102 protein-coding genes (2 of these 102 running past the window's edge) are annotated in these 112791 nt (G+C 69.2%); 56 read left to right on the top strand and 46 right to left on the bottom strand.

The window, feature by feature from the left end; genetic code table 11:
• A protein-coding gene (locus ACFQS9_RS16200) for an alpha/beta hydrolase (RefSeq protein ID WP_378406395.1) crosses the window boundary here: on the top strand, nucleotides 1-533 show its 3' portion. 523 nt of this gene lie to the left of the window's left edge; 533 of the gene's 1056 nt are visible here — the last part of the coding sequence; its start codon lies off the left edge, out of view; the stop codon is at nucleotides 531-533.
• Between the two features lie 100 nt (nucleotides 534-633).
• On the opposite strand, the gene ACFQS9_RS16195 is transcribed toward ACFQS9_RS16200, so the two are convergent.
• Complete coding sequence (locus ACFQS9_RS16195) at nucleotides 634-1659, bottom strand: alpha/beta hydrolase (RefSeq protein ID WP_378406393.1); 1026 nt, start codon at nucleotides 1657-1659, stop codon at nucleotides 634-636.
• Nucleotides 1660-1914: 255 nt separating this feature from the next.
• Between ACFQS9_RS16195 and lpdA the strand changes: the two genes are divergently transcribed.
• A complete protein-coding gene (gene lpdA, locus ACFQS9_RS16190; protein WP_378406391.1) occupies nucleotides 1915-3321 on the top strand; it encodes a dihydrolipoyl dehydrogenase in 1407 nt (468 codons plus the stop codon).
• A 69-nt stretch (nucleotides 3322-3390) separates the two neighbouring features.
• Here the strand turns inward: lpdA and ACFQS9_RS16185 are convergent, their stop codons facing one another.
• Nucleotides 3391-3786 (bottom strand): winged helix-turn-helix transcriptional regulator, encoded by a 396-nt coding sequence (locus ACFQS9_RS16185; protein ID WP_378406389.1) that lies wholly within the window; start codon nucleotides 3784-3786, stop codon nucleotides 3391-3393.
• A gap of 134 nt (nucleotides 3787-3920) precedes the next feature.
• Here ACFQS9_RS16185 and ACFQS9_RS16180 point away from each other — a divergent pair, with 134 nt between their 5' ends.
• The gene (locus ACFQS9_RS16180) at nucleotides 3921-4787 is read left to right on the top strand and encodes an SDR family oxidoreductase (RefSeq protein WP_378406387.1); all 867 of its coding nucleotides are present in this window, start codon (nucleotides 3921-3923) and stop codon (nucleotides 4785-4787) included.
• 43 nt (nucleotides 4788-4830) lie between these two features.
• Here the strand turns inward: ACFQS9_RS16180 and ACFQS9_RS16175 are convergent, their stop codons facing one another.
• The 10 genes from ACFQS9_RS16175 to ramB all read right to left on the bottom strand — a co-directional run bounded on the left by ACFQS9_RS16175 (nucleotide 4831) and on the right by ramB (nucleotide 15346).
• Nucleotides 4831-6447: an MFS transporter gene (locus ACFQS9_RS16175; protein WP_378406385.1), complete on the bottom strand. Its 1617-nt coding sequence runs from the start codon at nucleotides 6445-6447 to the stop codon at nucleotides 4831-4833.
• 182 nt (nucleotides 6448-6629) lie between these two features.
• Entirely contained in the window at nucleotides 6630-7169 is a 540-nt protein-coding gene (locus ACFQS9_RS16170) for a carboxymuconolactone decarboxylase family protein (protein ID WP_378406383.1), read from the bottom strand.
• Nucleotides 7166-8047, bottom strand: a complete 882-nt coding sequence (locus ACFQS9_RS16165) for an SDR family NAD(P)-dependent oxidoreductase (RefSeq protein ID WP_378406381.1) — start codon at nucleotides 8045-8047, stop codon at nucleotides 7166-7168. The genes ACFQS9_RS16170 and ACFQS9_RS16165 overlap by 4 nt, the downstream gene beginning before the upstream one ends.
• A gap of 108 nt (nucleotides 8048-8155) precedes the next feature.
• Nucleotides 8156-8866: a GntR family transcriptional regulator gene (locus ACFQS9_RS16160; RefSeq protein ID WP_378406379.1), complete on the bottom strand. Its 711-nt coding sequence runs from the start codon at nucleotides 8864-8866 to the stop codon at nucleotides 8156-8158.
• A 2-nt stretch (nucleotides 8867-8868) separates the two neighbouring features.
• Nucleotides 8869-9576, bottom strand: coding sequence for an urea ABC transporter ATP-binding subunit UrtE (gene urtE, locus ACFQS9_RS16155; protein WP_378406378.1), 708 nt, complete (start codon nucleotides 9574-9576; stop codon nucleotides 8869-8871).
• Nucleotides 9569-10390 (bottom strand): urea ABC transporter ATP-binding protein UrtD, encoded by an 822-nt coding sequence (gene urtD / locus ACFQS9_RS16150; protein ID WP_378406376.1) that lies wholly within the window; start codon nucleotides 10388-10390, stop codon nucleotides 9569-9571. Before urtD ends, urtE begins: the two co-directional genes overlap by 8 nt.
• Nucleotides 10387-11487 (bottom strand): urea ABC transporter permease subunit UrtC, encoded by a 1101-nt coding sequence (urtC, locus tag ACFQS9_RS16145; protein ID WP_378406374.1) that lies wholly within the window; start codon nucleotides 11485-11487, stop codon nucleotides 10387-10389. The genes urtD and urtC overlap by 4 nt, the downstream gene beginning before the upstream one ends.
• Nucleotides 11484-12368, bottom strand: a complete 885-nt coding sequence (gene urtB / locus ACFQS9_RS16140; RefSeq protein ID WP_378406372.1) for an urea ABC transporter permease subunit UrtB — start codon at nucleotides 12366-12368, stop codon at nucleotides 11484-11486. The genes urtC and urtB overlap by 4 nt, the downstream gene beginning before the upstream one ends.
• A 48-nt stretch (nucleotides 12369-12416) precedes the next feature.
• The gene (urtA, locus tag ACFQS9_RS16135) at nucleotides 12417-13691 is read right to left on the bottom strand and encodes an urea ABC transporter substrate-binding protein (protein WP_378406370.1); all 1275 of its coding nucleotides are present in this window, start codon (nucleotides 13689-13691) and stop codon (nucleotides 12417-12419) included.
• A 242-nt stretch (nucleotides 13692-13933) separates the two neighbouring features.
• Entirely contained in the window at nucleotides 13934-15346 is a 1413-nt protein-coding gene (gene ramB, locus ACFQS9_RS16130) for an acetate metabolism transcriptional regulator RamB (RefSeq protein WP_378406368.1), read from the bottom strand.
• A 103-nt stretch (nucleotides 15347-15449) separates the two neighbouring features.
• Here ramB and ACFQS9_RS16125 point away from each other — a divergent pair, with 103 nt between their 5' ends.
• From ACFQS9_RS16125 to ACFQS9_RS16105, 5 genes are all read left to right on the top strand, one after another.
• Nucleotides 15450-16691 (top strand): lipase family protein, encoded by a 1242-nt coding sequence (locus ACFQS9_RS16125; protein WP_378406366.1) that lies wholly within the window; start codon nucleotides 15450-15452, stop codon nucleotides 16689-16691.
• Between the two features lie 46 nt (nucleotides 16692-16737).
• Entirely contained in the window at nucleotides 16738-17415 is a 678-nt protein-coding gene (locus ACFQS9_RS16120) for a hypothetical protein (protein WP_378406364.1), read from the top strand.
• A gap of 303 nt (nucleotides 17416-17718) precedes the next feature.
• On the top strand, nucleotides 17719-18951 hold the full coding sequence (locus ACFQS9_RS16115) for a cytochrome P450 (protein WP_378406362.1): 1233 nt from the start codon (nucleotides 17719-17721) through the stop codon (nucleotides 18949-18951).
• On the top strand, nucleotides 18951-20135 hold the full coding sequence (locus ACFQS9_RS16110) for an MFS transporter (protein WP_378406360.1): 1185 nt from the start codon (nucleotides 18951-18953) through the stop codon (nucleotides 20133-20135). The genes ACFQS9_RS16115 and ACFQS9_RS16110 overlap by 1 nt, the downstream gene beginning before the upstream one ends.
• A gap of 38 nt (nucleotides 20136-20173) precedes the next feature.
• A complete protein-coding gene (locus ACFQS9_RS16105; protein ID WP_378406358.1) occupies nucleotides 20174-20890 on the top strand; it encodes an enoyl-CoA hydratase/isomerase family protein in 717 nt (238 codons plus the stop codon).
• A gap of 7 nt (nucleotides 20891-20897) precedes the next feature.
• On the opposite strand, the gene ACFQS9_RS16100 is transcribed toward ACFQS9_RS16105, so the two are convergent.
• On the bottom strand, nucleotides 20898-21812 hold the full coding sequence (locus ACFQS9_RS16100; RefSeq protein WP_378406357.1) for an MBL fold metallo-hydrolase: 915 nt from the start codon (nucleotides 21810-21812) through the stop codon (nucleotides 20898-20900).
• A 445-nt stretch (nucleotides 21813-22257) separates the two neighbouring features.
• On the opposite strand from ACFQS9_RS16100, the gene aceA reads away from it, so the two are divergent.
• The 3 genes from aceA (at nucleotide 22258) to metE (ending at nucleotide 26956) form a co-directional block, all read left to right on the top strand.
• Nucleotides 22258-23547 carry an isocitrate lyase gene (gene aceA / locus ACFQS9_RS16095; RefSeq protein ID WP_378406355.1) on the top strand — a complete coding sequence of 430 codons (1290 nt, stop codon included), beginning with the start codon at nucleotides 22258-22260 and terminating at the stop codon, nucleotides 23545-23547.
• A 99-nt stretch (nucleotides 23548-23646) separates the two neighbouring features.
• Nucleotides 23647-24543, top strand: coding sequence for a 3-hydroxybutyryl-CoA dehydrogenase (locus ACFQS9_RS16090; protein WP_378406353.1), 897 nt, complete (start codon nucleotides 23647-23649; stop codon nucleotides 24541-24543).
• Between the two features lie 118 nt (nucleotides 24544-24661).
• Complete coding sequence (gene metE / locus ACFQS9_RS16085) at nucleotides 24662-26956, top strand: 5-methyltetrahydropteroyltriglutamate--homocysteine S-methyltransferase (protein ID WP_378406351.1); 2295 nt, start codon at nucleotides 24662-24664, stop codon at nucleotides 26954-26956.
• A gap of 64 nt (nucleotides 26957-27020) precedes the next feature.
• Here the strand turns inward: metE and ACFQS9_RS16080 are convergent, their stop codons facing one another.
• Nucleotides 27021-28541 (bottom strand): endoglycoceramidase I, encoded by a 1521-nt coding sequence (locus tag ACFQS9_RS16080; RefSeq protein ID WP_378406349.1) that lies wholly within the window; start codon nucleotides 28539-28541, stop codon nucleotides 27021-27023.
• 154 nt (nucleotides 28542-28695) lie between these two features.
• Between ACFQS9_RS16080 and ACFQS9_RS16075 the strand changes: the two genes are divergently transcribed.
• From ACFQS9_RS16075 to ACFQS9_RS16060, 4 genes are all read left to right on the top strand, one after another.
• Complete coding sequence (locus tag ACFQS9_RS16075) at nucleotides 28696-29736, top strand: NAD(P)-dependent alcohol dehydrogenase (RefSeq protein ID WP_378406347.1); 1041 nt, start codon at nucleotides 28696-28698, stop codon at nucleotides 29734-29736.
• 162 nt (nucleotides 29737-29898) lie between these two features.
• On the top strand, nucleotides 29899-30465 hold the full coding sequence (locus ACFQS9_RS16070; RefSeq protein ID WP_378406345.1) for a type 1 glutamine amidotransferase domain-containing protein: 567 nt from the start codon (nucleotides 29899-29901) through the stop codon (nucleotides 30463-30465).
• Nucleotides 30466-30536: 71 nt separating this feature from the next.
• A complete protein-coding gene (locus ACFQS9_RS16065) occupies nucleotides 30537-30875 on the top strand; it encodes a hypothetical protein (RefSeq protein ID WP_378406343.1) in 339 nt (112 codons plus the stop codon).
• Nucleotides 30876-30913: 38 nt separating this feature from the next.
• Nucleotides 30914-31135 (top strand): hypothetical protein, encoded by a 222-nt coding sequence (locus ACFQS9_RS16060; RefSeq protein WP_378406341.1) that lies wholly within the window; start codon nucleotides 30914-30916, stop codon nucleotides 31133-31135.
• A gap of 29 nt (nucleotides 31136-31164) precedes the next feature.
• On the opposite strand, the gene ACFQS9_RS16055 is transcribed toward ACFQS9_RS16060, so the two are convergent.
• A complete protein-coding gene (locus ACFQS9_RS16055) occupies nucleotides 31165-32034 on the bottom strand; it encodes a polyphosphate kinase 2 family protein (RefSeq protein ID WP_378406339.1) in 870 nt (289 codons plus the stop codon).
• A 129-nt stretch (nucleotides 32035-32163) separates the two neighbouring features.
• On the opposite strand from ACFQS9_RS16055, the gene ACFQS9_RS16050 reads away from it, so the two are divergent.
• The 7 genes from ACFQS9_RS16050 (at nucleotide 32164) to ACFQS9_RS16020 (ending at nucleotide 40837) form a co-directional block, all read left to right on the top strand.
• On the top strand, nucleotides 32164-33114 hold the full coding sequence (locus tag ACFQS9_RS16050) for an alpha/beta fold hydrolase (RefSeq protein ID WP_378406337.1): 951 nt from the start codon (nucleotides 32164-32166) through the stop codon (nucleotides 33112-33114).
• Nucleotides 33115-33144: 30 nt separating this feature from the next.
• Nucleotides 33145-34728: a flavin-containing monooxygenase gene (locus tag ACFQS9_RS16045; protein WP_378406335.1), complete on the top strand. Its 1584-nt coding sequence runs from the start codon at nucleotides 33145-33147 to the stop codon at nucleotides 34726-34728.
• A gap of 120 nt (nucleotides 34729-34848) precedes the next feature.
• The gene (locus ACFQS9_RS16040; RefSeq protein WP_378406333.1) at nucleotides 34849-35553 is read left to right on the top strand and encodes a TetR/AcrR family transcriptional regulator; all 705 of its coding nucleotides are present in this window, start codon (nucleotides 34849-34851) and stop codon (nucleotides 35551-35553) included.
• Nucleotides 35550-36185, top strand: a complete 636-nt coding sequence (locus tag ACFQS9_RS16035; RefSeq protein ID WP_378406331.1) for a TetR/AcrR family transcriptional regulator — start codon at nucleotides 35550-35552, stop codon at nucleotides 36183-36185. The genes ACFQS9_RS16040 and ACFQS9_RS16035 overlap by 4 nt, the downstream gene beginning before the upstream one ends.
• Before the next feature lie 703 nt (nucleotides 36186-36888).
• On the top strand, nucleotides 36889-37287 hold the full coding sequence (locus ACFQS9_RS16030; RefSeq protein WP_378406329.1) for a CU044_2847 family protein: 399 nt from the start codon (nucleotides 36889-36891) through the stop codon (nucleotides 37285-37287).
• Nucleotides 37288-37414: 127 nt separating this feature from the next.
• The gene (locus ACFQS9_RS16025) at nucleotides 37415-40312 is read left to right on the top strand and encodes a CHAT domain-containing protein (protein ID WP_378406327.1); all 2898 of its coding nucleotides are present in this window, start codon (nucleotides 37415-37417) and stop codon (nucleotides 40310-40312) included.
• 393 nt (nucleotides 40313-40705) lie between these two features.
• On the top strand, nucleotides 40706-40837 hold the full coding sequence (locus ACFQS9_RS16020) for a hypothetical protein (RefSeq protein WP_378406325.1): 132 nt from the start codon (nucleotides 40706-40708) through the stop codon (nucleotides 40835-40837).
• A 10-nt stretch (nucleotides 40838-40847) separates the two neighbouring features.
• Here ACFQS9_RS16020 and ACFQS9_RS16015 read toward each other — a convergent pair whose 3' ends face one another.
• Nucleotides 40848-41198: a DUF4873 domain-containing protein gene (locus ACFQS9_RS16015; RefSeq protein WP_378406323.1), complete on the bottom strand. Its 351-nt coding sequence runs from the start codon at nucleotides 41196-41198 to the stop codon at nucleotides 40848-40850.
• Nucleotides 41199-41238: 40 nt separating this feature from the next.
• Nucleotides 41239-42006, bottom strand: coding sequence for a TetR/AcrR family transcriptional regulator (locus ACFQS9_RS16010; RefSeq protein WP_378406321.1), 768 nt, complete (start codon nucleotides 42004-42006; stop codon nucleotides 41239-41241).
• 101 nt (nucleotides 42007-42107) lie between these two features.
• On the opposite strand from ACFQS9_RS16010, the gene ACFQS9_RS16005 reads away from it, so the two are divergent.
• The 5 genes from ACFQS9_RS16005 (at nucleotide 42108) to ACFQS9_RS15985 (ending at nucleotide 46298) form a co-directional block, all read left to right on the top strand.
• Entirely contained in the window at nucleotides 42108-43379 is a 1272-nt protein-coding gene (locus ACFQS9_RS16005) for a DUF445 domain-containing protein (RefSeq protein WP_378406548.1), read from the top strand.
• An 83-nt stretch (nucleotides 43380-43462) separates the two neighbouring features.
• Nucleotides 43463-43891 carry a helix-turn-helix domain-containing protein gene (locus ACFQS9_RS16000; protein WP_378406319.1) on the top strand — a complete coding sequence of 143 codons (429 nt, stop codon included), beginning with the start codon at nucleotides 43463-43465 and terminating at the stop codon, nucleotides 43889-43891.
• Nucleotides 43888-44679, top strand: a complete 792-nt coding sequence (locus ACFQS9_RS15995; protein ID WP_378406317.1) for a heparin-binding hemagglutinin — start codon at nucleotides 43888-43890, stop codon at nucleotides 44677-44679. Before ACFQS9_RS16000 ends, ACFQS9_RS15995 begins: the two co-directional genes overlap by 4 nt.
• 75 nt (nucleotides 44680-44754) lie before the next feature.
• Nucleotides 44755-45045 carry a DUF2516 family protein gene (locus ACFQS9_RS15990; RefSeq protein ID WP_378406315.1) on the top strand — a complete coding sequence of 97 codons (291 nt, stop codon included), beginning with the start codon at nucleotides 44755-44757 and terminating at the stop codon, nucleotides 45043-45045.
• Between the two features lie 224 nt (nucleotides 45046-45269).
• Nucleotides 45270-46298, top strand: coding sequence for an alpha/beta fold hydrolase (locus tag ACFQS9_RS15985; protein WP_378406313.1), 1029 nt, complete (start codon nucleotides 45270-45272; stop codon nucleotides 46296-46298).
• Nucleotides 46299-46347: 49 nt separating this feature from the next.
• On the opposite strand, the gene purU is transcribed toward ACFQS9_RS15985, so the two are convergent.
• The 3 genes from purU to ACFQS9_RS15970 are packed head-to-tail and all read right to left on the bottom strand — an operon-like array spanning nucleotide 46348 to nucleotide 48647.
• Entirely contained in the window at nucleotides 46348-47235 is an 888-nt protein-coding gene (purU, locus tag ACFQS9_RS15980; protein WP_378406311.1) for a formyltetrahydrofolate deformylase, read from the bottom strand.
• Entirely contained in the window at nucleotides 47232-48089 is an 858-nt protein-coding gene (locus tag ACFQS9_RS15975) for a class I SAM-dependent methyltransferase (RefSeq protein WP_378406310.1), read from the bottom strand. Before ACFQS9_RS15975 ends, purU begins: the two co-directional genes overlap by 4 nt.
• 36 nt (nucleotides 48090-48125) lie before the next feature.
• On the bottom strand, nucleotides 48126-48647 hold the full coding sequence (locus tag ACFQS9_RS15970) for a GNAT family N-acetyltransferase (RefSeq protein ID WP_378406308.1): 522 nt from the start codon (nucleotides 48645-48647) through the stop codon (nucleotides 48126-48128).
• Between the two features lie 68 nt (nucleotides 48648-48715).
• Here ACFQS9_RS15970 and deoC point away from each other — a divergent pair, with 68 nt between their 5' ends.
• On the top strand, nucleotides 48716-49387 hold the full coding sequence (gene deoC / locus ACFQS9_RS15965; protein WP_378406306.1) for a deoxyribose-phosphate aldolase: 672 nt from the start codon (nucleotides 48716-48718) through the stop codon (nucleotides 49385-49387).
• A gap of 33 nt (nucleotides 49388-49420) precedes the next feature.
• On the opposite strand, the gene ACFQS9_RS15960 is transcribed toward deoC, so the two are convergent.
• On the bottom strand, nucleotides 49421-50185 hold the full coding sequence (locus tag ACFQS9_RS15960) for an LmeA family phospholipid-binding protein (RefSeq protein WP_378406304.1): 765 nt from the start codon (nucleotides 50183-50185) through the stop codon (nucleotides 49421-49423).
• 95 nt (nucleotides 50186-50280) lie between these two features.
• Between ACFQS9_RS15960 and ACFQS9_RS15955 the strand changes: the two genes are divergently transcribed.
• On the top strand, nucleotides 50281-50880 hold the full coding sequence (locus ACFQS9_RS15955) for a type IV toxin-antitoxin system AbiEi family antitoxin domain-containing protein (protein WP_378406302.1): 600 nt from the start codon (nucleotides 50281-50283) through the stop codon (nucleotides 50878-50880).
• 15 nt (nucleotides 50881-50895) lie between these two features.
• Here the strand turns inward: ACFQS9_RS15955 and ACFQS9_RS15950 are convergent, their stop codons facing one another.
• Nucleotides 50896-52692 (bottom strand): acyl-CoA dehydrogenase, encoded by a 1797-nt coding sequence (locus tag ACFQS9_RS15950; protein ID WP_378406301.1) that lies wholly within the window; start codon nucleotides 52690-52692, stop codon nucleotides 50896-50898.
• A gap of 168 nt (nucleotides 52693-52860) precedes the next feature.
• Between ACFQS9_RS15950 and ACFQS9_RS15945 the strand changes: the two genes are divergently transcribed.
• The 3 genes from ACFQS9_RS15945 to ACFQS9_RS15935 all read left to right on the top strand — a co-directional run bounded on the left by ACFQS9_RS15945 (nucleotide 52861) and on the right by ACFQS9_RS15935 (nucleotide 55549).
• Entirely contained in the window at nucleotides 52861-53178 is a 318-nt protein-coding gene (locus tag ACFQS9_RS15945; protein ID WP_378406299.1) for a hypothetical protein, read from the top strand.
• 165 nt (nucleotides 53179-53343) lie between these two features.
• A complete protein-coding gene (locus ACFQS9_RS15940; RefSeq protein WP_378406297.1) occupies nucleotides 53344-54195 on the top strand; it encodes an NAD(P)H-binding protein in 852 nt (283 codons plus the stop codon).
• Nucleotides 54196-54385: 190 nt separating this feature from the next.
• The gene (locus ACFQS9_RS15935; protein ID WP_378406296.1) at nucleotides 54386-55549 is read left to right on the top strand and encodes a serine hydrolase domain-containing protein; all 1164 of its coding nucleotides are present in this window, start codon (nucleotides 54386-54388) and stop codon (nucleotides 55547-55549) included.
• A gap of 100 nt (nucleotides 55550-55649) precedes the next feature.
• Here ACFQS9_RS15935 and ACFQS9_RS15930 read toward each other — a convergent pair whose 3' ends face one another.
• Complete coding sequence (locus tag ACFQS9_RS15930; RefSeq protein ID WP_378406546.1) at nucleotides 55650-56312, bottom strand: NAD(P)-dependent oxidoreductase; 663 nt, start codon at nucleotides 56310-56312, stop codon at nucleotides 55650-55652.
• A gap of 70 nt (nucleotides 56313-56382) precedes the next feature.
• Here ACFQS9_RS15930 and ACFQS9_RS15925 point away from each other — a divergent pair, with 70 nt between their 5' ends.
• Nucleotides 56383-57447, top strand: coding sequence for an AraC family transcriptional regulator (locus ACFQS9_RS15925; protein WP_378406294.1), 1065 nt, complete (start codon nucleotides 56383-56385; stop codon nucleotides 57445-57447).
• Between the two features lie 337 nt (nucleotides 57448-57784).
• Here ACFQS9_RS15925 and ACFQS9_RS15920 read toward each other — a convergent pair whose 3' ends face one another.
• Genes ACFQS9_RS15920 through ACFQS9_RS15905 form a run of 4 tightly spaced genes read right to left on the bottom strand, consistent with a single transcriptional unit; the run spans nucleotide 57785 to nucleotide 60196 of the window.
• The gene (locus ACFQS9_RS15920; protein WP_378406544.1) at nucleotides 57785-58570 is read right to left on the bottom strand and encodes a class I SAM-dependent methyltransferase; all 786 of its coding nucleotides are present in this window, start codon (nucleotides 58568-58570) and stop codon (nucleotides 57785-57787) included.
• Between the two features lie 8 nt (nucleotides 58571-58578).
• The gene (locus ACFQS9_RS15915) at nucleotides 58579-59079 is read right to left on the bottom strand and encodes a DUF2505 domain-containing protein (RefSeq protein WP_378406293.1); all 501 of its coding nucleotides are present in this window, start codon (nucleotides 59077-59079) and stop codon (nucleotides 58579-58581) included.
• A gap of 59 nt (nucleotides 59080-59138) precedes the next feature.
• A complete protein-coding gene (locus ACFQS9_RS15910) occupies nucleotides 59139-59642 on the bottom strand; it encodes a DUF2505 domain-containing protein (protein WP_378406292.1) in 504 nt (167 codons plus the stop codon).
• Between the two features lie 50 nt (nucleotides 59643-59692).
• A complete protein-coding gene (locus ACFQS9_RS15905) occupies nucleotides 59693-60196 on the bottom strand; it encodes a DUF2505 domain-containing protein (RefSeq protein WP_378406290.1) in 504 nt (167 codons plus the stop codon).
• On the opposite strand from ACFQS9_RS15905, the gene ACFQS9_RS15900 reads away from it, so the two are divergent.
• From ACFQS9_RS15900 to ACFQS9_RS15885, 4 genes are all read left to right on the top strand, one after another.
• Nucleotides 60195-61310 carry a UDP-N-acetylmuramate dehydrogenase gene (locus tag ACFQS9_RS15900; RefSeq protein WP_378406288.1) on the top strand — a complete coding sequence of 372 codons (1116 nt, stop codon included), beginning with the start codon at nucleotides 60195-60197 and terminating at the stop codon, nucleotides 61308-61310. The genes ACFQS9_RS15905 and ACFQS9_RS15900 overlap by 2 nt on opposite strands.
• Before the next feature lie 76 nt (nucleotides 61311-61386).
• Entirely contained in the window at nucleotides 61387-62610 is a 1224-nt protein-coding gene (locus ACFQS9_RS15895; RefSeq protein ID WP_378406542.1) for a L,D-transpeptidase, read from the top strand.
• 333 nt (nucleotides 62611-62943) lie between these two features.
• Nucleotides 62944-64407 carry a hypothetical protein gene (locus tag ACFQS9_RS15890; protein WP_378406287.1) on the top strand — a complete coding sequence of 488 codons (1464 nt, stop codon included), beginning with the start codon at nucleotides 62944-62946 and terminating at the stop codon, nucleotides 64405-64407.
• Complete coding sequence (locus tag ACFQS9_RS15885; protein WP_378406285.1) at nucleotides 64404-65147, top strand: ESX secretion-associated protein EspG; 744 nt, start codon at nucleotides 64404-64406, stop codon at nucleotides 65145-65147. The genes ACFQS9_RS15890 and ACFQS9_RS15885 overlap by 4 nt, the downstream gene beginning before the upstream one ends.
• A gap of 4 nt (nucleotides 65148-65151) precedes the next feature.
• On the opposite strand, the gene ACFQS9_RS15880 is transcribed toward ACFQS9_RS15885, so the two are convergent.
• Together ACFQS9_RS15880 and ACFQS9_RS15875 are read right to left on the bottom strand one after the other, a co-directional pair.
• A complete protein-coding gene (locus ACFQS9_RS15880) occupies nucleotides 65152-66171 on the bottom strand; it encodes a DUF2804 domain-containing protein (protein WP_378406283.1) in 1020 nt (339 codons plus the stop codon).
• Nucleotides 66172-66173: 2 nt separating this feature from the next.
• Entirely contained in the window at nucleotides 66174-66917 is a 744-nt protein-coding gene (locus ACFQS9_RS15875) for an SDR family NAD(P)-dependent oxidoreductase (protein WP_378406281.1), read from the bottom strand.
• A 417-nt stretch (nucleotides 66918-67334) separates the two neighbouring features.
• Between ACFQS9_RS15875 and ACFQS9_RS15870 the strand changes: the two genes are divergently transcribed.
• On the top strand, nucleotides 67335-68594 hold the full coding sequence (locus ACFQS9_RS15870) for an ROK family transcriptional regulator (protein ID WP_378406540.1): 1260 nt from the start codon (nucleotides 67335-67337) through the stop codon (nucleotides 68592-68594).
• Nucleotides 68595-68696: 102 nt separating this feature from the next.
• On the opposite strand, the gene ACFQS9_RS15865 is transcribed toward ACFQS9_RS15870, so the two are convergent.
• A complete protein-coding gene (locus ACFQS9_RS15865; protein ID WP_378406279.1) occupies nucleotides 68697-69731 on the bottom strand; it encodes a tocopherol cyclase family protein in 1035 nt (344 codons plus the stop codon).
• 249 nt (nucleotides 69732-69980) lie between these two features.
• Here ACFQS9_RS15865 and ahpC point away from each other — a divergent pair, with 249 nt between their 5' ends.
• Complete coding sequence (gene ahpC / locus ACFQS9_RS15860) at nucleotides 69981-70544, top strand: alkyl hydroperoxide reductase subunit C (protein WP_378406277.1); 564 nt, start codon at nucleotides 69981-69983, stop codon at nucleotides 70542-70544.
• Between the two features lie 159 nt (nucleotides 70545-70703).
• Complete coding sequence (ahpF, locus tag ACFQS9_RS15855; protein WP_378406275.1) at nucleotides 70704-72302, top strand: alkyl hydroperoxide reductase subunit F; 1599 nt, start codon at nucleotides 70704-70706, stop codon at nucleotides 72300-72302.
• Between the two features lie 19 nt (nucleotides 72303-72321).
• Here ahpF and ACFQS9_RS15850 read toward each other — a convergent pair whose 3' ends face one another.
• Nucleotides 72322-72723 (bottom strand): PaaI family thioesterase, encoded by a 402-nt coding sequence (locus tag ACFQS9_RS15850; protein ID WP_378406273.1) that lies wholly within the window; start codon nucleotides 72721-72723, stop codon nucleotides 72322-72324.
• Nucleotides 72724-72775: 52 nt separating this feature from the next.
• Here ACFQS9_RS15850 and ACFQS9_RS15845 point away from each other — a divergent pair, with 52 nt between their 5' ends.
• On the top strand, nucleotides 72776-73417 hold the full coding sequence (locus tag ACFQS9_RS15845; RefSeq protein WP_378406271.1) for a cysteine hydrolase family protein: 642 nt from the start codon (nucleotides 72776-72778) through the stop codon (nucleotides 73415-73417).
• Between the two features lie 8 nt (nucleotides 73418-73425).
• Here the strand turns inward: ACFQS9_RS15845 and ACFQS9_RS15840 are convergent, their stop codons facing one another.
• From ACFQS9_RS15840 to ACFQS9_RS15830, 3 genes are all read right to left on the bottom strand, one after another.
• A complete protein-coding gene (locus tag ACFQS9_RS15840) occupies nucleotides 73426-74286 on the bottom strand; it encodes a class II glutamine amidotransferase (RefSeq protein ID WP_378406269.1) in 861 nt (286 codons plus the stop codon).
• Between the two features lie 88 nt (nucleotides 74287-74374).
• Nucleotides 74375-74644 (bottom strand): hypothetical protein, encoded by a 270-nt coding sequence (locus ACFQS9_RS15835; RefSeq protein ID WP_378406268.1) that lies wholly within the window; start codon nucleotides 74642-74644, stop codon nucleotides 74375-74377.
• A 76-nt stretch (nucleotides 74645-74720) separates the two neighbouring features.
• Nucleotides 74721-75809 carry an agmatine deiminase family protein gene (locus ACFQS9_RS15830; protein ID WP_378406266.1) on the bottom strand — a complete coding sequence of 363 codons (1089 nt, stop codon included), beginning with the start codon at nucleotides 75807-75809 and terminating at the stop codon, nucleotides 74721-74723.
• Nucleotides 75810-76080: 271 nt separating this feature from the next.
• Between ACFQS9_RS15830 and ACFQS9_RS15825 the strand changes: the two genes are divergently transcribed.
• Genes ACFQS9_RS15825 through ACFQS9_RS15810 form a run of 4 tightly spaced genes read left to right on the top strand, consistent with a single transcriptional unit; the run spans nucleotide 76081 to nucleotide 80240 of the window.
• Complete coding sequence (locus ACFQS9_RS15825) at nucleotides 76081-77580, top strand: purine-cytosine permease family protein (RefSeq protein ID WP_378406264.1); 1500 nt, start codon at nucleotides 76081-76083, stop codon at nucleotides 77578-77580.
• A gap of 37 nt (nucleotides 77581-77617) precedes the next feature.
• Nucleotides 77618-78235: a TetR/AcrR family transcriptional regulator gene (locus ACFQS9_RS15820; RefSeq protein ID WP_378406262.1), complete on the top strand. Its 618-nt coding sequence runs from the start codon at nucleotides 77618-77620 to the stop codon at nucleotides 78233-78235.
• On the top strand, nucleotides 78235-79224 hold the full coding sequence (locus tag ACFQS9_RS15815; protein WP_378406260.1) for a nitrilase-related carbon-nitrogen hydrolase: 990 nt from the start codon (nucleotides 78235-78237) through the stop codon (nucleotides 79222-79224). The genes ACFQS9_RS15820 and ACFQS9_RS15815 overlap by 1 nt, the downstream gene beginning before the upstream one ends.
• The gene (locus ACFQS9_RS15810; protein WP_378406258.1) at nucleotides 79221-80240 is read left to right on the top strand and encodes an agmatine deiminase family protein; all 1020 of its coding nucleotides are present in this window, start codon (nucleotides 79221-79223) and stop codon (nucleotides 80238-80240) included. The genes ACFQS9_RS15815 and ACFQS9_RS15810 overlap by 4 nt, the downstream gene beginning before the upstream one ends.
• An 88-nt stretch (nucleotides 80241-80328) precedes the next feature.
• Here the strand turns inward: ACFQS9_RS15810 and ACFQS9_RS15805 are convergent, their stop codons facing one another.
• The 9 genes from ACFQS9_RS15805 to ACFQS9_RS15765 all read right to left on the bottom strand — a co-directional run bounded on the left by ACFQS9_RS15805 (nucleotide 80329) and on the right by ACFQS9_RS15765 (nucleotide 90229).
• Entirely contained in the window at nucleotides 80329-81456 is a 1128-nt protein-coding gene (locus ACFQS9_RS15805) for an agmatine deiminase family protein (protein ID WP_378406256.1), read from the bottom strand.
• A 543-nt stretch (nucleotides 81457-81999) separates the two neighbouring features.
• Nucleotides 82000-82809, bottom strand: a complete 810-nt coding sequence (locus tag ACFQS9_RS15800; protein ID WP_378406254.1) for an ABC transporter ATP-binding protein — start codon at nucleotides 82807-82809, stop codon at nucleotides 82000-82002.
• Complete coding sequence (locus ACFQS9_RS15795) at nucleotides 82806-83855, bottom strand: ABC transporter ATP-binding protein (protein ID WP_378406252.1); 1050 nt, start codon at nucleotides 83853-83855, stop codon at nucleotides 82806-82808. The genes ACFQS9_RS15800 and ACFQS9_RS15795 overlap by 4 nt, the downstream gene beginning before the upstream one ends.
• Nucleotides 83852-84742: an ABC transporter permease gene (locus ACFQS9_RS15790; protein WP_378406250.1), complete on the bottom strand. Its 891-nt coding sequence runs from the start codon at nucleotides 84740-84742 to the stop codon at nucleotides 83852-83854. The genes ACFQS9_RS15795 and ACFQS9_RS15790 overlap by 4 nt, the downstream gene beginning before the upstream one ends.
• A complete protein-coding gene (locus tag ACFQS9_RS15785) occupies nucleotides 84739-85686 on the bottom strand; it encodes an ABC transporter permease (RefSeq protein ID WP_378406248.1) in 948 nt (315 codons plus the stop codon). The genes ACFQS9_RS15790 and ACFQS9_RS15785 overlap by 4 nt, the downstream gene beginning before the upstream one ends.
• A gap of 1 nt (nucleotide 85687) precedes the next feature.
• On the bottom strand, nucleotides 85688-87199 hold the full coding sequence (locus tag ACFQS9_RS15780; RefSeq protein WP_378406246.1) for an ABC transporter substrate-binding protein: 1512 nt from the start codon (nucleotides 87197-87199) through the stop codon (nucleotides 85688-85690).
• Nucleotides 87200-87395: 196 nt separating this feature from the next.
• Nucleotides 87396-88316, bottom strand: coding sequence for a nitrilase-related carbon-nitrogen hydrolase (locus ACFQS9_RS15775; protein ID WP_378406538.1), 921 nt, complete (start codon nucleotides 88314-88316; stop codon nucleotides 87396-87398).
• Between the two features lie 68 nt (nucleotides 88317-88384).
• Nucleotides 88385-89398 (bottom strand): agmatine deiminase family protein, encoded by a 1014-nt coding sequence (locus ACFQS9_RS15770; protein WP_378406536.1) that lies wholly within the window; start codon nucleotides 89396-89398, stop codon nucleotides 88385-88387.
• A 237-nt stretch (nucleotides 89399-89635) separates the two neighbouring features.
• The gene (locus ACFQS9_RS15765; RefSeq protein ID WP_378406244.1) at nucleotides 89636-90229 is read right to left on the bottom strand and encodes a TetR/AcrR family transcriptional regulator; all 594 of its coding nucleotides are present in this window, start codon (nucleotides 90227-90229) and stop codon (nucleotides 89636-89638) included.
• A 256-nt stretch (nucleotides 90230-90485) separates the two neighbouring features.
• On the opposite strand from ACFQS9_RS15765, the gene ACFQS9_RS15760 reads away from it, so the two are divergent.
• Nucleotides 90486-91601, top strand: a complete 1116-nt coding sequence (locus tag ACFQS9_RS15760) for an agmatine deiminase family protein (RefSeq protein WP_378406242.1) — start codon at nucleotides 90486-90488, stop codon at nucleotides 91599-91601.
• A gap of 124 nt (nucleotides 91602-91725) precedes the next feature.
• Nucleotides 91726-92280 carry a TetR/AcrR family transcriptional regulator gene (locus ACFQS9_RS15755; protein WP_378406240.1) on the top strand — a complete coding sequence of 185 codons (555 nt, stop codon included), beginning with the start codon at nucleotides 91726-91728 and terminating at the stop codon, nucleotides 92278-92280.
• A 19-nt stretch (nucleotides 92281-92299) separates the two neighbouring features.
• On the opposite strand, the gene ACFQS9_RS15750 is transcribed toward ACFQS9_RS15755, so the two are convergent.
• A complete protein-coding gene (locus tag ACFQS9_RS15750; RefSeq protein WP_378406238.1) occupies nucleotides 92300-93217 on the bottom strand; it encodes a DUF4436 family protein in 918 nt (305 codons plus the stop codon).
• A gap of 162 nt (nucleotides 93218-93379) precedes the next feature.
• Between ACFQS9_RS15750 and ACFQS9_RS15745 the strand changes: the two genes are divergently transcribed.
• From ACFQS9_RS15745 to ACFQS9_RS15725, 5 genes are all read left to right on the top strand, one after another.
• Nucleotides 93380-94738, top strand: a complete 1359-nt coding sequence (locus ACFQS9_RS15745) for a serine/threonine-protein kinase (protein WP_378406236.1) — start codon at nucleotides 93380-93382, stop codon at nucleotides 94736-94738.
• A gap of 105 nt (nucleotides 94739-94843) precedes the next feature.
• Nucleotides 94844-95668, top strand: a complete 825-nt coding sequence (locus ACFQS9_RS15740; protein WP_378406234.1) for an alpha/beta fold hydrolase — start codon at nucleotides 94844-94846, stop codon at nucleotides 95666-95668.
• An 89-nt stretch (nucleotides 95669-95757) separates the two neighbouring features.
• Nucleotides 95758-97086 carry a D-inositol-3-phosphate glycosyltransferase gene (mshA, locus tag ACFQS9_RS15735; RefSeq protein ID WP_378406232.1) on the top strand — a complete coding sequence of 443 codons (1329 nt, stop codon included), beginning with the start codon at nucleotides 95758-95760 and terminating at the stop codon, nucleotides 97084-97086.
• Nucleotides 97083-97592: a type III secretion system chaperone family protein gene (locus ACFQS9_RS15730; RefSeq protein WP_378406230.1), complete on the top strand. Its 510-nt coding sequence runs from the start codon at nucleotides 97083-97085 to the stop codon at nucleotides 97590-97592. Before mshA ends, ACFQS9_RS15730 begins: the two co-directional genes overlap by 4 nt.
• 132 nt (nucleotides 97593-97724) lie before the next feature.
• The gene (locus ACFQS9_RS15725; RefSeq protein ID WP_378406228.1) at nucleotides 97725-99317 is read left to right on the top strand and encodes an AMP-binding protein; all 1593 of its coding nucleotides are present in this window, start codon (nucleotides 97725-97727) and stop codon (nucleotides 99315-99317) included.
• 67 nt (nucleotides 99318-99384) lie between these two features.
• Here ACFQS9_RS15725 and ACFQS9_RS15720 read toward each other — a convergent pair whose 3' ends face one another.
• Both ACFQS9_RS15720 and ACFQS9_RS15715 read right to left on the bottom strand, forming a co-directional pair.
• Nucleotides 99385-100482: a DNA polymerase IV gene (locus ACFQS9_RS15720; RefSeq protein ID WP_378406226.1), complete on the bottom strand. Its 1098-nt coding sequence runs from the start codon at nucleotides 100480-100482 to the stop codon at nucleotides 99385-99387.
• A 48-nt stretch (nucleotides 100483-100530) separates the two neighbouring features.
• A complete protein-coding gene (locus tag ACFQS9_RS15715; protein ID WP_378406224.1) occupies nucleotides 100531-102351 on the bottom strand; it encodes a hydroxysqualene dehydroxylase in 1821 nt (606 codons plus the stop codon).
• A gap of 162 nt (nucleotides 102352-102513) precedes the next feature.
• Between ACFQS9_RS15715 and ACFQS9_RS15710 the strand changes: the two genes are divergently transcribed.
• The 4 genes from ACFQS9_RS15710 to ACFQS9_RS15695 all read left to right on the top strand — a co-directional run.
• A complete protein-coding gene (locus ACFQS9_RS15710) occupies nucleotides 102514-103281 on the top strand; it encodes a phosphoglyceromutase (RefSeq protein ID WP_378406534.1) in 768 nt (255 codons plus the stop codon).
• A gap of 173 nt (nucleotides 103282-103454) precedes the next feature.
• Entirely contained in the window at nucleotides 103455-104765 is a 1311-nt protein-coding gene (locus tag ACFQS9_RS15705) for a sensor histidine kinase (RefSeq protein WP_378406223.1), read from the top strand.
• Complete coding sequence (locus tag ACFQS9_RS15700) at nucleotides 104762-105451, top strand: response regulator transcription factor (RefSeq protein WP_027500771.1); 690 nt, start codon at nucleotides 104762-104764, stop codon at nucleotides 105449-105451. The genes ACFQS9_RS15705 and ACFQS9_RS15700 overlap by 4 nt, the downstream gene beginning before the upstream one ends.
• A gap of 228 nt (nucleotides 105452-105679) precedes the next feature.
• A protein-coding gene (locus tag ACFQS9_RS15695) for a non-ribosomal peptide synthase/polyketide synthase (protein WP_378406221.1) crosses the window boundary here: on the top strand, nucleotides 105680-112791 show its 5' end (the start). The gene runs 12715 nt beyond the window's last position; only the first 7112 of its 19827 coding nucleotides appear in the window; the start codon lies at nucleotides 105680-105682; the stop codon falls past the right edge of the window.

Here is a 112791-nt window from a genome sequence, read left to right as displayed (position 1 = left end):
TCACCGGGATGTCGATGTCCGGGACCTCCGTGCTCAGCCTCGCCATAGCGGCGCCCGGTCTCTACAACAGCGTCGCCTCCTTCAGCGGATGCGCGATGACGAGCGATCCGGTCGGCCAGCGGTATGTCGAGCTGGTGGTGGAGAACCGGGGCAAGGGCAACTCCGAGAACATGTGGGGACCGAAGTCCGGGCTGGGGTGGAAGGACAACGACCCGTTCGTCAATGCGGAGAAGCTCCGCGGGGTGCCGATGTACATCGCCAGCCGCACCGGTGCGCCCGGGCAGTACGACACGTTCGACAATCCCCGAGTCGACGGCGACCCCGTGGTGCTCGCGAACCAGATCGTCGTCGGAGGGGTCATCGAGGCCGCGACGAACGAGTGCACCCACAAGCTGTCCGACCGTCTGGCCTCTCTGGGCATCCCGGCGACCTTCGCGTTCGAGCCCACCGGATCGCACTCGTGGGGCTACTGGCAGGACGATCTCCACAACGCCTGGCCGATGCTCGCGCGTTCGATGAACATGGAGCCGTAGCACTTCCGCGCCCCATCGTCGCGACAGCGAACCACCGATGACGTAGAGCGGCCCCGCACCGGGAATCCGGTGGGGGCCGCTCTTCGTCGATCGAGGTGGACTACAGGCCGATGGACTCGGCGAGCATCGGCCACGACTCGTGCAGGTCGTCCTGCCAGTAACCCCAGGAGTGGGTGCCCGCGGGGCGGAAGTCGAAGGTCGCAGGGATGCCCAGCTGACCCAGCCTGCCCTGGAGGTTGTGCGTGCACTGGTTGACCGCGGCCTCGATGGCACCGCCCAGGATCACCTGGTTGGCCAGGACGTCGGCCCTGCCGTTGATGGCCGGGTTGGCCAGGTTGTCGTGGTCACCGGGCAGGCCGGTGGAGGCGGAGACGAACAGCTTGACGCCGCGCAGCTTCTCGGCGTTGACGACCGGGTCGTTCGCGGCCCAGCCGGGGCCGTCGAGCGGGCCCCACATGTTGGTCGCCTTGGCGCCGCCGCGGGACTCGACGACCGTGCGGATGTAGAACTTGCCTGCGTCGGTGCTGGTCTCGGCGCAGCCGCTGTAGGCGCCGACGCTCCGGTACAGCTGCGGGGCCGCGATCGCGAGGTTGAGCACCGAGGTGCCCGCCATCGAGATGCCGGCGATCGAGTTGACGCCGGTGGTGTCGAACGCCGCGTCGATGATCGGGGGCAGTTCCTTGGTCAGGAAGGTCGTCCACTTGTTCCGGCCGAGCTTCGGGTCGTCCTGCTGCCAGTCGGTGTAGTAGCTGAAGGCGCCGCCGATGGGGGTGACCACGTTGACGTTCTTGTCCGCGAAGAAGGCCATGATGTCGGTCTGCTTCTGCCAGGTGGCGCGGTCCTCGCCGCCGCCCGCGCCGTTGAGCAGGTACAGGCTCGGGCGCGGGGCGCTGGTGTCGGCGGGGGTGATCACCTCGACCGGGATCACCTCGTCCATCGCCGCGGAGTAGACGTGCGCGGTCACCTTGCGGTCGGAGTTCTTCTCGATCCGCTCGAGCTTCGAGCCGGCACCCGACTCCGCCGCCGGTGCGGCGGGCGCGACGGCGGGGCTCATCAGCATGGGCAGCACGGAGAGCGCGATCGCCGCCGCGACGAGTCGGCCACGGCGGGATGTCTGAGGACGCATGCGAGAAACCTTCACCTTTGATTCGTCGGCTCGCCGATCCAGGGCGTTACGGGAGCGCAGTCACGGACGTCGCGGACTCGGCCCAGCCGGTACGGGGTCCTTCTCTTTGTACCCGACTACGCCGGTTGCCAGCTACCGTGCCGGCAGCGGTCGTCGGGATTTCGCCACGTCGCGGTCGTCCGCCGCCGTGTGCTACCGGTGAGTAACCGGACCATGCCGGGACAGCGGATCGCGGCGGGTCTACCCTGAGCAATCGTGACCTCACACTATGACGTCGTTGTTCTCGGGGCCGGTCCCGGTGGGTACGTCGCTGCTATCCGCGCGGCACAACTCGGACTGAAAACCGCCATCATCGAAGAGAAGTACTGGGGTGGTGTCTGCCTGAACGTGGGCTGCATCCCGTCCAAGGCACTGCTCCGCAACGCGGAACTCGCCCACATCTTCCACAACGAGGCCAAGACCTTTGGCATCTCGGGAGATGTGAAGTTCGACTTCGGTGCCGCCTTCACTCGGAGCCGCTCGGTCGCGGACGGCCGCGTCAAGGGCGTGCACTTCCTGATGAAGAAGAACAAGATCACCGAGTACGACGGCCGCGGCACCTTCACCGATGCCAAGACCATCTCGGTGGCGAAGTCGGACGGGACCACCGAGACCGTCACCTTCGACAACGTCATCATCGCGACCGGCACCACCACCCGGATGCTGCCCGGCACCGCCGTCAGCGAGAACGTGGTGACCTACGAGGAGCAGATCCTCACCAGCGAGCTGCCCGGCTCGATCCTCGTCGTCGGCGCGGGCGCGATCGGCATGGAGTTCGCCTACGTCCTGCACAACTACGGCGTGAAGGTCACCATCGTCGAGTTCCTCGACCGCGCGCTGCCCATGGAGGACGTGGACGTCTCCAAGGAGATCACGAAGCGGTACAAGAAGTACGGCATCGAGATCAAGACCTCGACCGGCGTGCAGTCGGTCACCGACAACGGCGCGGCGGGCGTCACCGTCACCATGGCCAAGAACGGCAGCGACCAGGTCGAGACCGTCGTGGTCGACAAGGTGCTGCAGGCGATCGGTTTCGCGCCGAACGTCACCGGCTACGGCCTGGAGAACACCGGTGTCGCGCTCACCGACCGCGGCGCCATCGCCATCGACGAGCGGATGCGCACGAACGTGCCCGGCATCTACGCCATCGGCGACGTCACCGCGAAGCTGCAGCTCGCCCACGTCGCCGAGGCGCAGGGTGTGGTCGCGGCCGAGACGATCGGCAACGCCGAGACCCTCGAGCTGGGCGACTACCGGATGATGCCGCGCGCCACGTTCTGTCAGCCGCAGGTGGCCAGCTTCGGTCTCACCGAGGAGCAGGCCAAGGCGGAGGGGTACGACGTCAAGGTCGCGACCTTCCCGTTCACCGCCAACGGCAAGGCGCACGGCCTGGCCGACCCGTACGGCTTCGTCAAGCTGATCTCCGACACCAAGTACGGCGAGCTGCTCGGCGGCCACCTGATCGGCCCGGACGTGTCCGAGCTGCTGCCCGAGCTGACCCTCGCGCAGAAGTGGGATCTGACGGTCAACGAGCTCGCGCGCAACGTGCACACGCACCCGACGCTGAGCGAGGCCCTGCAGGAGGCCATCCACGGCCTCGCGGGACACATGATCAACTTCTGATCCAGAATCGAAGAGAATGCGCGGCCGGTATCCACCCGCCGCGCATTCTTCGTTTTGGGGTCTTCGCCGTCAGCGTGCCTGGTAGCGCGATTGCGCGTCGATGACCTCGGGCATGCGCGACTCCACCAGTTCGATCAGCCCGACCAGTCGGGACGCCACGTCGGCGCCCAGCGGGGTCAGGCTGTATTCGACCTTCGGCGGGATCGCCGTGAGCACCGCGCGGTCGACGAGCCCGTCGCGCTCGAGGGCCTGCAGGGTCTGCGACAGCATCCGCTCGCTGACGCCGTCGACGCGGCGGCGCAGCGCGCTGAAGCGGTAGGGGCCTTCGGCCAGGGCGGCCAGGGCGAGGGTGCCCCACCGTCCGGTGACCGTCTGGATCACCTCCCGCGAGGCGCAGGCGCGCTCGAACACGTCCGCGGCGAAGGCGAGGCCGGGCTCGGATTCCGGCAGGTCGGGGTCGGTCATGGAGCCAAGGCTACTACCCGCCGATACCTCAGTGCTAACTCAACAGGTTGCGCTTACGAAAAATAAGTGCATGATGGACGCGGACGGTTTGTTTGAAGCGTCAACTCAACTGACTCGCGACACCAGGAGTGCACATGACCATCGCCATCACCGGTGCCACCGGACACCTCGGCCGCCTCGTCGTCGAATCGCTGCTGGCGCGCGGCGCCGACGCGGGCGAACTGGTCGCCGTGGTCCGCGACCCGGCCAAGGCCGCCGACCTCGCGGCGAAGGGCGTGCAGGTCCGCGCGGCCGACTACGCCGATCGTGGCGCGCTGGAGGCCGCGCTGGCCGGTGTCGACAAGCTGCTGCTGATCTCGGGCAGCGAGGTCGGGCAGCGGCTGCCGCAGCACACCAACGTCATCGAGGCCGCCAAGGCCGCCGGGGTCGGGTTCGTCGCCTACACCTCCGTGCTCGGTGCCGCGGACAGCCCGCTCTCGCTGGCTCATGAGCACAAGGCCACCGAGGAGGTCCTCGCCGCCTCGGGCATCGACCACGCCCTGCTGCGCAACGGCTGGTACTGGGAGAACTACACCATCGACCTCGCGGGCACCATCGAGCGCGGGGTGCTGGCGGGCGCCGCAGGCGACGGCAGGGTGGCCGCCGCGGCGCGGACCGACTACGCCGAGGCCGCGGCCGCCGTGCTGCTCGCGGACGGCCAGTCCGGGAAGGTGTACGAGCTCGGCGGCGACGAGCGCCTGACGCTCGCCGAGCTCGCAGGAGAGATCTCTGCGGCGGCGGGCAAGACCGTTGTCTACCAGGACCTCTCGGAGGAGCAGTTCGGCGCCGCCCTCGAGAGCGCCGGCCTTCCCGCCGTCTACGCCGGGATGCTCGCGAACTCGGACGCCGGCATCAAGGCCGGCGCATTGGACACCACCAGCGGCGACCTGCGGACACTGATCGGCCGCCCGTCCACCCCGGTCGCCGAGGTGCTGAGGCGCTCCGCGCCCGTGCGCGGTTGACGAGTCCCTGCACTCGTCAACCGCGCACAGGCGGCGCAGCCGCCTAGTGCATCCCGACGGGTGCCTCGTCGGGCAGATCGCCCTTCTTCGCGCGGACCAGCACGACCACCAGCGGGGTGATCACAGCGATCAGCGCCGCGGCCCAGCCGAAGACGTGCGCGTAGCCGGAGACCTCGGCGGTGAACGCGTGCTCCTTGAGCGCGCCGATGAACTCCTGCACCGGGGCCGGCAGCGCCGCCAGTTCCTCCGCGGTCGGCGGCACGGCCGTGGCCAGGTCCGCCGGGATCGCGCTCGCGGGGACGCCCGCGGGCGCGGTCGGGGCGGCGTTGGTGGCGGTGAACGCCGACTTCGCCGAGACGTAGATCGTGGTGAACAGCGCGGTGCCGAGCGCCCCGCCGATCTGGATGGTGGCATTGGCCAGCGCGCTGGCCGCGCCCGCGTCGTGATCCTTGACGCCGATCAACGACAGATTCTGCATCGGCACCATCAGCAGACCGAGGCCGAACCCGAATGTGGCCAGGCCGGGGAGCACGTGCGTCCAATAGGAGCTGTCCACCCCGATCTGCGTCAGCAGCGCCAGCCCGACGGCGGCGACCAGCGGCCCGACGACCATCAGCGGCTTCGGCCCGATCTTGGTACTCAGCTGGGCCGAGATGCCCGCCGCCATCACGATGAAGATCGCCATCGGCAGCGAGCCGAAGCCGGCGGCCACCGGACTGAAGCCGAGCACGATCTGCAGGTAGAAGGTCAGGTACAGGGTGCCGCCGAGCAGCGCGGACCCGACCAGCATCGAGCCGATGAACGAGGCGCCGCGGTCGCGATGCCACGGCACCGACAGCGGCAGCAGCGGGTTCTTCGAGCGCTTCTCGACCAGGACGAAGGCGGCCAGCGAGACCAGGCCGAGGCCGATGAAGCCGACGGTCTGCGTGGACGCCCAGCCGTGCTTCTCCGCCTGGGTGAAGCCGTAGACCAGGGAGCCGAGGCCGATCGCGATGAGCACGGTGCCGGGGATGTCGTAGCTGGTGTCGCCGTGCGCCTTGGTCTCCCGGACGATCGGCGCGGTGACCGCGATCGCGAAGACCGCGACGGGGATGTTCACCAGCAGGCACCAGCGCCAATCGACGTACTGGGTGAGGAAGCCGCCCAGCAGCAGGCCGATGGCGGCGCCGCCGCCGGAGATCGCGCCGAACACGGCGAACGCCTTGGCGCGTTCCTTCTCACCGATGAATGTGGTGGTGAGGATGGCCAGCGCGGCGGGGGCGAGCAGCGCCGCGAACACGCCCTGTAGGGCGCGGGCGGTGAACAGCTGCATGCCGTTCTGGGCGAAGCCGCCGATCGCGGAGGCGGCAGCGAAACCGGCCATGCCGACCATGAACGAACGCTTGCGGCCCCAGTAGTCGGCGACGCGGCCGCCGAGCAGCAGGAGGGCGCCGAACGCGAGGGCGTACGCGGTGACCACCCACTGGCGGTCGGAGTCGCTGATGCCCAGCTCGACCTGGGCGTCGGGCAGCGCGATCGAGACGATGGTGCCGTCGAGGACCACGGTGAGCTGCGCGAGGGCGACGATGCACAGCACCAGCCAGCGCCGCTCGTGGTTCGGATTCTCGGTGATCGCGGATGCCGCGACGTCGTCGTGGACGTCCTGTGTGCCAGTGGACATGCTGAATTCCTGCCGTCAGGAGGCACGGACTCGCGTCACGGCCCAAGAGGCCGGACGCTACCGACGGGCGCAACCGACGGTCAATCAAAACGGCCGGTCGGGTTGCCATCGTCACATCGCGCGCGTCCCGGCTTGCCGTGAGCGCGGGCGTATGAGCATCGCGGACGCTCGGCGAACGGTGGCTAGCGGCGGAAGGTGTCCCGGTCCAGGCGCAGCGTGCCGATCGTGGTGGCGAGCATGTCGTACTGGCCGACGAGCAGCAGGAATTCGATCATGCGGCGCTCGTCGAGGTGCGCGGCCAGCGCCGACCAGTGCGCGTCGTCGAGGTCCTTCGTGGCGACCAGCGTGTCGACCGCCGCCAGCATCGCCCGGTGCCGATCGCTCCAGCCGGGTTCCTCCGGCCCGGCCAGCACCCGGTCGAGCAGCTCGGGGGTCACCCCGGCTCGCCTGCCCAGCCGGATGTGGTGGTCCATCTCGTAGTCGCAGCCGCGCAGGTGCGCGACGCGCAGGATGATCAGCTCTGTCTCGTGCCGGGAGATCCGCCCGCCCGGCATCAGTCCCGCGCCGAAGTGCAGCCAGCCGCGGAAGGTGCCCTTGGTGCGGCCGAGCGTGCTGAACAGCTGCGCGTCAGGGGTGCCCGAGACCGTCGACAGCACCCGCCACACCACCCAGTTGATCGGCCCGAGCTGACGCAGCCGGCCCGGGGTGATCCGCGCGCTCATCGGGCGCTGTCCGAGAGACGGAGCGGCAGCTCGGGTTGCACGGTGGTGTACCTGGTGTGCTCGGTCCGCGCGATGGCCAGCGCCTGTGCCATGTGCGGCTGCGGCCGGAGCTCGACGATCCGCTGCGCCGCCATCCGGCAATGCAGCAGCCCGCCGACCCACCCCGGTGCGTAGATCCGCTTGCGGCGCCGGGCGATTCCCTTCTCGAAGGCGGTGATCGCGACCTCGAGCGGGGACATCGCGGTGAACATGCCCGACCACTTGATCTTGTCCGCGGCGGCCGTGTCGAAGCCGATCGAGATCATGTCGGTGTCGATCTCGCCCAGGTACCCGACGCCGACGCGGGTGCCGAGGTGGCGCATCTCCACCCGCAGCGTGTTGCCGAGCGCCTCCGCCGCGGCCGCCGTCGCGCTGTACGCCCCGAGCAGGGGGAGCTGCGCCCCGACGGCCCCGGAGGTGATGATCAGCGCGTATCCGTCGCGGTGTCCGATGTGCTCGCCCGCCGCGCGCAGGGTGTAGTAGGTGCCCATCAGGTTGACGTCGACGATGCGCTGCATGACCGCCGGGTCGCCGCCGAGCATCGGCAGCTGCGCCCCGACGCCCGCGTTGGCGATCACCACGTCGAGCCCGCCCAGTTCGTCGACGATCCCCGCGACCGCCGCGTCGACCTGGGCGTGATCGCGCACATCGCAGTAGCGCCAGGGGGCGTTCCCGCACGCCGTCGCCACCTGCTCGAGCAGTTCCCGCTCGAGCCCGAGCAGGCCGACCCTCGCGCCGTGCTGGTGCAGCCGCTTCGCGAGTGCGGCGCCGATGCTCCGGGCCGCGCCGGTGATCAGGACGCGGCGCCCGGCCAGCCCCTCCTCGAGACTTCTCGCCATCGCGTTCCGCACCCCTTGTGTTCGTGCCCAACGGTTCTTACTCAACGGTAGGAAAACGCTACACCGGACGCGCCCGCCCGCGGCGCACATTCGCGGTCCGGCGGACGGCTACTCGCGGATCGCGCGGGCCATCGCGGAGCTGGCCACCGCCTGACCGGTGCGCTCGACGACCAGGTCCCTGGCTCGGCGGATGTGCAGGTGCAGCTCCCCGGCCGCCGGGCCCAGGTCCCCGGCGAGCAGGCCGCGGACGATCTTCAGATGCGAGTCGACGGTGGCGCGGACGCGTTCGGGGGTCCACGGGTCGAGCCGTCGGACGGGGCGCAGCTTGCTGTGCACCGAGTCGAGGGCCTCGGCCAGGGCCTGATTGCCCGAGGCCCGCAGCAGCGTGGCGTGAAAGGCCTCGTCGCTCGCGATGAAATCGGGACCGGGTGCGGGCGGTTCCGCGCGCATCCGGGTCCAGCGCTCGAGCTCGGGGCGCAGGATGTCCTGCGCGTGCTCGAGCCGACGGTCCTCGATGACGCGGTCGATACCCCGCAGCTCGACGGTCATCCGGAGCTCGTACAGGCCGTGGAGGTCCTCGAACCGCGGACGGTAGGGGAACAGTCCACCGTCCTCCCGGGCGACGAGCTCCTCCGACAGCAACCTGGCCAGCGCCTCCCGCACCGGGGTGCGCGAGACGCCGTACAGCTCGGCGAGACGCTCCTCGCCCAGCCGGTCGAGCGGGCTGAATCGTCCGCAGACCAGGTCGTCGCGGAGCGCGCGGTACACCTGCTCGCCGAGGTGTGAATGTTCCTGACGCGCCCGCGATCTCGCGGCCATGGTCAGATGGCCATCGCCGCGCGGACCGCCGACTCGGCTCCGGGCGAACGGACGCCGCGCCCGCCCTCACCGGTGGAGGTGATCCGTCCGGATTCGAGCACGTAGTAGCTCTGCGCCGCCTGCAGGGCGAAGCCGATGTGCTGCTCCACCAGCAGCACCCCGAGGCCGCCGCGACCGGTGAGTTCGACGATCGTGCTCTCGATCTCGGCGACCACCGACGGCTGGATGCCCTCGGTCGGCTCGTCGAGGATCAGCATCCGGGGCTCGGTGATCAGGGCCCGGGCGATGGCGAGCTGCTGCCGCTGGCCGCCGGAGAGCAGCCCGGCGCGCCTGGTGAGCAGGCCCTTGAGCGCGGGGAACAGGTCGAGCGATTCGTCGATCAGCGCCCGCCCGCGCTTGCGGCCGTCCGCCACGACCTGCAGGTTCTCCGCCGTGGTGAGCTGCCCGAAGGACTGCTGGCCCTGGGGCACATAGGCGAGGCCGCGGGCCACCCGGGCGCTGGGGCGCAGCTTGCTGACGTCCTCGCCGTCGAAGAGGACCTGGCCCGAGTTGATCTTCAGCAGCCCGACCGCGGCCCGGAGCAGGGTGGTCTTGCCCGCCCCGTTGTGGCCCATCACCGCGGCCACCCCGTCCGCGGGCACCTCGACGGTCACGCCGTGGATGACCTCGGTGCGACCGTAGCCGGCGCGAACATCCTTGAGCTCAAGCATTCTCGGTCTCCTTCGTGGCGGTGGTCTCGGCCTCGGCGGCCGAGGCGGTACCGAGGTACACCTGCTGCACCTTCGGGTCGGCCTGGACCTCCTCGACCGTGCCCTCGGCGAGGACCTTGCCCGCGTGCAACACGGTGACGGAGGTGGCGAACGCGCGCATGAAGTCCATGTCGTGCTCGACGACGACGACAGTTCGCTCACCGCCGATGCGCCGCAACAGGCTTCCGGTCTCTTCCCGCTCGTCGTGACTCATGCCCGCGACGGGTTCGTCGAGCAGCAACACATCGGCGTTCTGGACCAGGAGCATGCCGATCTCGAGCCACTGCTTCTGCCCGTGCGCCAGGATGCCTGCCTGCTTGTCGCGCAGGTGGCCGAGACCGGTGATCTCGAGCGCCTCCTCGATCTGCGGGCTGACGGATCCGCGCCTGCGGAGCAGGGTCAGCGCGGAGCGGCCCGCGCCCGCGGCGATGTCCAGGTTCTGCAGGACGCTGAGCTGCTCGAAGACGCTCGCCGTCTGGAAGGTTCGGCCGACGCCGAGGCGGGCGATCTTGTGCACCTTCTTGCCGATCAGCTCCACACCGGACTTGGTCACCGAGCCGGTGGCCGGGACCAGGCCGGTGATCGCGTCGACCAGGGTGGTCTTGCCTGCCCCGTTGGGGCCGATGAGAAAGCGCAGGTCGCCCTGCATCAGGGTCAGGTCCACCCCGTCCACGGCGGTGAACCCGTCGAAGGTCACCCGCAGGTCCCTGACCTCGAGGTACTGGCTGGACATTCCGGCGTTGCCGCCGAACACGGGCATTGTCGCGCTGGTCATCGGGCCACCTCGAGTTCGGGAAGGGCGTCGGGGGTGTCGTCGCGGGGGGCCTGCTCGCGCGGACTGCGGCGACGGATCAGGGCGATCAGCCCGGCCACGCCGGCGGGGAAGAAGCCGACCACCACGATGAACAGCAGGCCCTGGGCGTAGATCCAGCCGGAGGGAAAGTTCTCGGACAGGGTGGACTGCGCCCACGCGACGCCGATCGCGCCGAGCACCGGACCGAGCAGGGTGGCACGGCCGCCGATCGCGACACCGATGAGGAACGCGATCGAGGGGACGATGCCGACGTCGGCGGGGGAGATGATGCCGACGATGGGGACGAACAGCGCGCCGGCGACACCGGCGAAGAAGGCGGCGACCACGTAGGCGACGACCTTGATGTTCGCCGGGTCGTAGCCGAGGAACCGGACCCGTTCCTCCTGATCGCGGACCGCGACCAGCAGTTCGCCGTAGCGGCTGTACATCAGCTGCCGGGTCAGGGCGACCACGAGGAGGAGCACTCCGGCGGCGATGAAGAACAGCATCCGCTTGTTCGCGGGGTCGCTGAGATTGAAGCCGAAGAAGGTGCGGAACCGGTTGAGCCCGTTGCTGCCCCCGATCGTCTGCTGGCCGACCAGCAGGATCGCGAAGGCGGCGGCGAGGGCCTGCGACAGGATGGCGAAGTAGGCGCCCTTGACCCGGCGCTTGAACACCCCGAGGCCGAGCACGAACGCGACCAGTGCGGGCACCACCAGGATCGCGAGGATCGTGACGACCGGCGAGGCGAACGGGGTCCAATAGCCGGGCAGCTCTCCGATGCCGGCGATCTGCATGAAGTCGGGGACGTCGTTGCCCTTGAGTTCGGCGTCCGCGATCTTGAGGTGCATGGCCATCATGTAGGCGCCGAGTCCGAAGAAGACGCCCTGGCCGAGGGTGAGCATTCCGCCTCGGCCCCAGGCCAATCCGATCCCGACGGCGACGATGGCGAAGCAGAGGAACTTGCCGAGCAGGTTGAGCCGGAAGTCGCTGAGCACCGCGGGTGCGAGGCCGAACAGCACCAGGGCGGCCAGGGCGAAACCGGCCAGCGGCCGCCAGCGCGTGAGGATGCCGGTCATACGAGACTCCTAGTCTTCACGGCGAACAGGCCCTGCGGCCGCACCTGGAGGAAGACGACGATGATCACGAACAGGATGACCTTCGCGATAGACGCGGTCGTCGAGTACTCGATGTAGGAGTTGAGGATGCCGAGAGCGAACGCCGCGATCACCGCCCCCTTGATCTGTCCGAGGCCGCCGACCACCACGACCAGGAACGCGTCGATCAGGTAGGACTGGCCGACCGTGGAACTCGTCGACCCGATCAGGGTCAGCGCAACACCCGCGACTCCGGCGAGGCCCGAGCCGATGAAGAACGTGGTGATATCGGTTCTGCGGCTGGAGATTCCGCTGGTCTCGGCGAGATCGCGGTTCTGCACGACCGCCCGGATCCGCCGCCCCATCGGGGTGGTCTTGAGCGCGACGGCCAGCACCGCGACGCAGACGACGGCGAGGACCAGGATGAAGATGCGGGTCTTCGGGACGACGGCGCCGAGGATGTCGACGCCGCCCGCCAGCCACTCCGGGGCGACCACGTTGACGGCGGGCGCCCCGAAGATGTCGCGGGCGAGCTGCTGCAGGATCAGGCCCACGCCGAACGTCACCAGCAGGGTGTCGAGAGGGCGGTGGTACATCCGCTGCACGAGGGTCACCTCGAGCAGCACCCCCATGGCCCCTCCGACGAGGAAGCCGACGAGCAGAGAGATCAGCAGGGAGGCCCCCGCCGTCGAGAACACCTGTTGCACAACGTAGGCGGTGTACGACCCGGCCATGATGAATTCACCGTGGGCCATGTTGATCACGCCCATCTGGCCGAAGGTCAGCGACAGTCCCAGCGCTGCCAGCAGCAGGATCGACCCGATACTCAGGCCGGTGAACAACTGTCCGATCACGACATCCATGTCGAATGCCCGTCCTCTCTACTCTCTGTCGTCGGCTGCTCGGGTCGGCTACTTGCTGGCCAGGCTCTCGGCCCACGGGTAGGTGGTCAGGTACGGGTCGGGCTCGATCGGGCTGCCCGAGTCCCACACGGTGTAGATGAGGCCGTCGGGGCGGATCTCGCCGATACGGGCGGTCTTGGTGATGTGGTGGTTGTCGCCGTCGATCGTCACGAGTCCCTCGGGGGCGTTGAAAGTGACTCCGTCCGCGGCGTTCTGGATGTCCGCGACCGCGAAGGAGTTGGCCTTCTCCGCCGTGTTCTTCCACAGATAGACCGACGTGTAGGCGGCCTCCATCGGATCCGAGGTGGGCTTGGTGGCGCCGTACTTGGCCTTGTAGGCGTCGACGAACTTCTTGTTCTCCGGGCTGTCGACCGTCTGGTAGTAGTTCCACGCGGTGAGCTGGCCCGCGATGTTCTGCGCACCGATGCCTGCCACCTCCTCCTCGGCGATCGAGACCGAGACGACGGGCATGTCGGCGGCCTTGAGACCGGCGTTGGTGTACTCGCGGAAGAACGCCACATTGGAATCGCCGTTGAGCGTGTTGAACACGGCGTCGGCGTCCGCGGACCGGACCTTGTTGACGATCGTGGAGAAGTCGGTGGAGCCGAGCGGCGTGTAGTCCTCGCCCTTGATCTCGATGCCGTTGGCCGCGGCGTAGGCCTTGATCTCGCGGTTCGCGGTCTGCGGGAACACGTAGTCGCTGCCGACCAGGTAGAGCGACTTCACGCCCTTCTGCTTCAGGTAGTCCAGGGCCGGGATGATCTGCTGGTTGGTGGTGGCGCCGGTGTAGAAGATGTTCTTGGAGTCCTCGAGGCCCTCGTACTGGACGGGGTAGTAGAGCAGGGAGTTCTTGTCCTCGAACACGGGCAGCATGGCCTTGCGGCTGGAGGAGGTCCAGCCACCGAAAACCGCTGCGACGCAGTCACTGCTGATCAGCTTCTCGGCCTTCTCCGCGAACACTGTCGGCTCGGAGGCGCCGTCCTCGGCGACGACCTCGATCTTCTTGCCCAGCACGCCACCGGAGTTGTTGATCTCCTCGACGGCGAGTGCGATGGAGTCGCGGACGGTGACCTCCGAGATCGCCATGGTGCCGGACAGCGAGTTCAGCGAGCCCACCTTGATGGTGTCGCCGGAGGTGTCCACACAGGATTCGGCCGTGCCGGACGCGGCGGTGTCGTCGCCTGCCTTGCTGCCGCACGCGCTGAGCACCAGGCCGACCGCGGCCAGGGCAGCCGGGGCAACGAGGGCGCGCTTGGTGATCGTGGTCCTACGAGAAACGGACATGTACAGCCTTTCCTTCGTCGGGGAGGCGGCCGCCCGGACAGCGCGCGCCGCACACCGAACACGCCCTGTATCCGCGATGCGTATACAGGGCTGTATTCGTGTGAGCGCAGACGATATGGGCGCGTTGTTGCGCCTGAATGTCACTGCGTGACTTGTTTGTGTCCCGGATTACAGGCAGGTGAACAGGAGTGCCCGAGCGGCGGTTTCGCCGGCTCGGCGGGCGGCGGGGGTGAGGGGCGGGTTCAGCGAATGAGGTAGGGCGACACCGAGCTGCGGTGCTCGTTGATGTCGAGTTCCTTGCCGAGCGGGGGAAAGGCCCGCTGCGGGCAGTTCATCCGCTCGCACACCCGGCAGCCGGCGCCGATCGGGGTGGCGGCCGCCTCGTTGTCCAGGTCGAGGCCGTCCGCGTAGACGGTGCGGTGCGCGTGCCGGAGCTCGCAGCCGAGGCCGATGGCAAAGGTCTTGCCCGGCTGGCCGTATCGGGCCGCCCGGCGCTCGACAGTGCGCGCCACCCACAGGTAGCTGCGGCCGTCCGGCATCTGCGCGATCTGGGTCATGATCTTGCCGGGGTACCCGAACGTCTCGTACACATTCCACAGGGGGCAGGTGCCGCCGCTGGAGGAGAAGTGGAAGCCGGTGGCGGACTGCCGCTTCGACATGTTGCCCGCCCGATCGACCCGGACGAACGAGAACGGCACGCCGCGGAGCTTCGGGCGCTGCAGGGTGGAGAGCCGGTGGCAGATGGTCTCGTAGCTCTGGGAGAAGAAGGCGGACAGCCGCTCGATGTCGTAGCGGAATTCCTCGGCGATGTCGTGGAACTGGGTGTACGGCAGCACCGTTGCCGCGGCGAAGTAGTTGGCCAACCCGAGGATGGCGAGCGACCGGGACGACTCCGAGGTGAAGTTCCCCTCGTCGACCATCCTGTTCAGCAGATCCCCGCACTCGAGGTAGGCCAGCTCGGCGGCGAACTTGAACACCTTCTGCCCGCCGGACAGGTGCGGGGAGATCTCCAGCACGCGGGACTCGGGGTCGTAGCGGTGCAGCACGCCCTCGCCGAGGTCGATCCGCTGCACGATCTGTACGTCGTGCACGTTCTCGAGCCGCCGGGCGATCTCGCCGGCGACGTCGCCGCGGTGGAATCGCATCCGCGCGGTGAGCTCCTCGGCGGCGGTGTCCAGCTCGTGCAGGTAGTTCTGCCGTTGATAGAAGTAGTCCCGCACCTCCTCGTGCGGCATGGTGATCGCGCCGCTGCCGCTGCCGTCGCTGTACCGGTCCTCCGTCGCCGCGGCCAGCTGCGCCGTGGTGTTGCGGTAGCGGCGGTGCATGTTCACGATGGCCTTGGCCAGGCTCGGGTGCGCGGACACCATCTCCGCGATCTCCTGGGCGTCGGAGTCGATGCCCATCTCCTGGTCGAGCGCGACCTCCCGCAGCTCGGCGATCAGCCGGGTGTCGTCCTGCGAGGAGAAGAAGGTGGTGTCCACCCCGAAGACCTCGGTGATCCGCAGCAGCACGGGGACGGTGAGCGGCCGCACGTCGTGCTCGATCTGGTTGAGGTAGCTCGCCGAGATCTCCAACGTCTGGGCCAGGGCGGCCTGGCTCATGGACCGCTCGGTGCGGAGCTGGCGCAGTCGCGCGCCGACGTAGGTTTTCGCCACTCATCCAGGCTAAAACGGTCGACAGATCTTCGCAAGAGAGGGTTAGCAGCATTAGCTACAACGCTCTATCCTGGTGTATCGGGTTCGAATAAGGGTGCGAGCAATGGGCATCTTGTGTCGGCGTGGCTTGGTGGCCGCGGCCGTGTCGGTATTGGTCATGATCGGCGCCGCCGCCGGGGCGGACCCGATCACGGATCTTGCCGCGCCCGCGCGGACTCCGGCATCCCTCGCGGCCGCACCTCTGGGCGACCCGTGGTTCGAGCCGCCGCCCGGGTTCGAGAACTCCCGACCGGGAACGGTGCTGCACACCCGCGCGGTGACGGTGGCGCGGCTCAGCACCCCGGTGACGTCCACGCAGCTGCTGGTCAGGTCGGCGGATTCACACGACCGTCCGGTTCCGGTGGCGGCCACCGTCATCGTGCCGACCGCGCCGTGGGCGGGGCCGGGCGCACGCGCGGTGGTCGGGTACAACACGGCCATCGACTCGCTCGGGCAGGCCTGTGCGCCGTCCTCGACGCTGCCGCGCGGAGAAATGATGGAAATCGGTGCGGTGCAGGAATTCCTGGCCCGCAACTACGCCGTGGTTGTGACCGATCACGAGGGCCCGCTGCAGGCCTACGCCGCCGGGCGGATGGCCGGTCACGCCGTGCTCGATGCCCTGCGGGCAGCGGTGAACACCCCCGGGCTGGGTCTGGCCCGGTCCTCCCGGATCGCGGTGACCGGGTACTCCGGCGGCGCGATCGCCTCCGGCTGGGCCGCGAAGCTGGCGCCCAGCTACGCGCCGGAGCTGAACCTGGTCGGCGCCGCGTTCGGCGGCACCCCCGCCGACTACCGGATCCTGTTGGGGTCGATGAACGGGCGCAACGGGGCGTCCACGGTGCTGTTGGCGGCGGTCTTGGGGCTGGCGCGCGAATACCCCGAGCTGTTCGGGCTCTTCAACGACAACGGCTGGCGGCTCGGGATGCTGGCGAAGGACCTCTGCTTCGCGCAGTTGGCGGCTCCCGGGGTGGTGGCGCCGATCCCCGTGCAGGCCATGTCGGACGTGCCCGACGTGGTGAACCATCCGGTCGCTCAGCGCGTGCTCGACGAGACCCGGATGGCCGGGCAGGCCCCGACCGCGCCCGTGTTCCTCTATCAGGGACAACAGGATCCGTGGATCCCGAGGGAAGGGGCGGAACGGCTCTACGACGACTGGTGCGCGCGTGGCGCGTGGGTGCGGCTGGAGGAGTACGCGGGCGAGCACGTCACCGCGGCCGGGGTCGGCGCACCGATCGCGCACCGGTGGATCGACGACCGGCTCGCCGGGGTGCCGGCGTCGCCGGGCTGCAGCAGTGTCGGGCGCTGAGCCCGGCGGCGTGAGGGGCGTGGCGGCCGGCTGGGACACTGGGCCGATGACGAACGACGCGCCGGGAGGCCTGGAGGTCGGGGCGACCCTGACCACCGCGATGATCAGCCCGGTCTCGGGTGGCCTGGTGCGTACCTGGACGGACAGCGACAGCGTGCTGTGGAGCGTCGACGACCCGGACGGGCTGAGCGAACTGCTCGGACGCGGACTGATCGCGCGTACCTCGGTGCCCGGCGAGCGGTTCCGGGAGGCGGTGCTCCTCGATGCCGAGGCCGGCACCCTGCTGGTGCAGGGACGCTACCCCGAGTCCGCGGAGAACATCTCGGCGCGGGTGTTCCGGCTCGGGGAGCCGGTCCGCCCCGAGCGCAACCCCTGGACCGACCTCGATCACTTCCTCGCCGCCGCCGCGGCGTCCGCCGTCGCCCGCGACGAGTACTGGGTGGTGGAGCTCGGCGGCTGGGACGCGCCGCACGAGCCGTACTGCTTCTTCGGGGTCATCGCCGACGAGGGGGAGCGGGTGTCGGTGATCGAGACGGCGCCGGTGCCGCGGGACACCGGGGTCTGGCCGGAGGTGCCCGAGGACGGCAGGCCGGGCACGTCGGTGTCCTCGCCCGCGTCCGAGGACACCATCGAGGCCGCGGGGATCTTCGCGGTCACCGCCGTTGAGTCCTGGGGCGTCTCGCCGTGGGACGTGGCGCTGACCTTCGGGCACCGGGCGCCGTAGTCGAACCCGCTTTCCAGCTCCTCACCTCGCCGGGCGGCCGCCGCCGCACGGGCTTTTCACCGTGGGTGGGTGGATCCCACACCTTGGGTAGCTTCTGGTCCCCGCGCCAATGGCTCAATCTATTCATGTCACATCGAGAATAGAAAGGAGGGATTGGAAATGCGTCGATTCAAGTTCACCGTCGCCGCGCTCGTCGGCTTTGTGCCGCGAAAAGCGCCGGGCATGTACGAATGGTCCTGACAATGCTCAACAGTGCGGGCGGTCGATTTGATCGGCCGCCCGCACTCTCATTAGGAGATGTAAATGGCACGGCCACCAATGCTCGGGACGTCGAGAGCAGAATTAGCGGAAGCGTACGATCGCGGGCGGCTGGCCTTTCTGCTCGACGCCGCGGAACTCGGGCCGATCGTCGAACTCTGGCCGGGAACCTTCCTCGTGTCGGGTCACCGCGAGGTGCACGACGTACTTGTCGGGTCGAATCGCAAGTTCCTCTCGACACAGAACTTCCTCAGAAACAAGGTGTCGGGCGACCTCGGATCCGAGTCGGTGCAGCGGTGGATGCAATCACGTAAGGCGGCATCCGCGGCATTGGCCTCGCGTGATCGTCTCGAGGACCACCAGGTCGAACTCGCACACGACACACACGCGATCGTCCGGAGTTGGCTGGGGAGGGCGGTCGGCGATCGGGAACTGATCGACACCTTGCAGATCCTCACGTCCGCGTCCATCAGTCGATACTGCTTCGGAACTCGAGACTTTGACGAGATCCCTGCTCTCGCACAAGAACTTCTCGATTCACTCTTCCCGATCACGGCGAGCCCGTTCGTCCTCCCCCGGTGGTTGCGCTGGCGGCCTTCCGATCTGCGAGTCCGCAGGGCGCTCCGCAATCTGGAATCGGCCGTGGCGAAGCTGGTGCAGGCGCCGGGCTCGGACGGATTGTGTGATGACCTGCGGCGCGCCGATCTTCCGCCCAAAGACGTAGTGCAAATGATTATTTCGACACTGCTGGCCGCCCATGGCGTTCCGGCGGCAGCCATCCTGTGGGGGATGGTCGAGCTCGGTGGACGCAGCGCAGTCCAAGAGCAACTCCGAGGTGAGGGCGGTGCCAGCGCGCTCACGCGCGTGGTGTCGGAGACGCTCCGCCTGTGGCCTCCGTCGTGGATGCTGGGCCGTGACGCGGCCGAGGACATCCGTTTCGGGGACTGGGAGATGAAGAAGGGCAGCGTGGTGATGGTGTCCAGCTGGGTCACCCACCGGGTATCGCCCACCTTCGCGCCGACCGGTGGCGACTTCAGGCCAGAGCGGTGGATCGACGCGGCGCCGCAGCGCGGCGAGTTCATCCCGTTCGGCGGCGGGCCGCGATGGTGTGTGGGCGCGAAGTTCGCGGAACGGGAGCTGTCGACTGTCTTGGGTGAGATCGTACGTAATTCCACGATGCGAATTCAGCTGTTGGGCGCCGAACTGAAAGTGAACGAGCGCAGAACCCTCACCCCCGAGGGATTTTCTATGAGGTTCTATGTCCCGGTAGGCGCGTGATGCGCGGAAAACTCCGGGACAGACTGGGGTTTGCCTTTCTCCTCGCCGGCCCGGTCGCGGACTCCGCCATCGTGGTGATAACGGCCGGTCTGGTTATTTCGGCCGGGGGAGGTGCGGCGCTCCTCTCGCTGGCCTTCGGCGCTCGATGCGTCGGAATTCTCGGCGCGGGAATTGTTGCCGGCACGTTGGCGGACCGGCTCGACAAACGGGCGATCATTCTCTCGACCTACGCTGGTCGTGGTGCGCTGATCGCCGTACTTCCGGCGCTCGCGGGCGGACCTCAGATTCTGCCCGTCATGGTCGCACTGGGCGTGTGCAGTGGGCTGTCGCAGCCGGCCGCAACAACCGCGGTCTATCTTTCGGTTCCCCGCGACGCTCGGGCCGGTCAGCTGGCGACCTGGCATTCGCTGAGCCTCACCGTGCAAGTGGTGTCGCCCGCAGCAGCGGCGCTGCTGATCTCGGCGACGGGACCGACGGTGTCGGCACTTCTGCTCGTCGCGACCGTTGCCGTGGGTGCCGCTTTCGCACGTGCGGTCACCCCGAGTCCGACGCGAACCGACCCACCCACGGGGTTTGTCGAGGACACGCGTGAGGGTTTCCGATACGTCAAGGAAAGTCATTGGCTGCGGACGGTCATCCTGGTGTCCGCGGCACAAACAGCACTACCGGTCCCGGCCTGGCTCCTGATCGTCAACGCGGGGTCGATCGAGCGATGGTTCGCGGGCGCTCAGGGTTACATCATGGCCCTGTTCGCGCTCGGTGGCATTGTCGGCACGAGTCTGCTGGGAAAGCGGATTCCTTCTCGCCCGGCGCAGTCGGCGTTGCTGGCGCAGGGGGCGATCTGCGTCGGCCTCGTGGCATTGAGCCTCTATCCGCCGTTTTCCGTGATGGCCGTGGTGGCACTGCTCGTCGGCGCCGCGATCCGATTGGGCAGCGTCTGGGCGGATGTGCTCGTGGCGACGCAGGTGCCCGAAGAGATGCTCGGGCGCGTCGCCGGACTGGGCGCGACCCTCGCCAATGTATGCATGCCGATCGGCTACATGATCGCCGGCGCGCTGCTGGCGCCACTCGGCGCCGCGGTGACAGCAGGTCTCGCGGCCACGGTGAGTGCGGCGGTGACGGCCGTCGGTGTGATGCGGGTTTCGGCGCCCGCCCGGACGCCGCCGGTGCGGAGCACGGTCTGACCCCCGCGGTGCCGGCGATCCGGCGCTATCGTCTCGCCATGCCTTACATGGAGCGCTCGGGAGACGTGTTCGTCCTCTACCTCGGAACCGAGGGTGAACGGGACGAGGAGAACGCGTTCAATCCGCGATGGCTCGACGAGGTCGAGGCGCTGCTCGACGAGGTCGAAGCGAGTCAGGGGCCGGCCGCCCTGGTGACCACCGCGGTCGGGAAGTTCTATTCCACCGGCCTCGACACCTCCTGGATCGCGCAGAACATGAGGCAGCTCAATCCGTACATGGATCGCGTGCACGCGCTCTTCGCGCGGGTGCTGACCTTTCCGATGGCGACCGTCGCCGCGATGCCGGGCCACACCTTCGGCGGCGGGGCGATCCTGGCCACCGCACACGACCATCAGGTGATGCGCGGCGACCGGGGGTTCTTCTGCCTGCCGGGCATCACGGTCGGCATCAGCTACACGCGGGGGGTTCTCGAATTGCTGACCGCGCGGCTGCCGGCGCGGGCGGCGCACGCCGCGCTGACGAGCGGTCGCCGCTACGGCGGGACCGAGGCGCTGGCCCACGGACTCGTCGACGAGGTCGCGGCCGGGGACGACGTGCTCGCCAACGCGGTCGGCCGGGCTCAGGGCCTGGTGCACACCCGCGGGCGCACCCTCGGCGAGATCAAGAGCTCGTTGTACGCGGGTGCCGTGGCCGCTCTCCGCATCCCGTCGGCCAGCCTGGAGACGCAGGAAGCGGCGGTGACCGCCGAGCGGTGAGCCGCGGTCAGGCCCAGGGGTTCTCGCGGGCGAAGACGGTCGGGAAGCTCAGCGCCACGCCGTCCTCGTCGGCCAGCCGGCTGAGCACCGTCATCGTGTGGTCGAGGTCGTCGCCGGCGTAGGGGAGTGCGCGCAGCGGCTCCGACAGCGGCCGGAAGAAGTCGTCCCAGTGGATCAGCACCGCGCGCCGGGCGCCGACCTCGCGGACGGTCTCTCGCCAGTAGTCCTCGATGTACCTCTCGGACTGGATGCCGAGCTGCCCCACCCCGAGGTAGGCCACCTCGGCCCGCCTGCCGGCCAGCGCGCCGGGCACGTACCCGGCGCTGCCCTGTACGAGCAGGGACCGCCCGGAGGACGGATGGCCGACGACGATCGACCAGGCCTCGCCGCACCGGTACGCCGACACCCGGGTCGGCGGGACGACCGGCTCGGTGATCTCGCCAGGGTAGCGATCGGGCGGGCAGTGGTGTGACGCGATCATGGCGACCTCGAAGCCGCCGAGCCGCAGGCCGGCCCCGTCGGCGACGACCGCGATGCGATCGGCGGGCAGCCCGTGCCCGCGGCCGATCGAGGCGGTGGACTCGCCACCGACGAGCAGCCCGCCGGTCCGTTCCGCGACGACCGCGGAGTCCAACGCGTGGTCGAAATGCGTGTGCACCGGGATGACCGCGTCGAGTCGGGTGACGGCTGCCCGGGAGAGTGCGGCGTCGATCCGGGCCGGGTCGGGCGCGATCCTGCCCAGCAGCACCCTCGGCAGGCCCGGCCTGGTGAAGAACCCGTCGGTCATGAGCGCGGACGCGCCGTCGTCGATGAGCAGGCTCGCGACGCCGAGAAACGTGACCGCGAGCCCGTCGGTTGCCGGGGAGAGGTCGAATCGATTCGCGTACCGGTTGATGTCGGGGCGCCCGAGCCGCAGTCTCATGGCCGGAACGTTAACCGGAGCCGTAGCCCGGGGCGCGGACTTCGTCCCGACGGGTGCGAACGAATCGGTCGGCGACCATCGGTGCGACGTGATTGCCCTCACAACTGGGCCGGGTCCACCGTGATCGGGCGTCGGCGCGGTCCTCCGCCGAGCCCGGGGGCCGGGGTGACCGCGGCGGTTCGCGTGCCCCGAACAATCCGCAGGTCGGAACCTACTTGCCGGTAGATCTCCAAGCTACTTGTCGGTAGCCAAGCGTTCGCTTGGCCGGTGTGAACTTTGCAAAGTTAGCAACCCCGGTTGAAAACCTAGCCAAGATTGGCATTAGCAACAGGTAGACGGCAGTTTTTGCGTATGTCACTCTCGATAAGTACATACGAAGGGCCTGGCAAGGATGTGAAGCAGTACATCCGTACCGGACCAGCAGATACAAGAGAGTGGAGCCTCGATGTCGACCACCGGCACCCCGAAGACCGCAGCTGAGATCCAGCAGGATTGGGACACCAATCCCCGCTGGAAGGGCGTCACCCGTAACTACACGGCCGAGCAGGTCGTCAAGCTCCAGGGCTCCGTCGTCGAGGAGGCCACCCTGGCCCGCCGTGGCTCGGAGATCCTGTGGGACCTCGTGAACAACGAGGACTACATCAACTCCCTCGGCGCCCTCACCGGCAACCAGGCCGTGCAGCAGGTCCGCGCGGGCCTCAAGGCCATCTACCTCTCCGGCTGGCAGGTCGCCGGTGACGCGAACCTCTCGGGTCACACCTACCCGGACCAGAGCCTCTACCCGGCCAACTCGGTGCCGCAGGTCGTGCGTCGCATCAACAACGCGCTGCTCCGCGCCGACGAGATCGCCAAGGTCGAGGGCGACACCTCCGTCGACAACTGGCTCGCCCCGATCGTCGCGGACGGCGAGGCCGGCTTCGGTGGAGCCCTGAACGTGTACGAGCTGCAGAAGGCCATGATCGCGGCCGGTGTCGCCGGTTCGCACTGGGAGGACCAGCTCGCGTCGGAGAAGAAGTGCGGCCACCTCGGTGGCAAGGTGCTCATCCCGACCCAGCAGCACATCCGCACCCTGACCTCGGCGCGTCTCGCGGCCGACGTCGCGGACGTCCCGACGGTCGTCATCGCGCGCACCGACGCCGAGGCCGCCACCCTGCTCACCTCCGACGTGGACGAGCGTGACCGCCCGTTCCTGGACGGCACCCGCACCGCCGAGGGCTTCTACGGCGTCAAGAACGGCATCGAGCCCTGCATCGCCCGTGCCAAGGCCTACGCCCCGTACGCCGACCTCATCTGGATGGAGACCGGCGTGCCGGACCTCGAGGTCGCCAAGAAGTTCGCCGAGTCCGTCCGCAGCGAGTTCCCGGACCAGCTGCTGGCCTACAACTGCTCCCCGTCCTTCAACTGGAAGGCGCACCTGGACGACGCGACCATCGCGAAGTTCCAGAAGGAGCTCGGCGCGATGGGCTTCAAGTTCCAGTTCATCACCCTCGCCGGCTTCCACTCGCTCAACTACGGCATGTTCGACCTGGCGCACGGCTACGCCCGCGAGGGCATGACCGCCTTCGTCGACCTGCAGGAGCGCGAGTTCAAGGCCGCCGAGGAGCGTGGCTTCACCGCCATCAAGCACCAGCGTGAGGTTGGCGCCGGCTACTTCGACAGCATCGCCACCACGGTCGACCCCAACACGTCCACCGCGGCGCTGAAGGGCTCCACCGAAGAGGGCCAGTTCCACTAGGAACCCCCGCTTCACCTGCACGACCCGTCCCACCCACCGCGGGGCCCACAGCCCGGGCCCCGCGGTGTGGACGACTCCACTAGACGATGAGGAGCTGACGTGACCAGCGAAAAGATTCAGCGCGTCGGCGTGATCGGCGCAGGCATCATGGGCGCCGGAATCGCCGAGGTGTGCGCCCGCGCACATGTCGATGTTCTGGTGTTCGAGCAGACCCGCGAGCTCGCGGCGGCCGGCCGCGCCCGCATCCTGCGGTCGCTGGACCGCGGCGTGAGCAGCGGCAAGATCACCGAGCGCGAGCGGGAGCAGGCCGCCTGGCGGCTGCGCTTCACCTCCGACCTCGGCGACTTCGCCGACCGGCAGCTCGTCGTGGAGGCAGTCCTCGAGGACGAGAAGGTCAAGAGCGCGATCTTCGCCGAGCTCGACCAGGTGGTCACGGACCCGAATGCGGTGCTGGCGTCCAACACCTCCTCGATCCCGATCATGAAGCTGGGCATCGCCACCAAGGCGCCCGAGCGCGTGATCGGCATGCACTTCTTCAACCCGGTGCCCGTGCTGCCGCTCGTCGAGCTGGTCACCACCCTCAAGACCAGTGCGGCGGTCTCCGAGCGGGCCGAGCAGTTCGCCAGCGATGTCCTCGGCAAGCAGGTCGTCCGGTCGGCCGACCGCTCCGGCTTCGTGGTCAACGCGCTGCTGGTGCCGTACTTGCTGTCGGCGATCCGGATGGTCGAGTCCGGTTTCGCGACCAAGGAGGACGTGGACCGCGCGATGGTGCTCGGCTGCAACCACCCGATGGGCCCGCTGGCCCTGACGGACCTCGTCGGCCTCGACACCGTCAAGTCGATCGCGGACTCGATGTACGAGGAGTTCAAGGAGCCGCTCTACTCGGCGCCGCCGCTGCTGCTGCGCATGGTCGAGGCCGGTCTCGTCGGCAAGAAGTCCGGCGCGGGCTTCTACGAATACGGCGACAACGGTCGGAGCACGAAGAAAGCAAGCTAGGTAGCTGCACCAGTACGCACCTTCGGCGCCCGTGGGCCTTTCATTGTTTGTGACAGCAACGCTGTGGCAGTGAGAAAGGCCCACGGGCGCGAAGCGCATCGAGGGAGAGGTCGACACGATGTCCAACAGCGCCGCCACCTACGGCTCCAGCGTCCTGGGATACCCCCGGATCGGGCCCCGACGCGAACTCAAGCGGGCACTCGAGGCGTATTGGCACGGGCAGTCCAGCCAGGCCGAGCTGATCGCAGTGGGCCGTGAGCTCCAGGAGCAGACCTGGAGCGAGCTGGCCGCGACCGGCCTGACGCAGGTCCCCGGTAACACCTTCTCCTACTACGACCACGTGCTGGACAACGCGCTGCTCTTCGGCGCCGTGCCCGGCCGGTTCGCCCCGCTCGAGGGCGAGCTGAACGAACTCGACTTCTACTTCACCATGGCCCGCGGACGGCCCGACTTCCCGCCGCTGGAGCTGGTGCGGTTCATCGACACCAACTACTACTATCGCCAGCCCGAGCTCGACGAGCGCACCGTGTTCACGCTGCGCGCCGACGCGCTGATGGACGAGTTCGAGCGGGCCAAGGCCCGCGGCATCGAGCTGCGTCCGGTGATCCTGGGCCCGCTGTCGCTGCTGCTGCTGTCGAAGGCGAGCGCCGATGCGGCGGACGGCTTCTCGGTTCTCGACCTGCTGGATTCGCTGCTCCCACAGTACGAGGCGCTCTTCGAACTGCTCGCCAAGGCCGGGGCCACCTGCGTCCAGCTCGACGAGCCCGCCTTCACCCAGGACCGCACCCCGGAGGAACTGGCCGCGCTGGACCGGGCGTACACCGCGCTGTCCCATGCGCCGCTGCGGCCGCGGATCCTGGTCACCGGTCCCTACGGGAATCTCGGTGAGGCCCTGCCGATCCTGGCCGCCACCAAGGTGGAGGCGCTCGGTCTCGACCTGGTCTACGGCAAGGTCCCGGCCGACGAGCTCGCGAAGATCCCCGGGCTCAAGCGCAAGCGCCTCTACGCCGGCGTCGTGAACGGCCGGAACGTCTGGCGGGCGGACAACTTCGTCACGCTCACCTACCTGTCCTCGCTCAAGGACGTGATCCCGGACCTCGTGGTCTCGACGTCCTGCTCGCTGATGCACGTGCCCTACGACGTGCTCGCCGAGTGGGACCTCGACGGTGACGTCGCGGACCGGCTCGCCTTCGCGAAGCAGAAGGTCGGCGAGGTGGTCTCGCTGGCCAAGGCGCTCACCGAGGGCCCCTCAGAGCGCTGGCGCAAGAAGCCGACGAAGGTGCATTTCAAGCAGAAGCACGAAGTGCGCCAACGGGTCTACGCCATCAAGGCCGAGGATCGCATCCGGGCGCCGTACGAGAAGCGCAGGCAGGCGCAGCAGCAGAAGCTGAACCTGCCGATGGTCCCGGCGACGACCCTGGGCTCGTTCCCGCAGACCGACGCCGTCCGGCAGGCGCGGTACGAGCTCGGCCAGGGGCGGCTGGAGTGGGCGGACTACGTCAAGCGCATCCAGGCCGAGATCGAGAGCACGATCCGGCTGCAGGAGGACATCGGCCTCGACGTGTTCGTGCACGGCGAGCACGAGCGCAACGACATGATCCAGTACTTCGCCGAGCTGATGGACGGATTCGCGTCCACGCACAACGGCTGGGTCCAGGCGTACGGGTCCCGCTGCGTGCGGCCGCCGATCCTCTACGGCGACGTCCGCAGGCGGGGGCCGATGACGGTCGAGTGGATCGGCTACGCGCAGTCGCTGACCGACAAGCCGGTCAAGGGCATGCTCACGGGCCCGATCACCATGCTGGCGCGCTCCTTCGTCCGGCAGGACCAGCCGCTGCACGAGACCGCCGACCAGTTGGCGCTGGCGATCCGTGACGAGGTGGCCGACCTCGAGGCCGCGGGCATCTCGATCATCCAGGTCGACGAGCCGGCCATCCGGGAGCTGTTGCCGCTGAGGGCCGGTGGGCGCAAGGAGTACCTGGACTGGGCGGTCGACGCGTTCAAGCTGGCGACCGGCGGTGCCAAGCCGGAGACGCAGATCCACACCCACCTGACCTACACCACGCAGAAGTCGGTGGTGGACGCGATCGAGCGGATGGACTGCGACGTGACCGCGATCGTGGCGACCCGCTCGATCACCTGGGTTCTCGACGCCATCAAGGAGCGCAAGCTCACCCACGGCGTGGGACCCGGTGTGTACGAGAGTCGTTCGGCCCGAATCCCGGACATCGACGAGCTCGACGAGCTGCTCACCGAGGCGGCGGAGTCCGTGGAGCTGGACCGACTGTGGGCCAACCCGGACGGCGGCCTCAAGACCCGGCACTACTGGCAGCTCGAGCCCTCGCTGCGGAACCTCGTGGCGGCGGCGCGTCGTCTGCGCCGCCGGGCGGAGAAGGCTGCCTCGGCCGACTAGGGGTGGACGCGACGAAGGCCCCGGATCCGCACGGGTCCGGGGCCTTCCGCGTGCGACGGGAGCGTCAGGATCCGCTGCTTCCCGCGCCGACAGAACCGCTCGAACCCGATTCGGCGGAACCGGCCGCCTCAGGCAGGTCGTCGCCGGTGGAGTCGGGGCGATGGATCCGGACGGTGACGGGCGCCGCGCCGTCGGTCTCGACCGTCACGATCCGGGCTCCGGGCGCCGACGTCACCTGTCCACCCTGCACCTCGGCGACGTATCCGCCAGGGTAGTGCAGGTCGGAGACATAGATCTCGGTCGGGCGGGCCGCGGGGCGAGGTCGGTAGGTGTACTCGAAATCGCCACCCTCCGGGTTGAATCGGAGCTGGACCGGTTGGCCCGCGGTGGCCTGTGGGTAGGTCCGCACCAACTGGCGGCCCACCTCCCCGAGAAACGGGTCGGGGCGGCCGGTCGGCCCGAAGATGCTGCTGTAGTGCCAGTACTGCCATCCGATGAAGCGTGCGTCGGCGCGCGCGAGGGTGCTGGAGAGCACGGTGGGATCGCCGTCGCCGAACTCGGTCACCACGGTCGGGATGCCGGCGCGCGCGGTGAATGCGTCGATATTGCGCCAGGTGTTCTCCTGCTGCAGTTCGCAGCCGGCGCGCAGGGCCTCCGGCAGGCGGAGATAGATCGCGAGCTGACTGGGGATGCAGTAGTCGTGCGGGGCGAAGACGATGTTCGGGTCGCTGATCGCGGGCGTCGCCGGTGGGTTGGCGAGGTTCGTCGGCATCAATTGGTTCCAGGTGACGTTCGGCTCCCAGAACACGGGGACCGTCGGGTTCGCGGCGCGGACGTGATCGGTGAGCTTCTGCATCGCCGCCTGGTACTTCCGGTCGAAGTCCGGGCAGCCGTTCGGGAAACAGGTCAGGAACGGTGTTCCGGGCCACGGTTCGTTCATCAGCTCGATGCCCACCACGCCCGGTTTGTCGTTCACCTTCGCGGCAAGCGCGCCGAGGGCGGTGCCGAGGTGGTCGAGCACGCCGTGGGTGTTGTTCCAGACCTCGTCCCAGCCGAGGTTCATGGTCGGCATCAGGTAGTTCATCGGGAACCCGGGGTTCGGCTCGCCGGGAAGGGGACGCGCCTCGATCGACCAGGCGGGAAAGCCGTTGCCGCCCCAGATGTTCGAGAGTCCGTCCTGGTGGTTGTCGAGCAGGACGTGGATGCCCCGGGCGGCGAGCATGTCGACCGTGCCCGCGATTCGCTCAAGGTACGCGTCGTCGATCCGGCCGCGTTCGGGCATCAGCCCGTCAAACGAGACCCCGAGCCTGACGGTGTTGAACCCGTGTCGGGTGAGCAGGTCTGCGTCCTGATCGGTGATCGTCAGCCCGTCACCCGGATTGAGGTACGGGGCGCTCTTGTCGACGTTGTTCACCCCGTGCAGCAGGACGGTGCGCCCGAACGCGTCGACCAGCGAGCGGCCCTCCGCGTGAACCTGGCTCGCCGGTGGTCTCTCGACTTCGTCGGCGGTGGCGATCGCGGGCGCGGAGGTGACCAGGGTTCCGAGTAAGGCTGTGGCGAAGCCGATCGCCAGCAGTCGGTGCATGTATTGCCTCCGGGGATTCGTACAGCAATATGGACAGTTGTCCAACAGTGCGATCGTAGGGAGACGAGCCGGGCCGCGTGTGGTTTCGATGAACTCGAACCCGAGTCCGGCATCGGCATTGCGCGACACCGGGGATGTCTATAGACATGTAGCCATGCTCATCGTTTCCGCCTACGCGGCACCCCAGGCCGATGCACCACTCGAAAAGGTCAGTATCGAGCGTCGGGACCTGGGTCCGCTCGACGTGCTCATCGAGATCAAGTACGCGGGCATCTGTCATTCGGACATCCACACGGCGCGAAATGAGTGGGGCGGCACCCACTATCCGGTCGTGCCGGGTCACGAGATCGCGGGCGTCGTGGCGGCGGTCGGCTCCGAGGTGACCCGGCACCGGGTCGGGGACCGCGTCGGCGTCGGCTGCTTTGTCGACTCCTGCGGCGCATGCGATGCCTGCGCGTCCGGGGACGAGCAGTACTGCGTCAAACGCGTTGTGCAGACCTACAACTCGCGAATCGGTGATGGTGAGTACACGATGGGCGGGTATTCCACCCACATCGTGGTCACCGAGGGGTTCGTGCTCGCCATCCCGGACGGTCTCGCACTGGACGTCGCCGCGCCGCTGCTCTGCGCGGGCATCACGCTGTACTCGCCTCTGCGGCACTGGGGTGCGGGCCCGGGCAAGCGGGTGGCCATCATCGGCATGGGCGGGCTCGGGCACGTCGGGGTGAAGATCGCGGCCGCGCTCGGCGCGGAGGTGACCGTGCTGAGTCAGACGCTGAGCAAGCAGGACGACGGCCTGCGCTTCGGTGCCCACCACTACCACGCGACGAGCGACCCGGCGACCTTCAAGGCGCTGCGGTCGAGGTTCGACCTGATCCTCAACACCGTCTCGGTGAACCTCGACATCGACCTGTACATGTCGACGCTCGCGATCAACGGGGTGCTGGTGGAGCTCGGCATGCCCGAGAAGCCGATCCGGGTCAGCGGGTTCTCGCTCGCGGCGAACCGTCGCAGCCTCGCCGGATCGATGGTCGGCGGAATCGCGCAGACCCAGGAGATGCTGAACTTCTGCGCCGAACACGGGATCGGCGCGGAGATCGAGGTCATCTCCGCGGACCGCATCAACTCGGCCTACGACCGGGTGGTCCGCAGCGACGTGCGCTACCGCTTCGTCATCGACGCGGCGACCTTCTGATCGCTCCCCGGGCGATGCCACCCGTCTGACTCTGGCAGTGCCACCCGGCGAGGTTCATACTCGGACCAGGCCCGGGTGTGCTCGCGGCATCCGTCCTGGAAGCGCGCCGCGAGCGAGGCCGCCGGGCGCGGCGGGGGCAGAGCGCGGAGGAGTCTGGGGCACATGACACGGCAACTCGAGGGTCACCGGGTGGCGATCCTCGCAACGGACGGGGTCGAGCAGGACGAGCTGATCGAACCGCGGCGCGCGGTCGAGGCGGCGGGCGCCGCGGTGTCGCTGATCTCCCTGGAGCCGGGGGAGATCCAGGCGTACCGCGCGGATGTGCAGCCGGCGGACCGGTTCCCGGTCGACCTGGTGGTCTCGCGCGCGAACGTCGACGACTTCGACGGACTGATCCTGCCGGGCGGCACGATGAACCCCGACCGGCTCCGGGTCGACGACCACGCGGTCGCATTCGTGCGGCACTTCGTGCACATCGGCAAGCCGGTCGGGGCGATCGGGCACGGCCCGTGGATGTTGCTCGAGGCGGACGTCGTCGGCGGGCGGACCCTGACCAGCTGGCCGAGCCTGCGCACCGACATCATCAACGCGGGCGGCAGTCACGTGAACGAGAAGGTCGTCGTGGATCGGAACATGGTGACCAGCCGCGGACCGGCGGACCTGCACTGGTTCTGCGCGGCGATCGTCGGCAAGTTCACCCAGCACCCCGAATCGGTGGGTCAATTCTGACCTTGTCGCGGTCCGTTAGGCGGGCGTAGCGTCGAGTAAAACAGTCGATCCTCGACGCGAGGAGGAATGAGATGATCCGGGATCTGTTCTCCGACATGAGGCTGAACATGTTCTCCGACCAGGTGCGACAGTTCCCCGGGCAGGTGCGCCGGTTCCCCGAGAAACTGAGCCTGTTCTCCGAATGGGTCGGTTACGCCCTCGGTCTCGTCGCGTTGCTCACGTTCGCACTGACGTTGCTCGCTCACGCATCGGGCTTCACCGGCTGGGCGATCGTGGCGGGGCTGGTCTGCGTGGCCTGCCTGCTGATCGGTTCGAGCATCGTGAGCAGCGCCGTGCGCCACGATCGCCGAGTGCACCAGCACACCCCCCGGTTCCCGTTGCCCGGCGGCGACCGCTGGCCCGTGCGCTGACGAGAGCGAAGGACGCCGCCGGCCGAGAGGAGCCACCGATGAGTCTGAATATCTTCGCCGGGTGGGTCGGCTTCGGCTGTGTCCTGCTCACCGCGCTCACCCTGGGGATGTTCCTGGTGGCCGCCGGGTCCGGCCACCCAGGCTGGGCCATCGTCGCCGGTTCGGCCCTGCTGCTGGTGATCGCGACGGCCGTCGTGGTGGTCGGCGGAACCGTCCACCACGACCACAAGCTGAACCGGGACACGCCCCACTTCCCGTAGGGGGCATCGCCGGCGACCGGACCCGGTGCTCAGGACTCGGCGAGCCGGGCCTTCTCCGCGTCGATGTCGAAATCTGCAGGCGGCCAGCTCAACTCGAGTCCCTCGAGTGCATCGATGAGCAGTTCGGTGACCGCCAGCCTGCTGTACCACTTGCGGTCGCAGGGCACCACGTACCAGGGTGCGTGCTCGGTGGAGGTCCGGTCGAGCATGGCCTGGTACGCCTTCTGATAGTCCGGCCAGAAGCCGCGCTCGGTGATGTCGCCCGGATTGAACTTCCAGTACTTGTCGGGCCGCTCGAGCCGTTCGGTCAGGCGGGCCTTCTGTTCCTCCAGCGAGACGAACATCGCCACCTTGATGATCGTCGTGCCGGCCTCGACCAGCTCCCGCTCGAAGGCGTTGATCTCGTCGTAGCGCGGCTCCCACACCTCCGGAGGCACCAGGTTGTGCACCCGGACCACCAGCACGTCCTCGTAGTGGGACCGGTCGAAGACGCCGATCTGCCCCTTCCGGGGCAGCGCCTTGCGGATGCGCCACAGGTAGTCGTGCCGCTTCTCCTCCTCGGTGGGGACGCCGAAGGAGGCGTGGTCGACTCCCTGCGGGTCGACGTGGCCGATCACGTGGCGGAGCATCCCGCCCTTGCCCGCGGTGTCCATGCCCTGCAACACGAGCAGCACCGAGCGGGTGTCGCCGGACCGCCCGTTGGCATAGAGCAGCTCCTGGAGCTCGGACAGCCTGGCGCCGCGTTCCTCGAGCAGCCGCTCGCCCAGCGCCTTGTTGCCGACGAAGCCCGGCGTGCCACCGGTGTCGATATCGGCGACCCGGGTGTCCGGCGTCGCCCGCACTGCCAGGGCGGCGGGGATCTCCCAGTTGCCGTCTGAATCCTTCGGATGCTTGGCCATGTCGTGACTGTAGTCACGGCGCGGGCGAGATCGGCGCTGCTGCCTGCGGCGTTTCGGCCCCGACGGCGATGGTGAGGGCCGTCACATCTGGTTAGTATCACCGTAGGTATCGGATAGTCGAGGACGGACATGGCATCGCAGGCGGCGTTTGCGGACGGCACGGACGGCTTCCGCACCTCGGACGGCGTGTGGCTGGCGGTCACCGACAGCGGGGCGCGGGACGCGGCCGTCACCGTGCTCTTCGCCCACGGCTGGACCCTCGACAGTCGATCGTGGGACGACCTGACCGCGTTGCTCGTCGCTGGTGCCGGGGTCCCGGTCCGGGCCATCGCCGTCGACTGCCGGGGCCACGGCCGCTCCGGTCCCGCGGGGAAAGGCGGCGCCACCCTGGCCCGATACGCGGACGACCTGGCCGAACTGATCGACCGGCGGATCCCGACGGGGAGGGTGGTCCTGGTCGGGCACTCGATGGGTGGAATGGCGATGATGGCGCTCGCCGAACGACACGAGGACCTGGTGCGCAGGCGGGTCGCGGGGGCGGCGTTCCTCGCGACCGCCGCGGGCAGGCTGGACAAGGCAGTGGCGAAGGTGCCCGGACTGCTCTCGGTGCTGCTGCCCCTGGTCGGACTCGGATTCCGGGTGTACCGAGTGCTCCCGGCCGCGCTACGACGTCGCGCGATCGCGTGGCTGCTGTTCGGGCGCGAACCGCGGGCGCTCGACGTCGCCCGGACCGTCGACGAGATGCAGCGCGCCGATCCGCGCAGCATGCACCGGTTCGGCCGCGACATCATGGCCCACGACCGGGCCCACCACCTGTCGCGGTACGAGTCCGCGGCGACGCTGGTCGCGGCCGGTTCGCAGGACAAGCTGTGCCCGCCGACGCACGCGCGCAAGATCGCGAGCCGGCTGCCGTCCTCGACGCTGCTCGTGTATCCGGGCGCCGGTCACCAATTACCGTATGAGTGTGCGGTCGACCTGGCCCCACACCTGATCGACCTGGCGGAACGGGCAGCGTCGTTCGACGTGGACTCCGCGCGGGGGACGGGTGCCGCCGCGCCGATCGCCGACGAGAGCGCGTAGCGCTCACCGACAGGGAGAACGGGGGCGACCGTGACCAGTGATGTCGAGCCAACGCGCGCGGGCAGGTCTGCGACCGCGGTGCACCGGACGCGGGTACTCATCATCGGCGCCGGCTTCTCCGGGATGGGCATGGCCATCCAACTGTTGAAGGCGGGTCGCCCGGACTTCATCGTCCTCGAGAAGGCCGACGAGGTCGGCGGGACCTGGCGGGAGAACACTTATCCCGGGTGCGCCTGCGACGTGCCGACACACATGTACTCGTTCTCGTTCGAGCCGAACCCGGGCTGGTCCAAGGTGTGGTCCGACCAACCGGAGATCTTCGCCTACCTCCGGGGCCTGGCCGACAAGTACGGCCTGCGCGCCAAGACCCACTTCGGCCGCACCACCAACGGCGGGTACTGGGACGAGACCGAGAACCGCTGGCACATCGTCACCGAGGAGGGCGACGAGTACGTCGCGCAGTTCCTCGTCTCCGGTGTGGGAGCCCTGCACGTCCCCAACATCCCCGAGCTGCCGGGGATCGAGGAGTTCGGTGGCGTCGCGTTCCACTCCGCCCGGTGGGACCACGACTACGACCTCACCGGCAAGCGGGTCGCGGTGATCGGCACCGGCGCCAGCGCCGTCCAGTTCGTCCCCGAGATCGTCGACGAGGTGGCGAGCCTGCAGCTCTACCAGCGCACGCCGGCGTGGGTCGTGCCGCGCAAGAACTTCTCGATCGGTACCCGCATGCGCCGGGTCTTCGACCTGGTGCCGCCCGTCAGGAGGGCCTTCCGCAACGGCATCTACTGGGCGTCGGAGGCGCTGGCGCTCGGCCTCAACGGCCACTCGAACCTGATGCGTCCGCTGGAGAAGATCGCGAAGAAGAACATCGCGCGCAGCATCGCCGACCCCGTGCTGCGGCGGAAGTTGACCCCCGACTACCGGATCGGGTGCAAGCGCATCCTGGGCTCGAACGACTACTACCCGGCGCTGGCCAAGCCCAACGTCGAGATCATCACAGAGGGGATCGAGCGGGTCTTCGAGTCGGGAATCGTGGCAGGCGACGGCGTCGTGCGCGAGGTGGACGCCATCATCTACGGGACCGGCTTCCACGTCACCGACGGATACGACAGTGTCAATGTCGCGGGCGTCGGGGGCCGGGAACTGGTGCCGTACTGGAACGAGCACGGCATCCAGACCCACCTCGGCATCACCGCGGCCGGCTACCCGAACGCCTTCTTCCTGCTCGGGCCCAACACCGGACTGGGACACAACTCGGTGGTGTTCATGATCGAGCAGCAGATCCGGTACGTGCTGGCGGCGATGGCACTGGTCGACGACAACGCGGCGGAGGCGATCTCGGTGCGGCAGGAGGTGCAGGACCGATTCAACGCGGACATCCAGGCCAAGCTGTCCAAGGGTGTGTGGACCAACGGCGGCTGCGTCAGCTGGTACCTCGACGCCAAGGGGGTCAACCGCACGATCTGGCCCGGGTTCACCTGGCAGTACTGGCTGCGGACCCGCCGACTCAACCCGTCCGATTTCGAACTGGTCGGGGGCGCCTCGGGGTCAGCGGCCCGCCGCCGCCCCGCTGCCGACGACCCGGCGGTGCAGGTCATCGAGACCACCGGGTGAGGCCCGCGGTTGGGTAAGATCCTGATCATGGATCGGTGACCGACCGGTCCATGAATGCGCCCGCCGATGCGGGCGCATTGTCGTGAGTTCCCGAGCTGCGCCGCCGAAGGAGCCAGGCTTGTGTCGTCGACGCCCACCGAGCTGACACGGCCCGCCGACGCGCTCGCGCAGGCGCCCGCCCGGCGTGGCCGGCCGCCACAGCCGGGGTTGTCCGAGGCCCGCCGGGACCAGATCCTGTCCTCGGCCATCGAGGAGTTCGCCGAGCGCGGCTACGAGGCGACCACCGCGGCGCAGGTGGCCAAGCGCGCGGGGGTGGGGCTCGGCACCGTGTACCGGTACTTCGACAGCAAGCGCGAGATCCTCGACCACGTGATGGACCGCTGCCTGCGGGAACTGATCGACGTCGTCGACGCACCCGCACTGCTGGAACCGCCGGAGACGCTGGAATCGCTGATCGCCCGGATCCGGGCACTCGCGGACGCGCTGTTCGGGCTGGTCGAGGAATCCCCGAACGTCCTGAAGCTGTTGATGGTCGAGGCCAGCGCGATCGAGGACGAGTTCGGCCGCCGGGTGATGCGGGGCGAGCAGGTCTTGGCCGGGCTCGTCGCGGAGGTGCTCGAACACGGAATCCTCGGCGGCTGGCTGCGGAAGGACCTCGACACGGACGCGGTCGGGCACTCGATCATCGCCCTGACCTGGCCCGGTCTGCTCCGCGGGCTGCGGGTCGGCCAATGCGCCGCGGACCGGACTCGGTACACGGACGCGATCGTCGCGCTGGTGTCGTTCGGCCTGCGCCGGCCGGGTGCGGGCGGTCCCGCGACGTGAGCCACGGAGCAGGCGGCGGCCGGACCGCGGGCGGGCGCAGCGCCGAGCGGCGTCGCGAGCTGATCCAGGCGGCCGCGCAGGTGTTCGTCGCGCAGGGCTACGCGAATTGCGGCGTCGCCGACATCGTGGCGGCACTCGGCGTCGGCCACGGAACCTTCTACAACTACTTCACCAGCAAGCGCGATGTGCTCGATGCGGTCGTGGACCGTGGTTTCGAACTGATCCGGGACCGGATCGTCGAGGACGCGCTCGGACGGTCGGCCGACCTCGAGGAGTTCTTCGAGCGCTATCGGCGCATCGTCGATCGGCTGCACGAGCTGGTGCGGCAGGAACCGGAACTGATCCGCTTCGTGGTGTTCGAGGCGCCGTCGATCGATCCGGTGCTGATCGACCGGTTGCTCGGCGTGTTCGGGCAGTTCGGCGACGTCGCCGCGGAGTTCCTCGCCGACGGGGTGCGGCGCGGGGACCTGCACGGTGCCGTCGATCTGGAGGTGGTCGGCGAGGCGATGGGCTCGATCCTGCTCGCCTCCGCGGTGTTCCCGCTGCACGGGCCCGCCACGGCGGAGGACCTGGCGGCACCGCTCGTCGACTTCCTGCGTTCGGGCATCGGGGTCGAGCCGGTCGGGGCGTGACGCGCGCCCGTCAGAGCAGGCCTTCGGTGTCCTTCGTCGAAGAGGTCCAGTGACCCTGCGGGGCGCCGGTGGGAGTATTCCGACGCTACCGGCATGTTCGTCCCCGTCTCGTAATAGAACCCCGGGCACAGGTTCTCGGAGAGTTCACCCCTCCGCGCAACCCCAGCACTTGTGCCCGGTCGACCGAGCCGCCTGCCGGTTTGTCCCCGCCCAGGGACCGCGCCGCGGCACGGTGCAGGCGCCCCAGCGGGCTTTCCGTCCGCTGGGGCGTTTTGCAACATCCATCCGGCGCGTGGAGCCGTATGTAGGTAGTGGCTCTGTAGGGTTGATTGGCCCCACATGACGGAGAAATCTGGCCTCACCCCCTCAGGATTCGGTGGGTGGTGACGGAAAGAATCTTGGCCCCACCCTCCGACACGCCCGGGGCGACCGTTTCCTTCCGATCGCGCTGGCGCCGCAGTCAACCGCCGGCGCCACAGCTCGCCGCCCACTGCGAGTCAATTCGGGTCAGCGGCAACGACGGGGCTGCCCCGGCACCGTGATTGACAGTCATTACTGATCGAGTAGTCGACTACGCGATACAACACGGCGCAACGGCGCAATACTTGGTCAGACGCTGGTGCGATGTGACCATATTTGCCGATGCCCGGAAATCGCTTGCCAGGGGCGCGCGATTGAGGGACAACGAACAGGGGCACAAACGGTGATAGAGGCGATCAAGTTCCCCCTCGAAAGCGGCGGCGAAGTCCTCGTGCGTGTGGACTCTTCCGACCAATACGGAAGGGTGGTAACGCGGGGTGGGCGCGATTACATTCAGGGCGCCATAGAACAAGCAGGACAGAGCTTCGAGTCCGCATTGAGCACAATCCGCTTAGTCGCCGAAGCCGTTCTGAGCCAGTTGACCGACCTTGCCTCCGCACCCGAGGAGGTGCGGGTCGAGTTCGGACTGGAATTGTCAGCGAAGGCCGGCGCGGTGTTAGCAGCGGCCGGAGCCGGCGCACAACTTCGCGTCGCGCTGACCTGGAACAGCAAAGAATCTGTCGGCGCCAAGCACGGGCCCCTGCACGGGGAACCGTCCCCGTCCACGGGTAGTGACCCATGATCGACGGCGTGGTGCATTGCACAGAAGGCCGGGCGCCGACGGGGCTCTCCGGTGTCGATCCCGTCCGCGCAACGGAAATCAAGCACCAGCATGAACTGGTGACCGTCATGTGGGGCATGTGTTGACGATGAGCGACAAGATTGCCGCCGCCGAGTTCGGGCTGGATCTGACCCCGGGACCTGGGTCGGGCGAATACACCGTCAAAGTCGTGCGCGGTGCCTCCGGAGGAAGACCGCATTCAACGTTCAGGCTCGACGTCGACGCCCTTGCGGACTTATCCCGCAGCTTGGAAACCACAGTGTTGGCCTCCGCCGCTCGGGCCCGGCGCCGAGTGGTGCCGGAACTGGAGAGGCCGCTGCGAGAGGTCGGGTCCCAGCTATTTCAGGCGTTGTTCGCCGGGCCCATCGATACCGCCTATCGCTCCAGCCTCGCGGTAGCAGGTGAGCGTGGGGAAAAGCTCCGGCTGGTGCTTAGCATCACGGCGCCGGAGCTTGCGGTGATGCCCTGGGAGGCCCTCTACGACCGTGAGCTCGAGACGTACGTGTGCCTCAAGGATGATGTGGTTCGGCATATCGACGCCCCCTACACTCCCGACCCGCTGCCGGTGCGCCCGCCATTGCGGATCCTGGCGATCGTGGCCTCACCGAGGGGCCTGCCGGAGTTGAATGTTGACGCCGAAAGGCAGCACCTCGAGAGGGCCCTGGCTGGACCGATCTCGGCGGGGCAAGCGCGGCTGGACTGGGAGACTCAGGCGTCCTGGTGGCGCGTGCATGAGCGGCTCTTGCAGGAACCGTGGCATGTGCTGCACTTCATTGGGCATGGCGACTACGACTACGAGCGCGGTGAAGGACGGATCGCACTGGTGCGAGACGATGGGCGCGCCGATTGGGTTGATGCCACCAAGCTTGCTGACCTGCTGGGTGAGGCCGAACCGACGCCCAGGGTGGTTGTGCTCAACTCGTGCGCTTCGGGACAGAGCGGCAGCAATGACCTGTTCTCGGGCACAGCCGCCACGCTCGTCCGCAGAGGCATTAGCGCGGTGGCGGCCATGCAGTTTAGCGTCAGCGACACAGCGGCGGTGGCCTTTCCTCGCGGCTTTTACACCGCGCTGGTTAGCGGGCGCCGCGTCGACGAGGCAGTACGCAGCGGGCGCATCGATATCCGGGGAATAGGCGACGGGACCCTGGAATGGGTCACCCCAATCCTTCACGTCCGCGGAGACGCCACCGAATTGTTCCAGCTCGTCGGGGAACCGGAGCCCGTGAGGTACTCGGTCACGCGCGCCGATGAGCGCCAAGACCTGCTCGGAGATTCGCAATGGGCTGACGCACTAGGCGCCTACTACGCCAAACGCTGGCCCGAGGCCGTCGAACACTTCGAGGCGCTACAGGCGCGATATCCGGATGAGGCGCGGGTCGAGACGAGACTGCAACAGGCGCGCCGACAACGCGATATTCAAGACTGGTCAGCCAACGCGGACGCCAGCGCCCAGGAGGGCGACTGGGACACCGTGGTGAGCGCCTTGGAGCATCTCACCGCCCTTGATCCGAAACACCCCGATGCCGCCAGTCGTCTCGAACATGCGCGTATCGCCCAGCGATGCCGGTCGCTGGTTGATGAGATGACCGCACTGCATCAGGCCCGCCAATGGGATGCCGTCGTGGCCGCTGCACAGGAACTGGCCGGGCTCGACCCCGACAACCCCGACCCGGACGGAATCGTCTCCGACGCCCAAGCACAGATTCGCGACGCCCAGCTCGCGGACCGCTACGCCCAAGCGCTGAATCACCTCGACGAAGAGAATTGGCGGCAAGCAGCGGAGCTGTTCGCCGTTGTTGAACAGGATCAGCTGGGTTACCGAGACGCCTCGACGCTGCGCGCTACCGCCGAGCAACAATTGGATCTCGCCGATAAGTACCGCAGAGCGACCGAATCCCAGACCTCCGGCGAGTGGACAACCGCAGCAACATTATTCGGCGAGATCGTCGCAATGGACGCCCAATATCGCGACGCCGCCACCCGCCGCGATCAATGCAAGGCCACTTCCCCGGCTGACATCGCACCCACGGCACCGCCAGGCGCACCCACCCTCTCCGACAAGCATCGCACGGCACCCCGCATTGCAGCGCCACCGACCAAGTTCCAGCCCCTCTTTGCGCGGTTGAGTCGGCGCGTAAAAATCGCCGTGACCGCCGGGCTCGTCGCCACCATCGCTATCATCGCCGCCGTCATCACCCTCGCCCCCCAAACATCCCAAACGCCCCAAACGTCGCCCACGACCGAGCTGCCGTTTTCCGGCCGCCCAACCTGGGTGGCGGTGGACAGCGCCGGCGCCGTCTACGTCACCGACGTCGGCACAAACAGGGTGCTGAAGTTGGCCCCCGGGGCGACCAGCGCGACCGAGCTGGCGTTTTCCGGCCTCGGACACCCGGCCGGGGTGGCGGTGGACAGCGCCGGCGCCGTCTACGTCACCGACAACGGCTCCGGCACCAAGCGGGTGCTGAAGTTGGCCCCCGGGGCGACCAGCGCGACCGAGCTGGCGTTTTCCGGCCTCGAGCTCCCGGCCGGGGTGGCGGTGGACAGCGCCGGCGCCGTCTACGTCGCCGACTTCGGCACCAGCCGGGTGCTGAAGTTGGCCCCCGGGGCGACCAGCGCGACTGAGCTGGCGTTTTCCGGCCTCAAGCTCCCGGGCGGGGTGGCGGTGGACAGCGCCGGCGCCGTCTACGTCACCGACATCGTCACCAACCGGGTGCTGAAGTTGGCCCCCGGGGCGACCAGCGCGACCGAGCTGGCGTTTTCCGGCCTCGACAACCCAGGCGGGGTGGCGGTGGACAGCGCCGGCGCCGTCTACGTCGCCGACTTCGGCACCAAGCGGGTGCTGAAGTTGGCCCCCAGGGCGACCAGCGCGACCGAGCTGGCGTTTTCCGGCCTCGAGGTCCCGGGCGGGGTGGCGGTGGACAGCGCCGGCGCCGTCTACGTCACCAACAACGGCACCAACCGGGTGCTGAAGTTGGCCGCCGGCTAGGCGCTTCCGCCCGTCGCCGATGCTGCTGGACTCGAGTGCGGTTATGGACGGCCGTGTGGGCCGCACGGACGGGGCGCCATCGCGAATGGTGGAGTCGCGTCACCTCGGCCCGCGTCGTCAGCACACACGGCCGTCAGTGGCGTTGACGCTGAGCGGGTTACCGCACGTCCAATAGCGCGTTGACGCAACCGACGTCCGACCCGCCCGCACGGGCAGCGGACATCACTTGGCACCTCCGGACACCTTCACGAGTCTGGGGCCTACACGCGGTGCCGAGGCCCGAGATTCGGTTCCTCCGGCCTGGTGGTCGGTTCAATCCGTTGTCGGCGTCGCTCAGCGGTGTGCTGTTCTACGGCGGCGCAGGCACGTTTGTACTCGGCAAGTCGCAGTTCGATGGCGATGGGCTCGATCCTGCTCGCCTCCGCGGTGTTCCCGCTGCACGGGCCCGCCACGGCGGAGGACCTGGCGGCACCGCTCGTCGACTTCCTGCGTTCGGGTATCGGGGTCGAGCCGGTCGGGGCGTGACGCGCGCCCGTCAGAGCAGGCCTTCGGTGTCCTCCATCGCGGAGAACGGCCGACCCGACCGGCCCTCGACCATGTGGCTGCCCCAGAGGTCGATCGAGGTCACCGTCGCGACGCCTGCGCCCTCGGGCGTCTCGATCTCGAGTTCGGCACCGGGCGGGGCCGTCACACCGTCGGGCAACGACTCCGCCAGCCGACGGACCCGGCCCTGCCACAGATAGCGACCGCTGATCGGCTCGAAATGGCCGACCAGCTGGACATCGAGCGCCAGGGTGGGGTGCCCGCCGACGGTGACGAGCGCCTTGCCGGAATATCCGTCCGGTTCGTCGTGGTCCTCGTCGGGCGCGGCATCGAAGTCACTCACCCCGTCAGAATACCTGTTACTCCGGGTAACACAAGGTGCCTCAGAGGCCGTCGGTGGTGTCCCCACGGTGCAGCGGGTGCGGGTTGGCGTTGAACCGGGCGGGAGAGCCGGCGACCTCCGCGATCCCGGTGATGCCGCCCCAGGTCATCATCGTCAGGTAGTCGATGAGGTTCTCCGCGGTCATCGACTTGTTCGAGATCCACCAGTGGGTGGCGAGTTGCACGGCCCCGACGATCCCGTAGGCCCACGGCAGCGACCCGCCGGAATCCATCTCCATCAGGCGCAGGCGCTCGCCGAGCACGGCGGAGAGCAGTTCGGCGATCATCCGCTCCGATTCGGCGACGACGTCCCGGTTGCCGCCCGCGCTGTTCGCCATCACGTAGAGGTACACCTCCGGATCGGAGGCGACGGTCTCGACGTACGCGGTGATGGCCATCCGGGCCAGCTCGTACTCGTCCATGTCGCTGCCGATCGCGGCATACATCCGCGGTGCGAGCACCGTCTCGACGTAGCGCATCATGGTGGCGCTGGTCAGGTCGTTCTTGTCGTTGAAGTACCGGTACAGGACGGTCTTGGAGACGCCGATCTCGGACGCGATCTCGTCCATGCCGATATCGCGCCCGCGCACCCGGATCGCCGCGATGGTGCCGTCGACCAGCTCCTCGCGGCGCGCGATCTTGTGCTCGCGCCACCGCCGCTTGCGGCCGTCCGGCTTCTCGGGCTTGGCCGCCACCTCGGTTTGCTCGGGCTGGGTCCCGGCCTCGGTCTGGTCGGGGTCCTGTGCTGTTGGCACTGAGTTCTTGGGCACTGGGTTCGCCACATCCGTTCGGTTGATCTCCTGCACAGTTTAGGCGGGGCCTCAGGGTGGGAGCCGCTGATTGACGCGGCGTGGCCGAGAGATTCGGCACAATGGGCCTGGTGCAGTTGCTCACCGTCGATGACGCCGCCAAGAAGCGTGACCTCCGCCGGATGAAGGCTCTCGCCACGGGGTTCCTCGTCCTGGCCACCGTGGTGTACCTGGTGTCCCGCTGGCAGGAGACCAGGGGCGCCCCGGATTGGGTCGGCTATGTGCGGGCCGCCTCCGAGGCGGGCATGGTCGGCGCGCTGGCGGACTGGTTCGCCGTGACCGCGTTGTTCCGGCATCCGCTCGGGTTGCCGATCCCGCACACCGCGATCATCAAGAAGAAGAAGGATCAGCTCGGTTCGAACCTGAGCAGCTTCGTGGGGCAGAACTTCCTCGCGCCCGACGTGGTGTCGCAGAAGGTGGAGGCCGCGCAGATCCCGCTGCGGGTCGGCACCTGGTTGGCGCAGCCGGCGCACGCGACGAGGGTGGCCGCCGAGACGGCGACGATCCTGCGCGGGTTCGTCTCGGTGCTCCGCGACGAGGACGTCCAACAGATCATCGACAGCACCATCGTCCGCAGGCTCGCCGAACCGGCGTGGGGGCCGCCGATCGGCAAGGTGCTCGCCGAGCTGATCAAGGAGAACCGTCAGCTGCCGCTGCTCGACCTGCTCGCGGAGCGGGCTCACCAGTGGGCGCTGGGCAGCCAGGACACGATCGACCGGATCATCGACCGGGACAGCCCGGCCTGGACGCCGAAGTTCGTCGACGCGCTGCTCGGCGAGAAGATCTACAAGGAACTCGTGGAGTTCACCTGGAAGGTCCGCTCGAACCCGGAGCACGAGGTTCGGCTGGCGGCCAACCGGTTCCTCGTCGATTTCGCGAACGACCTGCAGCACGACCCGGCGACCATGGCCAAGGCCGAGAAGGTCAAGGCGGAGATCATGGGCCGCAAGGAGGTCACCGGCGCCGCCGAGGCCGCGTGGAAGGTCGCCAAGCGGATGATCCTCGAGTCGGTGGACGACCCGAACAGCACGCTGCGGGCGAAGACCCGCGACACCGTGATCCGGCTGGGGGAGCGGTTGCGCGACGATGCCGAACTGCGCACCAAGGTCGACGGCTGGCTCGACAGCGGGGTGCGGTACGTCGCCGCGAACTACACCGAGGAGATCACCGGGGTCATCACCGACACGGTGGCGCGCTGGGACGCGGAGGAGGCCAGCCGCAAGATCGAGCTGCAGGTCGGCCGGGACCTTCAGTTCATCCGGATCAACGGCACCGTGGTCGGTGCGCTCGCCGGCCTGACCATCCACACGGTCTCGCAGCTGCTGTTCAGCTGACCGTTGCCTCCTGCTAACTGGAGTGCTTGCAATAGTTAGCACTCTCCCGTACCGTGGGATTCACCCACCAGGTAGGGAGTGTGATGTCCGACGAAACGCCCGCCGGCGACAGTGCCGGTGACGTGGCTGCGCGGGTGGTCAGCTCCGCGGCCCAGGACATCGGCAGCTTCATCAAGTCGCAGCGCGAGGCCGCGCAGGTCTCGTTGCGGCAGCTCTCGCAGCTCGCCGGCGTCAGCAATCCCTACCTGAGCCAGATCGAGCGTGGGTTGCGCAAGCCCTCGGCAGAGGTGCTCGGGCAGATCGCGAAGGGACTCCGCGTGTCCGCGGAGGTGCTGTACATGCGGGCTGGATTTCTCGAAGATCGCCCAGCCAGTCCGGTGCGGGATGCCCTGCTCTCCGATGCCTCCATCACGGAGCGGCAGAAGCAGGTCCTCCTTGAAATCTACGAATCGTTTCGGCGTGAGAACAATCCGCGTCTCGACCCCCAGCCCGAACAGGAGAAGCAAGAATGACTGATCTCAAAGGTCTCGACAGCGTGAAGACCCCGTTGTACGCCGCCGTCGGCGCGGGCGACGTGGTCGTCCAGGCCGTTGCCGACGTGGTCGCCCAGGTGCGCTCGCGCGCCACCAGCGGCGAGGAGACGCTCACCGTCGACGCCGCCCGTGAGCGCTTCGAGAAGCTGACCGGCGACCTCACCGAGGGCGTCGAGAGCCTGCGCGAGAAGCTGGCCGGCCTGCCGTCCGAGCTGCCCGAGGAGCTCGCCGAGCTGCGCGAGAAGTTCACCGCCGAGGAGCTGCGCAAGGTCGCCGAGGCGTACCTGAAGGTCGCCTCTGACATCTACACCTCGCTCGCCGAGCGCGGCGAGGAGACCGTCGAGCGCCTGCGCAAGCAGCCCGCCGTCGAGGAGGGCATCGAGCGGGCCGAGTCGGTGCTCGGCGACGCGGCGACCCTGACCGAGGAGGCACTCGGCACCGTCGCCCGTCAGACCCGGGCCGTCGGCGAGCAGGCCGCCAAGTTCGCGGGCCGCGCCGCCGAGCGCATCAGCGACGTCGCCGACGAGGTCAGCGACGCCGTGACCGAGGCGGGCGAGAGCGTCGCCAGCCGCTTCGTCGGTGCGGGTGAGAAGGCGGAGTCCACCACCAAGACCGCCGCCGCGAAGGTCGACACCGCCGCCGCGAAGGCCCCGGTGAAGAAGGCTCCGGCCAAGAAGGCCCCGGCCAAGCCCGCCGCCGCGAAGCCCGCCGCGACCGCCGCCAAGGCCCCCGCGAAGAAGGCCCCGGCCAAGAAGGCCACCAGCTGAATCTCGCACAGCTGAAATCGGGTTCGGCCCCCGCGCATCACGATGCGCGGGGGCCGAACTCGTAGGATGGATGACATGCCGACCGTCAACGGCCTCACCGGCCTGATCATGCTCGCGCTCCAGCTCGCCGCCATCGCCGCGGGTGTTTTCGCGGTCTTCCACGCGATCCGGCAGCGCACCGACGCATTCACCGCGGTCGACAAGCTGAGCAAGCCGATCTGGCTGGGCATCTTGCTGGTCGCGCTGCTGGTGCTCCTGCTGCCCTTCGGGATGCTCTTCTGGATGATCGCGGTGGTCGCGATCTCCGTGTATCTGGTGGACGTGCGGCCGCGGGTGGACGAGGTGCAGCGCGGACCGCGCTGGTAGTTCCGGCGGACCCCGCGCTGGGACGCGTCAGAGCCGTCCACGCCCCGCGGCGACCCGAATAAGTGTCTGCGAATTTCGGTTACATATAGCCATTGACAACCAACCGTGCCGGCCGCATTGTTGAGTGACTCGGTTACGGCCCCCGGCAGGCGGGGGCCGTGATGCGCCCGCGCGTGGCGGGTCCCGATCGAGGCGAGACTCAGACACGGCACGGAGGTGGACAGGTGACGGCACAGTCACGGGGTTCGAAGCGAGGGATCCTCGTCGGAGCGGCTGCCGCGGCGGCGATCGTCGGTGTGGGGGCCGTTGTGCGCTCCCGGCGGACCGGGTCGGGCACGCCGTTCGTGGCCGAGCCGAATCCCGCGCTGAGCGACCCCGTCCACCGCCCCGAGAGGATCTCCGTGAGGTCCGCGGACGGGCACCCGATCCACGTCGTGGCCTACGGCGATCCCGACGCGCAGCCCATCGTGCTCAGCCACGGCTGGACCTGCTCGACCGCCTACTGGTACCCGCAGATCAACGCGCTCGGTGACGACTTCCGCGTCATCACCTACGACCAGCGCGGGCACGGCCGCACCGAGATCGGTCGCAATCCGCTGGGCACCGACCTGCTCGCCGACGACCTGGCCGCGGTGCTCGCGGCCACCGTCAGCGGTGACAAGAAGGCCGTCGTGGTCGGCCACAGCATGGGCGGCATGAGCATCATGTCGTGGGCCGGCAAGTACCCGGAGCAGGTTCGGGAGAAGGCCGGCGCCGTGATGCTGGCCAGCACCGCCACCGACAGCCTCATCGCCGAGAGCACGCTGATCCCGCTCTCGCAGAAGCTGCCGGCGATCCCGCCGCCGGTGGGCCGGGTGCTCCTCGGCTGGCGCAGCTCCGTGCGCGTCGACACGCCCGCCACCCGCCGCGTCATCCAGTACGCGGCGATGGCGCCCGGGTCCACGCGCGAGGAGGTCGAGTTCTGCACCCGCATCGTGCTCGACTGTCACGGCCGCACCCGCGGCGGCTGGGGCGCCGCGCTGAGCATGCTCGACATCCGCACCGCGCTGGAGAACCTGCAGGTTCCGACCACGGTGCTCGTCGGGACCGCGGATCGGCTCACGCCGCAGTCGCATTCACGCCGGATCTCGGAGGTGCTGGACGAGGCCGGGCACCTGGAGCGCCTGATCCGGCTGCCCGCGATCGGTCACATGAGCACCGTCGAGGCCCCCGAGCCCGTGAACGACGAGATCCGGCGCCTCGCCCGACTGTGAGTCCGTCTGGTCCGTAGGGGGACCAAAGGGACTCACGGGCGCGGAGCGCCTAGCTGAAGACGACGGTCTTGCGGCCGTGCACGAGCACCCGGTCCTCGAGGTGCCACCGCAGTCCGCGCGCGAGCACCAGCTTCTCGATGTCGCGGCCCTGGCGCACCATGTCGCGGACCTCGTCGGCGTGGTCGACCCGGATCACGTCCTGCTCGATGATCGGCCCGGCGTCCAGCTCGGCGGTGACGTAGTGGCAGGTGGCGCCGATCAGCTTCACGCCCCGGGCGAAGGCCTGGTGGTACGGCCGGGCGCCGACGAACGACGGCAGGAAGCTGTGGTGGATGTTGATCGCGCGGCCGGCCCAGTGCTCGCACAGCTCGGCGGGCAGCACCTGCATGAAGCGGGCCAGCACCACCGCGTGCGGATCGTGGGCGTCGACCAGCTCGCGCACCCGGTGGAACGCCGGGCCCCGCTCGGCCGGATCCTTGGGGAACGGCACGTAGTGGAAGGTGAGCCCGTGGGCCTCCACGACGGGCGCCAGGTCCATGTGGTTGCCGATGACCGCGCAGATGTCCGCGGGCAGTTCACCGCCCGCGGCGCGGCCGAGCAGATCGTGCAGGCAGTGTGCCTCCTTGCTCACCAGCAGCACGACGCGTTTGCGCTCGGACGAATCCTGCAGCGTCCATTCGGTTTCGGGCCCGAGCTCATCGGCGACCGCGGTGAACGCCGTGCGCAGCTCGTCGATGCTCATGTCGATCGAGGAGGCGCTGACGGCCTGCCGGGTGAAGAACCAGCCGCTGTCGGGGTCGGCGTGGTACGCGGCCTCGACGATGGATCCGCCGACCTCGGCGAGGAACGTGGAGATCCTGGCGACGATGCCGGTGCGGTCGGGGGTGCCGAGGGAGAGCACGAAACGGCGGTCGTCTTCGGTGGTAGGCGAGCTCATGGACCCAGTGTCGCAGGTACCGGTCGGCGTTCGACGACCGCCGTGGCCACCAGCGTGCCCAGGTCCAGCGTCTCGATGTCGCGTTCGGTGAGCAGCGCCAGGAACTCGAGCCGGATCGACTCGACGGCGGCGGCCTCGAGCCCGATGAGCGGGCCGCGCAGCACGCTGCCCAGCACCATGCCCCACGCCAGCTCGGGGGTCGCGGGCAGCCAGTTGGACATCTCGTTGATCTCGACGGAGGTGGTGCCGAATCCCGTGAGCCAGGAGCTCAGGCCGTCGGGTGTGTCGAGCTTCTTGAGCGGATCCTCGGCATCGTCGCGGGGGCCGGCGTCGAAGCCGGGTACGTGCCGGGCGACCGCGTCGAAGTAGGCGCCCGCGTAGTCCTCGAGCGCGCCGCGACGCCACGATGTGACGCCCACCTTGCCGCCCGGGCGGACCAGGCTGACCAGCCGGTTCACCGACTCGTCCATGTGCGGCAGGAAGAACACCCCGTAGGAGCTGGCCAGCGCGTCGTAGCCGGCCTCGGGGACGGTGCTCGGCGGTTCCCATTCGGTGGCATCGGCGCGCACGAAGTCAATGTTGGTCAGGGCACGATCGGAGGCGAGCAGCCTGCCCTCCTCCAGCAGGTCGTCCGCCAGGTCGACCGCGTGCACCCGCCCGCCCGGCCCGACGGCGGCGGCCGCGGGCAGGGCCGAGGCGCCGGCGCCGCAACACACGTCGAGCACCGTGTCGCCCGGCCGCAGCCGCAGCTGGAAGACGAGAGCCTGCCCGGCCGGGCCCCAGACCTGCGGGGTCAACCAGCTGAACTCGGCCGCGCCGGAGTTGAACACTGCGGCAAGCTCATCGGCACCCATACCGACACGGTAGCCGCGGATTCCGCCAGCGCGCGCTCACAACTCGTAGAACGGCTGCGCGTACCGGAACTCGCCGGTGACGTCGGGGGTGTACGCCGACAGGGTGCGGACCTGGAAATGCGAGACCCAGTCCGGGACACCGGGGTCGATGGACAGCGTCGACCCGGGGACGAACCCGAACCGCGGGTAGTAGTCGAGGTGGCCCAGCAACGCGACCAGGGGCTCGTCGAGGGCGTCGGCCGCGCCGAGGCACGCGTGCATCAGCGCCGCCCCGATCCCGTCGCCCTGATGGTGCGGCGGCACCCCGATCGGCCCCAGCGCGAGGACGGGGCGCCCCGCCACGGTGGCGCGGGTCAGGCAGACGTGACCCCGGATCTCCCCGTCGACCACGGCCACCAGCGAGAGCGCGGGCAGCCAGGCGTCGGAGGCGCGCAGCATCGCGACCAGGCCGACCTCCACCGGCTCGTCGGCGCCGGGCGGGATCTGGTCGGCGAAGGCGGCGCGGTGCACCGCCGCGATCGCGTCGACATCGGCGGGGAGTTCACGTCGGATCAGCATCACGGCAGTGTGCGGCGCGGCGCGGCGGCGGCGCAACCGAGTTTTGTCGCTGTGCCAAGCTCTTCGATATGCCTGACGCACCGCTGACCCGCGACCGGGTCGCCCAGATGGTCGACCACACCCTGCTCAAGCCGGAGGCCACGCCCGCCGACGTCGACGCGCTGATCGCCGAGGCGCGTGAGCTCGGCGTCTACGCGGTCTGCGTCTCCCCGTCGATGCTGCCCGTGCGCGCCGAGGGCCTGACGGTCGCGGCGGTCGCCGGTTTCCCGTCGGGCAAGCACCACTCCCTGCTCAAGGGGGCGGAGGCGCGGCTCGCGGTGGAGCAGGGCGCGCGGGAGATCGACATGGTGATCGACGTCGGTGCCGCCGTGGCCGGCGACTACAACGCGGTGCTCGCCGACATCCTCACCGTGCGGGAGGGGATCGGGGACGCCGCCGTGCTCAAGGTGATCCTCGAGTCCGCCGCGCTGTCCGATGAGGCGATCGTGGAGTGCTGCCGCGCCGCGGAGCGGGCGGGGGCGAACTTCGTCAAGACCTCGACGGGTTTCCACCCGGCGGGCGGGGCGTCCGCGGCGGCCGTGCGGTTGATGGCGCAGACCGTCGGCGGGCGGCTCGGGGTCAAGGCGAGCGGCGGGATCAGGACCGCGGACGCCGCGCGGGAGATGATCGAGGCGGGCGCGACCAGGCTGGGTTTGTCCGGTACCCGCGCGGTGCTGGACGGATTCCCGGCGGCCGGGTAGCGCGAACCGCCACCCGGCCACCGCGAGCGCGGATCACAGCAGGGAGCAGCCGCCGCCCGTGGCCTGCGCCTCGGGGGAGGCCTCCGGCATCGTGTAGGCGCCGCCGGCCATCGACATCTGCAGGCCACCGTCGGTGATGGTCAGCGAGGTCGGCGACATCCCGAGGGGGAGGGTCTGCAGGCTGGCACCGAGCACGTCGACGATGCCGCTGACCAGGTCGGTGGGCAGCCCGAGTCCGAGGACCGAGGCCTCGACCGTCTCCACGTCGACGGCGCCGCCCACGACCTGCGGCCGGACGGTCAGCTGCGCGAGCCCGATGACCTGGAAGGACAGCGTTCCCGCCGACGGGTCCGCGGTCACCCCGGAGACCAGCTGGCCGAAGGGCTGCGCCTGGATGGTCGCGAGGATTCCCTCGGTGGACCAGTCGACGTCGGCGGTGGAGCTACCGATCGTGCCCCCGGTCTCGGTCAGCTCGACGTCGTTGACCTTCGCCACGACGTGCATGTCCTTGGCGGGGCCGAAGCTGGAGTCGTCGCTGGTGATCTTGATGTACGGGACGTTCTTGTCGACCGCCTGCAGCAGCACGGGCTTCCAGCTCAGGTCGACGTCGACCTGAGACCCGAGTTCGCTCTCGAACTGGTCGGCCATGCACTGCTTGACGTTGTGTCGCACGAAGAGTTCGGCGGCGATCAGGACCGCGATCAGCGCGGCGATCACGATGAGGACGATCAGCAGGACGCGGTTGTTTTTCGATCCGGGGTTCGTGGACCGGGACGAAGCGTTCGCGGTGGTGGCCATTTCAGGGATTCTTCCCGAAGAGTCTGAGGGGGCTCTGAGAACTCGCTACGAGGATTTCCTGTGATCCACGCCACAGTCGCACGTACTGTGACGTCATGGACGACGGGGTCGTGCGGCACCGCGAGGACCGGGAGCGGGGACTGTACGAGCGTGCGCTCGAGCAGGCCGGGTACTTCACCGCGGGGCAGGCGCGGATGCTCGGCTTCTCGCCGGGGGAGATCAGCGGCGCGGTCGGCGCGGGCGGGTGGGAGCGCGTCGACCGGGACCTGTTCCGGTTGTCGCCATGGCCGCACACCGACCTGGAGGACGTGGCGCGGCAGTGCGTCCAGTTGCAGGGCGCGGTCGTCTCGCATCAGAGCGCGGCCGAGCTGTACGGGCTCGGGCACCTGCACCCGCAGTTCCTGCACGTGACCGCGAGCGCGCCCGTGCACGTCCGCACGGAGCGGGTCGCTGTGCACCGCGCCGAGCTGCTGCCCGCCGACCGCGAACACACCGGGGCCTTCCTGATCACCACCCCGCTGCGCACGGTGCTCGATCTGGCCGACGGCGGGATCTCCCAGTGGGTGCTCGACGAGGTGGTCGGCGATGCGCTGGCCATCGGCAGGCTCGATCGGGCCGGGCTCGAGGCCGGCTCGGTGGGGCGTTCGGTCCGGGTCGAACGCCGGGTCGGCCGGGCGCTGGCCGCCGGGGCCTGACCCGGCGGGCGGAAGTCAGAACCAGGCGTCCCGCATCTCCAGCGTGGTCCGGTCGAGCGAGGCGAGCAGCGCCAGCTGCGGGCCCGTCTTGGGCAGTTCGTACCGGAAGAAGAATCGGCCGGCCTGCCGTTTGCCGTCGTAGAAGTCGCCGGTCTTGCCCTCGCAGGCCAGCATCTGCTCGAGCCAGATCCACGCGACCACCAGGTGGCCGACGGTCTCGAGGTAGACCGAGCTGTTGGCGAGGGCGGCGTCGATGTCACCGGAGGCGAACAGGCCCGCGGTGACCTTGCCGACCTGGCCGAGCACCTCGCCGAGCTGCTCGGCCAGCTCCGCGAGCTCGCCGCCGGTCTCCGTCGCGTCCGCGATGGTGCGGCCGATGGATTCGCTCAGCAGCCGCAGGCTGACTCCGCCCTGCTGGGTCACCTTGCGGCCCAGCAGGTCCAGGCCCTGGATGCCGTGGGTGCCCTCGTGGATGGGGTTGAGCCGGTTGTCGCGGTAGTGCTGTTCGACGTCGTACTCGCGGGTGTAGCCGTACCCGCCGTGGACCTGGATCGCGAGGTTGTTGGCCTCGAGGCACCACTGCGACGGCCAGCTCTTGGCGATCGGGGTGAGGATGTCGAGCAGCAGGCCGATCCGGTTGCGCGCGGACTCGGTGGCGGCGATCCGTTGCTCGTCGACCATCCGCATGCAGAACATCTCGAGCGCCAGCGCGCCCTCCACGTACGACTTCTGCGCCAGCAACATCCGCCTGACGTCCGCGTGCTCGATGATCGGGACCGGCTTGGCGGCAGGGTCTTTCGCCGTGACCGGACGGCCCTGCTCGCGCGTCCGGGCGTAATCGAGCGACTTGAGGTAGCCGGTGTAGCCGAGCGCCGTCGCGCCGAGGCCGACCCCGATCCGGGCCTCGTTCATCATGTGGAACATGTAGGACAGGCCGCGGTTGGCCTCGCCGATCAGGTACCCGACCGCACCCGCCGCTCCACCGGGCGTGTGGGTGCCGTCGCCGAAGTTCAGCACCGTGTTGGTGGTGCCGCGGTAGCCCATCTTGTGGTTGAGCCCGGCCAGCGTCACGTCGTTGTGTTCGCCGAGGCTGCCGTCGGATTCGACCAGCAGCTTCGGGACGACGAACAGCGAGATTCCCTTGGTGCCCTCCGGGCCGCCGGGGATCTTCGCGAGCACCAGGTGGACGATGTTCTCGGAGAGCTCGTGCTCACCGCCGGAGATCCACATCTTGCCGCCGAAGAGTCGGTAGCTGCCGTCGGGCTGCGGCTGCGCGCGGGTGACGATGTCGCCGAGCGACGAGCCGGCCTGCGGCTCGGACAGGCACATCGTGCCGAAGTAGCGGCCCGCGACGAGCGGCCGCGCGTACGTCTCGATCTGCTCCGGGGTGCCGTGCGCCAGAATGAGATTGGCGTTCCCGATCGTCAGCATCGGGTACGCGGCGGTGCCGACGTTCGCCGCCTGGAACCATGCGAAACAGGCGGCGGTCACGGTGGCGGGCAGCTGCAGGCCGCCGGCCTCGTAGGCCATGCCCGCGCCCATCAGGTCCGCCTTCACGAACGCGTCGAGGGCCTCCTTGACCTCCGGGACCATGCTGACCGTGGTGCCGTCGAAGGTCGGCTCCTGGGCATCGCTGAGCTTGTTGTGGGTGGCGAAGTAGCGGGTGGCCAGCTGTTCGCTGAGGTCGAGCATGCCGTCGAACGTGTCCCGGGAATGGTCCTGATAGCGCGGGTCCTCCGTCAACGCCTCGACATCGAGCCATTCGTAGAGCAGGAAGTCGAGATCTCTCCGCGACAGCAGGGTCGAACGCATTCTCAGTGTCCCTTCGCAGGTGCTTCGGTCAGGGCCAAGGCTAGCCTGCAGCTTCGCGCGCAAAGATCCGCGTCGAGGGGCTGTTGAACATCGGGGTATACCCGACCTTGATTCCGGCCACCAGAAGAAGGCTGGCCGGCTCAGACAACCTATGCAACGCTCGCGGGTATGGGCGGGGACTTGGTATTGCTGATCGCCACGATCGGCCCGTTGACGCTGTTCGGGTGGGCAGCAATTCGGGCGAAGCACCGCGGGCTCGGGGGGTCGTTCGTCGGGCCGTTTCAGGAGATGTTCGATCCCGGTGCGGCGCGAGCACAGATCGTCATCGAGGAGATGGCGGAACTGCCGGATCCTGCGGACTCCGGCGACCCGGACAACGACGACGATGTGCCGTACGCAGTGGTGTACAAGGGGGTTCGGCTCTACATCAACCCTGGTAAGGCTCGGCGGCGCGGAGGTGACGGGACCACCAGGCGAGCTGGGTGAGCGCATCGGTGAGTGTCCTGTTCAGCGAACGTCAAACAGGACACCTTCGAGGGGAAGGTGTTGGTGTGGCGCGGATCACGGTGGCGTTCGCGCCAGTCGCGTTGACCTGAACCTTGGTTCATGTCTGAGAGTGGTGTCATCGATCGACGAGACGAGGAGAGTCCGATGACACAGCCCAGGATCCTGGTGGCCGGCGCGACCGGAAAGGTTGGCGGCGCGGTGGTGGCCCAACTGCACGCGGCGGGTGTGCCGGTTCGGGCGTTGGCGAGAGGGATGGCCTCCTTCCCGGAGGGTGTGCAGGTGGTACGCGGGGACCTCAGCGATCCCACGTCGCTGGACGAGGCACTGGTGGGCGTCGATTCGGTCTTCCTGGTGTGGCCGTTCCTGAGCGCCGAGGGCGCGCCGGCCGTGATCGACGCGATCGGAAAGCATGCCCGGCGGGTGGTGTACCTGTCCTCCGCCGGGGTCGGGGACGGGGAAGAGAAGCCGGGCGAGGCCATCACCATGTTCCACACGGAGCTGGAGCGGCTGATCGAGGCGTCGGGTTTGGAATGGACGGCGCTGCGGCCCACCGGGTTCGCGGGCAACGTGCTCGGATGGGCGGAGGAGATCCGCACCACCGGTGCGGTACGGGCGCCGCTGGCGAAGCTGGCCCGCCCCCTGATCCACGAGGCGGACATCGCGGCGGTCGCCGTCCAAGCGCTGACGACCGACGCCCTGCTCGGCGCCCGCCCCCTGATCACCGGCTCCGAACTGGTCACCCAGGAACGGCAGGTTGCGCTGATCGGCGAGGCGATCGGGCGTCCGGTGCGGTTCGAGGAGATCACGCTGGATGAGGCCATCGAGCAGATGAAGGCCGCAGGCTACCCGGTGGAGCTGGTGGAGGCCGTGATGCCGGCCCAAGCGGAGATGCTCAACAATCCGGAGCCGGTCAACGACGGGGTGGAGCGCATCACGGGCACCCCGGCCCGGTCCTTCAGGCAGTGGGCGGTGGATCACGCGGCGGACTTCCGCTGAGGGAGATGCCGACTGAGTAGCGTATGCCTTCGGATTGGCCGACGAAATATGGTCAATCCGAAGGTATTTCGCATACTCTCGCGACCCTCCGGCTTATCTGTCGACTGCCCGCGCTAGGGGATATCCCCCATTCCGATCTCGGGGTTGCGCCCGGATGCGCCCCGCTGCGGGCGAAACTAGCGTTCAGTTCATGACTTCGACCAGGCGAATGCGCCTCGCGGTGGCACTCGGCGTCTCTGCGATTCTCGTCGCCGGGGTGGCCGCCGCCGTCGTCCAGACCGCCGGTGACTCCCCTGTGGAGCGGTTGCGCCAGGACACCGAAGCGATCCACGCCCTCGGTATCAGCGGTGTGCAGGCCCGCGTGATCGCGCCTGACGGCCAGCAGTCGGTCGCCACAAGCGGAACCGCCGACCTGAACACGGGCCGACCGGTCGCTTCCGACGGCTACTTCCGCATGGCCAGCACGGCCAAGACGCTGGTCGCCACCGTGGTCCTCCAACTGGAGGCCGAGGGCCTGCTGTCTCTGGACGACACCGTCGACCACTGGCTGCCGGCAGTGGTGCAGGGTAACGGCAACGACGGCAGCCGGAGCACCATCCGTCAACTGCTCCAGCACACCAGCGGCATCCACGACGACCTGCCCGGATACACCACGCCGGAGGAGTACTACCAGCAGCGCCACGACGTCCACAGCTCCGAGCAGCTGGTTGTCCGCGCCATGGCACACGCGCCGGCCTTCCAACCCGGCGAGGACTGGGGGTACTCCAACACCGGCTACGTCCTGCTCGGCACGATCATCGAGAAGGCCACCGGTCAACCTGGCCACCAGGAGATCGAAGACCGCATCCTGCGTCCGCTCGGCCTCGACCAGACCCTGTGGACGGGCACCTCGCCCACCTTGCCCCAGCCGCACGCCCAGGCCTACCAGTTCTTCGGTCCCGGTTCCGTGGTGGACGTCACCGACCAGATACCGGTGGGTCACGAGGTTCTTTCGTGGGTCACGACCACGAACGACGAGAACGAATTCTTCCGCGCGCTGCTCGGGGGCCGCCTGCTACCGACGCGGCAACTGGAGAAGATGAAGCAGACCGTCCCCGTGAGCGCGGAGGTCCAACAGATGTGGCCCGGCGGCCGATACGGGCTCGGCCTGGTCGAACGCCCCCTGAGCTGCGGAGGAAGCTATTGGGGCCACGAGGGCGGGGACGGCGGCTACATCACCCTCAACGGTGTCACCGCCGACGGCGGGCGAAGCGCCGTGGTCTCCATGTCCGAGGCGCGCGGCGACACCCTGGAGCACATACAGGAGCAGGAGAACGCGGCCAGCGCCCTGATCGACCGCGCACTGTGTGTCTGAGGCCCCAGCGCCCAGTAAGCGGAGTTGTCGTCGCGGTTGGCTCGGCGCGGCTCAAACGGCAAGTCGCGGAACGCCGGTGTCATGGTGCCTGAGTTCGCGGTCAGCTCGACGCAGACACCGCGATCGACGTTCCGAGGTAGTCGGAGCTCGTCGAGGCATCCGCGAGAACTCGGCCGACCGCTCTGCGTGAGACCTTGCGCGAGCCGATTTCTCCTGTGGTGGAAACAAATTCGCGGTCGGCTGCGGGATCGTCCGTGAGGTGCATGGGTTGCACGATGGTCCAGTCGAGGCCACTTGCGCGCACGATGCTTTCCTGCTTGGTGTGGTCGGCGGCCTGCTGCTTGATCAGTACCGCGAAGAAGATCCGATCGACCAGGCCCAGCTTTGCAGCCGTCTCTCCGACGCCATAGGTGCTCTGCACGACGAGTCGAGTGGATCCACTGCGCTTCATCGCGGCGACGACATTGCGGGTTCCGCGCGAGCGGACGTCGGCGGCGGTGTGTGCGGGTCCGAACAGGCGCACGCGCATGGCATTCTCGCTGATCCCCAGCGTGAGGACGACCGCGTCGTGGCCCCGCACAGCGGCCTCGACGGCACTGGAATCGGTGGCGTCACCGTCGATGGTGCGCAGATCGCCCGAGGCATCGACGCGCAGTTCGCTGGCATGACGTGAGAACGCGGTTACCGAATGACCACGCCCGAGCAACTCGGCGACGACCGCTCGCCCGCTCCCACCCGTTGCACCGATGACGAGAACCTTCATGACATTTCTCCTTCGAACGAAGTCTGAACTTCCGACATGTCCACGGTATGAACAGTTGTCAGGATGTTCTATGGCACATAATCTGAAAGACATGTCCATTCGTCCAGAGGTCGTGGAGCCCTGGCTGCCGCGGGACCCGCTCGCTGAAGCGCTCTACCTGGTGCGCATGCGCGGGGTGTTCTACTCCCACACGGAGGCCACCGAACCATGGGGTCTGGAAATGCCACCGTTCGGAAGCTGCCTCACCTTCCACGTCGTCACTCGGGGCGGGTGCTGGCTCGACGTTGCGGGGGAGACCTCGGTGTACTTGCGTGCCGGTGACCTCGCACTCGTACCGCACGGGCGCGGTCACGTGCTTCGCAGCAATCCCGACGCCGCCGTCGACGGCCGCGTCGACGAATTGCCGCAACAGATGGTGAGCGAGCACTACTCATTGCTGCGCTGCGGGGGCGGCGGAGCCCGGACCACCCTGATCTGCGGAATCGTCAGCTTCGACCAGCCAGCCGTCGGGCGGCTGCTCGACCTGCTGCCGCCGATGATTCATTTCGACACCGCCGACGACCGCGATTCACCCATCGGTGATGCACTCCGGCTGATGTCAGCGGAGCTGAGGCTGCTGCGTCCCGGCGGTGAAGCGGTGACAACCCGACTCGCGGACATTCTCGTCATTGAGGCGATACGGTCCTGGCTGGCGGTCGACCCGGCCGCACGCACAGGATGGCTCGGGGCACTGCAAGATCCGCAACTGGGGCGCGCCATCGCCGCGGTCCATCGGTCACCCGGCGACGACTGGACAGTCGAATCCCTTGCGCGCGAAGCGGCTATGTCTCGCTCCGCTTTCGCGGCTCGGTTCACCGAACTCGTCGGTGAACCCGCCATGCGCTACGTGACAAGGTGTCGGATGGACGTCGCGCGCGCTCGACTCGAACGAGGTGACGCTACTGTCGCAGCAGTCGCAGCCGAACTGGGCTATCTGTCCGAAGCATCGTTCAGCCGGGCATTCACCCGGACCGTCGGCAGCTCGCCGGGTGCAGTTCGCCGTGGTGCGCTGAACGGGCCGCCGGCCCGCCTGTCGGTCGCGCTATCGGCTGAATCTCGTACCGGAGCACAGGGGAGGAGCGTGCTCGGCGGATGACGGTGATGCCGAAACGCTCGAAAGAGGCGCGCAGGTGGGTCTGCGCCTTCTCGTCGAGCCAGTCGCCGACGCCGCCGCGGTCTCAGCGCCAAGGATCCGCAACTACGGGTGGTCAATCGGCCACCCCGAACCCGACGGCTACCCGTTGGCAACAGCGGCATCACCGCTACCGTTCGGTGTAGTCGCGGCAACTGTGACCAGTTGTACTGGCGACCATTGCGGCCACCTGGCTGCGCCCAAAGTAACACTGAGAGCCGAGCCTTGAAGTGTCCCAACGCATTAGACAGCGACATGAAGGACACCGTTAGCGTCGTCCTCAGTCCGAGTGGGAACCGGGCTAGAGCGCCGGCGCGACCAGCGACCACGGGACCGTCAGCACGCAGTCGCGGAGCCGGCGGCGCGGGACCTCCACCGGCAGTCCCTGCTGCCGCAACAGATCCAGGGCGGCGCGCCAGCGCACCCGCGGACCGAACGGGGCGTGCGGGGCGGCGGTCGCCCACGCCCGGTCGGCCGCCTGCAGCAACTCGTGGACCGGCTCCCCGGCGACGTTGCGGTGGATCAGGGCCTTCGGCAGTCGTTCGGCGATGTCGCTGGGCCGTTCCACGTCGAACGGGTCCCAGGCGAGGGTCAGGGTGAGCGGCCGCTGCGCATCGAGCAGGACCCAGGCGCAGCGGCGGCCGAGCTCGTCGCAGGTGCCGTCGATCAGCAGCCCGCCCGGGGCCAGCCCGGACTGCAGCTTGGCCCAGGCGTCCGCGACGGCCTCCTCCGGGTACTGCCGCAGCACGTTGAACGCGCGGACGAGCACCGGGTTCAGCCCGGCCAGCTCGAAACCACCGCGCGCGAAGCTGACACCGTCGCGGCCCTCGACCACGCGCGCGGGATCGATCTCCAGGCCGACCAACCGGATGTCCCCGCGGACGGTGCGGAGCCGGGTCGCCAATTCGAAGGCTGTGTGCGGGCGGGCGCCGTAACCGAGGTCGACGACCAGCGGGTCGGCGGCCGCGTGCAACGCGCCGGCGACCGCGGTCCGGTGCACCAGCCAGCGATCGCTGCGGCGCAGCCGGTTGATGCCGGTGGTGCCGCGGGTGATGACGCCGTCCGGCTTCGCTCCACCTGTCTTGATGCTTGCTCCTACTGCTCCGCGAGCCAGTCGGCCGTGACCTTGGCCTCGGTCCGGAACAGTTCGACGAGGTTGACCAGCATGAGCTGCTCGAGCTTGCCCCCGACGAAGGGGATGAACACCTTCGCCTCGGACGAGGTACGGAGCGTGGAGCCGGTGTCGGTCCCGAACAACGTCATCGTGCCGGACAGGCTGCCCGGTCCGGCCGGGATGGACGCCGAATAGGTGCCGGTGACCTCCTCGCCGAAGGTGCTGTAGTGCTCCTTGCGGGTGATCACCATGTCCTTCTTCATCACGGTCTGCGCGATGTCGGGCAGGGTGTCGCGCGGGATGATGTGGTGGAAGACGAGGTCGATGCCGTCGTCGTCGATCTCGAAGCTCTCGACGTGGTTGTCGGAGAACTTGCGGAGCTCGACCATCCGAGCTTCCCAGTAGTCCCGGTTCGTCAGCGCGGAGTACACCTTCTCGGCGGGATGGGTGTAGCGGGCGGAGTAGTCGATGCGGCGAGCCATGACCGGCAAGGGTACCGGCTCGCCGCATCGCCGGGCTCATCCGCCCGGAATCATCGCGACTAGGCGTTCGCCGCGACCCACTCTTCGACAATTTCCTGGTCGCGGCCGAGGATGCCCAGGATCTGGTCGGCGACCATGCCCTCGATCGCCCCACCGATGAGCTTGACGTTCACGTCGACGTCGCCCTCGATGCGGAGGGTGGAGCCCTCGGGGGTGTCGATCAGGGTCGCGGTGCCGGTGGCGTTGATCGGGATGCCGGTGGCGACCGCGCTGAAGGTGCCTTCGGCCTTGCCGTCGACCAGGGGGCCCCACACCTCGCCGCGCACGATCGCCACGTCGCCCTTGATGACCTTGGTGACCAGGGAGGGGAGCTGGCTGGTGTCGATGGCCTGTGCCAGCCCCACGTCGATCGTGCCCTCACCGGTGGTGAGGTGGTCGAGCGTGATGCCCTTGTCGGCGCCGTTCTCGACGCGCTGGTTCCAGAAGCGTCCGTCGACGAGCGTGCGGTGCACGGTTTCGGCGGGCAGTGAATAGTTGGCAGTGAACTCAATTCGGCGTGACATGCCCCGCAGGTTACATGGGCGTCACCCGCGTCACATCCGCCCCATCGGTGTCAGTTGGCGGCGGCGATCCAGCCTTCGGTGAAGTCGTGCTCGGCGTCGAGGAGTTCGACGACCTGCTCTGCGATGACGGCCTCGATCTTGCCGCCGATCAGCGGGAGCTTCACCTCGACCCGGCCGTCGAGGGTGATGGCGGCACCGGTGTTCTGGGGGGCCAGGGTGAGCGTGCCGGTGACCTCGCCGGGCAGGCCCTCGACCCGCGCGCTGAAGGTGCCCGTCGCGCTGTCGCCTGCCAGGGCGCCCCACGTCTCGGTCCGGGTGATGATCAGATCGCCCGGGCGGATCTTGGAGACGACCGCGGGCAGGTGCTCGGCGGGGATGGACTGCGCCATCTCCACGTCGATGGTGCCCTCGCCGGTGGCGACGTGGCGCAGTTCGGCCCCGCCGCCGCCGACCGCGTCCAGGCGGTCCCGCCAGTACCGCTCACTGGTCACCGCCCGGTGGACCTGATCGACGGGCTGGGGGTACGACGCGGAATGCGGAATTCTGCGGGCCATGTTCGGCAGGCTACCGTTTGTCACCGTGCAGGCATTGAGTGACATCGCGGCGGATTCCGGCGCCGAGCTGAGCGAGGGCGTGCCGCTGGCGCGGTACACCACGCTGCGACTCGGTGGGCCCGGACGGGCGATGCTCACCTGCCGCAGCACCGACGCGCTGGTCGGCGCGGTGCGCGCGCTCGATGCCGCGGGCATCCCGAGCCTCGTCCTCGGCGGGGGATCCAACCTGCTGATCGCCGACCGGGGCGTCGACGCGGTCGTGGTCCGGGTGGCCAACGATGCGGTGCGGCTCGGCCCGGACTCGGTGGTCGCCGAGGCGGGGGCCGGATGGGACGACGTGGTCGCGGGGACCGTCGATGCCGGCCTCGGTGGCCTCGAGTGCCTGTCCGGGATCCCGGGGTCGGCGGGTGCGACGCCCGTGCAGAACGTCGGGGCCTACGGGGTGGAGGTCGGCACCTTGCTGCGGCGGGTGCAGCTGCTCGACCGGGCGACCGGAGAGGTGCGGTGGGTGACCCCCGACCGGCTCGGGCTCGGCTACCGGACCAGTGTGCTCAAGCACTCGGACGCGGCGTTGGTGCTGGCGGTGGAGCTGGATGTGCGTCCGGACGGACAGAGCGAGCCGTTGCGGTACCGGGAGCTGGCGCTCGCGATGGGCGCCGAGGAGGGTGAGCGCCGTCCGGCGGCGAAGGTCCGTGAGGTGGTGCTGGGGCTGCGTGCGGGCAAGGGCATGGTGCTCGACGACGCCGACCACGACACCTGGAGCGCCGGGTCGTTCTTCACCAACCCGGTGCTCGACGCGGATCGGCTGCCGCCGGTGCTGGCGACCATCGCCGCGCGGCTCGGCGACGACGTGCGCGTGCCGCAGTTCCCCGGCGAGGCCGGGACCAAGCTGTCGGCGGGCTGGCTGATCGAGCGGGCCGGGTTCACCAAGGGACACCCGGGACCGGCCGCCGCGGCGCGGCTGTCCACCAAGCACACCTTGGCCCTGACCAACCGGGGGAGCGCGTCGACCGAGGACCTGTTGGTGCTGGCCAGGGAGGTCCGGGACGGGGTCCGGGACGCGTTCGGTGTCACCCTCGAGCCGGAGCCCGTCACGGTGGGCTGCGCGATCTGACCCCGTCTTCCGCCGGTCGGCCGATCGGCGAGGCGGGGGCCACATCGGCCGCGCAGGTACCGTGGCCTGCGTGGTAATGGAGCGTGTTCGGACAAGTCAGGCCCGCGGTTTCTCGCTGATCGCCCGGGTGCTCGCGGTCGTCGCGGCGCTCGCGGTCGTGGCGGTGCTCGCGGGGTGCACCGTCGGCGGTGGCGGCGGCAACCCGGTGGCGGCGGACGGCCCGGTCGCGTCGGTCACCCAGGTGCCCGCGGCGGGCGCCGAGAACGTCAGCCCGACGGCGCCGGTCTCCGTGACGGCGGCGCGCGGCACGCTGCGGGACGTCGCGCTCACCAACGCCGCCGGGAAGCCGGTCCAGGGCGTGCTGTCCCCGGACGAGACGACCTTCACCGTCACCGAACCTCTCGGCTACGACGCGAGCTACACCTGGTCCGGTGGTGCGGTCGGCTCCGACGGCGAGACCGTGCCGGTGCAGGGCTCGTTCACCACGGTCACCCCGCAGTCGACCACGTCCGCGAACACGAACATCGCGGACGGACAGCAGGTCGGGATCGCGGCGCCGATCATCCTCAAGTTCAGCGACCACGTCGAGGACAAGGCCGCGGTGGAGAAGGCGCTCTCCGTGACCACCGATCCGCCGACGCCCGGGTCGTGGGCGTGGCTGCCCGACGACAACGGGTCCCGCGCCCACTGGCGCCCGCAGCACTACTGGGCGCCCGGCACGACGGTGAACCTCGCGGCCAAGCTGTACGGCGTCGACTACGGCGACGGAGCGTACGGCGCCGAGGACCTGAGCCTGGACTTCACGATCGGGCGCAGCCAGATCGTCAAGGCGGACGCACCGAGCCACCGCATGCAGGTGGTGCGGGACGGCGCGACGGTGATGGACATCCCGGTCAGCTACGGCGAGGGCAACGAGGACCGCAACGTGACCCGCAGCGGCGTCCACGTGGTCAGCGAGAAGCACGAGGACTTCCTCATGTCGAACCCGCCCTACTACGAGAACGTGCGCGAACGGTGGGCGGTGCGCATCTCCAACAACGGCGAGTTCATCCACGCCAACCCGGCGACCACCGGTGTCCAGGGCGCGGCCAACGTGACCAACGGCTGCATCAACCTCTCGCTGGCCGACGCCCAGGCGTACTTCGGCACCGCGCTGTACGGCGATCCGGTCGAGGTCACCGGAACCCGCATCCAGCTGTCCGCGGCGGACGGGGACATCTACGACTGGGCCGTCGACTGGCCCGCGTGGCAGGAGATGTCTGCGCTGCCGGCCGGTGGGGCGGCCGCTCCGGCCAGCTGAGCGCGGGTCTGCGGCACCGGCCCCGCTCCGGACGGAACGCGATGGCCGGGCGGTGCGTCTATTCGAGATGAGCCGTGAGAACCAGCCGAGCGTGGGGCATCGCGCGCACATGGGGGTGGGGACACAGGCGGCCGTGCGCGGTCTGTGGCGCGTCGATGCCGGTCGGCGGGTTCGAAACGGTGGCCGGCGAGGCAGCTGCCAAGGGGTGAGCTGCCTCGCCGGGTTTTTCTCGGGTCCGGGTGGAACCGGACGGCGTTGTGCCGCGTCTATCCAGGGAGGACCGGTATCGGTCGGGTCCGAGCGCGATGTTCTGCGTGACGAGGGGGATGTGAGATGTCGTTTGTGCCCACCCTGGACGAACTGAAGGGGTCGATCGGTGACCTGGCGTCGGGCGCCCTCGACGACCTGACCGATCTGGCGCGCGACCCCGGCAACAAGGTCATCGACGTGGTGTCCGGCTACGACCTCGACGAGCGCGGGCGGGTCAGGGACGAGCAGGAATCCGGGAATGCGGAGCGCTCCGAGATCTATGGCGAGCAGGCGGGCCTGGCGGTCGCGTTCGGCGACGGCGGGTTCGACCCGCGGTCGGTGATCCCCGACAGTTTCGACTCGATGTCACACGAGGCCATCAAGTCGGCCGTCGCCGCGATGAGCGCGGATCCGATCCGGGCGAGCGCCGACGGGTGGCAGCAGATCGGATCCGCGCTGGGCGAGAGCCTCACGGATTTCAAGGCGTACATCTCCTCGGAGATCGCGGGCAAGTGGGAGGGCATCGGAGCCGCCGCGGCCGTCGCGGCGACCACGGCCTATGCCGTTGAATCCGACAAGCTGGCGGTGGCGGGCAAACTCGTGGGGACCAAGGTTGCGGAGGCCGCGACCGGGATCTCACAGGTCAAGGCGACTATGCCCGCCGTGGAGGCCACCTCGGCGCTCGAGACCCTTGTGAACGTCGCGCTTCCCTCGGTCGGGATGGTGAAGGAGTTGGTGCACGGCTCGGATGAGGCGCGCCAACAGGCGATCCAGATCATGAAGACGGTCTACACGCCGGTCATGGTGCAGGCCGACACCAATGTCCCGGTCTTTCCGAGGCCAAGGGATGCGACCGACACCCCGGTCGACGGGCGCGGACCGATCCCCGGCGGACCGGGTCCGGGCGGGCCGTCCGGGTTCAGTCCGTCCGGCTATGCCGGCCCGGGAACCGGCCACCCGGACGGCGTGTCGCCCGACCCGACGCAGCGCGGCGGCAACGAGCCGTCGCCCGGAACTGCCGGCACCGACCCCTACGGCCGGAATGCCGGCCAGAACCCGCCGTCCCCGGACGGCCCCGGTGACGGCACCCCGAATTCGCCCTTCGCGCAGACGGATCCGTCCTCCGCGTGGACAGCTCCCGCGGCCGCGGGAGGCGCCGAGGGGGCGGGCTCCGGGGTCGGCTCGGGCGCAGGTTCCGGGGGCAACGGCTCGGGCGCCGGTTCCGGGTTCACGCCCGGCGGCGGCGGATCGAGTGCGGGCGCGGGTGCGGGACTGGGAGTTTCGGGCGGCGTCGCGGGTGGCCTCGGCGGGACGGGCGTGCCCGGCGGAGCGGGCGCGGCGGCGGGTGCGGGCGGAGCCGGTGGCGGCGCGGCGGGTGCCCCGGGACGCCCGGGCGCGATGGGCGGCGGTATGGCTCCCGGCGGCGCCCGCGCGAACGGCGACGACGACACCGAACACAAGACCCCCAGCTACCTCGTCAACGTCGACAACGGCAACGAACTGGTCGGCAGGCTTCCCAAGGTCGCGCCGCCGGTGATCGGCGGATGAGCGACGGTCACCGGCGCCTGACCGCCCTCGAGTTCACCGTCCTCTGGGAGCGATTCGGGCGAGACCGCCTGCCGTATCCATTCCAGTTCCGCGGCACCGCGACGACGGACGAGGAATTCCGGGCCGATCGCCGGGCCGCCGCGGCGAAGGTCGCGCCGATGCTCGACGAGAGCATGTACGAGGCGCTGGTCGCGCTGGCCGAGCCCGCGGTACGGGTCGAGGTGTGTGGATTTCGAGGTGCCGGGCTCGAGTCGATGATCAGGGTGCACGCCGGGGTCGGGCGGTCGTGCGCGGCCGTGGCCGTTCAGCTGCCGGGGCCCGACCTTCACGCGGGTGGCGACGTCCTGCTGACGTCCGCTCCGGCCGCGCAGGTGGGAACCATTGTGGTCCAATCGATCCCACCGGTCCCGGCGGGGAGGCGTCGGGGTGTGTCGGTGCCCCGGTCGGTGACGGCCTCGGGCGGCGGCTCCATCATGCAGACGGCGAGCCGAGCGCGTGGCAACGAGGAGCGGGACGAGTTCTTCCGGCGCCCGCGCACGGGGCTCGGCGAGATCACGGTCTTCGCCGGTCCCGCCTACGACAACAGGCCGACCGGCGACGGCCGGGGCTTCCACTGGATGGACTTCGCCGACGACGGACGCTACCTCGTGCGGGGCTCCGACATCGTCAGTGCGCTGCCGGCCCGGGGCGAGGACATCGCGGCCGAGGTGCAGCGGCTCGTCGGCGCCGCCTGCCGGTGAGAACTCACCAGCGGTTGCGGACCTCTTCCGCGAAGCCGAGCAGGTCCACGACCTCGATCCGGCCGCCGTCGTCGAGGATGACGTGACCGCTGAACCGCCCGAACACCTGGTGCTGGATCGAGCGGAGCACCACGAGGTCGATGCTGGCCGCACGGTCCAGGATCGGCTCGAAGGTCATCTCGAACCGGCCGTCGTTGCTGGTGAAGGACCACGGCGCGCCGTCGAAGGTGCCGTCCGGGAGGTGGAAGGTGACCTCGTCCAGCTTGTGCGCGCGACCGTCGACGAACACCATGTTCTCGGTGGCAGCGGAGGTGTCGCCGAAACCGTGACCGATGTTGAACCCGAACGGCTTTCCGTTGACGAGCCCGGACGCCGAGCCCCAGTACCAGGTGTTGTCGTAGGTCCAGACCCCGCGGCCCCAGTCGAACACGCCGAACGCCGACGTCGGGTCGAAGGCGAACGGTCGCCCGCCGACCACGATCTCGCCGCTCGCGGGCAGGCAGTTGATCTTCTGGTTGTAATAGAAGGCCTTGGGGGCCTTGGGGAACGGCGTCGCCACGACCATTCGATCCCTCGCCGGTTGTGCCAGCACGAGTTCGCCGCTCAGGCCACGACCTCCGTCGAACCCCGGGTGATCGATCCGGAGGGACCGGCCACCATCGGTATGCCGGAACGAGATCCGCATGCCCTTGTGGGCTGCCGTCACATCGCCGGAGTCGGCGCTGGCGGGCAGTCCCATCGAGCCCATCGGGAAGGGCAGCATCACGTTCTCGGTCACCTCCGCGCGTGCCCCGAAGTCGAGCCACGACACCCCGAGCAGGCCCAGGTAGCCGTTGTCCGCGATCGTCAACGCGAGACCGACGTCCTGCGTGAGCACGCAGTAGTAGTCCCATTCCTTGATCCGGAACCGGGACGCGGCGACGGCGTGCCGGTCGTATCCGCGGACCTCCGACGTCGCCCAGCCCGCCTCGGCGAGCCGGCCACGCTCGTCGAGCAGGGGGCCCGCGGTCAGCGCGTGCCGCACGGCTAGGTCCGCGAGAAGCGTCCGGGGCTGGCCTGATCGCGGGGTTTGATGATGATCTGGTCGAGGTTCACGTGCGAGGGGCGGGACGCGACGAACCCGATCACCTCGGCCACGTCCGCGGCGACCAGCGGGGTGATGCCCTCGTAGACCTTCTTCGCGCGGTCCGCGTCGCCGTGGAAGCGGACCAGGGAGAACTCGGTCTCCACCGCGCCGGGGGCGATCTCGGTGAGCCGCACCGGCTTGCCGAGCAGTTCGCCGCGCAGCGTCCGATGCAGGACCGCCTGTGCGTGCTTGGCGGAGGTGTAGCCGGACCCGTTGTCGTAGGCCTCGAACGCGGCGACGGACGTGATGGTGACGATGAGGCCGTCGCCGGAATCGATCAGCTTCGGCAGCAGCGCCTTGGTGATCCGCAGGGTGCCGAGGACGTTGGTCTCCCACATCCAGCGCCAGTCGTCCAGGTCCGCCTCGAGCACCGGGGCCAGCCCCTTGGCGCCGCCGGCATTGTTGACCAGGACGTCGACCCGCGGCAGCACGGCGGCGAAGGCGTCCACCGAGTCCTCGTCGGTGACGTCGAGCTCGAGCGCGGTGCCACCGATGTCCTGTGCCAGCTTCTCCAGGCGGTCGATCCGGCGCGCGCCGACAACCACGTGATAGCCCTGCGCGGCGAGGGTTCGCGCGGTGGCCTCCCCGATTCCGGAGCTGGCGCCGGTGACGACGGCGACGTTTTCATCAGGCGAAATGGTCATGGCCTCAGCCTAGGCGCCTGCGGCGCCCGTGCGCGGTTGACGGGTCCCTGGACTCGTCAACCGCGCACGGGCAGCGGAGCTGCCTCGCCGCCGGCGGGTATTTCCCCTCGGCTGGTGGAGAATTCGGCGAGGTGTTAGCTTGGCGCCATGAACTCCGGCCGGCCTCACCCGTTGCGGGTCACCTATGTGACCGCCGCACTGGGTTCACGCCTGCCACTGGCGCGGGAACTCTGTTGTTCCCCCCGCGGTATCTGTCGCTAGTCCGCGCTGCCACTTCCTCGTACGTCGACGCCTGACCCCGGACGCCCTCATGGGTGGACCCGGCGGTTGATGCCGCGTCGTTTGACCTGGTCAGCGCTCGCCCACACCGTGTAGGTCTGTCCCGTTCGGGACGAAGCGCAAGGAACTCGCGTGTCCATCACCACTTTGTCGTCCGCGGCCACCCTCATCCGGCCGATCGTCCGTCCTCCCACCCGCGCCCAGATCGTCCCGCCGGAACTGCGGGTGGCCGACACCCCCGCCGCCGCGGTGTTCCGGGTGGCCTGCGCCCGAGGGCCGATAGCCCGCGACATCGCCGCCAAGACCACCGGCCTGTCCACGGCCACGGTGAACCGCCAGGTCTCGGCGCTGCTGGCCGAGGGACTGCTCCGGGAACGCGCGGATCTCACCGCCTCGGGTGCGGTGGGTCGCCCCCGGGTTCCGTTCGAGGTCAACCACGAGCCCTACCTCACCATCGGTATCCACATCGGTGCGGTGGTCACCGGGATCGTCGCCAGCGACATCCGCGGCAAGGTCCTCGGTGCAGTCGAGGTCGCGACACCGGCTCTCCCGCAGAACGAGGCGCTGTCCCAGATCGCGCGCAGTGCAAAGATGTTCGCCTCGCGATGGCATCGACGACGGCCCCTGTGGGTCGGCGTGGCGCTCGGTGGGCGAGTGGACGCGACCACCGGACGGGTCGACCACCCGCGGCTCGGCTGGCTCGACGCCCCCGTCGGATCGATCATCGGCGAGGGACTGGGACTGCCGGTGTCGGTCGCCGCGCACGTCGAGGCGATGGCGGCCTCGGAGCTGCTGCTGGCCCCGCAGCGCCCCGGCGACGACGGGACCGACGGGACCAGCCTCTATTTCTACGCCCGCGAGACGGCGGGTGTCGCCGTCACCATCGACGGCCGGGTGCACACGCCGTCGTCCGGTCCGGGTTCGATCGTGCACCTGTTCACCGGTTCCTCGGCGCTGTGCTCGTGCGGTGCCCGCGGCTGCCTCGAGGCCACGGTCAGCGATCGCGCCACCATCGCGGCGGCCAGGGAGGCAGGCATCCTCACCGAGACCGACGAACGGCCCGCTATCGCCGCCGTCTACCGGGCGGCGGCCTCAGGATCCATTGCCGCGCACGAACTCCTGGTCGAGCGGGCCCGGGTGCTCGGCCGCACGGTTGCGATGTTGCGTGACCTGTTCAACCCGGACCGGGTGATTCTCGGCGGCCAGGCCTTCACCGAGTACCCCGCGGGCATCCCGCACGTCGCCGAGGCGTTCGCGCGTACGTCGAGCCTGGCCCGCAGGGACATCCGGATCACCGGTTTCGGCAACCGGGTCCAGGAGTTCGCGGCCGGCGTCGTTTCGCTCAGCGCCCTCTACTCCGATCCACTCACCTCCATTCGAAGGGTCGTCTCCCAGTAAGCTCCTCCATTGTCCGGAACGACCGTCGCGCCTTCTCCCGTGGCGCGGGCGCGGCCGCCATCTTCGGCACCGGTCTGCTCGGGGCCTGCACGCCACCGCCGGTCACCCGGCGCACGGCGGGGCGTCCGTGGCGTCCGGCGCCGCGCCCCGCCGGTCCGCCTCGGCCCGGGCGCGGGCCAGCCCGCCGTGCTCCAGCGCCGCCACGGGCGACTCGCCGGACCAGACCGTCCGGTGCCCCCTGCGGACCGTCACCGACATCCGGGCGCCGAGGTGCTCCAGCGCGCCCGGGACGTTCCGGCGCTCGGCGGGCAGCGGGACCGGCAGCACGTGCGCGTCGCCGAGTGCCCCGTGGCCCTCGATGTCCACGCTCCAGCGCGGGCTCCGGCCGCGGAGCGTCCAGTGCTCGTCGGTGACCTGCGCCCGCACCGGGGAGATCACCGGGTCGCCGAGCCGGAGCAGCCGTCCGTCCGGCAGCAGGACCACGACGGCGGTGACCTCGGTGCGCAGCGGTCCGGCGCTGACCTTGCCGCCCGCGAAGGCGACGCACGCCCGCGGTTCCGCGAAGCCCTGCGCCTGGCCCCACCACCAGGATTCGGGGAAACCTCCTCGGCCCCAGTTCTTCTCGGCGTACACCTGGGCTCCGGTGAGGTCCCACTCATTGCCGTCGAGCATCGCGGTGCCCTCGGCGCGGCCGCCGAGCAGCCACGGGTGCCAGTACTGGTTGAGTGCCGGGATCGTCTGGAAGACACTCGAACCGCCGACTATCCGGCGCGGCCAGGGCTGTGGATCCGTGATCCGCACGTCGAGCCCGGCGTCGGGGCCGAGGTCCACCCGCAGCCGTCCCGGCTCGCCGCGGAACGCCTCCCCGGCGGCGGCGCCGAGCCGGTGTCGGTCGGCGACCGCGACCGGATGCGCGGCGGTCCGCAGGAAACCGCCCGGATGCGCGGCCAGGCCCAGGGTGGCCCAGCTGCCGTCGGCGGCCCGGTTGACCCCGCACAGCGCGATCACGACCCGGCTCGACTCCGGCTGGGTGAACCGCCAGAAGTAGCCCTCCATGGCGACGCCGTGGGCGGCCAGGGGATCGCCGAACGGCAGGTCGGCCCCGGTGGCCCGGTAGGCGTCGAGCAAGCGCGACATCGTGCAACGGTAGCCGGGATCGGGCCGGTAAGTGGGCGCGTTGCGACTGGGTCGCTCCACCGCGGGGACGACCTACGGCTGTGGTATTGCTCACATTTGGGTCGAGGGCGGGCGCTTCCGCAGGTGGGATCCAGCTCTTATAGCTGTCCGCTATCAGTTTTCGAACTATCTTTGATTAGTCTGATCAATCAGTGGTCGTTAGGGTCGAAAACGGACATACCAACACACCGTTTCACGAATGAGGCATGCATGTCGCTGATCAACAAGAAGATCAAGCCCTTCTCCGCCGAGGCCTTCAAAGATGGTGCCTTCGTTAGCGTTTCCGACGAGGACATCAAGGGCAAGTGGGCCGTCTTCTACTTCTACCCGGCCGACTTCACCTTCGTCTGCCCGACCGAGCTCGGTGACCTCGCGGATCACTACGCGGAGCTGCAGGGCCTGGGCGTAGAGGTCTTCTCGGTCTCCACGGACACCCACTTCACGCACAAGGCGTGGCACGCATCGTCCGACACCATCGGCAAGATCAGGTACGCGATGATCGGCGACCCGACCCTGCAGATCAGCACCGACTTCGAGGTGCTCCGCGAGAACCAGGGCCTGGCCGACCGCGGCACCTTCCTGGTCGACCCGGACGGCGTCATCCAGTTCACCGAGGTCACCGCCGAGGGCATCGGCCGCAACGCCTCCGAGCTGGTCCGCAAGGTCAAGGCCGCCCAGTACGTGCGCTCGCACCCGGGCGAGGTCTGCCCGGCGAAGTGGGAAGAGGGCGACGACACCCTCGCCCCGTCGCTGGAGCTCGTCGGCAAGATCTGATTCGTCGACGGTTGTCCACACCGGTGGCACGGTGCTCACGCCCCGTGCCACCGGCACCGTCCCCTCGTGCGGCTCATCCGCGCCTCGGCTCGAGCTGAGAAGTTCGCCGACTCCCGTTTCTTCAGGTCACCGTTCTGCCAACATTCGGAGTAGACCCTCATGCTCGAAGCCTCACTCGCAAGCCAGTTGAAGACGCTGCTCGAGAAGGTGATCCAGCCGATCGAGCTGGTGTCCACCCTCGACGACGGCCCGAAGTCCGCGGAACTCGGCGCGCTCCTTGACGAGATCGCCGGCATGTCGGACCTGGTCAGCCACTCCCGTACCGGCGACGACCCGCGTCGGCCGTCCTTCGCGATCCGCCGCGTCGGCACCGACATCGAGGTCCAGTTCGCCGGCATCCCCCTCGGCCACGAGTTCACCTCCCTCGTCCTCGCCCTGCTGCAGGTCGGCGGCCACCCGTCCAAGGAGGACGCGGCACTGCTCGCCCAGGTGCGCGACCTCGAAGGCGACTTCTACTTCGAGACCTACTTCTCCCTGTCCTGCCAGAACTGCCCCGACGTCGTGCAGGCACTGAACGTCATGGCCGTCCTCAATCCGCACGTCAAGCACATCGCGATCGAGGGCTCGCTGTTCCAGGACGAGGTCGACGCTCGCGGCATCATGGCCGTGCCCACCGTGTTCCTCAACGGCGAACCGTTCGGGTCGGGCCGCATGAACCTGGAACAGATCGTCGGCAAGCTCGACACCGGTGCCGCCGAGCGCACCGCCACCGCGATCTCGGAGAAGGACCCCTTCGACGTCCTCGTCGTCGGCGGCGGACCCGCAGGCGCGACCGCCGCGATCTACGCCGCCCGCAAGGGAATTCGCACCGGCGTCGTGTCCGAGCGTTTCGGTGGCCAGGTGCTCGACACGATGGGCATCGAGAACTTTGCGTCCGTCCCCTACACCGAGGGCCCGAAGTTCGCCGCCGAGCTCGAGAACCACGTGCGCCAGTACGACGTCGACATCATGAACGTGCAGAACGCCGCGAAGCTGACGCCTGCCGAGGTCGAGGGCGGCCTCGTCGAGGTCGAGCTCGCGTCCGGCGCCCGACTCCTGTCGAAGTCCGTGATCCTGTCCACCGGCGCGCGGTGGCGGGCCATGAACGTCCCCGGCGAGAACGAGTACCGCAACAAGGGCGTCACCTACTGCCCGCACTGCGACGGACCGCTCTTCAAGGGCAAGCGCGTCGCGGTGATCGGCGGCGGCAACTCCGGCGTCGAGGCGGCGATCGACCTCGCGGGCATCGTCGCGCACGTCACGCTGGTCGAGTTCGACTCGCAGCTGCGCGCCGACGACGTCCTGCAGCGCAAGCTCCGCAGCCTGCCCAACGTCGACATCCTGCTCAGCACCCTGTCGACCGAGGTCCTCGGCGACGGCGCCAAGGTCACCGGTCTGGCCTACACGGACCGCACGACCGACGCGTCGCACACCGTCGACCTGGACGGCGTCTTCGTGCAGATCGGGCTGCTCCCCAACACGGAATGGCTCTCCGGCACGGTCGATCTCACCCCGCGTGGCGAGATCGTCGTCGACGACCACGGGCGGACGTCCGTTCCCGGTGTGTTCGCGGCGGGCGACTGCACGACCGCTCCGTACAAGCAGATCATCGTCGCCGCCGGAGCGGGCGCGACGGCAGCGCTCGGCGCGTTCGACCACCTCATCCGTACCAGCGTCCCCTCCGATGCGGGGTCGCCGGTCGAGGTCGCCGTCTCGTAACAGCGTCGGCGGCGCCGGCTCAGAAGCCGGCGTCGCCGACGACGGCGTGCGACTGCGTCACCTGTGAGACGAGCCTGCCGTCGTCGTCGGTGAGGTCGATCGAGACCAGCACCGTCTTACGGCCGACGTGCAGCGGGCGGGCGGCGGCGGTGACCACACCGCGGCGCACCTGCCGTGCGAACACCGCGTTCGAGGCCGTCGTCACCCGCGCGGCGCCCGATGGGATGTTGAGGAACGCGGACACGGCGCCGACGCTGTCCGCGAGGGTGGTCAACGCGCCGCCGTGCATGATGTGGTCCGCGGTGGTGAGGTCCTCGCTCCACGCCAGCCTGCCGACCACCTCGCCCGGGGTCGCGGAGACCAGCTCGACTCCCGACTTCACCGCGAACGGCATGGTTGCCAGCAGCTCGTCAAGCTCCATGAATCGATGCTAGCCCCGCCGTGCCCCGCCCATGGGTCGATACGGTGACTGTGTGAGCACTCTCGAGGAGCATCTCGACCCCTGGATCGCCCCGCATCTGGCCACCTCCGCCCTGCTCGTGGTCGATACCCAGCGCGACTTCGTCGACGGCGGATCGAGCCCGATCGCCGGCACCACACAGGTGCTGCCGGCGATCACGCGGCTACTCGAGGCCTACCGGTCCGCGGGGCGACCGATCGTGCACATCGTGCGGCTCTACGCGGGCGACGACGTCGACCTCGTCCGGCGGTCGGCCATCGCGGCGGGCGCGCGGATGGCGAGCCCGGGCACCGCTGGATCGCAGATCGTGCCCGAGTTCGGCGCCCCGGACCTCGACCCGGACCTGCTCCTGCGCGGCGGGCTGCAGCAGGTCTCGCCGACCGAGGTCGTGCTGTTCAAGCCGCGGTGGAGCGCGTTCCACCGGACCGAGCTCGAGTCGCACCTGCGCGAGCGCGGCGTCGACACCGTGGTGGTGGCGGGCTGCAACTACCCGAACTGTCCACGCGCCACCGTCGTCGACGCGAGCGAGCGCGACCTGCGGGTGCTCATCGCGGCCGACGCGATCTCGGGTGTCGACGACCGGCATCTCGAGGAGGCGGGCCGGATCGGCGCGGTGCACGCCGTCGCGGCGGAGATCGTCGCGGCGCTGGGCTGAGCCCGCTGTCAGCGGCTCGACTGCGACGCGGCCGCGGTGGCGTCGAGGTCGGCCAGCGTGAGCGGAAGCGTCGGCGGGTGGTCGAGGATCACGGCGGTGTCGATGTTGAGCCCCGCGTCGACGTGCAGCAATTCGCCGGACGCGAGAGACCGCCATGCGGGGTTTTCGTCCATCCGCTCGCTGGCCACCACAACCGCAGGCGCCGAGGCCAGTTCGCCCGACCGGACCCGGACGGTGCCCGCCGGGCTGGCGTGTTCGAGGTGCCTGCCGGTGTCCGGCGCGCGGTCGAGCACCATGAGCTGGTGGGTGTCGGGGTAGCGCAGCGCCCACAGCTCCGTCGGGGTGGTCAGCACGATGTTGATGGCGAAGATCGGCAGGTGCTCGGCGACCCAGCGGGCGGCCTCGGTGATGCCTGCGGTGACGTCGCCGCCGTGGCCGTCGACATGCTTGGTGATCAGCGCGAAAAAGCGCTCGGAGTCGGTATCGCCCGCGACCGCCGATCGGTACGGCCCGAGCTCCTCCTCCAACCGGGGCAGGTCCTCGATCACGCCGTTGTGCGCGAAGATGCGGCCGTTGTGGCTGAACGGGTGGGTGTTGACCATCGCGAGCCCGCCGGTGGAGGCGTGCCGGATGTGGGCGACGAAGGTCGCGGATTCGCGTTCCCTCGCCTCCGTCGCGAAGCTCGCGTCCGCGTAGGCCGGCAGCGGTTGCTTCTCCACGAGCGGTTCGCCGTCGGCGGTGAAGGTGCCGAGGCCGGTGCCGTCGGGTTCGCGTCGGCTCTGAACGGCCAGGCTGTCGGCGGCGTCGAGCAGCCAGAACGTGGCCCTGACCCGGGTCGGTGCGCTGGTCATCCCGAACAAGCGGCACATGAACTGAGTATGCGCTTCGCGCCCGTGTGACCTTCAGTCCCGTGTGCCGGGGGTTTCACGGACAACCCCCGGCGTGGCCCGCGTACCGCTAGCAGGCCTGCGGCACGGCATCGCCGGTCGCGGCCGGGGCGTTGCCGGTCGCGGGCTGGGCGTCGACGAGCGCGGCCGGGGCGTCGCCGTTCGCCGCCTGGGCCCCGGTGGCGACCGCTTCCTTCAGCGACTCGATCGAGACGGTGGCGGCGGCGTCGTCGGGAACGATGGTCTTGATGGTCTTGACGAGTGCCTCCTGCTGCTTGGCGGTGGCGTGCGCGGAAAGGCCCTCGTCGATCAGCTTCTGCAGTGCCTCTCCGGTGACCACGACGCCGTCGGAGCAGGCGACGCCCTCGGCCGGCGTGGTCGCCGTCGCGGGGATCGGGGTTCGTGAGGAAGTGCATCTAGGCCTCGGGTTCCTGCTGGGTGGTGCAGTGGATGCCACCACCACCGGCGGCGATGCCGTCGATGTTGATCTGTACCACCTGGCGGTCGGGGAACAGGCGTCCCAGCGTGGCCCTCGCGGCCGAATCTGCTTCGAGGTCACCGAATTCCGGGGCGATGACGGCGCCGTTGCAGACATAGAAGTTGATGTAGCCCGCCGCGAAGTCCTCGTCGTCGTACGTCGGCCGGACGTGCGTCGGGCCCTCGATCACCTCGACCTGGAGGGCCCTTCCGCGCGCGTCTGTTTCCGAGCGCAGGATCTCCAGGTGGGTGTGGGTGACCCCGTAGTCGAACGAGTTCGGGTCGGTGTCCAGACCGGCCACGACCACGCCGGGTCGAGCGAAGCGGGCGTAGAAATCGGTGTGACCATCGGTGATGTCGAAGCCCGAAATGCCGGGCAGCCAGATGATCTTCTCGAGGCCCAGGAGGTACTCCAGTTCCTCCTCGACGTCCTTCTTCTTCCAGCCCCGGTTGCGGTTGTTGTTGAGCACACAACTCTCGGTGATGATGGCCGTGCCATGACCGTCGATCTCGATGCCTCCTCCCTCGAGCACCAGATCGGTCGGCAGTGACTCCACGCCCGCGTGGCGGGTGACGACGTCGGCCACGCCGCGGTCGCGGCGGCACTTCTGTTTTCCGCCCCAGCCGTTGAAGTTGAAATCGACGCCTGCCCTCGTGCCCTCGCCTTTGACGAACACCGGCCCGGTGTCGCGCATCCACAGATCGTCGAGCGGGGCCTCGATCAACTCGACGTCCGCGCCGCCGACCAGGTGGCGGGCGAGATCGATCTCGTGTGGCCGCACCAGCATGGAGACGGGTTCGAATTGGGCGATCGTCCGCGCGATGCGCGCCAGGTCGTGACGGACCTGCGACAGCAGATGCCTACCCCAGACCTCTTCGCTGGCACCGAATGCCATCCAGGTGCGCTTGTGTCGATCACCTTCGTCCGGCATCGACCAACGACGCCCGTCGTCCTCGCTGTTGCCGGAATCTCCGAGCAGCAGGGCGGCGAGCGCATCGCCCACCTGTGCGAGTCGGCCCTTACCCATTTCGTCTCCTGATGTCGTACGCGCTCGAGTCGGTTCACGGCGCGCCGCGCGGGTCGGTGCCCCCGCGGACTGCGCAGCCGTGCCGCTGTGCGACGACACGACCGTCTGACCACCTCACCGTAACCATGACTGAAAATTCAGTCAAGATCTGTCCAGTGTCCTCGCGACGAATTTGCGATCAGATCTAGACTGAATTTTCAGTTAGGGCTACGGTGGGCCGCGAAGGATGTGATGGCAGTCACCTCCACAGATCGAAAACGGAGGATCCCGCGTGATCACCAACGACACTCCCGTGCCCGTGCGCACGGCCCCACCACACCAACCGCCGCCCGAGAACCGGTTCGGTCAGGTCGAGGCCGTCGGCGTCGAGTTCATCCCCGAGTCCGAACGCGATTCGCGGCCGCTGAACATGCTCGCGGTGTTCTTCGGCGGCAACCTCGCGTTCTCGGTGATCGTGTTCGGCTGGCTCCCGATCTCGTTCGGCCTCAGCTGGGTGAGTGCGGTGACGGCGAGCGCCGTCGGCATCGGGCTCGGCACCGTGCTCATCGCGCCGATGTCGCTGCTCGGGCCGCGAACGGGCACCAACAACACCGTTTCCAGCGGCGCACACTTCGGTGTGAGCGGGCGGATGGTCGGCTCCGGGCTGACCCTGCTCTTCGCGCTCGCCTACGCCGCGATCGCGGTGTGGACGTCGGGGGACGCGCTCATCGCTGCCGCCCACCGCCTGCTGGGCACGCCCGTCGATGACGGCATGCTCGCACTCGGCTACGGCATCATCGCCGCCGAGATCGTCGTTGTCGCGCTGTTCGGGCACGGCACCGTGGTGGCCCTTCAGAAGTTCGTGCTGCCCGTGGTCGGAGTGCTGCTCCTGCTCGGGGTGGTCGCGTTCGGCGGCCGATTCGATCCCGGTGCCGGCGGCGGGGACTACCTCCTCGGCAGCTTCTGGCCCACCTGGATCCTCTGTGTCGTTCTCGCCGTCGGCGGTCCGCTCTCCTACGCACCGACCCTCGGCGATTACAGCCGGCGCATCTCGCGCACTCGGTTCAGCGACCGCTCGATCGTCGCGGCCACGATGGGCGGCATCTTCTTCGGACTCTTCGTCACCGCGGCGTTCGGGTCGTTCACCGCGTCCACGTTCACCACCCTCGGCGATTCCTATGTCGTCGACCTGGTCACCGAAGCGCCGGGCTGGTACGTGCTGCCCATCGTGCTCATCGCGTTGGCGGGCGGACTCGGCCAAGGCGTGCTCAACGTCTACGCCAGCGGACTCGACCTCGAGGCGCTCATCCCGCGACTGCGCCGCGTGCACACCACGCTGATCACGTCGGCGCTGGCGGTGCTGCTGCTCTATGTCGGGGTGTTCGTCGTCGACGCCGTCGACTCCATCACCGCGATGACGCTGGTGCTCAACGGCTTCGCCGCACCGTGGGTGGCGATCAACGTGGCCGGCTTCCTCGTCGCCCGCAAGGGCCGCTACGACCCGGCGGATCTGCAGGTGTTCAACGAGGGACGCCGCGGCGGCCGGTACTGGTTCACCGGTGGCTGGAACCTGCGGGCCGTGATCCCCTGGGCGGCCGGATCGCTCTTCGGCCTTCTCGCCGTCGAGACCTCCCTCTACACGGGGCCGCTCGCCCACCTGGCGAACGGCATCGACGTCAGCCTCGTCGGATCGTCGCTGATCGCGGTGGTCGGCTACCTGCTGGCCCTGCGCCTGTGGCCCGAGCGGGTGGACCCCGTCGACGGAGGTGATCCGCGCCTGAGCCCGCAATGACACGACCACACGACACGATTCGACAGGAGTGAATTCGATGAGCAAGCGGCGCGATGCGATTCTGCGGACGAGTGCGACGGCGATTGCCCAACACGGGGTCGGGGGGTTGCGCGTGAACGACGTCGCCGAGGTCGCGGGCGTCTCGTCCGGACTGCTCTACTACCACTTCAAGGACCGTGACGGCCTCCTCGACGCCGCCCTGAACTACATCAACGACCGGGCCCGTGGATATCGCAGCGAGGGCAACCGGTCCACCGACTCGGCCCGAGGCCGGCTCGTGCACTCGCTGCTCGGGGAGATCCAGGACCGGCCCGAGGTGATCGAGAACTCGCTCGCCTGGAACGAACTCCGCGCCTCCGCGGTCCACGAGGAACGGCTCCGTGAGCCGCTCGCCCGCACCACCGCCGCGTGGGTCGACGACATCGCCGACGCGGTGTCGCAGGCCCAGCTGGCGGGGGAGATCTCCCCATCGATCGACCCGCACCGGGTGGCGGTCACCATGACCGCGCTCGTCGAGGGACTGTCCGGTCGCTGGCTGTGCCAGGAGATCTCCACCGAGGACGCACGGTCCCACGTGCTCGGCGCGATCGATGTCGTGATACCTGCCGAAACCACCATTCCGTCAACACCATCCAGAATCTCGAAGGAACAATGATGAGCTTCACCACCCGCACCGCCCTGACACCGCCCGCGTCTCCCGCCCGGTCCACCGAGCCTGTCCGCCCGCCGCTGCGCGTCGGACTGGTCCAGCACCGGTGGAACGCCGACCCGGACGCGTTGCGTGCCGACCTCACCGCCGCGGTCGGCCAGGCCGCGGAACTCGGCGCGACCGTGGTGTTCCTGCCCGAACTGACGCTGTCGAAGTACCCGGCCGACGTCCGCGCGACCGGAACCCCGGGGGAGACCGCCGAGGACCTCCTGACCGGGCCGACGTTCACGTTCGCGGCGAATGCTGCCCGCGCGCACGGTGTCTGCGTGCACGCCTCGCTTTACGAGCGCGCCGACGCGCCGGACGGGCTCGGCTTCAACACCGCGATCCTCGTCTCGCCCGACGGCGAACTGCTGGCGCGCACCCGTAAGCTGCACATCCCCGTCAGCGCCGGCTACTACGAGGACACCTACTTCCGCGGCGGTCCGGCCGACGACGCCTATCCGGTCCACCGTCCCGCCGAGCTGAACGGTGCCGCAATCGGACTGCCGACGTGCTGGGACGAGTGGTTCCCCGAGGTTGCCCGCATGTACTCGCTCGGCGGCGCCGAGATCCTCGTGTACCCGACCGCGATCGGCTCGGAGCCGAGCTTCCCGGGCTTCGATACCCAGCCCCTCTGGCAGCACGTGATCGTCGGGCACGGCATCACCAACGGCACGTTCATGGTGGTCCCCAACCGCTGCGGCGACGAGGGCGGCGTGCACTTCTACGGGTCGTCGTTCATCTCCGACCCCTATGGCCGGGTGCTGGTGTCGGCGTCGCGCGACGAGCAGACCGTGCTGGTCGCCGACCTCGACCTCGAACAGCGCAAGGACTGGCTCGACCTCTTCCCGTTCCTCACCACCCGCCGCCCCGACACCTACGACCGGCTCACGGACGACGTCGACCACGCGCATCCGTACGGTCGTCCGGCCGACGTGACGGTCTCGCGATGACCTGGCGGATGCCCAGCGAAACCGCGCCGCAGGACCGCGTCTGGATGGCGTTCCCGCCGGTGGGTGCCTCGATCAGCGCGACCGTCGAGGACGCCCACGCGGCTCGGGTCGCGTGGGCGAACGTCGCGCACGCGGTCGCGGGCTTCGAGCCGGTGACCATGGTCGTCGACCCGGCCGATCGAGATGTCGTCCGCCGGTACCTGTCCGCCGAGATCGACGTCGTGGAGGCACCGCTCGACGACGCGTGGATGCGCGACATCGGCCCGACCTTCGTCCTCGGCGACGACGGCCGGCTCGGTGCCGTCGACTGGGTCTTCAACGGGTGGGGGCAGCAGGACTGGGCCACGTGGGGCAAGGACGCCGAGATCGGCGCCGCGGTGGGGGAGTGGTCCGGCGCCCAGCGCGTCACGTCGACCCTCGTCAACGAGGGCGGCGGCATCCAGGTGGACGGCTGCGGCACCGTGCTCGTCACCGAGACCGTCCAACTCGACCCGCTGCGGAACCCCGGTCTCGACAAGGCGGCGGTGGAGGCGGAACTCCGGCGCACCATCGGCGCCGAGCACGTGATCTGGTTGCCGCGCGGGCTGACTCGGGACGCCGAGAAGTTCGGCACCAAGGGGCATGTCGACATCGTCGCCGCGATCCCGTCTCCCGGCGTCGTGCTCGTGCACACGCAGCGGGATCCGGCGCACCCCGACCACGCGGTGACGAAGGAGATCCTCGCGGTGCTGTCGGGTGGTACCGACGCGTCCGGGACGCCGTGGACGATCGTCGAGGTGCCGGCGCCCGTCACGCTGCGCGACGACGAGGGGTGGGTCGACTACAGCTACATCAATCACCTCGTCGTCAACGGCGGCGTGATCGCATGCAGCTTCGACGACCCGAACGACGCCGAGGCCCGCGGCATCCTCGCAGATGCCTACCCCGGTCGGGAGGTGGTGGCCGTCGACGCGCGCGAGATCTTCGCCCGCGGCGGTGGCATCCACTGCATCACGCAGCACCAGCCGTCGGTGTAGCAGGCGGCTTCGCCGCCCGACCGCCTCAGGCGGTCGGGCGGCGAAGCGCCTCAGGCGGTCAGGCGCTGTTGCAGTTCCCAGACAGTCTCTACTGCGCGGGCTCTTGCTGGGTGGTGCAGTGAATTCCACCTCCGGCCCAGGCGATGGCGTCGATGTTGAGCTGGACGACCTGACGGTCGGGGAACAGGCGCTCGAGAGTGGACCGGGCGGCCGAATCTGCCTCGGGGTCACCGAATTCCGGGGCGATGACCGCGCCGTTGCAGACATAGAAGTTGATGTAGCCCGCCGCAAAATCCTTGGACTTGAATTCGGGCCGAACCCGGGTCGGCGCCGTGAGCACCTCGACCTGCAGGGCTCGGCCCTGCAGGTCGGTCGCGCCCTTGAGGATCTCGAGGTGGCGTCGGGTGACGTCGTGATCGTAGGAAGTCGGGTCGGTGTCCAGGCCTGCCACGACCACGCCGGGGCGGGCGAAGCGGGCGTAGAAGTCGGTGTGGCCGTCGGTGATGTCCTGACCGGCGATGCCCGGCAGCCAGATGATCTTCTTCAGCCCGAGCAGGTACTCGAGTTCGGCCTCGACATCCTTCTTGCTCCAACCCGGATTGCGGTTGTTGTTGAGCACGCAACTCTCGGTGATGATGGCCGTGCCCTGCCCGTCGACCTCGATACCGCCACCCTCGAGCACGAGCTCGGTGCGCAGGGTTTCGACACCCGCTCGCCCGGTGACCACCTGCGCCACCTCGGCATCTCGACGGTGCTCTTGCTTGTTGCCCCAGCCGTTGAAGTTGAAATCGACACCGGCACGGGCACCGTTGCCCTTGACGAACACCGGCCCGGTATCGCGCATCCACAAGTCGTCCAGCGCTGCGGGGACGAGTTCCACGTTGGCGCCGGCGATCAGGCCGCGGGCCAGGTCGATCTCATCGGGTCGGACCAACATCGACACCGGCTCGAACCGGGCGATCGCCCGCGCGATCGCCGCCAGATTGCGTTGGGCCTCGGGCAGCACGTCGCCGTAGTGCGCGGCGGCCCCGAATGCCATCCAGGTCCGGCTGTGCCGATCACCTTCCTCAGGCATCGACCACGTTCTCCCGTCGTGGTCGGCTTGGCCGCGGCCGCCGCTGCTTCCGAAGAAGGACTGGGGCGAGCCGCTGTTCGCCGCCAGCAGGAACCCGCCGACCGCCGTGACACCCGACTGGATGAACTTACGCCGTTGCATTGCACCACTCCTCGCGTCCTGTCTGCTGTGCGCGCCCGCCCGTGAATCCGTTCGGGAGCGCGTCGCGGGTCGGCGACCCGCTCGTTCCCGGCCGGCCCGTGGATGACAGGTCGACCCGGGAGCCTGAACCATAATTCTGACTAAAACTTCAGTCAAGGTTTTGCTGGGATCCCGCCGGCCGGGGATGTTGGGATCGATCCGTCCGCATGGCCGGTACATCCCGTCGGGCGTGCGCGTCGCGCCCGGCCCGACGGGATGCCCGTCTCGGCGGTGGGGCGAGGGACCTGTCCCGTCGAGAGCGAGTCCTACCCCGCGGAGAGCAGGGCGACACCTGCGACGCCGCTGGCGACCGCCAGGACGGCGGACGCCAGGCCTGCGACGGCAACGATCTGGTTCAACTCGGTGGCGGACGAACCCATTGTGGAGACTCCTTCGTGTGAAATGTGTTGATGATTCGGTGGTTTCGGATGATTCGGCGAGGTGGGTCGCCGGTCCGGAGGTCCGCGGCCGAGGCCTGTCGGGTCGGTGGCGGGTCCGGAGCCGCTAGGCAACCGGTTCCTCGGCGGGTGCGGCCCGCCGTCGTGGTGTCCATCCGGGGCGGGGGACGCTGTCGAGCAGCGCACGGGTGTAGGGATGCCGGGGATCGCGTAGCAGGTCGTCCGTTCGGCCGCTCTCGACGATTCGCCCGCCCTGCATCACGATGCTGTGTTCGGTGACCTGCCGGACGACGGCCAGATCGTGCGTGATGAACACGTACGAAATGCCCGTCGCGTCTCGGATGTCGGCGAGCAGGTTCAGAATCTGGGCCTGGATCGATACGTCCAGAGCCGCAACGGCTTCGTCGAGTACGAGCACCCGGGGGTCGGCTGCGAGCGCCCGCGCGATCGCGACGCGCTGCCGCTGGCCGCCCGACAGGTGGCCGGGCATGGAGGCGAGCAGTCGGGCGTCGAGCGAGACCATGTCGGCGAGAGCCTGCACCCGTTCGGGGTAGGGGGTGCTCGCGTGGGCGTCGTGCAGCCGCACCGCCTCGGTGAGTGTCTGGTGCACGGTCTGGTACGGGTCGAGGCTCGTGTACGGGTCCTGGAACACGATCTGGGCCTCGCGCGCACGTGTGCGTCTGGCGTCGGTCGCGCGGGACGGCCGTGAGCGGTCGTTGCCGCAGCAGACGATGGTGCCGGCGGTCGGCTCCTCGAGGCCGATGATCATGCGCGCGACGGTCGTCTTGCCGGATCCCGATTCGCCGACGATGCCGAGCGAGGACCCGGCCGCCAACGTGAACGAGACATCGTCGACTGCCGCGAACGTACCGAAGGTCTTGCTCAGGTGGGTCACGGTCAGGACCGGATCTGTCATTGGGATTCCCCTTGCAGCAGTGGTCCGAGTTCGTCGGCGCGAAGGCAGCGCACCGCGTGGTCGGAGTCGTGGGTCAGGGGCAGCGCCCCCGATTCGGTGCAGCGCGGTTGGCGGTGCGGGCATCGATCCGAGAACGCGCACGTCTCGGCGGCCTCCCATGCACCGACGGGGCGGCCGGGGATCGAGGCGAGCCGCGGCAGGGGCCGTTCCAGGTCCGGACGGGCGGCGGCGAGGGCCGCGGTGTAGGGGTGCCGCGGACGGTGGTGCAGTCCCGTGGACTCCTGGGCCTCCACTATCTGTCCGGCGTACATGACCGCGGTGCGGTCGCATACCGCGGCTGCGAGGTCCAGATCGTGGGTGATGAACAGCAATGCGACGCCGGCGTCGTGGCGCAGCTCGTCGAGGATCGCCATCACCTCCGACTGCGTGGTGACATCCAGCGCGGTGGTGGGCTCGTCGGCGAGGATCAGCTTCGGGTCGCTCAGCAGGGCTGAGGCGATCATGACCCGCTGCAGCATGCCCCCGGACAGGTCGCCGGGATACTGGCGCATTCTGCGGGCGGTGTCGGTGATGCCGACCTCCGACAGCATCTTCTGGGCGCGCCGGGTCGCCTCGTGACGATCGACGTGGGCGACGGTTCGGAGCTGTTCGGTGAGGAAGTCTCCGATGCGCCGGACGGGATTGATGTACGCGCGTGGGTCCTGGAATATGACCGACATACCACTGCGGGCCCGGCGCAGCGGTTCGCCACGGAGACCGAGCATTTCGCGGCCCTCGAAGTGGATGGAGCCCGTCGTGGTCGCCCGATCCGGCAGCAGCCGGGCGATCGTCCGTGCCGTCATGGACTTGCCGGCGCCGGATTCACCGACGAGCGCCAGTGCCTCGCCCCTCTGGATCGTCAGCGAGACGTCGCGGAGCACCAGCCGCTTCTGGCCGGCGACGTCGAGCGTCAGGTTCAGGTCCCGCACGGCCACCAGCGGCGGGCCGGGTGTCGGTGATGACGAGGTGTTCGGGTTCGGTTCGGTCATGGGTAGCGCTTTCGTCATGAGTGCTCCTTGGCCTGTCGGTCGTTGAGTCGCTCGCCGAGGACGTTGAACGCGACGATGACGAGTACGAGGGCGGTGCCGGCGGCCATGGATTCGGCGGGGAAGCCTTGCAGCACACCGGTTTGACCTTCAGCCGCCATCACGCCCCAGTCCGCCTGCGGTGGCTGAACGCCGAGGCCGAGGAAGGAGATCGCGGCCAGATCCAGTGCGGCCCAGCCGAACAGAATGGTCGCCTGGGCGACGAGCATGGGGGCGATGTTGGGAACGATGTGCCGGGTGCAGATCGACCAGGCGGAGCTGCCCTGGACCTCGAGTGCCTCGATGTACGGCATCGATCGTTCGCGCAGCGCCGCTCCTCGGACGATCCTGGCGACGTACGGGGTGAACGCGACCGCGAGTGAGAGGGCGGCCGACCACTGGCTGGGGCCGAACACCGCCGCAGCAAGCACCGCGAGGAGCAGGCCGGGGAAGGCGAAGACCAGGTCCGAACCGGAGGAGATGACGCTGTCGAGCCATCCCTTTCGCCAGGCCGCGAGCACGGCGAGCACTGTTCCGGCGGTCATCGCCAGCACGATGACGATGAGGGCGCCGAGCATCGATGAGCGCGCTCCGACCAGTAATCGGGACAGCAGGTCGCGGCCCTGGGAGTCGAAACCCAGTGGGTGGGCTGGGCTGGCGCCGACGAATGCGTTGGCGAGATCGCTCTGGTTCGGCGGGTACGGCGCGAGGAGCGGACCGAACACGGCGATCAGTGCCGCAAGAACGATGATCGCCGCGCTTGCGTATCCCAGCCACCCCACTCCCTGCAGGCCCCGAATCCTCCGACTGCGGGTGGGCGTGTCAACGACGCCGGTGATGGGGGCGTGCCCGGTCGCGGTCGTCATCATGCCGCCGCCGTCCCGAGGCTGACGCGCGGGTCGAGCAGCGCGTAGAGGAAGTCGACGATGGTGTTGATGAGCACGAACGCCACCACCATCAGAAGAGAGATAGCCTGGACCACTGCGAAATCCTTGTTCTGTGCGGCGCTGACCAACGTGGACCCCAAACCGTTGAGGTTGAATGCCTGTTCCACGATCGACACCAGCACGACGAGCGAGGCGATCGTGAGGCCGGTGGCGGTCGTGATGGGGATGGCGGCGTTGCGGAGGATGTGACGGCGCAACACGACTCCGGCCGGCAACCCGCGACTGATCGCGGTCTGGACGTGCTCGCGTTTGGACTCGTCACGCACGGACGCACGGGTGATGCGAGCGACGAGCGCGAGTGACGAGCAGGCCAGCGCGATGGCGGGGAGGGTGAGATGCCAGAGCTGGTCGGAGAATCCTTCCCCTTCCCCCAGCGCCGGGAACCAGCCCAGCCGTACCGCGAAGACACTGATCAGGATGAGCGCGGCGACGAACGACGGAATCGCGGCGAGCACGGTGGTCACCAGCAGGGCGGTGGTGTCGACGACACCGGGCTTGAGTGCGCTGAGGATGCCGATGCCGATCCCGATCACGGCAATGATGACCGACGCGTAGACGACCAGTGCGATCGTCGTCGGTGCGCGCTGCGTGATCAGGGTCGACACGTCTTCCCTGCTGGCGATGGAATACCCGAGATCTCCATGGAAAGCCGAGGTCAGCCAGTACCAATAGCGCACGGGCAGAGGGTCGTCGAGGTGGTACCGAGCAGTCAGCAGCGCCCGCACCTCAGGTGTGACCTGCCGCCCACCCGTCAGTGTTGCGATGGGGTCGCCCGGCGCGAGATACATCGCCACGTAGATCGCGATGCTGGCCGCGAACAGGGTGGCGAGCAGGAGGGCGCCGCGCCGAAGAATGAAGTTACGCATGTCAGTTCACCTGTCCGATCTTGGCCAACCACGGTGCCTGCATGTAGGCGAAGGACGACGGCGCGCCGGTCAGCTTCTTGTCGAGAACCAGGAACGAGGCGGGGTGCGACATGGGGATCCAGGGCAGGTCCTGCATGACCAACTTGTCGGCTTCGATCGTCGCCTCGGCCCGTCGAACCGGATCCGGCTCGGTGCGGGCACGGTCCAGGGCGGCGGACAGCGCCGGATTGCTGTACCCGGAGAAGTTCTGGGATCCGGTGGGCTCGGTGTACAGGGCAATCATCGCCGCGGGATCGGCATAGTCGCCGTATGTCGTGGTGCTGAACGCATCGACGTTGGCGCGCGCTTCAGGATCCGTGAAGAAGTTGATGTAGTTCTGCGGAGAAACGTTGTACAGGCTTGCGTTGAGCCCGATCGCGTTTGCCGCCTCCAGCCAGGCGTTGGACGCGGTGTTCACCGTGGTGATGCCGGTGGAGGTGCCGATGACCAGTGGCTTGCCCGCCGCGCCGGCCTCGGTGATGAGCTGCTTGGCCCTCTCGAGGTTCTGTGCCGGCTCCGGAGCGGCGTTCCACGCCGCGGCGAACGTGTCCCTGGCGTATCCCCACGTTCCCGGATTGGCGGACATCCGCGGGCCGACCGCGTTGCCCCCGTAGACGGCGCCGTCGAAGCTGATTCGATCGAACGCGAGCGACAATGCCTGCCGCACACGGGGATCGCCGAGCACGCCGGTGAGGTTGGCGGGGATGAAGAACTCGGTCTCGAAGGACGGCCCGCGGTGCACGGTGACGTTGTCCGTGCGTTCCAGTTGCGCCAACGTGGAGGTGTCGTTGAGCCACGAGCCGCTGATCTCACCGGTCGACAGACCCCTGGTCAGCGTGGCGGCGTCGGACACTCCGCGGAAATCGATCTCGCCGGTCATCGGCTTCAGCGACGCGTCCCAGTAGTCGGGGTTCGCCGCGACCTTCAGGGCCCCGCCCGCGGTCCATTCGGCCAGCTTGTACGGACCCGTACACATGGCGCCGCCATCGGGGGTTCCGTAGTCGCGGCCTCGGTCGCGGGCATACTTTTCCTGGATGACGACGCCCGGCATCGCCGAGAGTTCGCCCGGTAGCCAGTAGTCGGGGCTGCTCAGATTGAGGGTGACGGTCTCGGGTCCGTCGACAGTGATCGAGCTGATCCGCTTGAGGACGTCGCCATAGAGGCCGCCGGTCTGCGGATCCATGGTGCGTTGCAGACTGAACGCCACATCGGCAGCCGTGAGCGGCTGACCGTCCCAGAAGCGAACACCGGAGCGCACCGTGAGTACGAGCGTGGTCGGCGAGGTGTAGCGATAGTCACTGGCCAGGCCCGGTGTGATGGCGCCATCCGGCTGCTGCCGGAGGAGGGATTCGCACATCGTCGAGATGACCGTGTTCTCCGGGTAGTCGATCGCGGTGGCCGGATCCACCGATGTCGGATCGCGATACAGCGCCCAGGTCGCGCTGTCCGCGGGACCGGTGGCTGCGTTTGTCATGGTGGGAAAACTCAGAAACTCTTCGTTGCTGACTGGTGCGGAGGCGGTCTCAGTTCGTCCTCCGCATCCCGCCAGAACGACAGTCGTGCATGCGGCGGCCGCCGCGAGTTGTAGCTTGTTGATGCGCATCCTCGACTCCTCGGAAGTGATGGACCTGTCTCGGTGCCGCAGGCGGCCGCCGGGCACGGGCGGGGGGTTAAACCGAGGCCGCGGGCGACTCGGTGGTGAGTTCGCCGTAGCTGGCGGGTTGGCGGGTGTCGAACAGGCCGAAGGTGAGCCAGTCCCGCCGCTGGTCCAGATCGAGGTCCGCGACGAGGACACTGTCCCGGTCCCGCGGAGCCTGCACGATGGTGCGCCCATAGGGATCGGAGATGAACGAGGATCCGTAGAACGTGATCCCGTCCTCATGGCCGATCCGGTTGACGGCAACCATGAAGGTGGCATTGGCCAGGCCGTTGCCCGAGATCATCTGATGCCACATCGGCTGGGTGTCGAATTCCGTCAGCTCGGGGTCGCTGCCGATCGCCGTCGGGTAGACGAGGATCTCGGCCCCGCGCATCGAGTACACGCGCGCCAGTTCGGGGAACCACTGATCCCAGCAGGTCGGGAAGCCGAAGGTGGTGCCCGCGGCCGCGATGACCGGGAAACCGCTGTCATCCGAGTCGAAGTAGTGGTCCTCGTGGTACCCGGGAAAGGCGGGAATGTGTAGCTTGCGGGTCCGCGCGAGCACCTCACCGTCGGGTGCGACCAGGATTGCGGTGTTGAAGCCCTTCCCGCTGTCGCTGCGCTCGTAGAGCGAGGCGTGCACGCAGATGCCGTGCCGGGCAGCGAGTTCCCGCGCGAAGGAGGTCGTCGGCCCGTCGGGGATCGACTCGCTGTGGTTCGCGGCGTCGGTGTTGTCGGGCACCGTCGCGAAATACGGGCTCAGGGTCAGCTCCTGCAGGCACACCACCTGTGCGCCCAGGTCGGCGGCCCGCGCGACACCCGCTGCCAGGACGGCTCGGTGCTCGTCCGGGTCGAGGTGCCAGGAGGTCTGCACCGCGCCGACGCGGACCGGTACCCGGGTGGCCGGCCGGTCGCGGGCCGGTGAGGGCAGCACCGAGTCGACGGACGTGATCACCACGAACTCGCCGTCCTCGACGACCTGGCCGATCACGCCAGCGGGAGCGGCAGCATCATGCGTATTCACAGGTTCTCCTCCTGGGTGAGATGGGCCGCCGGGATCTGCTGGGTGATGCAGTGGACGCCACCGCCGCCGTACGCGACGATGTTGCCGGGCACACCGACCACTTCTCGGTCGGGAAATGCCACGCGCAGCGTTGCCAGGGCCTGGTCGTCGAGTTCGTGCCCGGCGATGGGCACGATCACGCCGCCGTTGGCGACGTAGAAGTTGGCGTAGGCCACCATCGTCTCCGTGCCGTCGGGGAGCGTCTGGTAGGGGAACTGGGGCAGCTCGAGGATCTCGAAGGGCCGTCCCGCCGCGTCGGTCGACTCCCGCAGGACCTTGAGGTTCGCGGCCATCCGCTCGAAGTCGGGCAGCTCGGGATCCTCGCAGGTCTGCGCGATCACGACGCCGGGACGCACATACGTGCAGACGCCGTCGACGTGGCCGTCGGTGTGGGCGTCGTCGTAGCCGCCGTAGGGGAGCCAGATCACTTTCGAGACACCGAGTCGCGTCTTGAGCTCGTTCTCGATGTCCTCCCTCGACATCGACGGGTTGCGGTTGGGATTGAGCAGGCACTGCTCGGTCGTGATCAGGGTGCCTTCCCCGTCGACGGTGATCGCGCCGCCCTCGAGGATCATGTCCGATGGAATGCGCTCGATCCCAAGGGTTTCCAGAACCCGCGCGGTGATCGTGGCGTCCTGGTCGAACGGTAGGAATCGCTCACCCCAGGAGTTGAAACCGAAGTCGACGGCCGAGCGACGCCCCGCCTGGTCGAGCACGACCAGCGGACCGGAGTCCCGGATCCAGGAATCGTCGATCGCCAGCTCCACCACCTCGACCGCGCTGCCGCATGCGGCGCGGACCTCATCGGCCTGGCCGGGGTTGGTGATCATGAGTACGGGCTCGAACGCGCTGATCGCGTTCGCGGTCGCGGCGTACTCGGCTTTTGCCTCCTCGAAGTATGGGCCCCAAAGGCTTTCGCGGGTGGGCCATGCCATGAGGCACCGCTCATGGGGCGCCCATTCGGCCGGCATGCGCCAGGTGGTGGATGCGGCGCTGTCGGTGATCGTGTGTTGGTGTGACGAATCTGTCATGAGGCGATCATCACACTGACTAAAAATTTAGTCAATAGCCGTGACGTGCGAACGCGCGAAGCGCCTGTCGGGTCGGCGATGCTTGGCGGGGCGCGAGCCTCCGATTTGCCCGTGGTCAGGCGTGCAGCGCTCGGCGAATGGCGGTGGTGACCGTCCGGATTGTGAAGTGGCGGAAGGTCAGTCGGACAATGCCGGTGCAGCTGCCCCGGCGGCGAATTCGCTGTCCAACGCGGCGATGATGTGGCCGCGCGCCTGATCGGTCGTCACCAGGTGTGCGAGCCAGCGGTTGCTGAGCCCCTCGACCAGCGCGCTCATCCTGAAGGCGATCGCCCGCGGGTCGACCGACGCCGCGATGCTGCCATCGCGCTGCCCGTCTTCGATGAGGGCTGTCAGATCGGCGACCCACCGCTCGGTCGCACCCGTGAGTACGGGGCGCAACCCGCCGTCGAAGACCGCGGCGGCACGGACCTCGCCCCACACCGCGGAGTTCTCCCTGACGGAGTCGTCATCGTGGAACTCTCCGAGCAGCTGGGCAACCAGGCGTTCTCGCCCGGCGGTTCCCTCGGTCGCGTCCGCGTAGGTCTCGGCGCGCGTGTTGACGTGCTCCATCGCCTGTGTCAGCAGGCCCGAGCGGTCCCCGAAGTGGTAGTAGATCAGCGCGGTGGAGGCATCCGCCTCCGCCGCGACGTTCTCGATCCGTAGGCCCCGGATGCCGTCCCGGGCGATCACCCGACAGGTGGCATCGAGGAGTCGGCTTCTACGGTCCGTCATTCCACGCACATTAGTTCAGGCCGGCAATCATCCACACCGACCGGTTGGTTTACCTCGGGGTGAGTTCGCAATGCGCTACGACTCATCGAGGCTGCCCTTGACTGAATCTTTGGTCAGGATAGGATGGAGGCAGCAGTCGCACGAATCCCCCCCGAGCGGCGCGTCTACACAGGAGCGGGACCCACACCCGGCCCCCCGAGCAAGTGATCAGAGGCCCGCGGGTCGTATCTGGGGGGAGAACAGGAAGATTCACGCGATGCTCAGACGACAATTCCTGCAATCGAGCCTGGCGGTGGCCGGCGGACTGCTGATTGTGGGGTGTACGGACGGCGGGTCCTCGGTCGCGGACGGTAGCGGCGACGCCGATCAACGCGAGTGGTGGATGCCCGAGGAGGGCGACCCGCACAAGCGGACCTGGATGGCGTTCGCTGCGAGCGAGGCGATCTGGGGCGCGGAGCTGCTCCCCGAGGTTCGCCGGAACCTGGCGACGATCGCGCAGACGATCGCCCAGTTCGAACCGGTGTCGATGCTGGTCCCGCAGGAGGACCTCGAAATGGCCCGCGGACTCGTCGGTCCCTCCGTTGAACTCGTCGTCGCCCCGCTCGACGACCTCTGGATCCGTGACACCGGGCCGGTGTTCGTCAAGGGGAACGGGACCAAGGCCGGGGTCAACTTCAACTTCAACGGCTGGGGCGAGAAGCAGGACTACGACCAGGACGCCCTGGTGGCGGACTTCGTCACGGCCCGCGCCGGGGTCGAATCGTTGCCGACGGACCTGGTCCTCGAGGGCGGCGGCATCGAGGTCGACGGCGAGGGGACCGCGATCATCACCGAGAGTTGTGTGCTCAACGACAACCGGAATCCGGGCTGGTCGAAGGAGGATGTCGAGGCCGAGCTGGGCGCTCTGCTGGGTCTCGAGAAGATCATCTGGCTGCCCGGCATCGCGGGCAAGGACATCACCGACGGCCACACCGACTTCTACGCCCGTTTCGCCCGCCCGGGCGTTGTCGTCGCGGGATACGATCCGGACCCGGAGTCGTTCGACCACGACGTCACCACCCGCCACCTCGAGATCCTCAAGACGGCGACCGACGCGCAGGGTCGTTCGCTCGAGGTCGTGGTGCTCGATGCGCCGGGTACGGTCAGGCCGGAGTTCGAATCCGACGACTTCGCGGCCGGTTACATCAACTTCTACGTCTGCAACGGCGCGGTGATCGCCCCCGAGTTCGGCGACCCCGACACCGACCAGGCTGCGAAAGAGGAACTGCAGCGTCTCTTCCCCGATCGCCAGGTGGTGCAGATCAACATCGACGGCATCGCCGCCGGCGGTGGCGGCATCCACTGCACCACCCAGCAGGAACCGGCGGACTAGAACCGTTCGAGGATCGCTGGTCGAAATCGGGGCCACCGGTTTGACGCGGTGTCAGCGCGTCAAACCGGTCGGCCCGAAGGCGTCCGTAAAGTGAGGTGTCGTGGCAGACCGTCGAACACAGATCATGGAAGCAGCAGTCCGCGTGATCGCGCAGGATGGAGTGCGCGGCCTGCGGGTCGAGAAACTCGCCGCCGAGGCCGGCGTCTCGACCGCACTGATCTATTACCACTTCCAGGACCGGGCCGGGGTGTTGCGCAGCGCCCTCGACCACATCAATGACCGGGCCGAGCGCTACGCCGACGACGTATCCACGTCCACCGACCCTCGCACGCAGCTCGAACAGATGCTCCTGCTCGAGATCCAGGGCGCCCCCGAGGTGCGGGAGAACAGCATCGCCTGGGGTGAGCTCAGGGCGAGCGCCGTCTTCTCCGACGACCTGCGTGAGCCGCTGCGCACAACCACGGAGGCGTGGGCACGCGATGCCGAAACCCTCATCCGGCACGCACAGGCCGCAGGTCTGGCGAACCCGACGGTCGACCCTGCCGACGCCGGAGAGCGACTCACCGCGCTGGTCGAGGGCCTCAGTGAACGCTGGCTGAGCGGCTCGATGACGCTCGAGCGGGCCCGAGATCTGCTCGCAGGCGCGATCACCGTGGAACTAGGCCCGGCCGCCTCCTGACCACGGCCGGGGTCGTGGGTCACCCGCCGGGGCCGACCTCGGCCCGGCTGGGCGGCGGCGAGACCGGATCGAGACTGGGCTGCGGGTCGGCGGGTGGTTCTGCTTGTGCTCCCGCGACGACGGTGGTGATGACGCAGAGCGCGATGATCGCCTCAGTCCACAGGAAGGCCATGTAGTCCAGCAATGACCCGATGGGCGGGGCGCCGGGCGCAGTGTTGCGGAAGGCGGCCAGGGCGAACAGCGTCGCGGCCATCCACCCGAGGGCGGGCCAGACCAGGCCGAGCCGCCGGGAGGTCAGGAACCGGGTACCGATCACGACGGCGATCGCGAGCGCCCACATGGCGGCCATCATGAAGATCGCGTAGATCAGCACGCTGTTCGAGCGGCCGACGCTGACCTCGAAGGCGGCGGTATCGACTGTGTCGGCGACCTCCACGGTGGGATGGAACAGGGCATCTCTGTTCGACAGTGTCGCGGTGACGGGGACCGGGTGATCGCCCTGTCGGGCGGCGAACTCGATGTCGGTCAGGTAGCTGTCGAAGGGGTAGTCGGTGATGGAGCCGCCTGACAGCGCGACCGGGACGTCGACGGTGGCGATTCGTGTGTCCGCCCGAAATATCAAGTCTTGCTGGATATCTGGTGAGGTCAGGAGGGTGAGGTCCTCGTTCGGGGTGAGTCCGCTGTCGTCGCTGAGCGCGCCACGTGGAGTGACGAGGACTCGCAGTGTGAGTTCTCGTGCGGCCGCGTCCACCCGCTGCACCGAGGCCTCGATGTCGACCCTGTCGGGGGGTTCGGACGTTCCCGAGACGTGGACGGTGTCCAAGTCGAGGCGTTCGCCGAAATGGAGCCAGATTCCCGCTGCTACCGCGGCCACCGTCGCGGCGGCCACTGCCGGCAGGAACAGACTTCTGCGACCGGGCCGTTCCTTCGTCCGCATGACCAGGTTCTCCGCATCGTGATGCTCGGTGACCGTTGTCGTGGCCCCTCATCCTTGCACGGTATCGAGAGGCTACGACTCCGCTGACTGCTATCCTCTGCTCTGGACTGAAAATTTAGTCAGTGAATCCGTCGGGTGCGCTCACCAAGAGGGAGAAAGTACGTGGATGGAACCTCGTTTGGGCGGTACCGCCTGCTGGAGCTGATCGGCGAGGGCGGCATGGGCAAGGTCCACAGGGCCTACGACACCCTCACCGACCGGATCGTGGCGTTGAAGGTGCTGCACGAGCACACCGCCGCGGACCCCGGCTTCCGGGAGCGCTTTCGCCGCGAAGCGCACGCAGCCGCTCGCCTGAGCGAACCGCACGTTGTCCCCATTCACCACTACGGGGAGATCGAGGGTCGGCTGTATCTCGACATGCGCCTGATCGAGGGCACCGACCTGAAGACACTCCTGGCCCTACACGGGCCGATGGCCCCGGCCGTGGCCGTCTCCGTGGTCGAACAGGTAGCGGCCGCGTTGGACGCCGCGCACGCCGCCGGCCTGGTGCACCGCGACGTCAAACCCTCCAACATGCTGGTCAGTGCCCGCGACTTCGTCTACCTCATCGACTTCGGTATCGCCCGCTCCGCCCAGGACAAGGGCCTGACCAGTACGGGGGCCACGATTGGCACCTTCCACTACATGGCCCCGGAACGATTCACCACCGGGCAGGGCGATGCACGGTCCGACGTCTATGCGTTGGCCTGCGTGCTCCACGAATGCCTGACCGGCGCACACCCCTACCCGGGGGACAGCCTCGAGCAGCAGATCTCCGGGCATCTGACCGTGGCCCCGCCGCGGCCCAGCCAGGTCCGGCCCGGGGTGCCCGCCGGGTTCGACCAGGTCATCGCCCAGGCAATGGCGAAAAGCCCCGACGACCGCTACTTCACCGCCGGGGGACTCGCTGCCGACGCCAAGCGCGCCCTCACCACCGAACCGCACACGAACACCGCGACCACCGTGGTCCTCGACCCCGGGACTGCCCGAATCGTGAACACCGGCAACCGTCCACAACCGAGGTCGTTGCCGGCGACCGCGCTGCTGCTGGGGGAGGACTCGACGTCACGACCGGGCGGTGATTCCGACGATCCTGCACCGACTCCGGGTCGGCGGACGAGCACGAAACGGAGAGCCTGCCTGCTCGCGGCGGCGGTGGTCGTCGTTGCCGCGGGTGCCGCCGCGGTCGGCTACGCGGCCGTCGACGTTCCACCGCCGGCCACGCCGGTCAACGCACGCCCGGCGCCCGCCGTCGAACCGGTTCGACCCCGACCTACCCCGTCGGCCGCGCCCACCCCCGCCACACCGAGCGCACCGGTCACCACCCGCCCCATCCAGCCGACGGGACAATCCGAGCCGGTTCCCGACCCCGGTGGCAGCACCGGCCCGGACGGCGGTCTGCCCGCGCCCGCATCGCCTGCGGACCCCTACTACCCGGATCCCTACTCCGACCCCTACTACGACCCCTATTACTCCGAGTAGGTCGCGACGCCACGGCCGTCTCCTGCGATCGCGCGGTCGGCTCGTCGGACCCGTCACCCCAGGGTCGAAGGTTCCCCTTCGCGCCGGAGGCGCAGAATGGCCGGCATGGCTATCCGGGAAACCGTCAGTGTGGACGGCACGTCCATCGTCTATCGCGTCGAGGGTGACGCCGCCGCGCGTCCGCTCGTGTTGCTGCACGGCTGGGCGCAGTCGCTGCGGTGCTGGGGCGACGGTGTGCTCGAGGCGCTGTCCGCGAAGTACCGCGTGATCGCCGTCGACCTGCGCGGCCACGGCTATTCCGGGGCGCCCGCCGCCGGCTACGACGACCCGAAGGTGTGGGCCTCCGACGTCGAGGCGGTGCTCGCCGCGGAGCGCATCGAGTCCGGTGCGGTGCTGCTGGGCTGGTCCTACGGCGGCCTGGTGATCTGTGACTATCTCGCCGAGCTCGGCGAGGCCGCCGTCGATGCGATCGTGCTCGTCGGCGCCATCACCAGCATCGGACCCGGGCAGAAGGGCGGCCGGGTCGGCTCGGCCATGCGCGCGGCGATCCCGGGCGCGATGTCCGAGGACCCGCGCGAGTCGATCCGCGCGCTCGGCAGCTTCGGCCCCGCGCTCACCGGCCCGCCCGAGGGCAAGGGCGTCGCCTCGCAGGCGCTCTTCGGGGCCAGCCTGTCGACGCCGCCGCGGGTGCGCGCGGCCCTGTTCAACCGCGCGGTCGGGCACGACGACCTGCTCGCGGGCCTCACCGTCCCGGCGCTGATCCTGCACGGCACCGCGGACTCGGTCGTGGACGTCGCCGCCGCCCGGCACGCGGCCGAGCTGATCCCCACCGTCAGCACGTCCTACTGGGAGGGCTGCGACCACGGGCCGTTCGTCGAGGACCCGCAGCGCTTCGTGGCCGAGGTCAGCGAGTTCGTCGACGGGCTGTGACGTGGTCGGTGGTCGCTGACGGCCCGGCCGATGCCGACGTCCCCAGGTCGGCTTCGTCGCCCGCGGTTGCCACAGGGCAAGATGGACCCGTGACCCCAGCGCAGAACCATCGGTTGCGGAGGGTGGCCGTCCTCTCGGTCCACACCTCTCCATTGGCGCAACCGGGGACCGGTGACGCGGGCGGGATGAACGTCTACGTGCTCCAGACCGCGCTGCAGCTCGCCCGCCGCGGCGTGGAGGTGGAGATCTTCACCAGGGCCACCTCCTCGGCGGACGCGCCGGTGGTCGAGGCCGCGCCGGGGGTGCTGGTCCGCAACGTCGTCGCGGGCCCGTTCGAGGGCCTGGACAAGCATGACCTGCCCACCCAGCTGTGTGCGTTCGCGGCCGGGGTGCTGCGCGAGGAGGCGCACCACGAGCCGGGGCACTATGACCTCGTGCACTCGCACTACTGGCTCTCCGGTCAGGTCGGCTGGCTGGCGCGCGACCGGTGGGGCGTGCCGCTGGTGCACACCGCGCACACCCTCGCCGCGGTCAAGAACGCCGCCCTCGCCGACGGGGACGTCCCGGAGCCGGCGGCCCGCCAGATCGGCGAGCAGCAGGTGGTGGCGGAGGCGGACCGCCTGGTCACCAACGCCGCCGACGAGTCCAGGCAGCTGGTCGAGATCTACGGCGCCGACCCCCGCCGGATCGACGTGGTGGCCCCCGGCGCGGACCTGACCCGGTACCGGCCCGGCGACAAGGCCGCCGCCCGCGCCGAGCTGGGGCTGAACCCGAACGAGCTGATCGTGACCTTCGTCGGCCGGATCCAGCCGCTCAAGGCGCCGGACGTCCTGCTGCGCGCCGCGGCCGCCCTGATGGATCGCGAACCCGCACTACCGCTGCGGATCGTCGTCGTCGGTGGGCCATCGGGCACCGGGCTGGACCGGCCCGACTCGCTGATCGAACTGGCGGCCTCGCTGGGCATCACCGCGCGCGTCACCTTCCTGCCGCCGCAGCCGCCCGAGCGACTCGCCCAGGTGTACCGCGCCGCGGATCTGGTTGCGGTGCCCAGTTATTCGGAGTCCTTCGGTCTGGTCGCGATCGAGGCGCAGGCCTGCGGGACGCCGGTCGTCGCGGCGGACGTCGGGGGACTCGGCGTCGCGGTGCGGTCCGGGGAGACCGGGCTGCTGGTGCCCGGTCACCGCACCGACGACTGGGCCGATGCCCTGCACTCGCTGCTCGCGGACCCCGGCCGGCTGGCCGAGATGGCGCGCCGCGCGCCGCTGCACGCGGAGGACTTCTCCTGGGAGCACACCGCCGACGGGCTGCTCGAGAGCTACAAGCGGGCGAACGCCAGCTACCGCAGGCAGCCCGAGCACGCGCCGCGCCGCGGTCGCGGGCTGTGGAAGCTGCGGCGAATGGGGGGAGTGCGGGCATGACCGACATCGCGACGCTGATCGGCGCCGAGCTGACCGAGCGGGAACTCGACTACACCCGAAGGGGTGAGGGCCAGTTCATCGTCGAACTGCCCGGCGAGCGCAAGCTCAAGACCACCTGCCTGCTCACCGTCGGCGCACACGGCGTCCGGGTCGAGGCGTTCGTCTGCCGCAAACCCGACGAGAACTTCGAGGGCGTCTACCGGTTCCTGCTCCGTCGCAACCGCCGGCTGTACGGGGTGAGCTACACGATCGACAAGATCGGCGACATCTACCTGCTCGGCCAGATCTCCACCCACGCCGTGACCGGGTCGGAGCTGGACCGGGTGCTCGGTCAGGTGCTCGAGGCCGCGGACGGCGACTTCAACACCCTGCTCGAGCTCGGGTTCGCCACGTCGATTCGGCGGGAGTGGGATTGGCGGGTCTCGCGCGGCGAGTCGCTCGCGAACCTCCAGCCGTTCGTGCACCTGATGTCCGCAGAGCAGGTTCAGGCGGCCGGCACGGACTGAGCGGGCCGCCGCGGTTCGGGGTAGGGTTTCGGCGATCCTGTGACGGTCATCACAGGTGAGATAGCTGTTTCCATCTGTCACAGTTATCTGGTTCGTCAACCCTGTCGCCGCACCACTCGAGGAGAGGCCCCCGTGAGCTTCAAGAGCCCCTATCCCGACGTCGATATCCCGAACCTGAGCGTCTACGACTTCCTGTTCGGTCAGGTCTCGGACGCCGACCTGGACCGACCCGCGCTCATCGACGGCGGCTCGGGCGCGGAGACCACCTACCGCGCGCTCATCGGCCAGATCGACGCCCTCGCGGGCGCGCTGGCGGCGCGCGGACTGGCCGTCGGCGACGTCGCCGCGCTGCACTCGCCGAACGTCCCGGCGTTCGCGGCCGTGCTGCACGGCATCCTGCGCGCGGGCGGCACGGCCACCACCGTCAACGCCCTCTACAACGCCGAGGACATCGCCAAGCAGCTCACCGACTCCAGGGCGACCTTCCTCTTCACCGTGTCGCCGCTGCTGCCGCAGGCGCGGGCGGCGGCCGAGCAGGTCGGCATCCCCGCCGACCGGGTCATCGTGCTCGACGGCGCCGAGGGGCATCCGTCGCTGCGGGACCTGCTCACCCAGGGCGCCCCCGCCCCCGAGGTCAGCTTCGACCCGGCCACCCACCTCGCGGTGCTGCCGTACTCCTCCGGCACCACCGGCCGCCCGAAGGGCGTCATGCTGACCCACCGGAACCTGGTGGCGAACGTCTGCCAGATCCATCCGCGGATGGGCATCAGCGCCGACGACCGGATCCTGGCCGTGCTGCCCTTCTTCCACATCTACGGGCTCACCGTGCTGCTCAACGCGGCGCTGTACGAGCGCGCCACCCTGGTCACGATGCCGAAGTTCGACCTCGTCGAGTTCCTGCGCAACGTGGCCGAGCGCAAGTGCACCTACATCTTCGTGGCGCCGCCGGTGGCGGTCGCGCTGGCCAAGCACCCGCTCGTCGACCAGTACGACCTCGCCTCCGTGCACACCATCTTCTCCGGTGCGGCGCCGCTCGACGAGGAGCTGGGCAAGGCCGTCGCGAACCGGCTGAACTGCCGGGTTCGCCAGGGTTACGGCATGAGCGAGCTGAGCCCCGTCAGCCACGCGATCGCGCTCGAGGACGACCACGTCCCGCTCAGCTCGGTCGGCAAGCCGATCGCGAACACCGAGAACAAGCTCGTCGACCCGGCCACCGGCGAGGAGGTCGACATCCCGACCGAGGGTGTCAGCGCGCCGGGCGAGCTGTGGGTCAAGGGCCCGAACGTGATGGTCGGCTACCTCGGCAACGACGCGGCAACCGCCGAGACCCTCGACGCGGACGGTTACCTGCACACCGGCGACATCGCCACCGTCGACGCGGAGGGCGTGGTGTACATCGTCGATCGGCTCAAGGAGCTGATCAAGTACAAGGGCTACCAGGTGCCGCCTGCCGAGCTGGAGGCGCTGCTGCTCACCCACCCGAAGATCGCCGACGCGGCCGTGATCGGCGTGCTCGACGAGGAGGGCGAGGAGGTCCCGAAGGCGTTCGTCGTCCGTCAGCCCGAGGCCGAGCTCTCCGGGGATGAGGTCATCGAGTTCGTCGCCGAGCGGGTATCGCCCCACAAGAAGGTCCGCATCGTGGAGTTCATCGACCTGGTGCCGAAGTCGGCGGCGGGCAAGATCCTGCGCAAGGACCTTCGTGCGAGCGAAGCGACGCGGGGTTAGGCGCAGCGCGAGCGAAGCGACGCGGGGTTAGGCGCTGGTCCGCTGAGTGATGGGAACCTTCAGCCGGTCAGACCGAATGATGGTTCCCGTCACCCTGGGACGACGGATGCTCGGGCGGTGGGGTCATGTCGAGGCGGACGCCCAGTAGTCGCACCTCGCGGTCGTGATCGAGCCGCTCGGTGAGCGCCGCGGCGGCGTCGGCGATCACCGCCGGGTCCAGCGTCGGCTCCGACAGCGGACGTCCGGTGGTGTGGGTGTCGAACGGCGCGTACCGAACCTTCAGGGTGACCCGCACCGCCGCTCGCCCCTCGGTCCGCAGGTCCTCGGTGACCCGCTCGGCCAGCAGGCGCACCTCGGCCGTCACCTGCTCGGGGTCAGTGAGATTGTGCTGGAAGGTCGTCTCCCGGCCATGGCCGCGGGCGACCCAGGGCTCCGCGGTGACCACCTCGTCGCCGAGGCCGAGGCCGAGGCCGAGCCGATGCAGCCACGGTCCGATGGTCGGGCCCAGCGCGGACGCGAGGTCTGCGTCCGTGGCATCGGCGAGCTCGCGGACGGTGTGGATGCCCAGGGCGGCAAGCTTGTTCGCGGTCTTGCTGCCGATGCCCCAGAGTGCGTCCGTGCCGCGGCCGCCCATCACCTCGAACCAGTTGTCCGCGGTCAGCAGGAACACGCCCCGCGGTTTGCCGAAGCCGGTGGCGATCTTCGCGCGCAGCTTGTTGTCGCCGATGCCCACGGAGCAGTGCAGCTCGGTTGCCGAGAGCACCGCGGACTGGGCGGCCCGGGCGAAGCTCACCGGGTCGTCGGTGGTGACGCCGAGGAACGCCTCGTCCCAGCCGAGCACCTCGACGACGGCGTCCAGCCCGCGCAACGTGTCCATCACCGTTCGGGACGCGGCGGTGTAGGCCTCGGCGTCGACGGGGAGGAACACCGCGTCGGTGACGCCGCGCGCGGCGATCCTGCGGGCGGCAACGCGCAGTGGCATCCCCGAACCGATCCCGAACTCGCGGGCCTCGTACGACGCCGTGGAGACCACGCCGCGCTCGGTGGGGTCGCCGCGGGCGCCGACGATCACCGGCCGGCCACGCAGTTCCGGGCGACGCAGCACTTCCACTGCCGCAACGAACTGGTCGAGGTCGACGTGCAGCACCCAGTTGTGGCCGCTCATCCACCCAGTTTGCGCGCGCGGCCGCCGGCGTCCGGGCGAATCGGCGCACTAGAGATCGAGGATGTGCGGGAGCCCCGCGGCGTATCGGTCGGCGTCGATCCTGCGCATTGGGCCCAGTTCCGCGGGTTCGTGCAGCCGGAACACGTCGCACGGGCGGGCGGGCGAATCGGCCGCCTCCAGGAGCGCGTTCACGGCAGCGCGGGCGGACTCGTTCGCCGATTCCATCGTCGCGAGGTCGATGTCCGTCCGGACGTAGTCGCCTGCGAGGAACAGGTTCGGGATCCCCGTGCGGGCATCGGGACGGTTGGCCCGCGACCCGACCGTGTTGATCAACAGGGGAGTGGCGTTGGTGTTGGCCTGCCGCTCGGGGTCCCAGGAGACGCCAGGGTCGAGGAACCAGGACGCGAGGTCCTCGTCACGCAACACCGGCGCGCCGCCATCGCCGAGGAGCGAGTTCATCTGAGCCCAGGTCTCCCTCGCGATCTCGTCTCGGGTGCACTGCTTCGCGGGCTTGCCGTAGAGGATGCCGGGGGTCTCCCAGTCCGAGATGTCCACCGACAGGCAGTCCGCCACCGTGCCGTCGCCGTACCGATCGGCGAAATCGCCGCGCCAGAACTGAGCTTGGCTGATCGAGGTGAGGGCCCACGGGGAACCCAGGTACGCGACGTGGCCGTTCGCGATCGGGATCCGGCGGCGCAGGAAGTACTGGATGCCGACCATCCAATCGACCGACAGCCGACGCATCAGTTCCAGCCGCGGATCGGCGTCGAGCACCTCCGGAGTCCACAGCGCCGTCGCGCGCTCCACCGGCATCGCCGCGACGAACCAGTCCGCCTCGACGCCGGAGCGGGCGCCCGCGGCATCGCGAAGACGGGCGGCGGTGATCCGGCCGCCGTTCAACTCGAGGGATTCGGCAGCCTGACCCATCTCGAACCGGACCCCGAGGGCGCGCAGGTGGTCGACCCACGGGTCTATCCAGGCCTCGTTGGTCGGTGCGTTGAGGAGCCGGTCCAGGTGCCCGTATTCGGGAACCATCCCGGCCGCGTTCAGGACGAAGGCCTGACCGATGATGCCGATCGTGCGGGTCGACACGGTGGCGGGCCTGGCGGCCACGAGCTGCCGGGTGAGAGCGGACACCAACACATTTCGGTAGGCCTCGGATTTGCCGTCGACCTCGAGGGTCTGCGACCAGGTGCGGTGTTCCCACTCCCCGTCGCGACGCTCGAGGCTGCTGGTGAGGAACAGGACGAGCTGGGTGAGGAACACGTTCATCTCGTGTGGCGGGATGGAGCCGCCGAGGTCGAACATCGCGGCCAGGGACGCGCGCAGCGTGGTCGCGTCGTACAGGTCCAGCCGGGGCGCCGTGGATGCAGGCGCTGTCAGGTCTGGCCCGTCCGGTCTCGCGAGGAGAAACCCGGACCCGGCGACCAGGTTGTCGAGCACGCCGTTCGGGTTGCCGGGGAACGGAATTCGTCTCATCGTTTCCGGGATGTGTTGGTAGAAGCCGGGGAAGAAGCGGAATCCGTGCTCGCCCGGCAGATCCCTGCGCCCGCCCGTCGCGGTGCCGGGGGAGGGGATGCTGCGGGCCTTGCCGCCGAGCGCGGTCGGCTCGTAGACCGTGACGGCGAACCCGCGTTCGATCAGTTCGTGTGCGGCGGTCAGGCCCGCCATGCCGCCGCCGAGCACGGCGACCGTCTTGCCGGCGGCGCGCAGCATCGGGGTTCGTCGGCCGGGCGCGGCTGCGGGCGTCGAGGCTCCCGCGGTCCCGCGGCCGGTGGCGGACAGCAGCCCGGCGGCGCCGAGCCCCGTCAACATCGCGCGGCGGGTGATCCCCGGTCGACCGTCGGCGTCAATCTCGGCATCACGCATTGGACCCCCATCCAATGTGGGCATCGAGAGGGATGCCCGCCTCACGATCACATATATTACATATTTGATCGTGATGGCCGGCACGTTTCGGGATCGGCGCCGATCACACCCCGCGGCCGGGCGTCACGACCGGAACGCGGGCGGCTGGCGGCTCATGCCAGGATTGTGGGTATGAGTACCGGAACCCTTGTGCTGCTCCGCCACGGCGAGAGCGAATGGAACGCCATGAACCTGTTCACCGGCTGGGTGGACGTGCCGCTCTCCGACAAGGGAATCGGGGAGGGCAAGCGAGCCGGCAAGCTCCTCAAGGAGCACAACCTGCTGCCCGACGTGCTGTACACCTCGGTACTCCGCCGGGCGATCAGCACCGCGAACATCGCCCTCGACGAGGCGGACCGGCACTGGATCCCGGTCGTGCGGGACTGGCGCCTCAACGAGCGGCACTACGGCGCGCTGCAGGGCAAGAACAAGGCGCAGACCAAGGCCGAGTACGGCGACGAGCAGTTCATGCTCTGGCGTCGCAGCTACGACACCCCGCCGCCGCCGATCGACGCCGGCAGTGAGTACAGCCAGGACGCCGACCCGCGTTACGCGGACCTTGCGGACGTTCCGCTGACCGAATGCCTGCTCGACGTGGTCAAGAGGCTCATCCCGTACTGGGAGGAGACGATCTCCGCGGACCTCAAGGCGGGCAAGACGGTCCTGATCACCGCGCACGGCAACTCGCTGCGCGCCCTGGTCAAGCACCTCGACGGCATCTCCGACGAGGACATCGCCGGGCTGAACATCCCGACCGGCATCCCGCTGCGCTACGACCTCGAGGTCGCGGCGGACGGCAGCCTCACCCCGCTCAACCGGGGCGGCACCTACCTCGACCCGGAGGCCGCCGCCGCGGGCGCCGCCGCCGTCGCCAGCCAGGGCGCGAAGTAGCGGTTTCGATGTCGGCCCGGGACCTCGTCGTCACGATGACGGGGACCCGGGCCGACGCGGCCACCCAAACGCCGGGTGAACAGCCGGAGAACGGGGCGCCGCGGGGCCATGACGTGCGGTGAAATGCCTCCACCCTGCGCCCTGCGGGCTTTACGCGTCCGTACGATTGCGCTGTGAGTGTTGTTCAGGCTGTGCTCCTGGCCGTGGTCGCCGCCCTGGGCGGATACCTGGTCGGCGGGGTGCTGATCCCGTTCCTGAAGAACCGATATTCCCGGCGTGAGGCCGAACAGGCCGGCCTGACCATGTCCCAGGTCCTCGACCTCATCGTGCTGGCATCGCACAGCGGGATCGCCGTGGTCGACCGATTCCACGACGTCGTGCTGTTCAATCCGCGCGCCGAGGAACTGGGCCTGGTCCGCAATCGCACCGTCGAGGAACGCGCCTGGCAGGCCGCGAACCGGGTGCTCACGACCGGGGTGCCGGTCGAGATGGACCTCAGCATCAAGAACCCGGCCCGCGGTCGCAACAAGATCGCGGTGCGCGGGGTCGCCAGGCTGCTCAGCGAGCAGGACCGGCGCTTCGTCGTGCTGTTCGCGGACGACGACTCCGAGCAGGTCCGGATGGAGGCCACCCGCCGCGACTTCGTCGCGAACGTGAGCCACGAACTCAAGACCCCGGTCGGCGCGATGGGACTGCTGGCCGAGGCGCTCCTCGAGTCCGCCGACGACCCGGAATCCGTGCGGCACTTCGGCGAGCGGGTGCTCAGTGAGTCGAAGCGGCTGGGGAACATGGTCAGCGAACTCATCGCGCTCTCCCGCCTGCAGGGAGCGGAGAAGCTGCCCGACCTCGAGGTGGTCGACGTGGACGAGGTGGTCGAGGAGGCCATGCGCCGTTCGCGACTCACCGCCGAGGCGGCAGGCATCACGGTCACCGCCGACCGGCCGAGCGGACTCGAGGTGCTGGGCGACCGGACCCTGCTCATCACCGCGCTGTCGAACCTGGTGGAGAACGCGATCGCGTACTCGCCGCAGGGATCGCCGGTGTCGGTGAGCCGGTCCCGGCGCGGGGACAAGGTCGCCATCGCCGTCACCGACCGGGGGATCGGCATCGCGAGCGAGGACCAGGAGCGGGTGTTCGAGCGCTTCTTCCGGGTCGACAAGGCGCGGTCCCGGTCCACCGGCGGCACCGGCCTCGGCCTCGCGATCGCGAAGCACGTCGCGGCGAACCACAACGGCTCCATCACGCTGTGGAGCAAGGTCGGCACCGGGTCCACCTTCACGCTGCACATCCCGGCACACGAAGAACTGTCCGATGACGCACCCGCGAGGAGCGCGATCTCGGGTCCCGGGGTCCAGCTCAGGTCCGCGCCCGTCGCGGACGCACCCCCCGCTGCGGACGAGGCGTCCGCAGCGAACAAGACCGCATCGATCGATCACGAAGTGACGCAGCACGAGGCTGCGCCGAGTCTGGAGGCAAACCGGTGACGAATGTGTTGATCGTGGAGGACGAGGAGTCGTTGGCCGACCCGCTCGCGTTCCTGCTCCGCAAGGAGGGGTTCGAGGCGACGGTGGTGGGGGACGGACCGTCCGCCCTCGCCGAGTTCGACCGGTCCGGCGCGGACATCGTCCTGCTCGACCTGATGCTCCCCGGGATGAGCGGCACCGACGTGTGCAAGCAACTCCGAGCGCGCTCCGGCGTTCCGGTGATCATGGTCACCGCCCGTGACAGCGAGATCGACAAGGTCGTCGGCCTGGAACTGGGCGCCGACGACTACGTCACCAAGCCCTACTCGGCGCGCGAACTGATCGCCCGGATCCGCGCAGTGCTGCGGCGCGGCGCCGACAACGACTCCGACGACTCGGCCGACGACGGCGTGCTCGAGGCGGGCCCGGTGCGGATGGACGTCGAGCGCCACATCGTCCAGGTCAACGGCGACACGGTCATGCTCCCGCTCAAGGAGTTCGACTTGCTCGAGTACCTGCTGCGCAACTCCGGCCGGGTGCTCACCCGCGGCCAGCTCATCGACCGGGTGTGGGGCGCGGACTATGTCGGCGACACCAAGACCCTCGACGTGCACGTCAAGCGCCTGCGGTCGAAGATCGAGGCCGATCCGGCCAAGCCGGAGCATCTGGTCACCGTGCGCGGGCTGGGATACAAGCTGGAGGGCTGACGCCGCTGCGCCGGAGGACACCGGGGCGAGTTGACTCCACCAACTGGTTATGTAACCCTACCCTTAGCCAGTGGACCGTTGACTGGTGTTGGAGCAGTGAATGTCGGACCCGGGTCTGTTGTCAGACCTGGCCGACGCCGTGGGGGTTGCTGTCTCGACAGTGTTGTTCGCCCTGCGTGGTGGTTCGCGTTCGTGACGTGAGCACGCGCGCCCCACGAAGGATCTGCATTGGAACCGGCCGAGTTCGTCGCTGCCCCCCGTGTCCGTTTTGAGGGCAATGACGGAATTGTCGGAACGTTCAGTCCGTTTCCGCTCTCACCCGCTCAGCGCGGCATGTGGTTCGCGCAGCACCTGGCGCCGGATGTGCCGCTCACCATCGCCCAGTACGTGGAGGTGGACGGTGAGCTGGACGTCGACGCGCTCCTTCGGGTCAGCCGGGTCGCAGCGCGCGAGTTCGGGACCGGGATGCTCCGTGTCCTCGAGGTCGATGGGGAGCCGCACCAGGTGGTGGACCACACCCTCGGCGACGACGTCGACCACCTCGATCTCTCCACGGCGGCGGACCCCGAGTTGGCCGCCCGCGAGTGGATGCGTGCGGAGTACGCGGCACCGCTGAACCTGCTCACCGACCGGCTCATCCGGGCCGCCGTGCTCCGGGTCGGGGAGGATCGTCACTTCTGGTATTGCCGGATCCACCACGTCGCCCTCGACGGCTTCGGGGCGATGACGTTCATGAACCGGGCCGCCGAGCTGTACACGGCCGACGTCGCCGGAGCCGACCCCGCTCGATCCCTGGCCGGCGACCTGCTGTCCGTGAACGAGGAAGAGGTCCGCTACCGCGACTCCGCCCGGTTCCGCTCGGACCGGGAGTACTGGATCGGGAAGGCGGCCGGCCTCCCGCCCGCGATCAGCCTCGCGGGCGGGACCGCGCCCGCGGCCGCGCTGGCCGTGGTCGCGGGCGGGGAGCTGACGGACCGGTTGCACGCATCCGCGCAGCACCGCGGCCCGGACTTCACGCCGACCGTGGTGGCCGCGATGGCCGCCTACCTGTCCCGCATGACCGGTGCCGACGACGTGGTGCTCAGCCTGCCGGTGTCCGCGCGCACCAGCGCGGTGCTGCGCCGATCCGGTGGCATGGTCTCCAATGTCGTTCCGCTCCGGGTGTCGATCACCCCGAGGACCACCATCGGTGAGCTGGTCGCGGCGATGCGGCTGGAGCTGACCGGGGCGCTGCGACATCAGCGGTACCGGCACGAGGACCTGCGTCGCGACCTCGGCTCTGCGGGCGAGCGGGGGTTCTTCGGGCCCGCGGTCAACATCATGAACTTCCACTCCGAGATCGCGCTCGGCCGCGCGACCGGACGCTTCCACGTGCTGTCCACCGGGCCCGTCCCGGACCTCTCGGTGAACATCTACCCGGCCGTGGCCGGGCGCAGCACCCGCATCGATTTCGAGGCCAACCCGAACCTGTACGGCGAGGACGAACTCGACCGGCACCGTGACCGGTTCCTCGACCTGCTCGAGCGGCTGCTCGCCGCCGATCCCGCGACCCGCGTGTTCGACCTCGACGTCCTGACGGTGGGAGAGCGCACCGAGCTGGTGCCTGCCCGCGGGCCGGGCGCTCAGGCCCCGGCGCTGCTCCCCGAGCTGTTCGCGGCCGGGGTCGCCGCGAACCCGGACGGTCCTGCGCTGTTGGCAGGCACCGGGACCGTCACCTACCGGGAGCTCGACGCGTGGTCGAACCGGTTGGCGCACACCCTGATCCGTCGCGGGGCCGGACCGGGCCGGTTCGTGGCAGTGGCGCTCGCGAGGTCCGTCGAGTCGGTGGTCGCGGCATGGGCGGTCGCCCGCTCCGGGGCCGCGCTGGTGCCGGTCGATCCCGCCTACCCGGCGGACCGGATCACCCACATGGTCACCGATTCCGGTGCCGCACTGGGGATCACCGATCGCGGCCACCGCGCCGCGCTGCCCGACGCCGTCGACTGGGCCGTCCTCGATGACCCGGGGTTCGAGGCGGAGTGTGAGGCGGCCTCACCGGCCCCGGTGACCGAGCGCACCGGGCCGCTGGACCAGAGACATCCGGCGTACATGATCTACACGTCCGGCTCGACCGGGTTGCCGAAGGGCGTGGTCGTCACCCACGAGGGGCTGGCCGGCTTCACCGCCACCGCCCGGCCCGAGCTGGGCACCACCTCGGCGTCGCGGGTGTTGCGGTTCTCCTCGGCGAGCTTCGACGCCTCGATGTTCGAGATGGTGCAGGCCTTCAGCGCGGGTGCCGCGATGGTGATCGCGCCGCCGGGCATCTACGGCGGCGCCGACCTCACGGCCCTGCTGCGCGAGCAGCGGGTCACCCATGTGATCTGTGCCCCGGCCCTTCTCAGCACCGTGGACGCCACCGAGCTGGACGCGCTCGAGGCCGTCGTCGTCGGCGGCGACGTGTGCCCGCCCGAGCTGGTGGAGCGGTTCGGCGAGCGCTGCCGATTCCTCAACAGCTACGGGCCCACCGAGTCGACGATCGTCATCACCATCACCGAGGCGCTGCGGGACCCCCGCGCCATCACCATCGGCCGGCCCATCCAGGGCGCCCGCGCCCTGGTGCTGGACCGCTGGCTGCGACCCGTCCCACCCGGCGCCGAGGGCGAGTTGTACCTGGGCGGGCCCGGGCTGGCCCGCGGCTACCACCAGCGGGCCGGGCTCACCGCCGCCCGCTTCGTCGCAGACCCGTTCGGGGGCCCCGGCGACCGTCTGTACCGCACCGGAGACATCGTGCGGTGGCGCCCGCGCGAGGGCGGGCCGGTGCTGGAGTACGTGGGGCGCAGCGACTTCCAGGTCCAGATGCGCGGATTCCGGGTGGAGTTGGGCGAGGTCGACACGGTGCTCTCGGCTCACGAGTCGGTGGACTTCGCGGTCACCACCCTGCACCGGAGCGAGCCGGACCGCGCGGTGCTCGTGTCGTATGTGCGGATCCGCGCCGGACACGACCTGGACGTCGAGGCGCTGACCGCGCACGCGGCCGGGTTCCTGCCCGCGCACATGGTGCCTGCCATGGTGACGGGCCTCGACGCGATCCCGATGACCCCGGCCGGCAAGGTGGACCGCCGGGCGCTGCCGGCGCCGGTGTTCGACTCGGCCCCCCATGTCGAACCCCGTTCGGCTGCAGAACAACTCGTGTCCACTGCGGTCGCCGACGTGCTCGGCGTCGAGCGGGTGGGCGCACTCGACGACTTCTTCGCACTCGGTGGCACCTCGCTCTCCGCGACGCGGGTGATCGGCCGGATCAACGAGACCGCGGGCACCGCGCTCGCCGTGCGGACGTTGTTCGAGGCGCCGACCGTCGCGGCGCTCGCCGCCGAGCTCGAGTCGGCCGAACGCACCGAGCGGCCCGCCCTGACGGCGGGGCCTCGCCCGGAACGGATCCCCCTCTCGCCCGCGCAGGCGCGGATGTGGATCCTCAACAGGTACGACCCGGAGTCCGTGGCGTACAACATCCCGCTGGTGCTCCGGCTGACCGGCGCGCTCGATGCAGGCGCGCTCGGCGCCGCGGTCCGCGACGTCCTGGAGCGGCACGAGGCGCTGCGCACCGTGTTCCCCGAGGACGCCGACGGCCCCCACCAGCGGGTGCTCCCCGCGGACGCGGCGCCGCTGGACCTGACGCCCTCCGCCGTCGCCGACGAGGCCGGGATTCGCGCGGCCGTGCTGGCGGAGCTGTCCGGCGGATTCGACGTCACCACCTCGATCCCGCTGCGCGGCAGCCTGTTCCGTCTGTCGGACACGGAGCACATGCTTGCCGTCGTGGTGCACCACATCGCCGCGGACGGCGCGTCCATGGCACCGCTGGCCCGCGACCTGGTCGCCGCCTACACCGCGCGGGCCGCGGGATCGGCGCCCCGCTGGGAGCCGCTGCCGGTGCAGTACCCCGACTACAGCCTCCGGCAGCATCGGCTGCTCGGCGACGAGGCGGACCCCACCTCCCGCGCCGGGGAACAGGCGCGCTATTGGCGGGACCGGCTCGCCGGCGCGCCGGAGCTGCTCGAACTGCCCACCGACCGCCGCAGGCCGGCGGTGGCGTCGCTGCGCGGCGACACCACCGCGCCGCCGCTGGACGCCGAGCTCGTGGCGTCGCTCGCGGCCCTCGGCCGCGAGCGCGGGGCCACCCTCTTCATGGTGGTCCACGCGGCGTTGGCCGTGCTGCTGGCGCGGCTCGGCGCCACCGACGACGTGGTGGTCGGCACCCCGATCGCCGGCCGCGGGGAGCGGGCCCTCGACGATCTGGTCGGGATGTTCGTCGGCACCCTCGCCCTGCGCGTCCCGGTCGACCCCGGCCGCGGCTTCGACGATCTGCTCGGCCGGGTGCGCGAGGGTGACCTGGCCGCCTACGAGAACGCCGATCTGCCCTTCGAGCGGCTGATCGACCTGCTGCAACCGGTCCGGTCCCAGGCGTACGCCCCGATCTTCCAGGTGGCCTTGTCTCAGGAGCAAGACGGACTCACCGAGCTGGCTCTGCCGGGATTGGCCATCGCGGCAGAGGATCTCGGGATCGTTCCGGCAAAGTTCGACCTCCAGCTGACGCTGCGTGCGGAGGTGGGGTCCGAACTGCCGACCGCGATCGTGTGGACCTACGCCACCGATCTGTTCGATCGAGAAACCGTGAACGGCTTCGCCGTGATGCTCGGCCGCATCCTGCGCGCCGTCGCTGCCGACCCGTCCGCAGTGGTCGGCGACATCGACCTGCTCGGTGACACCGCGGCGGCCGGGGCGGCGGCGCTGTCGGGTCCGCGGGCAGCGGCCGTGCGGACCCTGCCGGAGATCGTGACCGCGGGCGTCGGCCGGGGCACGACCGCCCTGGTCTCCGCGGCGGGGGAGATGACCTACGCCGAGCTGGACTCCCGCTCGAATCGGCTGGGGCGGGCTCTGATCGCCCTCGGTGCGGGCCCCGAGTCCGTGGTCGCGATCGCCCTGCCGCGCACCGCCGACGCGGTCGTCGCGATGTGGGCGGTGGCGAAGACCGGTGCCGCCTTCGTGCCCGTCGACCCCACCTACCCGGCCGAGCGGATCGAGCACATGCTCACCGATTCCGGTGCCGCACTGGGGCTGACCGATACGACCACCGCCGCCGGTCTGCCCGATTCCGCGCACTGGGTGCTGGTCACCGGCGGGTCGGGGGAGTCGGACGCACCGATCGCCGATGCCGACCGGCTCCGGCCGCTGCGCGCCGCGCATCCCGCGTACCTGATCTACACGTCGGGGTCCACGGGAATGCCGAAGGGCGTCACCGTGACCCACGCTGGCCTGGCGGCGTTCACCGCGGATGCCCGGCCGGAGCTGGGCACCACCTCGTCCTCGCGGGTGCTGCGGCTGTCCTCGGCCAGCTTCGACGCGTCCCTGTTCGAGATGATCCAGGCGTTCAGTGCCGGCGCGACCATGGTGATCGTTCCGCCCGAGGTGACGGGCGGCGACGAGCTCACCGAGCTGATGCGCGCACAGCGGGTGAGCCACGTGCTCACCGCGCCTGCCGCGATGACCACCGTGGACCCGTCGGTGCTCCCGGACCTGCGGACCGTCGTGGTCGGTGGCGAGGTGTGCCCGCCGCAGCTCGTCGAGCGGTTCGGTCCCGGGCGCCGGTTCGTCAACAGCTACGGCCCCACGGAGACCACCATCGTCGTCACGATGGGACCCGCGCTGTCCCCCGGCGACCAGATCTCCATCGGCACGCCGCTCGACGGTGCCCAGGCCCTGGTGCTGGACCCGCGTCTGCGGCCGGTGCCGGCCGGTGTCACTGGAGAGCTGTACCTGTCGGGCCCCGGGCTGGCGCGCGGCTATCACGGCCGCCCCGCGCTGACCGCCGAACGTTTCGTCGCGCACCCGGCGCTCGCGGGCGAGCGCCTCTACCGCACCGGAGACCTCGTGCGGCTGACGGCGGGCGAGCTGCACTACGTCGGCAGGGCCGACGCGCAGGTGAAGCTGCGCGGCCTGCGGATCGAACCGGGCGAGGTCGAGGCCGCGCTCTCCCGGCATCCCGGGGTGCGGGTGGCGGCGGCGACCGTGCACCGGCACCCGACGCTCGGCGAGCAGCTAGTCGGCTACGTCGTCCCGGTCGACGGTGGGGTGCCCGACGCGGCCGAGATCCTCGTTGCGGCGTCGGAGGTGCTCCCGCGCGCACTGGTCCCGGCCGCGCTGGTGTCCATCGAGCGCCTGCCGCTGACCCCGGCGGGCAAGGTGGACCGGAAGTCGCTGCCCGCACCCACCTTCGAGTCCCGAGCCGACTACCGCGCGCCGTCCACCGAGGCGGAACTCGTGGTGGCCCGGGTGATCGCCGAGGTGCTCGAGGCCGAGAGGGTCGGCGCCGACGACAGCTTCTTCGAGCTCGGCGGCAACTCGCTGTCGGCGACCCGGGTGATCGCGCGGCTGCGCGAGCACGGCGCCGCGTCGCTCGGTGTGCGCGCGCTGTTCGATGCGCCCACCGTCGCAGGACTGGCGGCCGCCCTCGACGCGGCGACCGCGGAGCCCGGTGCGGCCGAACCGGTCCTGCGGGCCCGCCCGCGCCCCGAGCGGATCCCGTTGTCGCCGGCGCAGAACCGGATGTGGTTCCTCAACCGATTCGACACCGCGTCGGCGGCGGACAACCTGCCGTTGGCGGTTCGCCTGTCCGGCGCCCTGGATGCCGCCGCGCTGGAGGCGGCGGTCCGCGACGTCCTCGAGCGGCACGAGTCGCTGCGCACCCGGTACCCCGATTCCGGGTCCGGACCACACCAGGAGATCCTGCCCGCCGCGTCGATCGACCTCGACCTGTCACCGGTAGCGGTGACGGAACAGCAGGTGCTGCAGCGGATCCTGGCGCTCGCATCCGAGGGATTCGATGTCGCCGTGGAGGCGCCGCTGCGGGCCGCTCTGTTCGTCGTCGGACCGGACGAGCACGTCCTGACGGTTGTCGTCCACCACATCGCGGCCGACGGATTCTCGCTCGCACCACTGGTCAGGGACGTGATGGTCGCGTACGCGGCCAGGTCGGGGGGTGCCGCGCCGCAGTGGCCGCCGCTCGCGGTCCAGTACGCCGACTACAGCCTCTGGCAACGAGAGCTGCTCGGCGACGAGAGCGATCCCGGCTCGGAGATCAGCCGGCACATCGACTACTGGCGGGCCGAGCTCGACGACCTGCCCGACCTGCTCGCGCTGCCCGCCGACCGCCCACGGCCGTCGCGCCAGTCCTACCGCGGCAGCGAGTTCCACTTCTCGGTCGCCGCCGACACCCACCGGCGGCTGCAGGAGCTGGCGACCGCGCGCGGCGCGAGCCTGTTCATGGCGACACACGCCGCCTTCGCGCTGCTGCTCGGACGGCTCTC

The sequence above is a fragment of the Rhodococcus daqingensis genome, assembly GCF_042665615.1.
Lineage (GTDB): Bacteria > Actinomycetota > Actinomycetes > Mycobacteriales > Mycobacteriaceae > Rhodococcus_G > Rhodococcus_G daqingensis.
This window is presented reverse-complemented; position numbering and strand designations above follow the sequence as displayed.

Excerpts from the sequence above, each read along its gene's own strand:
- ACFQS9_RS15785 (WP_378406248.1), bottom strand. The coding sequence starts at position 85,686 with ATGCGTAACTTCATTCTTCGGCGCGGCGCCCTCCTGCTCGCCACCCTG.
- ACFQS9_RS15885 (WP_378406285.1), top strand. The coding sequence starts at position 64,404 with ATGAGCGACGGTCACCGGCGCCTGACCGCCCTCGAGTTCACCGTCCTC.
- ACFQS9_RS15760 (WP_378406242.1), top strand. The coding sequence starts at position 90,486 with ATGCTCAGACGACAATTCCTGCAATCGAGCCTGGCGGTGGCCGGCGGA.
- ACFQS9_RS16180 (WP_378406387.1), top strand. The coding sequence starts at position 3,921 with ATGACCATCGCCATCACCGGTGCCACCGGACACCTCGGCCGCCTCGTC.
- ACFQS9_RS15815 (WP_378406260.1), top strand. The coding sequence starts at position 78,235 with ATGAGCTTCACCACCCGCACCGCCCTGACACCGCCCGCGTCTCCCGCC.
- ACFQS9_RS15905 (WP_378406290.1), bottom strand. The coding sequence starts at position 60,196 with ATGGCCCGCAGAATTCCGCATTCCGCGTCGTACCCCCAGCCCGTCGAT.
- deoC (WP_378406306.1), top strand. The coding sequence starts at position 48,716 with ATGCCTGACGCACCGCTGACCCGCGACCGGGTCGCCCAGATGGTCGAC.
- ACFQS9_RS15990 (WP_378406315.1), top strand. The coding sequence starts at position 44,755 with ATGCCGACCGTCAACGGCCTCACCGGCCTGATCATGCTCGCGCTCCAG.
- ACFQS9_RS16195 (WP_378406393.1), bottom strand. The coding sequence starts at position 1,659 with ATGCGTCCTCAGACATCCCGCCGTGGCCGACTCGTCGCGGCGGCGATC.
- ACFQS9_RS15740 (WP_378406234.1), top strand. The coding sequence starts at position 94,844 with ATGGCTATCCGGGAAACCGTCAGTGTGGACGGCACGTCCATCGTCTAT.
- ACFQS9_RS15950 (WP_378406301.1), bottom strand. The coding sequence starts at position 52,692 with ATGCGTTCGACCCTGCTGTCGCGGAGAGATCTCGACTTCCTGCTCTAC.
- ACFQS9_RS15770 (WP_378406536.1), bottom strand. The coding sequence starts at position 89,398 with ATGCCGGCCGAATGGGCGCCCCATGAGCGGTGCCTCATGGCATGGCCC.
- ACFQS9_RS16165 (WP_378406381.1), bottom strand. The coding sequence starts at position 8,047 with ATGGCGAGAAGTCTCGAGGAGGGGCTGGCCGGGCGCCGCGTCCTGATC.
- ACFQS9_RS16170 (WP_378406383.1), bottom strand. The coding sequence starts at position 7,169 with ATGAGCGCGCGGATCACCCCGGGCCGGCTGCGTCAGCTCGGGCCGATC.
- ACFQS9_RS16080 (WP_378406349.1), bottom strand. The coding sequence starts at position 28,541 with ATGCACCGACTGCTGGCGATCGGCTTCGCCACAGCCTTACTCGGAACC.
- ACFQS9_RS16075 (WP_378406347.1), top strand. The coding sequence starts at position 28,696 with ATGCTCATCGTTTCCGCCTACGCGGCACCCCAGGCCGATGCACCACTC.
- ACFQS9_RS15955 (WP_378406302.1), top strand. The coding sequence starts at position 50,281 with ATGGACGACGGGGTCGTGCGGCACCGCGAGGACCGGGAGCGGGGACTG.
- ACFQS9_RS16175 (WP_378406385.1), bottom strand. The coding sequence starts at position 6,447 with ATGTCCACTGGCACACAGGACGTCCACGACGACGTCGCGGCATCCGCG.
- ACFQS9_RS16060 (WP_378406341.1), top strand. The coding sequence starts at position 30,914 with ATGAGTCTGAATATCTTCGCCGGGTGGGTCGGCTTCGGCTGTGTCCTG.
- metE (WP_378406351.1), top strand. The coding sequence starts at position 24,662 with ATGTCCAACAGCGCCGCCACCTACGGCTCCAGCGTCCTGGGATACCCC.
- purU (WP_378406311.1), bottom strand. The coding sequence starts at position 47,235 with ATGAGCTCGCCTACCACCGAAGACGACCGCCGTTTCGTGCTCTCCCTC.
- ACFQS9_RS15750 (WP_378406238.1), bottom strand. The coding sequence starts at position 93,217 with ATGCGGACGAAGGAACGGCCCGGTCGCAGAAGTCTGTTCCTGCCGGCA.
- ACFQS9_RS15730 (WP_378406230.1), top strand. The coding sequence starts at position 97,083 with ATGACCGACATCGCGACGCTGATCGGCGCCGAGCTGACCGAGCGGGAA.
- ACFQS9_RS15910 (WP_378406292.1), bottom strand. The coding sequence starts at position 59,642 with ATGTCACGCCGAATTGAGTTCACTGCCAACTATTCACTGCCCGCCGAA.
- ACFQS9_RS15900 (WP_378406288.1), top strand. The coding sequence starts at position 60,195 with ATGTTCGGCAGGCTACCGTTTGTCACCGTGCAGGCATTGAGTGACATC.
- ACFQS9_RS16105 (WP_378406358.1), top strand. The coding sequence starts at position 20,174 with ATGCCTTACATGGAGCGCTCGGGAGACGTGTTCGTCCTCTACCTCGGA.
- ACFQS9_RS15940 (WP_378406297.1), top strand. The coding sequence starts at position 53,344 with ATGACACAGCCCAGGATCCTGGTGGCCGGCGCGACCGGAAAGGTTGGC.
- ACFQS9_RS15930 (WP_378406546.1), bottom strand. The coding sequence starts at position 56,312 with ATGAAGGTTCTCGTCATCGGTGCAACGGGTGGGAGCGGGCGAGCGGTC.
- ACFQS9_RS15895 (WP_378406542.1), top strand. The coding sequence starts at position 61,387 with ATGGAGCGTGTTCGGACAAGTCAGGCCCGCGGTTTCTCGCTGATCGCC.
- ACFQS9_RS16125 (WP_378406366.1), top strand. The coding sequence starts at position 15,450 with ATGGGCATCTTGTGTCGGCGTGGCTTGGTGGCCGCGGCCGTGTCGGTA.
- ACFQS9_RS15960 (WP_378406304.1), bottom strand. The coding sequence starts at position 50,185 with ATGGCCACCACCGCGAACGCTTCGTCCCGGTCCACGAACCCCGGATCG.
- ACFQS9_RS16020 (WP_378406325.1), top strand. The coding sequence starts at position 40,706 with ATGGCGATGGGCTCGATCCTGCTCGCCTCCGCGGTGTTCCCGCTGCAC.
- ACFQS9_RS15875 (WP_378406281.1), bottom strand. The coding sequence starts at position 66,917 with ATGACCATTTCGCCTGATGAAAACGTCGCCGTCGTCACCGGCGCCAGC.
- ACFQS9_RS15810 (WP_378406258.1), top strand. The coding sequence starts at position 79,221 with ATGACCTGGCGGATGCCCAGCGAAACCGCGCCGCAGGACCGCGTCTGG.
- ACFQS9_RS15850 (WP_378406273.1), bottom strand. The coding sequence starts at position 72,723 with ATGGAGCTTGACGAGCTGCTGGCAACCATGCCGTTCGCGGTGAAGTCG.
- ACFQS9_RS16065 (WP_378406343.1), top strand. The coding sequence starts at position 30,537 with ATGATCCGGGATCTGTTCTCCGACATGAGGCTGAACATGTTCTCCGAC.
- urtA (WP_378406370.1), bottom strand. The coding sequence starts at position 13,691 with ATGTCCGTTTCTCGTAGGACCACGATCACCAAGCGCGCCCTCGTTGCC.
- ACFQS9_RS15715 (WP_378406224.1), bottom strand. The coding sequence starts at position 102,351 with ATGCGTGATGCCGAGATTGACGCCGACGGTCGACCGGGGATCACCCGC.
- ACFQS9_RS16160 (WP_378406379.1), bottom strand. The coding sequence starts at position 8,866 with ATGGCCGCGAGATCGCGGGCGCGTCAGGAACATTCACACCTCGGCGAG.
- ahpF (WP_378406275.1), top strand. The coding sequence starts at position 70,704 with ATGCTCGAAGCCTCACTCGCAAGCCAGTTGAAGACGCTGCTCGAGAAG.
- ACFQS9_RS15805 (WP_378406256.1), bottom strand. The coding sequence starts at position 81,456 with ATGCAACGGCGTAAGTTCATCCAGTCGGGTGTCACGGCGGTCGGCGGG.
- ACFQS9_RS16110 (WP_378406360.1), top strand. The coding sequence starts at position 18,951 with ATGCGCGGAAAACTCCGGGACAGACTGGGGTTTGCCTTTCTCCTCGCC.
- ACFQS9_RS16055 (WP_378406339.1), bottom strand. The coding sequence starts at position 32,034 with ATGGCCAAGCATCCGAAGGATTCAGACGGCAACTGGGAGATCCCCGCC.
- urtC (WP_378406374.1), bottom strand. The coding sequence starts at position 11,487 with ATGACCGGCATCCTCACGCGCTGGCGGCCGCTGGCCGGTTTCGCCCTG.
- ahpC (WP_378406277.1), top strand. The coding sequence starts at position 69,981 with ATGTCGCTGATCAACAAGAAGATCAAGCCCTTCTCCGCCGAGGCCTTC.
- urtB (WP_378406372.1), bottom strand. The coding sequence starts at position 12,368 with ATGGATGTCGTGATCGGACAGTTGTTCACCGGCCTGAGTATCGGGTCG.
- ACFQS9_RS15925 (WP_378406294.1), top strand. The coding sequence starts at position 56,383 with ATGGCACATAATCTGAAAGACATGTCCATTCGTCCAGAGGTCGTGGAG.
- ACFQS9_RS16070 (WP_378406345.1), top strand. The coding sequence starts at position 29,899 with ATGACACGGCAACTCGAGGGTCACCGGGTGGCGATCCTCGCAACGGAC.
- ACFQS9_RS15935 (WP_378406296.1), top strand. The coding sequence starts at position 54,386 with ATGACTTCGACCAGGCGAATGCGCCTCGCGGTGGCACTCGGCGTCTCT.
- ACFQS9_RS16100 (WP_378406357.1), bottom strand. The coding sequence starts at position 21,812 with ATGAGACTGCGGCTCGGGCGCCCCGACATCAACCGGTACGCGAATCGA.
- ACFQS9_RS15865 (WP_378406279.1), bottom strand. The coding sequence starts at position 69,731 with ATGTCGCGCTTGCTCGACGCCTACCGGGCCACCGGGGCCGACCTGCCG.
- urtE (WP_378406378.1), bottom strand. The coding sequence starts at position 9,576 with ATGCTTGAGCTCAAGGATGTTCGCGCCGGCTACGGTCGCACCGAGGTC.
- ACFQS9_RS16005 (WP_378406548.1), top strand. The coding sequence starts at position 42,108 with ATGGGCCTGGTGCAGTTGCTCACCGTCGATGACGCCGCCAAGAAGCGT.
- ACFQS9_RS16050 (WP_378406337.1), top strand. The coding sequence starts at position 32,164 with ATGGCATCGCAGGCGGCGTTTGCGGACGGCACGGACGGCTTCCGCACC.
- ACFQS9_RS16185 (WP_378406389.1), bottom strand. The coding sequence starts at position 3,786 with ATGACCGACCCCGACCTGCCGGAATCCGAGCCCGGCCTCGCCTTCGCC.
- ACFQS9_RS15790 (WP_378406250.1), bottom strand. The coding sequence starts at position 84,742 with ATGATGACGACCGCGACCGGGCACGCCCCCATCACCGGCGTCGTTGAC.
- ACFQS9_RS15780 (WP_378406246.1), bottom strand. The coding sequence starts at position 87,199 with ATGACAAACGCAGCCACCGGTCCCGCGGACAGCGCGACCTGGGCGCTG.
- ACFQS9_RS15820 (WP_378406262.1), top strand. The coding sequence starts at position 77,618 with ATGAGCAAGCGGCGCGATGCGATTCTGCGGACGAGTGCGACGGCGATT.
- ACFQS9_RS16000 (WP_378406319.1), top strand. The coding sequence starts at position 43,463 with ATGTCCGACGAAACGCCCGCCGGCGACAGTGCCGGTGACGTGGCTGCG.
- ACFQS9_RS15945 (WP_378406299.1), top strand. The coding sequence starts at position 52,861 with ATGGGCGGGGACTTGGTATTGCTGATCGCCACGATCGGCCCGTTGACG.
- ACFQS9_RS15755 (WP_378406240.1), top strand. The coding sequence starts at position 91,726 with ATGGAAGCAGCAGTCCGCGTGATCGCGCAGGATGGAGTGCGCGGCCTG.
- ACFQS9_RS15840 (WP_378406269.1), bottom strand. The coding sequence starts at position 74,286 with ATGTGCCGCTTGTTCGGGATGACCAGCGCACCGACCCGGGTCAGGGCC.
- aceA (WP_378406355.1), top strand. The coding sequence starts at position 22,258 with ATGTCGACCACCGGCACCCCGAAGACCGCAGCTGAGATCCAGCAGGAT.
- ACFQS9_RS15830 (WP_378406266.1), bottom strand. The coding sequence starts at position 75,809 with ATGGGTAAGGGCCGACTCGCACAGGTGGGCGATGCGCTCGCCGCCCTG.
- ACFQS9_RS16115 (WP_378406362.1), top strand. The coding sequence starts at position 17,719 with ATGGCACGGCCACCAATGCTCGGGACGTCGAGAGCAGAATTAGCGGAA.
- ACFQS9_RS16120 (WP_378406364.1), top strand. The coding sequence starts at position 16,738 with ATGACGAACGACGCGCCGGGAGGCCTGGAGGTCGGGGCGACCCTGACC.
- ACFQS9_RS15970 (WP_378406308.1), bottom strand. The coding sequence starts at position 48,647 with ATGCTGATCCGACGTGAACTCCCCGCCGATGTCGACGCGATCGCGGCG.
- urtD (WP_378406376.1), bottom strand. The coding sequence starts at position 10,390 with ATGACCAGCGCGACAATGCCCGTGTTCGGCGGCAACGCCGGAATGTCC.
- ACFQS9_RS15915 (WP_378406293.1), bottom strand. The coding sequence starts at position 59,079 with ATGGCTCGCCGCATCGACTACTCCGCCCGCTACACCCATCCCGCCGAG.
- ACFQS9_RS15800 (WP_378406254.1), bottom strand. The coding sequence starts at position 82,809 with ATGACAGATCCGGTCCTGACCGTGACCCACCTGAGCAAGACCTTCGGT.
- ACFQS9_RS15995 (WP_378406317.1), top strand. The coding sequence starts at position 43,888 with ATGACTGATCTCAAAGGTCTCGACAGCGTGAAGACCCCGTTGTACGCC.
- ACFQS9_RS15765 (WP_378406244.1), bottom strand. The coding sequence starts at position 90,229 with ATGACGGACCGTAGAAGCCGACTCCTCGATGCCACCTGTCGGGTGATC.
- ACFQS9_RS15720 (WP_378406226.1), bottom strand. The coding sequence starts at position 100,482 with ATGAGCGGCCACAACTGGGTGCTGCACGTCGACCTCGACCAGTTCGTT.
- ACFQS9_RS15795 (WP_378406252.1), bottom strand. The coding sequence starts at position 83,855 with ATGACGAAAGCGCTACCCATGACCGAACCGAACCCGAACACCTCGTCA.
- ACFQS9_RS15890 (WP_378406287.1), top strand. The coding sequence starts at position 62,944 with ATGTCGTTTGTGCCCACCCTGGACGAACTGAAGGGGTCGATCGGTGAC.
- ACFQS9_RS16025 (WP_378406327.1), top strand. The coding sequence starts at position 37,415 with ATGAGCGACAAGATTGCCGCCGCCGAGTTCGGGCTGGATCTGACCCCG.
- ACFQS9_RS15975 (WP_378406310.1), bottom strand. The coding sequence starts at position 48,089 with ATGGGTGCCGATGAGCTTGCCGCAGTGTTCAACTCCGGCGCGGCCGAG.